The sequence below is a fragment of the Mesorhizobium dulcispinae genome (assembly GCF_033977345.1).
Lineage (GTDB): Bacteria > Pseudomonadota > Alphaproteobacteria > Rhizobiales > Rhizobiaceae > Mesorhizobium > Mesorhizobium dulcispinae.
In genome coordinates this window covers 1-111,625 of record NZ_JAVIIY010000004.1, presented here as the reverse complement: position 1 = coordinate 111,625, position 111,625 = coordinate 1, and the positions used below count along the sequence as shown (strand labels likewise).

At 62.8% G+C, this 111,625-nt stretch carries 112 protein-coding genes and 1 tRNA gene (1 of these 113 cut by a window edge); 53 read left to right on the top strand and 60 right to left on the bottom strand.

Features of this window, described 5'->3' with window-relative positions; translation table 11 throughout:
* Positions 1-137: the beginning of a zinc-binding metallopeptidase family protein gene (locus RFN30_RS11445; RefSeq protein WP_320262194.1), read on the bottom strand. It extends 961 nt beyond the left edge of the window; 137 of the gene's 1,098 nt are visible here — the first part of the coding sequence; it begins with the start codon at positions 135-137; its stop codon lies off the left edge, out of view.
* A 271-nt stretch (positions 138-408) separates the two neighbouring features.
* Here RFN30_RS11445 and RFN30_RS11440 point away from each other — a divergent pair, with 271 nt between their 5' ends.
* Positions 409-1,206, top strand: coding sequence for a lytic murein transglycosylase (locus tag RFN30_RS11440; RefSeq protein WP_320262193.1), 798 nt, complete (start codon positions 409-411; stop codon positions 1,204-1,206).
* Positions 1,207-1,314: 108 nt separating this feature from the next.
* On the opposite strand, the gene RFN30_RS11435 is transcribed toward RFN30_RS11440, so the two are convergent.
* Positions 1,315-1,908, bottom strand: coding sequence for a hypothetical protein (locus RFN30_RS11435; RefSeq protein WP_320262192.1), 594 nt, complete (start codon positions 1,906-1,908; stop codon positions 1,315-1,317).
* A gap of 150 nt (positions 1,909-2,058) precedes the next feature.
* The gene (locus RFN30_RS11430) at positions 2,059-3,282 is read right to left on the bottom strand and encodes an argininosuccinate synthase (protein WP_320262191.1); all 1,224 of its coding nucleotides are present in this window, start codon (positions 3,280-3,282) and stop codon (positions 2,059-2,061) included.
* A gap of 179 nt (positions 3,283-3,461) precedes the next feature.
* Here RFN30_RS11430 and RFN30_RS11425 point away from each other — a divergent pair, with 179 nt between their 5' ends.
* Positions 3,462-4,103 (top strand): LysE family translocator, encoded by a 642-nt coding sequence (locus RFN30_RS11425; RefSeq protein ID WP_320262190.1) that lies wholly within the window; start codon positions 3,462-3,464, stop codon positions 4,101-4,103.
* Positions 4,104-4,117: 14 nt separating this feature from the next.
* Here the strand turns inward: RFN30_RS11425 and RFN30_RS11420 are convergent, their stop codons facing one another.
* Both RFN30_RS11420 and rlmN read right to left on the bottom strand, forming a co-directional pair.
* Positions 4,118-4,585 carry a hypothetical protein gene (locus RFN30_RS11420; RefSeq protein WP_320262189.1) on the bottom strand — a complete coding sequence of 156 codons (468 nt, stop codon included), beginning with the start codon at positions 4,583-4,585 and terminating at the stop codon, positions 4,118-4,120.
* Positions 4,582-5,817 (bottom strand): dual-specificity RNA methyltransferase RlmN, encoded by a 1,236-nt coding sequence (rlmN, locus tag RFN30_RS11415; protein WP_320262188.1) that lies wholly within the window; start codon positions 5,815-5,817, stop codon positions 4,582-4,584. The genes RFN30_RS11420 and rlmN overlap by 4 nt, the downstream gene beginning before the upstream one ends.
* Before the next feature lie 228 nt (positions 5,818-6,045).
* On the opposite strand from rlmN, the gene RFN30_RS11410 reads away from it, so the two are divergent.
* Entirely contained in the window at positions 6,046-6,345 is a 300-nt protein-coding gene (locus tag RFN30_RS11410; protein WP_320262187.1) for a hypothetical protein, read from the top strand.
* An 82-nt stretch (positions 6,346-6,427) separates the two neighbouring features.
* On the opposite strand, the gene RFN30_RS11405 is transcribed toward RFN30_RS11410, so the two are convergent.
* The 3 genes from RFN30_RS11405 to RFN30_RS11395 all read right to left on the bottom strand — a co-directional run bounded on the left by RFN30_RS11405 (position 6,428) and on the right by RFN30_RS11395 (position 8,299).
* A complete protein-coding gene (locus tag RFN30_RS11405) occupies positions 6,428-6,934 on the bottom strand; it encodes an invasion associated locus B family protein (protein ID WP_320262186.1) in 507 nt (168 codons plus the stop codon).
* Positions 6,935-7,200: 266 nt separating this feature from the next.
* On the bottom strand, positions 7,201-7,563 hold the full coding sequence (locus RFN30_RS11400; protein WP_320262185.1) for a YkvA family protein: 363 nt from the start codon (positions 7,561-7,563) through the stop codon (positions 7,201-7,203).
* 442 nt (positions 7,564-8,005) lie between these two features.
* Positions 8,006-8,299, bottom strand: a complete 294-nt coding sequence (locus RFN30_RS11395) for a 4a-hydroxytetrahydrobiopterin dehydratase (protein ID WP_320262184.1) — start codon at positions 8,297-8,299, stop codon at positions 8,006-8,008.
* 109 nt (positions 8,300-8,408) lie between these two features.
* Between RFN30_RS11395 and RFN30_RS11390 the strand changes: the two genes are divergently transcribed.
* Complete coding sequence (locus RFN30_RS11390; protein WP_320262484.1) at positions 8,409-8,927, top strand: low molecular weight protein-tyrosine-phosphatase; 519 nt, start codon at positions 8,409-8,411, stop codon at positions 8,925-8,927.
* Here RFN30_RS11390 and thpR read toward each other — a convergent pair.
* Positions 8,831-9,427 (bottom strand): RNA 2',3'-cyclic phosphodiesterase, encoded by a 597-nt coding sequence (gene thpR, locus RFN30_RS11385; protein ID WP_320262183.1) that lies wholly within the window; start codon positions 9,425-9,427, stop codon positions 8,831-8,833. The genes RFN30_RS11390 and thpR overlap by 97 nt on opposite strands.
* Positions 9,428-9,548: 121 nt before the next feature.
* A complete protein-coding gene (locus RFN30_RS11380) occupies positions 9,549-10,190 on the bottom strand; it encodes an arylesterase (RefSeq protein ID WP_320262182.1) in 642 nt (213 codons plus the stop codon).
* Between the two features lie 82 nt (positions 10,191-10,272).
* On the opposite strand from RFN30_RS11380, the gene RFN30_RS11375 reads away from it, so the two are divergent.
* The 4 genes from RFN30_RS11375 to RFN30_RS11360 all read left to right on the top strand — a co-directional run bounded on the left by RFN30_RS11375 (position 10,273) and on the right by RFN30_RS11360 (position 15,340).
* Entirely contained in the window at positions 10,273-10,968 is a 696-nt protein-coding gene (locus tag RFN30_RS11375) for an ABC transporter ATP-binding protein (protein ID WP_320262181.1), read from the top strand.
* A 184-nt stretch (positions 10,969-11,152) separates the two neighbouring features.
* On the top strand, positions 11,153-13,651 hold the full coding sequence (locus RFN30_RS11370) for an ABC transporter permease (protein ID WP_320262483.1): 2,499 nt from the start codon (positions 11,153-11,155) through the stop codon (positions 13,649-13,651).
* 253 nt (positions 13,652-13,904) lie between these two features.
* Complete coding sequence (locus tag RFN30_RS11365; protein ID WP_292473141.1) at positions 13,905-14,645, top strand: Bax inhibitor-1/YccA family protein; 741 nt, start codon at positions 13,905-13,907, stop codon at positions 14,643-14,645.
* Positions 14,646-14,764: 119 nt separating this feature from the next.
* Positions 14,765-15,340, top strand: a complete 576-nt coding sequence (locus tag RFN30_RS11360) for a GNAT family N-acetyltransferase (RefSeq protein ID WP_320262180.1) — start codon at positions 14,765-14,767, stop codon at positions 15,338-15,340.
* 101 nt (positions 15,341-15,441) lie between these two features.
* On the opposite strand, the gene RFN30_RS11355 is transcribed toward RFN30_RS11360, so the two are convergent.
* The 3 genes from RFN30_RS11355 to acnA form a co-directional block, all read right to left on the bottom strand.
* Entirely contained in the window at positions 15,442-15,828 is a 387-nt protein-coding gene (locus RFN30_RS11355) for a DUF2794 domain-containing protein (protein ID WP_127427149.1), read from the bottom strand.
* Positions 15,829-16,248: 420 nt separating this feature from the next.
* Positions 16,249-17,052: a DUF1223 domain-containing protein gene (locus RFN30_RS11350; protein WP_320262179.1), complete on the bottom strand. Its 804-nt coding sequence runs from the start codon at positions 17,050-17,052 to the stop codon at positions 16,249-16,251.
* A gap of 339 nt (positions 17,053-17,391) precedes the next feature.
* Entirely contained in the window at positions 17,392-20,082 is a 2,691-nt protein-coding gene (acnA, locus tag RFN30_RS11345; protein WP_320262178.1) for an aconitate hydratase AcnA, read from the bottom strand.
* A 284-nt stretch (positions 20,083-20,366) separates the two neighbouring features.
* Here acnA and ccmA point away from each other — a divergent pair, with 284 nt between their 5' ends.
* From ccmA to RFN30_RS11320, 5 genes are all read left to right on the top strand, one after another.
* Positions 20,367-20,969 carry a heme ABC exporter ATP-binding protein CcmA gene (gene ccmA / locus RFN30_RS11340; protein WP_320262177.1) on the top strand — a complete coding sequence of 201 codons (603 nt, stop codon included), beginning with the start codon at positions 20,367-20,369 and terminating at the stop codon, positions 20,967-20,969.
* Between the two features lie 226 nt (positions 20,970-21,195).
* Positions 21,196-21,861 carry a heme exporter protein CcmB gene (gene ccmB / locus RFN30_RS11335; protein WP_320262176.1) on the top strand — a complete coding sequence of 222 codons (666 nt, stop codon included), beginning with the start codon at positions 21,196-21,198 and terminating at the stop codon, positions 21,859-21,861.
* The gene (locus RFN30_RS11330; protein WP_320262175.1) at positions 21,861-22,238 is read left to right on the top strand and encodes an Imm50 family immunity protein; all 378 of its coding nucleotides are present in this window, start codon (positions 21,861-21,863) and stop codon (positions 22,236-22,238) included. Before ccmB ends, RFN30_RS11330 begins: the two co-directional genes overlap by 1 nt.
* Positions 22,239-22,333: 95 nt before the next feature.
* Positions 22,334-22,507: a heme exporter protein CcmD gene (gene ccmD / locus RFN30_RS11325; RefSeq protein WP_320262174.1), complete on the top strand. Its 174-nt coding sequence runs from the start codon at positions 22,334-22,336 to the stop codon at positions 22,505-22,507.
* Entirely contained in the window at positions 22,504-23,082 is a 579-nt protein-coding gene (locus RFN30_RS11320; protein ID WP_320262173.1) for a DsbE family thiol:disulfide interchange protein, read from the top strand. Before ccmD ends, RFN30_RS11320 begins: the two co-directional genes overlap by 4 nt.
* A gap of 167 nt (positions 23,083-23,249) precedes the next feature.
* Here RFN30_RS11320 and RFN30_RS11315 read toward each other — a convergent pair whose 3' ends face one another.
* Positions 23,250-23,417, bottom strand: coding sequence for a hypothetical protein (locus RFN30_RS11315; RefSeq protein WP_320262172.1), 168 nt, complete (start codon positions 23,415-23,417; stop codon positions 23,250-23,252).
* Positions 23,418-23,690: 273 nt separating this feature from the next.
* Between RFN30_RS11315 and RFN30_RS11310 the strand changes: the two genes are divergently transcribed.
* Positions 23,691-24,608: an SMP-30/gluconolactonase/LRE family protein gene (locus RFN30_RS11310; RefSeq protein WP_320262171.1), complete on the top strand. Its 918-nt coding sequence runs from the start codon at positions 23,691-23,693 to the stop codon at positions 24,606-24,608.
* Between the two features lie 275 nt (positions 24,609-24,883).
* Here RFN30_RS11310 and RFN30_RS11305 read toward each other — a convergent pair whose 3' ends face one another.
* From RFN30_RS11305 to RFN30_RS11270, 8 genes are all read right to left on the bottom strand, one after another.
* Positions 24,884-25,417, bottom strand: a complete 534-nt coding sequence (locus tag RFN30_RS11305) for an NADPH-dependent FMN reductase (protein ID WP_320262170.1) — start codon at positions 25,415-25,417, stop codon at positions 24,884-24,886.
* Positions 25,418-25,455: 38 nt separating this feature from the next.
* Positions 25,456-26,076, bottom strand: a complete 621-nt coding sequence (locus RFN30_RS11300; protein WP_320262169.1) for a pyridoxamine 5'-phosphate oxidase family protein — start codon at positions 26,074-26,076, stop codon at positions 25,456-25,458.
* Between the two features lie 16 nt (positions 26,077-26,092).
* Positions 26,093-26,758: a septation protein A gene (locus RFN30_RS11295; protein WP_320262168.1), complete on the bottom strand. Its 666-nt coding sequence runs from the start codon at positions 26,756-26,758 to the stop codon at positions 26,093-26,095.
* 42 nt (positions 26,759-26,800) lie between these two features.
* The gene (gene ftsY, locus RFN30_RS11290; RefSeq protein ID WP_320262167.1) at positions 26,801-28,672 is read right to left on the bottom strand and encodes a signal recognition particle-docking protein FtsY; all 1,872 of its coding nucleotides are present in this window, start codon (positions 28,670-28,672) and stop codon (positions 26,801-26,803) included.
* Positions 28,673-28,685: 13 nt separating this feature from the next.
* Positions 28,686-30,014 (bottom strand): tRNA (N(6)-L-threonylcarbamoyladenosine(37)-C(2))-methylthiotransferase MtaB, encoded by a 1,329-nt coding sequence (gene mtaB / locus RFN30_RS11285; RefSeq protein ID WP_320262166.1) that lies wholly within the window; start codon positions 30,012-30,014, stop codon positions 28,686-28,688.
* Positions 30,014-30,898 (bottom strand): diaminopimelate epimerase, encoded by an 885-nt coding sequence (gene dapF / locus RFN30_RS11280; protein WP_320262165.1) that lies wholly within the window; start codon positions 30,896-30,898, stop codon positions 30,014-30,016. The genes mtaB and dapF overlap by 1 nt, the downstream gene beginning before the upstream one ends.
* A 120-nt stretch (positions 30,899-31,018) precedes the next feature.
* The gene (locus tag RFN30_RS11275; protein ID WP_320262164.1) at positions 31,019-31,180 is read right to left on the bottom strand and encodes a DUF1328 domain-containing protein; all 162 of its coding nucleotides are present in this window, start codon (positions 31,178-31,180) and stop codon (positions 31,019-31,021) included.
* Between the two features lie 73 nt (positions 31,181-31,253).
* The gene (locus RFN30_RS11270) at positions 31,254-32,261 is read right to left on the bottom strand and encodes an MBL fold metallo-hydrolase (protein ID WP_320262163.1); all 1,008 of its coding nucleotides are present in this window, start codon (positions 32,259-32,261) and stop codon (positions 31,254-31,256) included.
* Positions 32,262-32,525: 264 nt separating this feature from the next.
* Here RFN30_RS11270 and RFN30_RS11265 point away from each other — a divergent pair, with 264 nt between their 5' ends.
* The 3 genes from RFN30_RS11265 (at position 32,526) to zapE (ending at position 34,801) form a co-directional block, all read left to right on the top strand.
* Complete coding sequence (locus RFN30_RS11265) at positions 32,526-32,774, top strand: VOC family protein (RefSeq protein WP_320262162.1); 249 nt, start codon at positions 32,526-32,528, stop codon at positions 32,772-32,774.
* Positions 32,775-32,964: 190 nt separating this feature from the next.
* The gene (locus RFN30_RS11260; RefSeq protein WP_320262161.1) at positions 32,965-33,522 is read left to right on the top strand and encodes a protease inhibitor Inh/omp19 family protein; all 558 of its coding nucleotides are present in this window, start codon (positions 32,965-32,967) and stop codon (positions 33,520-33,522) included.
* Between the two features lie 79 nt (positions 33,523-33,601).
* Positions 33,602-34,801 (top strand): cell division protein ZapE, encoded by a 1,200-nt coding sequence (gene zapE / locus RFN30_RS11255; protein ID WP_320262160.1) that lies wholly within the window; start codon positions 33,602-33,604, stop codon positions 34,799-34,801.
* Between the two features lie 205 nt (positions 34,802-35,006).
* Here zapE and RFN30_RS11250 read toward each other — a convergent pair whose 3' ends face one another.
* Together RFN30_RS11250 and RFN30_RS11245 are read right to left on the bottom strand one after the other, a co-directional pair.
* Positions 35,007-35,234, bottom strand: coding sequence for a GNAT family N-acetyltransferase (locus tag RFN30_RS11250; protein ID WP_320262159.1), 228 nt, complete (start codon positions 35,232-35,234; stop codon positions 35,007-35,009).
* Positions 35,235-35,362: 128 nt separating this feature from the next.
* On the bottom strand, positions 35,363-35,536 hold the full coding sequence (locus tag RFN30_RS11245) for a GNAT family N-acetyltransferase (protein WP_320262158.1): 174 nt from the start codon (positions 35,534-35,536) through the stop codon (positions 35,363-35,365).
* 212 nt (positions 35,537-35,748) lie between these two features.
* Between RFN30_RS11245 and mdh the strand changes: the two genes are divergently transcribed.
* The 11 genes from mdh (at position 35,749) to lpdA (ending at position 47,739) form a co-directional block, all read left to right on the top strand.
* Complete coding sequence (gene mdh / locus RFN30_RS11240; protein WP_320262157.1) at positions 35,749-36,717, top strand: malate dehydrogenase; 969 nt, start codon at positions 35,749-35,751, stop codon at positions 36,715-36,717.
* Positions 36,718-36,758: 41 nt separating this feature from the next.
* Positions 36,759-37,952 carry an ADP-forming succinate--CoA ligase subunit beta gene (sucC, locus tag RFN30_RS11235; protein ID WP_320262156.1) on the top strand — a complete coding sequence of 398 codons (1,194 nt, stop codon included), beginning with the start codon at positions 36,759-36,761 and terminating at the stop codon, positions 37,950-37,952.
* 4 nt (positions 37,953-37,956) lie between these two features.
* The gene (locus tag RFN30_RS11230) at positions 37,957-38,328 is read left to right on the top strand and encodes a cupin domain-containing protein (protein ID WP_320262155.1); all 372 of its coding nucleotides are present in this window, start codon (positions 37,957-37,959) and stop codon (positions 38,326-38,328) included.
* Positions 38,329-38,331: 3 nt separating this feature from the next.
* Entirely contained in the window at positions 38,332-38,829 is a 498-nt protein-coding gene (locus RFN30_RS11225; protein WP_320262154.1) for a DUF1579 family protein, read from the top strand.
* Positions 38,830-38,841: 12 nt separating this feature from the next.
* Positions 38,842-39,744, top strand: coding sequence for a succinate--CoA ligase subunit alpha (gene sucD, locus RFN30_RS11220; protein ID WP_320262153.1), 903 nt, complete (start codon positions 38,842-38,844; stop codon positions 39,742-39,744).
* Positions 39,745-39,881: 137 nt separating this feature from the next.
* Positions 39,882-42,869, top strand: coding sequence for a 2-oxoglutarate dehydrogenase E1 component (locus RFN30_RS11215; protein WP_320262152.1), 2,988 nt, complete (start codon positions 39,882-39,884; stop codon positions 42,867-42,869).
* Positions 42,870-42,935: 66 nt separating this feature from the next.
* Positions 42,936-44,222 carry a 2-oxoglutarate dehydrogenase complex dihydrolipoyllysine-residue succinyltransferase gene (gene odhB / locus RFN30_RS11210; RefSeq protein WP_320262151.1) on the top strand — a complete coding sequence of 429 codons (1,287 nt, stop codon included), beginning with the start codon at positions 42,936-42,938 and terminating at the stop codon, positions 44,220-44,222.
* Between the two features lie 16 nt (positions 44,223-44,238).
* On the top strand, positions 44,239-44,958 hold the full coding sequence (locus RFN30_RS11205) for a DUF4241 domain-containing protein (protein ID WP_320262150.1): 720 nt from the start codon (positions 44,239-44,241) through the stop codon (positions 44,956-44,958).
* Positions 44,958-45,470, top strand: coding sequence for a hypothetical protein (locus tag RFN30_RS11200; RefSeq protein WP_320262149.1), 513 nt, complete (start codon positions 44,958-44,960; stop codon positions 45,468-45,470). Before RFN30_RS11205 ends, RFN30_RS11200 begins: the two co-directional genes overlap by 1 nt.
* On the top strand, positions 45,467-46,222 hold the full coding sequence (locus tag RFN30_RS11195) for a glucose 1-dehydrogenase (protein ID WP_320262148.1): 756 nt from the start codon (positions 45,467-45,469) through the stop codon (positions 46,220-46,222). The genes RFN30_RS11200 and RFN30_RS11195 overlap by 4 nt, the downstream gene beginning before the upstream one ends.
* A 110-nt stretch (positions 46,223-46,332) precedes the next feature.
* Positions 46,333-47,739: a dihydrolipoyl dehydrogenase gene (gene lpdA / locus RFN30_RS11190; RefSeq protein WP_320262147.1), complete on the top strand. Its 1,407-nt coding sequence runs from the start codon at positions 46,333-46,335 to the stop codon at positions 47,737-47,739.
* A gap of 727 nt (positions 47,740-48,466) precedes the next feature.
* Here lpdA and RFN30_RS11185 read toward each other — a convergent pair.
* Positions 48,467-49,531, bottom strand: a complete 1,065-nt coding sequence (locus tag RFN30_RS11185) for a TraB/GumN family protein (protein WP_320262146.1) — start codon at positions 49,529-49,531, stop codon at positions 48,467-48,469.
* A gap of 170 nt (positions 49,532-49,701) precedes the next feature.
* Between RFN30_RS11185 and RFN30_RS11180 the strand changes: the two genes are divergently transcribed.
* From RFN30_RS11180 to rpsP, 5 genes are all read left to right on the top strand, one after another.
* Positions 49,702-50,661, top strand: a complete 960-nt coding sequence (locus RFN30_RS11180; protein WP_320262145.1) for a CPBP family intramembrane glutamic endopeptidase — start codon at positions 49,702-49,704, stop codon at positions 50,659-50,661.
* The gene (locus tag RFN30_RS11175) at positions 50,661-51,602 is read left to right on the top strand and encodes a glycosyltransferase (RefSeq protein ID WP_320262144.1); all 942 of its coding nucleotides are present in this window, start codon (positions 50,661-50,663) and stop codon (positions 51,600-51,602) included. Before RFN30_RS11180 ends, RFN30_RS11175 begins: the two co-directional genes overlap by 1 nt.
* A 453-nt stretch (positions 51,603-52,055) precedes the next feature.
* Positions 52,056-53,648, top strand: a complete 1,593-nt coding sequence (ffh, locus tag RFN30_RS11170; protein WP_320262143.1) for a signal recognition particle protein — start codon at positions 52,056-52,058, stop codon at positions 53,646-53,648.
* A gap of 7 nt (positions 53,649-53,655) precedes the next feature.
* Entirely contained in the window at positions 53,656-53,982 is a 327-nt protein-coding gene (locus RFN30_RS11165; protein WP_320262142.1) for a chorismate mutase, read from the top strand.
* A gap of 111 nt (positions 53,983-54,093) precedes the next feature.
* The gene (gene rpsP, locus RFN30_RS11160; RefSeq protein WP_320262141.1) at positions 54,094-54,495 is read left to right on the top strand and encodes a 30S ribosomal protein S16; all 402 of its coding nucleotides are present in this window, start codon (positions 54,094-54,096) and stop codon (positions 54,493-54,495) included.
* A 73-nt stretch (positions 54,496-54,568) separates the two neighbouring features.
* On the opposite strand, the gene RFN30_RS11155 is transcribed toward rpsP, so the two are convergent.
* The 4 genes from RFN30_RS11155 to RFN30_RS11140 all read right to left on the bottom strand — a co-directional run bounded on the left by RFN30_RS11155 (position 54,569) and on the right by RFN30_RS11140 (position 57,026).
* The gene (locus tag RFN30_RS11155; RefSeq protein WP_320262140.1) at positions 54,569-54,832 is read right to left on the bottom strand and encodes a YMGG-like glycine zipper-containing protein; all 264 of its coding nucleotides are present in this window, start codon (positions 54,830-54,832) and stop codon (positions 54,569-54,571) included.
* Positions 54,833-54,971: 139 nt separating this feature from the next.
* Positions 54,972-55,508, bottom strand: a complete 537-nt coding sequence (locus RFN30_RS11150; RefSeq protein ID WP_320262139.1) for an SRPBCC family protein — start codon at positions 55,506-55,508, stop codon at positions 54,972-54,974.
* A gap of 78 nt (positions 55,509-55,586) precedes the next feature.
* Complete coding sequence (locus RFN30_RS11145; RefSeq protein WP_320262138.1) at positions 55,587-55,997, bottom strand: DoxX family protein; 411 nt, start codon at positions 55,995-55,997, stop codon at positions 55,587-55,589.
* Positions 55,998-56,120: 123 nt separating this feature from the next.
* The gene (locus tag RFN30_RS11140) at positions 56,121-57,026 is read right to left on the bottom strand and encodes a bestrophin family protein (RefSeq protein ID WP_320262137.1); all 906 of its coding nucleotides are present in this window, start codon (positions 57,024-57,026) and stop codon (positions 56,121-56,123) included.
* Between the two features lie 275 nt (positions 57,027-57,301).
* On the opposite strand from RFN30_RS11140, the gene RFN30_RS11135 reads away from it, so the two are divergent.
* Positions 57,302-57,706, top strand: coding sequence for an ACT domain-containing protein (locus RFN30_RS11135; RefSeq protein WP_320262136.1), 405 nt, complete (start codon positions 57,302-57,304; stop codon positions 57,704-57,706).
* On the opposite strand, the gene RFN30_RS11130 is transcribed toward RFN30_RS11135, so the two are convergent.
* The 3 genes from RFN30_RS11130 to RFN30_RS11120 form a co-directional block, all read right to left on the bottom strand.
* Positions 57,703-58,155, bottom strand: coding sequence for a GNAT family N-acetyltransferase (locus tag RFN30_RS11130; RefSeq protein WP_320262135.1), 453 nt, complete (start codon positions 58,153-58,155; stop codon positions 57,703-57,705). The genes RFN30_RS11135 and RFN30_RS11130 overlap by 4 nt on opposite strands.
* Before the next feature lie 166 nt (positions 58,156-58,321).
* A complete protein-coding gene (locus RFN30_RS11125; RefSeq protein ID WP_320262134.1) occupies positions 58,322-59,356 on the bottom strand; it encodes an aspartate-semialdehyde dehydrogenase in 1,035 nt (344 codons plus the stop codon).
* 107 nt (positions 59,357-59,463) lie between these two features.
* Complete coding sequence (locus RFN30_RS11120) at positions 59,464-59,613, bottom strand: hypothetical protein (RefSeq protein ID WP_320262133.1); 150 nt, start codon at positions 59,611-59,613, stop codon at positions 59,464-59,466.
* A 212-nt stretch (positions 59,614-59,825) separates the two neighbouring features.
* On the opposite strand from RFN30_RS11120, the gene RFN30_RS11115 reads away from it, so the two are divergent.
* The gene (locus tag RFN30_RS11115) at positions 59,826-61,667 is read left to right on the top strand and encodes a DEAD/DEAH box helicase (protein ID WP_320262132.1); all 1,842 of its coding nucleotides are present in this window, start codon (positions 59,826-59,828) and stop codon (positions 61,665-61,667) included.
* Positions 61,668-62,051: 384 nt separating this feature from the next.
* Positions 62,052-62,756 (top strand): DUF805 domain-containing protein, encoded by a 705-nt coding sequence (locus RFN30_RS11110; RefSeq protein ID WP_320262131.1) that lies wholly within the window; start codon positions 62,052-62,054, stop codon positions 62,754-62,756.
* Positions 62,757-62,781: 25 nt separating this feature from the next.
* Here RFN30_RS11110 and leuB read toward each other — a convergent pair whose 3' ends face one another.
* The 5 genes from leuB to leuD all read right to left on the bottom strand — a co-directional run bounded on the left by leuB (position 62,782) and on the right by leuD (position 66,922).
* Positions 62,782-63,885: a 3-isopropylmalate dehydrogenase gene (gene leuB / locus RFN30_RS11105; RefSeq protein ID WP_320262130.1), complete on the bottom strand. Its 1,104-nt coding sequence runs from the start codon at positions 63,883-63,885 to the stop codon at positions 62,782-62,784.
* A 310-nt stretch (positions 63,886-64,195) separates the two neighbouring features.
* A complete protein-coding gene (locus RFN30_RS11100; RefSeq protein ID WP_320262129.1) occupies positions 64,196-64,546 on the bottom strand; it encodes a VOC family protein in 351 nt (116 codons plus the stop codon).
* Between the two features lie 18 nt (positions 64,547-64,564).
* A complete protein-coding gene (locus RFN30_RS11095; RefSeq protein ID WP_320262128.1) occupies positions 64,565-64,948 on the bottom strand; it encodes a RidA family protein in 384 nt (127 codons plus the stop codon).
* Positions 64,949-65,286: 338 nt separating this feature from the next.
* Positions 65,287-66,240: an Ivy family c-type lysozyme inhibitor gene (locus tag RFN30_RS11090; protein ID WP_320262127.1), complete on the bottom strand. Its 954-nt coding sequence runs from the start codon at positions 66,238-66,240 to the stop codon at positions 65,287-65,289.
* Between the two features lie 76 nt (positions 66,241-66,316).
* Entirely contained in the window at positions 66,317-66,922 is a 606-nt protein-coding gene (leuD, locus tag RFN30_RS11085; RefSeq protein WP_320262126.1) for a 3-isopropylmalate dehydratase small subunit, read from the bottom strand.
* 139 nt (positions 66,923-67,061) lie between these two features.
* Between leuD and RFN30_RS11080 the strand changes: the two genes are divergently transcribed.
* The 4 genes from RFN30_RS11080 (at position 67,062) to RFN30_RS11065 (ending at position 68,862) form a co-directional block, all read left to right on the top strand.
* Entirely contained in the window at positions 67,062-67,487 is a 426-nt protein-coding gene (locus RFN30_RS11080; protein WP_320262482.1) for a GNAT family N-acetyltransferase, read from the top strand.
* 76 nt (positions 67,488-67,563) lie between these two features.
* Entirely contained in the window at positions 67,564-67,884 is a 321-nt protein-coding gene (locus tag RFN30_RS11075) for an ArsR/SmtB family transcription factor (protein WP_320262125.1), read from the top strand.
* Positions 67,881-68,330, top strand: coding sequence for an SRPBCC family protein (locus RFN30_RS11070; protein ID WP_320262124.1), 450 nt, complete (start codon positions 67,881-67,883; stop codon positions 68,328-68,330). The genes RFN30_RS11075 and RFN30_RS11070 overlap by 4 nt, the downstream gene beginning before the upstream one ends.
* A 40-nt stretch (positions 68,331-68,370) precedes the next feature.
* On the top strand, positions 68,371-68,862 hold the full coding sequence (locus RFN30_RS11065; RefSeq protein WP_320262123.1) for an SRPBCC family protein: 492 nt from the start codon (positions 68,371-68,373) through the stop codon (positions 68,860-68,862).
* A gap of 212 nt (positions 68,863-69,074) precedes the next feature.
* Here the strand turns inward: RFN30_RS11065 and RFN30_RS11060 are convergent, their stop codons facing one another.
* From RFN30_RS11060 to RFN30_RS11050, 3 genes are read right to left on the bottom strand one after another with little or no spacing between them, the layout of a single operon-like run.
* Positions 69,075-70,241 carry an NAD(P)/FAD-dependent oxidoreductase gene (locus RFN30_RS11060; RefSeq protein WP_320262122.1) on the bottom strand — a complete coding sequence of 389 codons (1,167 nt, stop codon included), beginning with the start codon at positions 70,239-70,241 and terminating at the stop codon, positions 69,075-69,077.
* A gap of 52 nt (positions 70,242-70,293) precedes the next feature.
* Positions 70,294-71,793: a sensor histidine kinase gene (locus RFN30_RS11055; RefSeq protein ID WP_430698968.1), complete on the bottom strand. Its 1,500-nt coding sequence runs from the start codon at positions 71,791-71,793 to the stop codon at positions 70,294-70,296.
* A gap of 59 nt (positions 71,794-71,852) precedes the next feature.
* Positions 71,853-72,551, bottom strand: a complete 699-nt coding sequence (locus tag RFN30_RS11050) for a response regulator (protein ID WP_320262120.1) — start codon at positions 72,549-72,551, stop codon at positions 71,853-71,855.
* Between the two features lie 647 nt (positions 72,552-73,198).
* Here RFN30_RS11050 and RFN30_RS11045 point away from each other — a divergent pair.
* Positions 73,199-74,080: an HpcH/HpaI aldolase/citrate lyase family protein gene (locus RFN30_RS11045; RefSeq protein ID WP_320262119.1), complete on the top strand. Its 882-nt coding sequence runs from the start codon at positions 73,199-73,201 to the stop codon at positions 74,078-74,080.
* Between the two features lie 30 nt (positions 74,081-74,110).
* Positions 74,111-74,317, top strand: a complete 207-nt coding sequence (locus RFN30_RS11040) for a DUF1737 domain-containing protein (RefSeq protein ID WP_320262118.1) — start codon at positions 74,111-74,113, stop codon at positions 74,315-74,317.
* Between the two features lie 251 nt (positions 74,318-74,568).
* Here RFN30_RS11040 and RFN30_RS11035 read toward each other — a convergent pair whose 3' ends face one another.
* Complete coding sequence (locus RFN30_RS11035) at positions 74,569-75,006, bottom strand: metallopeptidase family protein (protein ID WP_320262117.1); 438 nt, start codon at positions 75,004-75,006, stop codon at positions 74,569-74,571.
* A 189-nt stretch (positions 75,007-75,195) separates the two neighbouring features.
* Here RFN30_RS11035 and RFN30_RS11030 point away from each other — a divergent pair, with 189 nt between their 5' ends.
* The 4 genes from RFN30_RS11030 (at position 75,196) to RFN30_RS11015 (ending at position 82,781) form a co-directional block, all read left to right on the top strand.
* Positions 75,196-76,806 (top strand): GmrSD restriction endonuclease domain-containing protein, encoded by a 1,611-nt coding sequence (locus tag RFN30_RS11030; protein ID WP_320262116.1) that lies wholly within the window; start codon positions 75,196-75,198, stop codon positions 76,804-76,806.
* A 128-nt stretch (positions 76,807-76,934) separates the two neighbouring features.
* Complete coding sequence (locus RFN30_RS11025) at positions 76,935-78,032, top strand: ImuA family protein (RefSeq protein WP_320262115.1); 1,098 nt, start codon at positions 76,935-76,937, stop codon at positions 78,030-78,032.
* Complete coding sequence (locus RFN30_RS11020; RefSeq protein ID WP_320262114.1) at positions 77,974-79,452, top strand: DUF6504 family protein; 1,479 nt, start codon at positions 77,974-77,976, stop codon at positions 79,450-79,452. Before RFN30_RS11025 ends, RFN30_RS11020 begins: the two co-directional genes overlap by 59 nt.
* Entirely contained in the window at positions 79,449-82,781 is a 3,333-nt protein-coding gene (locus RFN30_RS11015) for an error-prone DNA polymerase (RefSeq protein ID WP_320262113.1), read from the top strand. Before RFN30_RS11020 ends, RFN30_RS11015 begins: the two co-directional genes overlap by 4 nt.
* Positions 82,782-83,143: 362 nt before the next feature.
* Here the strand turns inward: RFN30_RS11015 and RFN30_RS11010 are convergent, their stop codons facing one another.
* The 4 genes from RFN30_RS11010 to RFN30_RS10995 all read right to left on the bottom strand — a co-directional run bounded on the left by RFN30_RS11010 (position 83,144) and on the right by RFN30_RS10995 (position 85,891).
* Positions 83,144-83,389 (bottom strand): Trm112 family protein, encoded by a 246-nt coding sequence (locus tag RFN30_RS11010; RefSeq protein ID WP_320262112.1) that lies wholly within the window; start codon positions 83,387-83,389, stop codon positions 83,144-83,146.
* A gap of 63 nt (positions 83,390-83,452) precedes the next feature.
* Positions 83,453-84,124, bottom strand: coding sequence for an LON peptidase substrate-binding domain-containing protein (locus tag RFN30_RS11005; protein ID WP_320262111.1), 672 nt, complete (start codon positions 84,122-84,124; stop codon positions 83,453-83,455).
* Between the two features lie 187 nt (positions 84,125-84,311).
* Positions 84,312-85,307: a thioredoxin gene (trxA, locus tag RFN30_RS11000; protein ID WP_320262110.1), complete on the bottom strand. Its 996-nt coding sequence runs from the start codon at positions 85,305-85,307 to the stop codon at positions 84,312-84,314.
* Positions 85,308-85,393: 86 nt separating this feature from the next.
* Positions 85,394-85,891, bottom strand: a complete 498-nt coding sequence (locus RFN30_RS10995; protein ID WP_320262109.1) for a prolyl-tRNA synthetase associated domain-containing protein — start codon at positions 85,889-85,891, stop codon at positions 85,394-85,396.
* 186 nt (positions 85,892-86,077) lie between these two features.
* Here RFN30_RS10995 and RFN30_RS10990 point away from each other — a divergent pair.
* Positions 86,078-86,152, top strand: a tRNA-Gly gene (locus tag RFN30_RS10990).
* Between the two features lie 262 nt (positions 86,153-86,414).
* Here RFN30_RS10990 and RFN30_RS10985 read toward each other — a convergent pair.
* From RFN30_RS10985 to RFN30_RS10975, 3 genes are all read right to left on the bottom strand, one after another.
* The gene (locus RFN30_RS10985) at positions 86,415-86,963 is read right to left on the bottom strand and encodes a hypothetical protein (RefSeq protein WP_320262108.1); all 549 of its coding nucleotides are present in this window, start codon (positions 86,961-86,963) and stop codon (positions 86,415-86,417) included.
* A gap of 1 nt (position 86,964) precedes the next feature.
* Entirely contained in the window at positions 86,965-88,092 is a 1,128-nt protein-coding gene (locus RFN30_RS10980) for a hypothetical protein (RefSeq protein WP_320262107.1), read from the bottom strand.
* 111 nt (positions 88,093-88,203) lie between these two features.
* Positions 88,204-88,416 (bottom strand): helix-turn-helix domain-containing protein, encoded by a 213-nt coding sequence (locus RFN30_RS10975; protein ID WP_320262106.1) that lies wholly within the window; start codon positions 88,414-88,416, stop codon positions 88,204-88,206.
* A 135-nt stretch (positions 88,417-88,551) separates the two neighbouring features.
* Here RFN30_RS10975 and RFN30_RS10970 point away from each other — a divergent pair, with 135 nt between their 5' ends.
* Entirely contained in the window at positions 88,552-89,304 is a 753-nt protein-coding gene (locus RFN30_RS10970; RefSeq protein ID WP_320262105.1) for a hypothetical protein, read from the top strand.
* Positions 89,305-89,341: 37 nt separating this feature from the next.
* On the top strand, positions 89,342-89,824 hold the full coding sequence (locus tag RFN30_RS10965) for a hypothetical protein (protein ID WP_320262104.1): 483 nt from the start codon (positions 89,342-89,344) through the stop codon (positions 89,822-89,824).
* A gap of 185 nt (positions 89,825-90,009) precedes the next feature.
* Here the strand turns inward: RFN30_RS10965 and RFN30_RS10960 are convergent, their stop codons facing one another.
* The 8 genes from RFN30_RS10960 to RFN30_RS10925 form a co-directional block, all read right to left on the bottom strand.
* Positions 90,010-90,171 (bottom strand): hypothetical protein, encoded by a 162-nt coding sequence (locus RFN30_RS10960; RefSeq protein ID WP_320262103.1) that lies wholly within the window; start codon positions 90,169-90,171, stop codon positions 90,010-90,012.
* Between the two features lie 238 nt (positions 90,172-90,409).
* On the bottom strand, positions 90,410-91,648 hold the full coding sequence (locus RFN30_RS10955) for a tyrosine-type recombinase/integrase (protein WP_320262102.1): 1,239 nt from the start codon (positions 91,646-91,648) through the stop codon (positions 90,410-90,412).
* Between the two features lie 361 nt (positions 91,649-92,009).
* A complete protein-coding gene (locus tag RFN30_RS10950; RefSeq protein WP_320262101.1) occupies positions 92,010-93,749 on the bottom strand; it encodes an AICE element replication initiation protein in 1,740 nt (579 codons plus the stop codon).
* Positions 93,750-93,752: 3 nt separating this feature from the next.
* Positions 93,753-94,280, bottom strand: coding sequence for a bifunctional DNA primase/polymerase (locus tag RFN30_RS10945; protein ID WP_320262100.1), 528 nt, complete (start codon positions 94,278-94,280; stop codon positions 93,753-93,755).
* Positions 94,280-94,480 carry a hypothetical protein gene (locus RFN30_RS10940; RefSeq protein WP_320262099.1) on the bottom strand — a complete coding sequence of 67 codons (201 nt, stop codon included), beginning with the start codon at positions 94,478-94,480 and terminating at the stop codon, positions 94,280-94,282. The genes RFN30_RS10945 and RFN30_RS10940 overlap by 1 nt, the downstream gene beginning before the upstream one ends.
* On the bottom strand, positions 94,477-94,707 hold the full coding sequence (locus RFN30_RS10935) for a helix-turn-helix transcriptional regulator (RefSeq protein ID WP_320262098.1): 231 nt from the start codon (positions 94,705-94,707) through the stop codon (positions 94,477-94,479). The genes RFN30_RS10940 and RFN30_RS10935 overlap by 4 nt, the downstream gene beginning before the upstream one ends.
* Before the next feature lie 435 nt (positions 94,708-95,142).
* Positions 95,143-96,279 (bottom strand): hypothetical protein, encoded by a 1,137-nt coding sequence (locus tag RFN30_RS10930; RefSeq protein ID WP_320262097.1) that lies wholly within the window; start codon positions 96,277-96,279, stop codon positions 95,143-95,145.
* Positions 96,280-96,303: 24 nt separating this feature from the next.
* Positions 96,304-97,047, bottom strand: a complete 744-nt coding sequence (locus RFN30_RS10925; protein WP_320262096.1) for a thermonuclease family protein — start codon at positions 97,045-97,047, stop codon at positions 96,304-96,306.
* 291 nt (positions 97,048-97,338) lie between these two features.
* Here RFN30_RS10925 and RFN30_RS10920 point away from each other — a divergent pair, with 291 nt between their 5' ends.
* The 3 genes from RFN30_RS10920 (at position 97,339) to RFN30_RS10910 (ending at position 101,360) form a co-directional block, all read left to right on the top strand.
* A complete protein-coding gene (locus RFN30_RS10920) occupies positions 97,339-97,842 on the top strand; it encodes a very short patch repair endonuclease (RefSeq protein WP_320262095.1) in 504 nt (167 codons plus the stop codon).
* Positions 97,839-99,677 carry an McrB family protein gene (locus RFN30_RS10915; RefSeq protein WP_320262094.1) on the top strand — a complete coding sequence of 613 codons (1,839 nt, stop codon included), beginning with the start codon at positions 97,839-97,841 and terminating at the stop codon, positions 99,675-99,677. The genes RFN30_RS10920 and RFN30_RS10915 overlap by 4 nt, the downstream gene beginning before the upstream one ends.
* 105 nt (positions 99,678-99,782) lie before the next feature.
* A complete protein-coding gene (locus RFN30_RS10910) occupies positions 99,783-101,360 on the top strand; it encodes a DUF2357 domain-containing protein (RefSeq protein WP_320262093.1) in 1,578 nt (525 codons plus the stop codon).
* A 17-nt stretch (positions 101,361-101,377) separates the two neighbouring features.
* On the opposite strand, the gene RFN30_RS10905 is transcribed toward RFN30_RS10910, so the two are convergent.
* From RFN30_RS10905 to RFN30_RS10895, 3 genes are all read right to left on the bottom strand, one after another.
* Positions 101,378-102,556, bottom strand: coding sequence for a DNA cytosine methyltransferase (locus RFN30_RS10905; RefSeq protein WP_320262092.1), 1,179 nt, complete (start codon positions 102,554-102,556; stop codon positions 101,378-101,380).
* Positions 102,556-103,836 (bottom strand): DNA cytosine methyltransferase, encoded by a 1,281-nt coding sequence (locus RFN30_RS10900; protein WP_320262091.1) that lies wholly within the window; start codon positions 103,834-103,836, stop codon positions 102,556-102,558. The genes RFN30_RS10905 and RFN30_RS10900 overlap by 1 nt, the downstream gene beginning before the upstream one ends.
* A 342-nt stretch (positions 103,837-104,178) precedes the next feature.
* Entirely contained in the window at positions 104,179-105,279 is a 1,101-nt protein-coding gene (locus tag RFN30_RS10895) for a hypothetical protein (protein WP_320262090.1), read from the bottom strand.
* A gap of 57 nt (positions 105,280-105,336) precedes the next feature.
* Here RFN30_RS10895 and RFN30_RS10890 point away from each other — a divergent pair, with 57 nt between their 5' ends.
* The gene (locus RFN30_RS10890) at positions 105,337-105,636 is read left to right on the top strand and encodes a hypothetical protein (RefSeq protein WP_320262089.1); all 300 of its coding nucleotides are present in this window, start codon (positions 105,337-105,339) and stop codon (positions 105,634-105,636) included.
* A 466-nt stretch (positions 105,637-106,102) separates the two neighbouring features.
* Here the strand turns inward: RFN30_RS10890 and RFN30_RS10885 are convergent, their stop codons facing one another.
* The gene (locus RFN30_RS10885; protein WP_320262088.1) at positions 106,103-111,520 is read right to left on the bottom strand and encodes an RHS repeat-associated core domain-containing protein; all 5,418 of its coding nucleotides are present in this window, start codon (positions 111,518-111,520) and stop codon (positions 106,103-106,105) included.
* Positions 111,521-111,625: the final 105 nt, after the last annotated feature.

The following is a 111,625-nucleotide window of genomic DNA, read 5'->3' as shown; positions in this document are numbered from 1 at the left end:
GGGACTGCGTCGACGGCGCCGGAAACCATGAAGCACGCCCGCTCCGGGTCATAAAGCACCAGGCTGGAACAGTTCAGGCATTGCGCGTTTTCGAAGTAAAGGCGGTGGCCGCAATGAGGGCAGTCGAACAGCTTCATCGGTAGTCGAACCGTGCAACAAGGTTGGAACTGAGCCTTGCCCGGAACGCTCCTAGGCGCCCGGCGTTCCGATTCCACTTGCCACAACAGCCGCGGCGTGGCGTCGAGCATGTTTCAAGGTGCGTTGCCATAATAATTGCTTGATCATGCGCAAATTCCCCGGCATTCGCCAGCGTCGAGCGCCGCGTAGCCCCTTGTGGGCGGTGACAATCGGGCGTTTCGCTGGCAGATTTGCAACCGGGACGTGATTCAGGCAAACCAGGAGAACGATATGGCATTTTTTGCCAAGGGAAGGATTTTCGTGGCCGCCGCTGCGGCGGTTTTTGGGCTGGCGACGGCCGCCCAGGCAGCGGGCAGCTGTGGCAAGAACGGCGCCGGCTTCGACGCATGGAAACAGCAGTTTGCCGCGGAAGCACAGGCCAATGGCGTTGGCCAGAAGGGTCTGTCCGCGCTGGCCAGCGCGACTTACGCGACAAGGACGATCGCCGCCGACCGCGCCATCCACAAGGCTTTCAGCGGCTCGGTGGAAGCGTTCATGAAGCGCCGGGGCGGGGCCGCGATCATTTCCAGGGGCCGTGCCTTGAAGAAGCAGAACGCGGCGATGTTCGACAGGATCGAGCAGACCTACGGCGTGCCGCCGGGCGTGCTGCTCGCCATCTGGGGCATGGAGACCGGCTTCGGCGCCTCCATGGGCAACCAGAACACGGTCTCGGCGATTGTGACGCTGGCCTATGATTGCCGCCGCCCGGACTATTTTACCCCGCATGCCATCGCCGCCCTGAAGCTGGTCGATCGCGGCGCATTGAGCGCCTCCTCGGTCGGTGCCATGCATGGCGAGATCGGCCACACCCAGTTCCTGCCCGGAAATGTCTTGAAGTACGGGGTCGGCAGTGGAAACCTGCGCGACAGGAACACCGCGCTCGCCTCCACCGCCAACTTCCTCAAGGGTCACGGGTGGCAAGCCGGCGCGAGCTATGAGGCGAATATGGGCGCGATCGCGGGCTGGAACTCGGCAAGCGTCTATCAGCAGGCCATCGCCCGCATCGCCGAGGCGATCGACGCCAACTGATCGAATATCTCCGTTCCACAGAGAGCCCGGCCATGCGCCGGGCTTTTTTGTTTAGGGTCAAAACCCAATCGCTCGGGAACGACGAGGTTCGATCGCATCACATCACTCTCAGTAATGCGCGTAGCCACTCAACGGGCAATTCTGAGAAGCGGGAACCTGGTAGGTGCCCTCAATACCGCGGCAGGTACGGAAGTTGGACGTCCGTGGCGTCGGGGCTTTCGTTGCCACCTTTCGTCTCCCATCGATCACCGTCGGGACTCCGGCAGCTTGCGTGTAGCTGCCACCCAAGGGGCATTTCTCGGAAGCGGGAACCTCGAAGGAGCCAGTGATAACATTTGAGCAGGTACGGAATCTGGAGCTGCGCGGCGTCGGCGTGGCCGTAGCCGCTGCCTTTGACTTGCCCTTGATGACCAACCAGATTTCAGTCGGCTGGTCGAGCTGCAGCCTGTTTATGTCGGAGTAACTTATCCGCCCGCTGCGTATTCCTTCGCCAAGGCGCTGGCAGAAGAGGGCAGGCATGCGTTCCAGCGATACGCCCATGAAAGAGGCGGTATCGTGCTTCAACGTGATGTTCCATGCTTGGACAGCTGCGACGCATTTGTCCAAATTCGGCTTCAGGTCGCGCTTCGCGGCCGCCTGTGAGGGTTGGCTTGCAGCGAAAGAAATGACTGTCGCAAGTATTAGAGAAATGGCATTTTTCATAGGTAAGTCCCCTCAATCCCGCGAGCGAACTTAGATGAAGTCACCGAAAGGTCAACAGTAATCCGTTGAGGTGGGGACTTCCCTTATATTAGGAAACGTCAAATGAAAAACCCGGCGCTGGCCGGGTTTTTCGTAATTTGCCTTCAAGGATCAGCTTTTGCGGTTCCTTGCAGCAAGCGTCCTCAACCGCAGCGCGTTGAGGCGGATGAAGCCGGCGGCGTCTTTCTGGTCGTAGGCGCCACGATCGTCCTCGAAGGTGACCAGCGCGTCGGAATAAAGCGTCTTCTTCGACTTGCGGCCGGTGACCATCACATTGCCCTTATAGAGTTTCAGCCGCACCGTGCCTTCGACGTCTTCCTGGCTCTTGTCGATCATCGCCTGCAGCATGACGCGCTCGGGCGAGAACCAGAAGCCGTTATAGATCAGCTCGGCATAGCGCGGCATGAACTCGTCCTTGAGGTGAGCCGCACCGCGGTCGAGCGTGATCGATTCGATCGCGCGGTGGGCGGCGATCAGGATGGTGCCGCCGGGCGTTTCATAGACGCCGCGCGACTTCATGCCGACGAAACGGTTCTCGACAAGGTCGAGCCGGCCGATGCCGTTGTCGCGGCCGAGATCGTTGAGCGCGGCCAGCATGGTGGCGGGCGACAGCTTCTTGCCGTTGAGCGCGATCGGGTCGCCCTTGAGGAACTCGATCTCGATCTCGGTGACGACGTCCGGCGCGTCCATCGGCGAGACGGTGCGCTGGTGGACGAATTCCGGCGGCTCGCTCCACGGGTCCTCCAGCACCTTGCCCTCGGAGGAGGAGTGCAGGAGATTGGCGTCGACCGAGAAGGGCGCGTCGCCGCGCTTGTCCTTCGGCACCGGGATCTGGTGCTGCTCGGCGAAGTTGATCAAGTCGGTGCGCGACTTGAACGACCAGTCGCGCCACGGCGCGATAACCTTGATGTCGGGGTTGAGCGCATAAGCCGAAAGCTCGAAACGAACCTGGTCGTTGCCCTTGCCGGTGGCGCCGTGCGCAATCGCGTCGGCGCCGGTCTCCTTGGCGATCTCGACCAGATGCTTGGAGATCAGCGGCCGGGCGATCGAGGTGCCGAGCAGATAGGTGCCTTCATAGACGGCATTGGCGCGGAACATCGGGAAGACGAAGTCGGAAACGAATTCCTCGCGCACGTCGACGATGCGGATATCCTTGATGCCCATCATCTCGGCCTTGCGGCGCGCCGGCTCCAGCTCGCCGCCCTGGCCGAGGTCGGCGGTGAAGGTGACGACCTCGGCGCCGAGCTCGGTCTGCAGCCATTTCAGGATGATGGACGTGTCGAGGCCGCCGGAATAGGCGAGCACGACTTTCTTGACGTCTTTGGTCTTGGACATTTTGGCGGTTCCGCAGATAGAAGCTTCGCGGGCGAGGTATCACGGCGTTTCCGGCTCATGCAAGAGACGAAGGGGCGCAGGCGGCGGCGGACGCTGGGCCAGACGTTCCCGCGGACAGATGCTGGCGGCGGCTAAACAGCTGCGTTATAGGGTCACGCTGGCCAATTAGCAGGGGCGATATGTCCTTCATTCCCGACACTACGACGCTGATCCAGTTCGCCATCGCCACCGTCATCCTGGCGATCACGCCGGGACCAGATATGACGTTGTTCGTTTCGCGGACGCTGAGCCAGGGTCGTGCCACCGGCTTTGCCTCGATGGCCGGCGCGCTCTGCGGCACGCTGATCCACACCACGCTGGTGGTGGTCGGGGTCTCGGCGCTGATCGTGGCTTCGCCGATGGCCTTCTTCGCGCTGAAGATTTTCGGCGCCGGCTACCTCGTCTTCCTGGCCTGGCAGGCGGTGACGAAAGGCTCGGCCTTCTCGCCGGAGAAAAAGGCGGGACCGCAGATCTCGCTGTTCCGCAGCTGGGCCGCCGGGCTCGGCGTCAATTTGCTCAATCCGAAGATCATCCTGTTTTTCATGACCTTCCTGCCGCAATTTGTCTCCGCGCATGATCCGAACGCGCCGGGAAAACTATTCTTCCTCGGCGTCATGTTCATCGTGCTGTCGATCCCGGTGACGGCGCCGATGGTGCTGGCGGCGGAGAAGTTTTCGGCGGCGATGAAGGCCAGCCCGCGCGTCACGCGCGTGGTCGACTATCTGTTCGGCGGCGTGTTCTCGGCCTTCGCGCTCAAGATCCTGACGGCCCAGGCGAAGTAGGGACCGCGTCGAACTCAGGGTTCCAGGTCCGGCAACGGCTCCCGGCGCCAGCTGCCGGCCCAGCGCCCCGCGGAGAGCCAGTAGAAGATGCCGCCGACCATGCCGCTGCCGACCAGCGCGAGCCGCACAGTGTTGTCGGCGACATCGAAATCGCCGTCGCCGACATTGTGCGCGAAGCCGAGGAAGACGACGGCGATGACGGCGCCGCCGAGCGCGTAGAACAACCAGTCGCGGCGGTCGAGCACTTCGGCGATCAGGATGACGACCGCCGCCGGCATGAAGCCGAAATAGGCGACGAACAATGCCACGAAAGGCACCGAAAAATAGAGCGCGGGCGCGATCGTCGGATGCCCGGGCTCCGGCGCATAGCCGAAATAGCCGAGGAAAAGCACATTGAGGAAGGCGCTGGCCGCCAGCGAGGCGATCGCATAGCCGATCAGGATGACGGCGAAGCGGACAAGATAGGCGATGATACGCCTCACGCCTCGCCGTGCCCCGCGATCATCATCGCCTCGAGCGCCAGCCGGTCCGCTTTCCGCATCCGCTCCGATTCCGACTTGAGCTGGCCGCAGGCGGCCAGGATGTCGCGGCCGCGCGGCGTGCGGATCGGCGAGGCATAGCCGGCATTGTTTATGTAGTCGGCAAACTTCTCGATCGTCTCCCAGTCCGAGCACTGATAGTTGGTGCCGGGCCAGGGATTGAACGGGATCAGGTTGATCTTGGCCGGAATGCCCTTGAGCAGCTTGACCAGCGCCTTGGCGTCCTCGAGCGAATCGTTGACGTCCTTCAGCATCACATATTCGAAGGTGATGCGGCGGGCGTTGGAGAGACCCGGATAGGCGCGGCAGGCGGCGATCAGCTCCTTCAGCGGGAACTTCTTGTTGATCGGCACCAGGAGGTCGCGCAGATCGTCATTGGTGGCATGCAGCGAGATCGCCAGCATGACGCCGATCTCCTCGCCGGTGCGGGCGATCTCCGGGACGACGCCCGATGTCGACAGCGTGATGCGGCGCTTCGACAGGGACAGGCCGTCGCCGTCGGAAGCGATCAGCAGCGCCTTCTTCACCGCCTCGAAATTATAGAGCGGCTCGCCCATGCCCATCATGACGATGTTGGAGACTTTTCTGCCCTCGGCCGGCACGATGGCGCCGTCCGGCGTGTCGCGGTCGGGGAAATCGCCAAGCCGGTCGCGCGCGGTCAGCAGCTGCGCCAGGATTTCTTCCGTCGTCAGGTTGCGCACCAGCTTCTGCGTGCCGGTGTGGCAGAAGGAGCAGGTCAGCGTGCAACCTACCTGCGAGGAGATGCAGAGCGTGCCGCGGCCTTCCTCCGGAATATAGACGGTCTCGATCTCGACCGGGCGCCCGGCGCCGCGCGGCGGGAAACGGAACAGCCATTTGCGCGTGCCGTCGGAAGAGATCTGCTCTTCGACGATCTCCGGCCGCGCGACGGTGAAATGCTTGTCGAGCTCGGCCCGCAGGTCCTTGGAGATGTTGAACATATGGGCGAAGTCGGAGACGCCGCGCACATACATCCAGTGCCAAAGCTGCTGGGCGCGCATCTTCGCCTGGCGCTCCGGCACGATGCCGGCGTCGACCAAAGCGGCGCCAAGCTCGGCGCGGGTCAGGCCGATCAGCGACGGCTTCTCGGTCGCCGTGGCGCGGGCGCGCAAGGCGTCGCGAGCGCCGTCGGCGGTCAGATCGAACGAAAGGGTCATGGTTGCGCCAATATAAGCGGTTTGCGGCCGATTTCAGCATCGTGCCCGAAATGAAGCGCGGCGCATAGCACAGCTTGCAGGCGGAGTCATGTAGGCGGCACACAGAGCCGGTGTCGTCATTCCCGCCGCGGAAACAGATCACATATTCGTGTTGGCGTAACAGCTCGAAGCGCGCCCGCGAACCTGAAAGGGGCGACTATGCCCCTGCAGAAAATGGGAGTACGCGGAATGCATTCGATCAAGCTTGTTGCCATGGCCGGCCTTGCAAGCCTTTTTGCCTCGCAGGCATTTGCCGAGGATACGATGGGCACGATGACCATGATGAAGGGTGGGCAAGTGACGGCGATCATGCCCGACGGGCATATGGGCACCATGATGCCGGACGCCAAGACGAGCGCGGAAATGATGAAGATGGCCAAGCCGATGAAGCATTGCATGATGATGATCACCGACGCCAAGGGCAAAGCCTACATGATCGATACGTCGACCAAGAAGGCCCGGGCCGAATGTGAAAAAATGGCGATGTGAGCCAGCCTGACGGCAAGTCGGTATGTGAAAAGCAAAAGGCCGGGCTTGGAGGCCCGGCCCAATCGTCAGATATGACTCTTGCCTACTTGCACTTGGCGATCGAGGCCAGCGCGGCGGAGATGCCCTTCAGCGAGAAGACGTAGGAGGTGGGGTTGCCGCGGCCGGACTTGGCCTGCACCTTCATGTCAGTGCCGGTCTTCATGGCGGCGATCAGCACCGGCTCTTCGGCCGCGTTCTCGACCCAGGCCGACTTGCCGCGGGTGAACATCGAGAAGGACTTCTTGTCGATGGTGACGGTGGCCTTGGAGCCTTCCTGGAAATTGTAGCCGGCGATGAACTGCGGTTCGTAGGACACCTGCTGCCCCGGACGCTGGCTGACGAAGAAGAACATGTCGCCGTGGTCGAGCGTCGGCGGCTGCTTGTCGGTCGGGACCGTCAGCACGTAGCAGACCTTGCCGCCCGACGACTGATAGCTGTAGGTGCCCCAGGCATTGTGCTGGCCGATCTTGGTCGCCTGCTGGGCCAGCGCCGGTACCGCGAAGGCGGCCGCCAGGACCAGGCTGGAAACTGTAGCAATCAATCCGCGCATCGTTCTTTCCGTATTCCCAAATGGTGCGGAGGCGGGCCGCCTGGCGTCCTGCCGTCGCTTCATTTTGATTTAATCAGGGTTACCAAACGGTGAATTTTCCCCAAGAAAAGGAGCCTCACCCCAGGAAACCGCCGCCATTCGCGCCGCCGCTTCAAAGCGGCGATCACGATGTCCCGGCGCGAACTTGGAGGCCACGAAAGCGGCAAGAGTTTGTCTTTTCGCGCGCGGGGCTTCGCGGTCTCGTTGTGCCTAAAAGCCGGCCGGGGTCAACTCTTGTCGGCCAAGGCGTCCCTGGCGGCCTGCCGGTGCGCCGGCGTGATGTGGGCGCTGACGGCGGTGATCGCGGCGGTCAACACCGCAAGGTCGTCGGTGAAGCCGAGACCGAGGACGAAGTCGGGGATGAAATCCACCGGCAGCACGAAATAGCCGAGCGCGGCGAGCAGGGTGCCCTTGGCGCGCAGCGGCGTGTCCTTGTCCATGGCGCAATAATAGGCGGCGACCACCTCGTCCATGAACGGGATCTGCCGGGCAGCCTTCTTGGCGGTGCGCCAGAACTTCTCGCGCACCTCGCCCTCGCCGGCGAGCCTGTCGCCGAAGCCGAAGAAATCGAAACGGGATTCCTGCGCCATTCATCCCTCCTTGGCCGCGCGTGCACCGTTGCGCCAGCTCGCCGCGGGAAAATGTGGTGAAAGCGCGGGGCTGCTACAAGAGTTCGGCGGTCGCTTGGCCAGGAAAATCGGAATCACCTGGTGTTTGGCAGAGAGATGGTGCTGCAGTACTCCGAATGCCGGTTGGTAGTGCGATTGGCAATCGCCTCAGTCTGGTGATTGGCCGAGGCATCCCTCCGATCGTCATCCACGGGCGGAGCAAGGAGCGAAGCGACGCGCGCAGACCCGAGGATCCATGCCGTTACTTTCGAGAGCCGCTCACGGTGCAGAATTCTGCCCCGCTGCATTCTTCGGCCAAGGTCACGGAATGGATTCCAGGGTCTGCGCGCGTCGCTTTGCTCCTTGCTCCGCCCTGGAATGACAAAGTCAAACTGCCGCCCTTGAAAATCGAGTCTTTTCGCCTTCAGTGAAAATACCGGTTCATCCGCTTGGCCAGCTCGATGTCGAGCGCCGTGATACCGCCGGCGTCGTGCGTGTTCAGCGTCACGTCGACAGTTTTGTAGACGTTCGACCACTCGGGGTGATGGTCCATCTTCTCGGCGGCCAAAGCCACGCGGGTCATAAAGGCGAAGGCCTCGGAGAAGTTGTTGAAGCCGAAGCTGCGCTTTATGGAGGCGCCGTCCGCGGCCAGCGACCAGCCTTCGAGTTCCGCCAGCGCTGCGGTGATCGCGTCCTTGCTGAGTTTCTCTCTGGTCATGTCGGGTTCCTGTGCTATTCGGGAAAAATGACCTGCACCATAGTGCATGTCGCCCAAAAGTGCGCAGCGCTTTTGGGACGACGACATGCATAAAACTACCGCCGGATCGATGAGCGCGAAGCCTATAAATTCCATTCTGTTCGTCTGCCTCGGCAACATCTGCCGCTCGCCACTGGCCGAGGGTGTCTTTCGCACTGTGCTGGCCGAGCGCGGAATGGCTCGCGACATCGTGCTCGATTCGGCCGCGACCGGTGGCTGGGAGGCCGGCTCCGCTCCCGATCCGCGCTCGATCTCGGTCGCCATTCGCCACGGCATCGACATTTCCGGGCAAAGGGCACGCAGAATAGCGCTGGAGGACTTTTCGCGATTCGACCTGATCCTCGGCATGGACCGGTCGAATGTGCGCGACCTCAAGGCGCTGGCGCCTGAGGCCGCGCGCGAACGTATCCATCTGTTCCTGGAGTTTGCCAGCGGACACGCGCGCGACGTGCCGGACCCCTACTATGACGGGCCGGAAGAGTTCGCTGCGGTCTACCGCATGATCCGCGAGGCGTCGGAGGCGCTGGCGAAGCGGCTGGACGCGCGTGTGTCAGCGCCGACCAGCGGCCAGGCTTCCTCGACGATATAGGGGCCGCCGCCGACCGAATCGCGCGACGACATCAGGACGAAGCGGCCGACCCGGAAGGGCAGTGCGGAAAAGTTGCCGCGCGCCGAAAGATATTGCGCGACGTCGAGCGGGCTCGCATTGCGCAGGCGCGCCAGCGTCACATGCGGCGAGAACTTGCGCGGATCGGCTGGCAGGCCGAGCCGCTGGCAGATGCGGTCGATTTCGCCCTGCAGCGCCACCAGGTCGGGCGAGGCGGACACGCCGGCCCACACCGCATGCGGCTTCTTGCCGCCGAAGGCGCCCACGCCGGAGAGCGTCAAGGAGAAGGAGGGACGGTTGACGCGGTCGAGCGCGTTGGCGATCTCGTCGGCGACATGGCCTTCGATGTCGCCGATGAAGCGCAGCGTCAGATGATAGTTTTCGACATCGATCCAGCGGGCTCCGGGAAGGCCGCCCCGGAGCAGGGACAGCGAAAGGGCAGCGTCACGCGGAATTTCGAGGGCGGTGAAAAGACGTGGCATGAAAAGCCTCCTGTCCTCGAATCGAAACTCTCACCCCTAGCGAATCATCGATATCAGCGCGGAGCAAGCGGTTTGTTGTCCACAAGGTTTCCCCAACGGAAACCGTTGCACGCCGGTCTCACTACGCACCGCCATCGGCGGCGATGGCCTTTTCGACGACCGGCAGAATGCCCTTGACCATGACATCAACTCCCTTGGGGTTGGGATGCAGGCCATCCTCCAGCTGCAGGTCGGAATGGCTGGCAACGCCGTCGAGAAAGAACGGATAAAGCGGAACGTCATATTTTGCGGCGAGCCGCGGATAGATCGCATCGAAGGCCTTCTGGTAGTCGGCGCCGAGGTTGGGTGCCGCGCGCATGCCGGCCAGAAGCACGGCGATCTTGCGCTGTTTCAGCTTCGCCAGCATCGCGTCGAGGTTCTTCTCGGCGATGTCGGGCGCAACGCCGCGCAGCATGTCGTTGGCGCCGAGCTCAAGGATGACGAGCCGCGTGCCGTCCGGCACCGACCAGTCGAGCCGCGCCAGCCCGCCGCTCGTGGTGTCGCCGGAAACGCCGGCATTGGCGACGGCGACATCATGGCCCTTCGCTTTCAGCGCCGCCTGCAGCTTGTCGGTGAAGCCCTGACCGGGGCCGAGGCCGAAGCCTGCCGTCAGGCTGTCACCGAAGCCGACGATGCTGAAGGTCTCCGCGCGCGCCGACGAAATGGCGCCGCAAACCGAAAGGAAAAGGACGAGGGCTGCGGCAAGAGTATGTTTGAAAGCCATGCGGCGAGCCCCATATGACCGAAACAATCCCCGGGAGGAGGCGTTCTCGTCTCCTTTTTCCACCATATAGGACGCTTTCATTGTGACAGAAGCCGTCATCGCACTGAGGGATGTCTCGCTGACGCTCGGCGAGGGTGCTTCCTCCGTCCATGTGCTGAAGGGCATCAGCCTCGACGTGGCTGGCGGCGAGGCCACCGGCATCGTCGGCCCGTCGGGATCCGGCAAGTCCACCTTGCTGATGGTTCTGGCCGGATTGGAAAGCGTCGATTCGGGAACGGTGCGGATCGCGGGCGAATTGCTCAACGGCAAAAGCGAGGACCAGATTGCATCGTTTCGCGGACGAAACATCGGCATCGTCTTCCAATCCTTCCACCTCATCCCCAACATGACGGCGCTCGAGAATGTCGCGGTGCCGCTGGAGCTCGCCGGCCATGCCGATCCGTTCGGGGTGGCGGCGCGCGAGCTCGCGGCGGTCGGCCTGAGCGACCGTGTGACGCACTATCCCGGCGAGCTTTCCGGCGGCGAGCAGCAGCGCGTGGCGATCGCCAGGGCGCTGGCGCCCTCGCCGCGCATCCTCATTGCCGACGAGCCGACCGGCAATCTCGACCAGGCGACGGGAAAACAGATCGCCGACCTTCTGTTCGCCAAGGCGGCCGAGCGCGGCATGACACTGGTGCTGGTCACGCATGATCCGGCGCTTGCGGCCCGCTGCGCGCGCCAGGTGTCGATGCGCTCGGGACGCATCGAGGACGCGCCCCTGCTTAAAGTGACGGCATAGTCGCATGGCAGAAGCCCCCTCATCCGGCCCTTCGGGCTACCTTCTCCCCGAGGGCAGAAGAGATCGCCAGCGCCGGCGTCAGCCTCTTCTCCCCACCGGGGAGAAGGTGGCCGCGAAGCGGCCGGATGAGGGGGTTGCCTGGCTTCGCACGCTGAAGCTCGCCATCCGCTTCTCGCTGCGCGAGATGCGCGGCGGCCTGTCCGGCTTCATGATCTTCCTTGCCTGCATCGCGCTCGGCGTCGCGGCCATCGGCGGCGTCAATTCGGTGGCGCAGGCGATCACCGCCGGCGTCGCCAATCAGGGGCAGACGCTGCTCGGCGGCGATCTGCGCTTCCAGATCAACCAGCGCGGCGCTTCCGCTGCCGAGCGCGGCTTCCTCGACAGCCTGGGCACGGTGTCCCTGAATTCCGGCATGCGCTCCATGGTGCGGCTCGAGGACGGTTCCGACCAGGCGCTGGTCGAAGCCAAGGCGGTCGACGACGCCTATCCACTTTACGGCTCGCTGGAAACCGACCCGCCGCTGCCAAAGCGGGAGCTGTTCGGCGAGCGAGCGGGCGTCTTCGGCGCCGCCGCGCCCGATCTCTTGTTCGATCGGCTCAATCTCCATATCGGCGACCGGCTGAAGCTCGGCGGCGCCACTTTCGAGCTGAGGGCGAGGCTTATCAGCGAGCCCGACGCGATATCCGACGGTTTCGGCTTCGCGCCGCGGCTGATGATCTCGAACGACGGGCTTGCCGCGTCCGGCCTGATCCAGCCCGGCAGCCTGGTCGAGAACGCCTATAAGGTCCGGCTGCCCGACGGCGCCAGCGAGGCGCGGATCAAGGAAATCCAAGCCGTTGCGGCGAAAGATTTTCCACAATCAGGCTGGTCGATCCGCACGCGCAGCAACGCGGCGCCCGCGCTTTCCTCCAACATCGAGCGCTTCTCGCAGTTCCTGACGCTGGTCGGGCTGACGGCGCTGGTCGTCGGCGGCGTCGGCGTAGCCAATGCGGTGCGCGCCTATCTCGACGGCAAGCGGGGCGTCATCGCCACCTTCAAGAGCCTCGGCGCCTCGGGCGGCTTCGTCTTCGCGGTCTATCTCGTGCAGATCCTTCTGATTGCCGGCCTCGGCATCGTGCTCGGCCTGATCCTGGGTGCCGCGATGCCGTTCGTGGCGAGCGCGCTTCTGCAGTCGGTCATTCCGGTGCCGGCGGAAGGCGGCTTCTATCCCGGCGCGCTCGCGATCGCGGCGCTGTTCGGCCTCTTGGTGACATTGGCCTTCGCACTCTTGCCGCTCGGCCGCGCCCGCGACGTGCCGGCGACCGCACTTTTCCGCGAGATGGGGTTCGAAAGCCGCGGCTGGCCGCGCCTGCCCTATGTCGGTGCCGCTCTCGCGATCGTGCTGGTGCTGGCCGCTTTGGCCATCCTTTCCGCCGACGATCGGCGTATCGCCTCGATCTTCGTCGGCGCCACGGTCTTTGCCTTCCTGGTGCTGCGGCTGGTGGCGGCGCTGGTGCAATGGGCGGCCCGGCGGAGCCCCCGCGCGCGTTTCGTGTCGCTCAGGCTGGCGCTCGGCAATATCCATCGCCCCGGCGCGCTGACGCCTTCGGTGGTGCTGTCGCTCGGGCTCGGGCTGACGCTGCTGGTGACGCTGGCGCTGATCGACGGCAATCTGCGGCGGCAGATCTCGGGTAGCCTGCCGGAGCGGGCGCCGAATTTCTTCTTCGTCGACATCCAAAGCAGCGATGTCGACGCCTTCGCCGCCCTGGTCGGCAAGGAGGCGCCGCGGGGAACGCTGGTCAAGGTGCCGATGCTGCGCGGCCGCATCATGGCGCTCAACGGCGTCGACGTCGACAAGGTGAAGGTCCCCGCCGACGGCGCCTGGGTGCTGCGCGGCGATCGCGGGCTGACCTATGATGCCAAGCAGCCGGAGAACGCGACACTGACGGAAGGTACGTGGTGGCCGCAGGATTATTCCGGCGAGCCGCTGGTGTCGTTCTCGGCCGAGGAGGGCAAGGCGATCGGGCTGAAGCTCGGCGACACCGTCACGGTCAACGTGCTCGGCCGCAACGTGACGGCGAAAATCGCCAATTTCCGCCAGGTCGAGTGGGAAACCATGGGCATCAACTTCGTCATGGTGTTCTCTCCCAACACTTTCGCCGGCGCGCCGCATGGCTGGCTGGCAACGCTGACCGACAAAAAAGCCACCACGGCCGACGACGCGCGGCTGCTCAACGCAGTCACCCGCGCCTTTCCGGCGGTGACGACGGTCCGCGTCAAGGACGCGCTCGACATCGTCAACCGGCTGGTCGCGCAGTTGGGGACGGCGATCCGCGCCGCCGCCGGCGTGGCGCTGATCGCCTCGGTGCTGGTGCTCTCCGGCGCTTTGGCAGCCGGCAACCGGGCACGCATCCATGACGCGGTGGTGCTAAAGACGCTCGGCGCGACAAGGCAAACGCTGATCACCGCCTTCTCGCTGGAATATGTGCTGATCGGCCTTGCGACCGCGCTGTTCGCGCTGGCAGCGGGCGGCATTGCGGCATGGTTCGTCGTCGCGCATATCATGACGCTGCCGTCGCATTTCATGCCGGAAGTGGCGGTGGCGACGATCCTCGTTTCGCTCGCCGTCACCGTCGGCATCGGCCTTGCCGGCACCTGGCGGGTGCTCGGCCACAAGGCGGCGCCGGTGCTGCGCAACCTTTGATCCGGCATGCCGGGAAGCTGCTCGCGCCTTAAATCTTTGTAAGGATGACGGCCGAAACGGCCGAAAACCGGGCTTTTGCTTTCTCACGAAGCGTTACCCCTCGTTACCGTCTTGTTCTTGACGTCGAGAACGCTCATATTTTGCGCAGGCATGCTGGAGCCCCGCCAGCGGCGCCTGGTCCCGAAGAGGTCATCCAAAAATGATGATCTGGTGACCTGTCACCGGACGGGGCAGAAGCAACAGAGGATTTCCAATGGCTGATCCCATTCGCAACTACCAGACGTCCGCCGCCCCCGGTGCGCGCGTCGATATCGATCAGGGCCTGCGGGCCTATATGATCAAAGTCTATAACCTGATGGGGCTTGGCCTGCTCATCACCGGCCTTGCCGCCTGGGGTGCGTTCCAGCTTGCCGTCACCGGCGACGGCCAGCTGACCGCCTTCGGCCAGCTCATCTATGCAAGCGCGTTCCGCTGGGTCGTCATCCTGGCGCCGCTCGCTGCCGTGATGTTCCTGTCCTTCAGGATCCAGTCGATGAGCGTGGCTGCGGCCCAGACCACGTTCTGGGTCTATGCCGGCCTTGTCGGCCTGTCGCTGTCGACGATTTTCCTCGTCTACACCGGCACAAGCATCACCCAGACCTTCTTTGCCACGGCCGCGGCCTTCGGCGCGCTGTCGCTCTACGGCTACACGACCAGACGCGACCTGACCGCGTTCGGCTCGTTCCTGATCATGGGCGTGATCGGCCTGCTGATCGCCATGGTCATCAACATCTTCCTGGCGTCGTCGGCGCTGGCCTTCGCCATCTCGGCGATCGGCGTGCTGGTGTTCGCTGGCCTGACCGCCTACGACACGCAGAAGATCAAGGAGATGTATTTCGAGGGTGACGTCGCGGATGTCGCCGGCCGCAAGGCGATCATGGGCGCGCTGCAGCTCTACCTCGATTTCATCAACCTGTTCATGTTCCTGCTGCAGTTCATGGGCGACCGCCGCTAAAGGTTGTCGGCTCAGGTCTGACTGGACCATAGATTTCGGAAAGGGCGGCCCAACGGCCGCCCTTTCCATTTGCAGGCCCCGCTGCTGATATCAGGGCAGAAAAACGAGCTGCACAAATTATGAGCAATATTGCGATCAGGCCCGCCGCTGCGACCGACCTCGACCGAATCACGGAAATCTATGCCGACGCGGTCACACATGGCACGGCGAGCTATGAGCTGGAGCCGCCCGGCCGCGCCGAAATGGGCAATCGATTCGACAGCTTGGCGGCAGGCGGCTTTCCCTATCTCGTGGCGGAGAAGGACGGCATCGTGCTCGGCTATGCCTATGCCGGACCGTTCCGGCCACGGCCCGCCTACCGTTTCGTCATCGAGGATTCGGTCTATGTCGCGCCCGAGGCCAAGGGCCAGGGTGTCGGTTTCCTGCTGATGCAGGCGCTGATCGAGGCGGCGCGCCTGCCAGGCTTTCGCCAGATCATCGCGGTGATCGGCGACGGCCATGCCGACAGCGCCTCGGTGCGGCTGCACGAGAAGCTTGGCTTCCGTCATTCCGGGCGCCTGGAGGGGTCAGGCTACAAGCACGGGCGCTGGCTGGACACCGTGTTCATGCAGCTGCCCCTCAACGGCGGCGCATTGCTGCCGCCGGATCCTGATTCGCTACCCGAGCGGAAATTCCGCGAGGGAAAGAGGAACTGAAGAGCTGAGGAATTGAAGAATTGAGGAAAAGGGCGCTAAGCGCCTGATATAACGGCTGTTTTTCTTCAGTTCTTCAGTTCCTCAATTCTTCAGTTCTCCGCTTAAGCCTCGACCAGCTTCAGCTTGGGATCGAACACGCCGAGCACGCGGCCGAGCTCCTGGCCGCGCTTGAGGATGCGTCCGCCGGCGGCGATGACGGCGAAGGCGCCTTGCCGGCGCGCCAGTTTCGGGTCCTTGACGATCTGGAACAGCGGCACTTCGCTGGCGCGGCGGAAGACCGAAAAGACAGCGCGATCAGTGAGATGGTCGATCGCATAGTCGCGCCATTCATTGGCCGCCACCATGCGCCCGTAAAGCCTCAGGATTTGGTCTAGCTCTCGCCGGTCGAAGCGCACCGGCTGATCGAGGCGCGCGCTGCGCGCCTCATGCAGCGGGATCAATATTCCGGATGCTTCCCCATCCTCCGTCCCGCAGCCGTGATCGGTCATGCTTCGATCCTTCACTTGAATCTCGCAACCAAGGTTCGCGCTTTCGCGGCCGAATTGCAAGGGCCGGCTAAGCATGCGGGGCCTGCGCGGTTTCCGAAAGGTCCAGTCACGTTTGCAAAACGCGTGTTGGAATTGGTGATGCTCCGCCACATTCTCGCCACAAATTATCCGCGCTCATGCCCCAATGTCCGACGAGTTTACCCGCGTTGCCTGAGACGGTTCGGTCCGGCACCGGCTCGTAAACCCCAAGCCCCCCGCCCACGGGTCAGCGTCGGATCGAACCAACCTCGGTTTTTCCTTGGAAAAATCAGGTGCGACGATCCCAAAACCTGAATGACCGGCGTCAGAAGCAAGCTGACGCCGGTTTTTTAATGTCTGGCGGAACGCCTCCTTCTCCCCTTCTTGTGGGAGAAGGGGGAGCTAAAGCCGGTCGGGCTTGCGGATGAAGGCGGCGCCGAGGATCGGGCCGGGCATGCCATCCTTGCCGACGGACTGCAGCAGCACCGCGCAGCCGCCTTTCTTGGCAATCTCGGTCATCGGCAGTTCGTAGCGCTGCGCCTTGCCGTGCCACATGCCGGCGGTCTGGATGTCGGAGACGGCGTTCCAGTAGGTCAGGCTGCGGCCGCTGTTCTCGCCCTGGCCGATCTTCACCATCTGCGGCGGATCGAAATAGACGATCACCACATGGGCGTCGGTCGGGCCGTTGCCGGCGTCACCGGCGTCGATCATGACCCGGTCGCTGGTGCGGCTCACCTTGATGCCGACCCGCATGCCTTCGCCGGCCCTGTCCATGCGGGCCAGCGCGCCGTCGACCTCCTTGCGGCTGGCGCCGTTGACGTGGCTGCGGCCGTTGATGACGGCTTGCGGGGTGTAGACCGAGCGGCTGCCGAAGGCACGCATATAGTCATACTGCCGGTCGGTGTTCTCTTTGGTGCTCAGTGTGTCCTGCCAGCCCAGATAGTCCCAGTAATTGACGTGGTAGGCGAGCGCGACGATGTTTTCCTTGCCGGCCAGCTCGGCGAAGAATTCATCGGCCGGCGGACAGGAACTGCAGCCCTGGCTGGTGAAAAGCTCGACCACGCCCAAAGGTCTTTCGGCTTGAGATTTGTCGGCCTGAATCTTGTCGGCTTGCGGCTTCTCGGGCTCGCTTGCCGGCGCGGCACCGGCAAACGTTGAAACGGCCAGCGCAACCGCCGCAAGCCGCAATGGTCCTCGAAATGCCATGACTGTTCCAATTCCCGCCGGTGACGCCGGCCTTGTTCTGATTGCTAAAATATGTGGCAGAACGGACAGTCAACGGGAAGTCACGTTGCGGTGAAATTTTGTCGGCGCGACAGCAGGTAAGGCAACGGTGGGAGAGACCATTGCATTTTTCGATGCGGTTCGATTTCGGGGCCGCATCGCCGCCGTGCGGTAAACTCTCCTGATGCCGGCTGATCTTTATTGCGAGCGAACCGGACCTGGACTTTGGAGCGGGCCGGTTAATGCTTGGCGGGCGGCGATTTAATTAGGCAATAGGCAGTAGGCAGTAGGGGTCTTTCCCTACTGCCTATTCCCTTGCTGCTACGCAGCGAGATCGCGCAGCACGTACTGCAAAATGCCGCCGTTCTTGAAGTAGTCGAGCTCGTCCAGCGTATCGATGCGGCAGACGATCGGCACGTTCTTTACCGTGCCGTCGCCGTAGGTGACCTTGGCCACCATCTTCTGGCGCGGCTTGATCGCGCCCAGGCCGTCGATCTCGACCAGCTCGTCGCCCTTGAGGTTGAGGGAAGCCCATGAGGTGCCCTCCTCGAAGACAAAGGGGATGACGCCCATGCCGACCAGGTTCGAGCGGTGGATTCGCTCGAAGGACTGGGCGATGACCGCGCGGACGCCGAGCAGATTCGTTCCCTTGGCCGCCCAGTCGCGCGAGGAGCCGTTGCCGTATTCGACGCCGGCGAAGATGACCAGCGGCACGCCTTCCCGCTTGTATTCCATCGCCGCGTCGTAGATCGACATCTCCTCCTTCGAGGGATAGTGGATCGTGTAGCCGCCCTCGCGGCCGTTCTCGCCCAGCATGTGGTTGCGGATGCGGATGTTGGCGAAGGTGCCGCGCATCATCACCTCATGGTTGCCGCGCCGCGTGCCGTACTGGTTGAAGTCGGCGACGCCGACGCCATGCTCGGTGAGGTACTTGCCGGCCGGCGAAGCCGCCTTGATCGAACCTGCCGGCGAGATGTGGTCGGTGGTGATCTTGTCGCCGAAGAGGCCGAGCACGCGCGCGCCCTTGATGTCGCCGACCTGGCCGAAGCTGCGACCCATGCCGGCGAAATAGGGCGGGTTCTGCACATAGGTCGAATGATCGTCCCAGGCATAGGTCTGGCCTTCCGGCGCCTTGACCTTCTGCCAGTACGCGTCGCCCTTGAAGACGTCGGCATATTTGCGGGCGAAGAGCTCGCGCGTGACGTTCTTCTCGATGAACTCCTGGATCTCCGCCGAGGTCGGCCAGATGTCCTTGAGATAGACCGGCTTGCCGTCGCTGCCTTCGCCGAGCGGCTCGGTGGTGAGGTCTTTGGTCACCGTGCCGGCCAGCGCATGCGCCACCACCAGCGGCGGCGAGGCGAGGTAGTTCGCCTGCACGTCCGGAGAGACGCGGCCTTCGAAGTTGCGGTTGCCGGACAAGACCGCGGCAGCGATCAAACCTTTGTCGTTGATGGTCTTCGAGATCGGCCCAGGCAGCGGGCCGGAATTGCCGATGCAGGTGGTGCAGCCGAAGCCGACGAGGTTGAAGCCGATCTGGTCGAGCTCCTTCTGCAGTCCGGATTTTTCGAGATACTCGGCCACCACCTGGCTGCCGGGGGCCAGCGAGGTTTTCACCCACGGCTTCTGCTTGAGGCCGCGCCGGTTGGCGTTGCGGGCGAGCAGGCCGGCGCCGATCAGCACGCTCGGGTTCGAGGTGTTGGTGCAGGAGGTGATGGCAGCGATGACGACGTCGCCATGGCCGAGATCGTAGGAGGCGCCTTCCACAGCGTAGCGCTTGGAGATCTCGGCGGCCTTCTTGTACTCGGTCTCCATCGCCTTGGCGAAGCCGGCGGGAATGTCCTGCAGGGCGACGCGGCCCTCGGGGCGCTTCGGGCCGGCCATCGACGGCACGACGTCGCCGAGGTCGAGCTCGAGCAGGTCGGTGAAGACCGGATCGGCGGAGCCCGCGTCGCGCCACATGCCTTGTGCCTTCGAATAGGCCTCGACGAGCGCGATGCGGCTCTCCTCGCGGCCCGACATGGTCAGGTAGCGGATGGTCTCGCTGTCGACCGGGAAAAAGCCGCAGGTAGCGCCGTACTCCGGCGCCATGTTGCCGATGGTGGCGCGGTCGGCCAGCGTCATGTTGGAAAGGCCTGGGCCGAAGAACTCGACGAACTTGCCGACGACGCCCTTCTTGCGCAGCATCTGGGTGACGGTGAGCACGAGGTCGGTGGCGGTGACGCCTTCCTTGAGCCTGCCGGTGAGGCGGAAGCCGATGACCTCGGGCAAAAGCATGGAGACCGGCTGGCCGAGCATCGCGGCCTCGGCCTCGATGCCGCCGACGCCCCAGCCGAGCACGCCGAGGCCGTTGATCATGGTGGTGTGCGAATCGGTGCCGACGCAGGTATCGGGATAGGCGGTGGTCTCGCCGTCTTCCGAGTTGGTCCATACGACCTGGCCCAGATATTCGAGATTGACCTGGTGGCAGATGCCGGTGCCGGGCGGCACGACGCGGAAGTTGCGGAAGGCCTGCTGGCCCCATTTCAGGAACTTGTAGCGCTCCTCGTTGCGCTCATATTCGAGCTCGACATTGCGGGCGAAGGCCATCGGCGTGCCGAACTCGTCGACGATGACCGAGTGGTCGATGACGAGGTCGACCGGCACCAGCGGATTGATCTTTTCCGGATCGCCGCCGAGCGCCTTGATGCCGTCGCGCATGGCAGCCAGATCGACCACGGCCGGAACGCCGGTGAAATCCTGCATCAGCACCCGGGCCGGGCGGTAGGCGATCTCGACGCCGGCCGTGCCTTTGTCGGTGAGCCATGCCGCGACCGCCTGGATGCTCTCCTTGGTGACCGAGCGGCCGTCTTCGTTGCGCAGCAGGTTTTCCAGCAGCACCTTCATCGAATAGGGCAGCTGGGCGATACCGGTAAGGCCGTTCTTCTCGGCCTCGGCGAGGTCGAAATAGATATAGTCCGCGCCACCCGCGGTCAGGGTGCGGCGGCAATTGAAACTGTCGAGGGATTTTGACACGTGCGATCCGTCCTTGTCTGTTCAGCCTGAAAGGGAACGGACGCCGATGGCATGCAATCACGCGCAAAGGTGCGGGTACGGCCATTTCCGCTGTCCGCTCCCGAGCAACCCGAGCCGTTCAAGGCGGCGCGTGCGCTGGTTCGGCGCTAATTCTTCTCCCGCGCCGACCGCTGGCACGGATGAACCGCATATAGAGAATTTCCTGGAATAGTTCTAGACAGTCGAAAGGCAAATTTGTGCGATGCGGCGGCGGCCGCGAAACGGTGCTTTCGGGACGGGCAGGAATGCGGCTGATCGCCGAAAATCTGGGCGGCGAGCGCGGCGGCGAGACGGTTTTTTCCGGCATCGGATTCGCACTCGAAAAGGGCGAGGCGCTCATCGTCACCGGGCCGAACGGCGCCGGCAAGTCGACGCTTCTCAGGGTCATCGCCGGCCTGCTGCCGGCTGCCGACGGCCGCGTGAAGGTCGAAGGCGGCGGCGAGGATTTCCCCTCGGTCGCTTCGGCCTCGCATTATCTCGGCCATCTCAACGCGATGAAGACGGCGCTCAGCGTCGAGGAGAACCTCGGCTTCTGGCGCGCCTTCCAGGGTGAGCCGGGGCTGGACGTGGAGGAGGCGCTGGAGACGGTCGGGCTGGGCGGGCTCGGCCACCTGCCCTTCGGCTATCTTTCGACCGGGCAAAGGCGGCGCGCGTCGATCGCGAAATTGCTGGTCAGCCGGCGGCCGATATGGCTGCTCGACGAGCCGACCGCGGGGCTGGACAAGGCGTCCGAGGAAAGGTTCGCGGGGCTGATGCGGGGGCACTGCGAAGAGGGAGGGATTATCGTGGCGGCAACGCATTTGCCGCTGGGGCTGGAGGGGGCGAAGGCGTTGAGGATGGGTGACTGATGTTGGTGCGAGGCACCCCCCTCTGTCCTACCGGACATCTCCCCCGCAAGGGGGGAGATTGGCTGCTTCGGCGCCGGCATCTCCTTTTCGGCGTCGGTGATTGGCGAAAGCCACGGCGACATCTGATCTCCCCCCTTGCGGGGGAGATGTCCGGCAGGACAGAGGGGGGTGTGAAGGAACGAGGCGCTCGCAAGAAGGGCGATGAAGCTAAAGAGGCGCCCTGCCAATGCTAGCCCTCTTCCTCCGCGACATCCGCCTCTCCATCCGCGCTGGCGGCGGCGCTTTGATCGGCGTCATCTTTTTCCTCGCTGTCATCGCCACCATTCCGTTCGGCGTCGGCCCCGACCTCAACCTTTTATCGCGCATCGGCCCCGCAATCCTGTGGATCGCCGCCCTGCTCGCCTGCCTGCTCGGCCTCGACCGGCTGTTCCAGGCCGACCGTGAGGACGGCTCGCTCGACCTGCTGGTGCTGAACAGCGACCGCCACATGCTGGCGCTGACGGTGCTGACCAAGTGCCTGGCGCACTGGACGGGCAGCGTGCTGCCGCTGGTGGTCGCGGCCCCGCTGCTCGGCCTCTTCATGAACATGGAGCCGTCGGGCATCGGCGCCACGGCGCTGACGCTTCTTGTCGGCACGCCGGCCATCACCTTCATCGGCGCGGCGGGTGCTGCCGTGGCGGTGGCGCTGCCGCGCGGCGGGCTCTTGATCTCGGTGCTGGTGCTGCCGCTCACGATTCCGGTGCTGATCTTCGGCGTCTCGGCGAGCTATGGCGCGGTGGCCGATCCGGCGCCGTTCCTCCAGCCTTTCCTCATTCTCGCCGCGCTGACGCTGTTTCTTGCGGTGGTCGGGCCGCTGGCGGCCGCGCTGGCACTGCGTCACGGAACGGATTGATGTGGCCGCTAAGGATCGAGAACCCGATCTTCCTCCAAACCATCTATGGTCACTATCCGGATTTGTCTTCCGTCGAGATTACCTCGGCCACGATGGGCCGCGACGGCCCAATCATGCACCTGTCCTTTATCTCGACGGTATTGCCTTACCGGCCACCTGCCAAATGGGGAGCATTCAACGCGGTGTCCTTCGGGTTGGAATTCCTGGCCGTCGAGTCAGTTAGCCTTCGCAAATTCCAAAGCCATGGCTCGAGCTCAATCAGGATGTGGGATGATGCGGGCAAAATCTTGCTGACCTGCGATGGGGCGGTCAGGCTGTCGCTGACATCCCAGTCTATGCGCGTCGGCGGCATGTCAGGCGTGATGTTGCGGCAATGAGTTCCGGTCTCGCAAACGCAAATCTGCCGCATCTTCGTTCATTGCGGCGGAAGACCGGCACGACTATTAGAATGCGGTAAGTGATTGATCGAGAAATGAGCGCGCACGCCCTCTACGTCACCGCCGCCTATGCCGTCACGGCGATTGTGCTCGCCGGGCTGATCGGCTGGATCCTGCTCGACCAGCGGGCGCGCAAGCGCGAGCTCGCTGCGCTCGAGGCCGCAGGCGTGCGGCGGCGCTCCGACAAATCCGGGGCTTCAAAGTCATGAGCACCGAGACCCAAACGCCGGCGCCCCGCCGCCGTCTGTTCGTGCTTCTGCCGCTGCTGATCTTTTTGGGTTTGGCCGGGTTGTTCCTGTCGCAGCTCCTGTCCGGCCGCGACGTCTCGGAAATCCCTTCGGCCCTGATCGGCCTGCCGGCGCCGCAGACGAACCTGCCGCCGCTCGAAGGGTCGAACCTGCCGGGACTCGATTCGAAATCCTTCGCCGGCAAGGTGACGCTGGTCAACGTCTTCGCGTCATGGTGCGCGCCGTGCCGGGAAGAGCATCCGGTGCTTTTGGCATTGTCGCAGGACAAGCGCTTCACGCTGGCCGCGCTGAACTACAAGGACGAGCCGGAAAACGCCCGCCGCTTCCTTGGCGATCTCGGCAATCCCTATCAGGCGATCGGCGTCGATCCGGCCGGCCGCGCGGCGATCGACTGGGGCGTCTACGGCGTGCCGGAGACTTTCGTCGTCGGCAAGGACGGCAAGATTGCTTATAAGCATGTCGGGCCGCTGACGCCGGAATCGGCGCGCGACCTGCTGCTGCCGCAGATCGAGAAGGCGCTGGCGGCGCCGGGTTAGGCGGCGGCGCTATGCCCCCTCATCCGGCCGCTTCGCGGCCACCTTCTCCCCCGAGGGGAGAAGAGGGCGGCTGCGGCGCCGGCGATCTCCTCTCCCTCGGGGAGAGGTCGGATTGCCCCGAATTGCCTTTCGCAATTCGGCTGGCAATCCGGGTGAGGGCCTGCCGCTCAGCCGTAGATCTGCTTGTGGACCTGATAGAGCATCTCGGAGCGGTCGGCGCGCAGATCGGCGAGATCGCGGCTCGACAGGTTCTCAATTTCGGCGACGAGACGGTTGTACTGGCGGCGCTTGGCAAGGTTGGTGCGAGCGCGGGTGACGAAGCTGTCGAAGATCATGACGAGGTTCCTTTGCTGCCGCATTCACGCGGTGGATTGTTCCTCCCTTGATCGATTGCGATCATGACATAGGAATGGTGCATTGCAAAAGAAAGATGTTGCAATGCACCATTGCAACCAGCGCATAGCCGGTTAACCGGCCGTTGCCCGCCTGCCGGGCTCCGTGGGCGTCGCACGACAACACAAGATGCGGTGAAGCGGCCATCGTCGATCTTGCCAGATCGCTCGCCGGCTGGCTTGATCGCGCGTCATAAGATTGCCGGGAGGGAAAGCATGACGGCCGCTGACTACGAAGTTCTCGATCCGCGCTTTTCGCGGCTGGTCAACAGCAATGAGCGGGTGGAGAAGCTGTTCACCGGATGCCGCTGGGCGGAAGGTCCGGCCTGGTTCGCAGCCGGCCGCTACCTCGTCTGGTCGGACATCCCCAACAACCGCATGCTGCGCTATGACGAGACCGACGGCAGCGTCAGCGTCTTCCGCCAGCCGTCCGGCAATTCCAACGGCAACACCGTCGACCGGCAGGGCCGGCTGGTCACCTGCGAGCATTCGGGCCGCCGCGTCAGCCGCACCGAGCACGACGGCTCGATCACAACGATTGCCGACAAATGGAAAGGCAAGCGGCTGAACTCACCCAACGACGTGGTGGTGAAGTCCGACGGCTCGATCTGGTTCACCGATCCGGCCTACGGCATCGACAGCGACTATGAAGGTGATCATGCCGAGAGCGAGATCGGCGCCTGCAACGTCTACCGGGTCGATCCCGGCACCGGCGAGATCGACGCCGTTATCACCGATATGGTCAGACCGAACGGATTGGCCTTCTCGCTCGACGAAAGCTTGCTCTATGTCGCCGATACCGGCCGCACCCATGGCGCCAAGAACCCGGCGCATATCCGCGTGTTCAATGTCGGCAAGGCCGGCAAGAAGATCTCGGGCGGCAAGGTTTTCGCCGACTGCACGGCCGGCCTGTTCGACGGCTTCCGGCTCGACGAAAGCGGGCGCATTTGGACAAGCGCCGCCGACGGCATCCATTGCTACGATCCTGACGGCACGCTGATCGGCAAGGTTAAGGTGCCGGAAGTCGTCGCGAACTGCGTGTTCGGCGCCGCCAAACGCAACCGCCTCTACATCTGTGGCACCACCTCGCTCTATGTGGTCTGGCTGATGGTCAACGGGGCGAAGACGTATTGAGGCTGTGATCGTCGCATGCGCTGCTGCTACGCGGATATCGGAGGGTCGAGGCGAACTTGAAGATGCGGGATGCTGGCGGGACAGCACCCCCCTCTGCCCTGCCGGGCATCTCCCCCGCAAGGGGGGAGATTGGCAGTTTCGCCTGCGGCGCTTTTCCTGTGACGTTGGCGATTTGCGAACGCAGAAATGACATCCAATCTCCCCCCTTGCGGGGGAGATGTCCGGCAGGACAGAGGGGGGTGTGAAGGAACGCGACGGTAGACGATGGCCGCCGCTCAGCGAGTCCGGATGAAGTCAGCGAAGCCCTGGACCGCGTTTCGCATCGCCAGCCGGTTCTCGGCCTCAGCCAGGATCGCCTCCATTTCCGGCGGCTTCTTGCCGAGCAGCGCGATCTCGAGCGCGCCCTCTTCGTAAAGCGCGAAAGACATGGTGCGCATGATCTCGGAAAGCGCCGCGCGGGCATAGAGCGAACGCGGCGAGGCGTGCACCGGCATCGCCGGCTTGCCGACGGCGGCGTCGCGTGACACCAGCCAGTCGAGCGCGTTCTTCATGCCGCCCGGCACGCCATGCGCATATTCCGGAGAGGAGACGATGACGCCGTCGGCGCGGGTGACGGCGCCGATCAGGCCGGCAGCTTCGCTCGGCGTCCGCTCGCCCTCGTCGTCCGGGTTGAAGATCGGCAGCCGGCCAAGCCCATCATAGATGGTGACGCGGCAATCCGCGGGCGCGTTGGCGGCTAAAGCCGCGACAAGGGCCGAATTGGTCGAGGCGGCGCGCAGGCTGCCGGAGATGGCGAGGATCTCGATCAAGGGGAGAGCCGGACGGAACGGATGAGTCGTTCCGGATGCTACCACATGGTCTGCCGGTAATCGTCGTCCAGCTCGCGGTCGATCTCGCCGGCGCTCTCGGTGAGCGCCAGCTGGTCGCGGATGATCTGGCCGAGCGTCGGCAGGGTCGCGCGGTCGTACCAGGTTTCCGGCTTCCAGAGATCGGAGCGCATGAAGGCCTTTGCGCAATGCATGTAGGCGGCCTTCACCGTCATCACGATGACGCTCTGCGGCTCCTTGCCGTCGACGGCCAGGCGCTCGCGCAGGCCGGGATCGACGGTGATGCGAGCATCGCCGTTGACGCGCAGCGTCTCGTTCATGCCGGGAATGAGGAAGAGCAGCCCCACAGAGGGGTTGCGGATGATGTTTTCCAGCGTGTCCAGCCGGTTGTTTCCGGGACGGTCGGGAATGGCGATGGTGCTGTTGTCGATGATGGCGGTGAAGCCTGGCTTGTCGCCCTTCGGCGTCACATCGGCATTGCCGGCGCCGTCCGACGAGCCGATCAGCACGAAGGGGCTCTTGCCGATGAAGGAGCGGCAGTGGCCGTCGAGCGCCTTCAATTCCTTGCGGATCGAGCCGTCGGTCGGGCGGGGCGTCTTGTAGATCGTCCTCAGCTCGTCGCGCGTGGTGAGGAATTCCATGCCCCCGGTCTCCGTGTTACTTGCCGGCGTTCTCTTCCTTGGTTTTTTCCTCCAGCGAGTGGCGCATGATCAGCGGCATCTGGCTGAAGGTGAAGAGAAGCGTGATCGGCATGATGCCCCAGACCTTGAATGTAACCCAGGCATCGGTGGAAAAATTCCGCCACACCACCTCATTGACGAGGGCCAGGAACAGGAAGAACAGGCCCCAGCGGAAGGTCAGCTTTCGCCAGCCTTCGGCGTCGAGGCTGAAAGCCGAGTCAAAAACATAGCCGAGCAGCGACTTGCCGAAGAAAAGGCCGCCGAGCAGCACGCCGCCGAACAGCGTGTTGACGATGGTCGGCTTCATCTTGATGAAGATGTCGTCCTGCAGATAGAGCGTCAGCGCGCCGAAGATAAGGACGACGATGCCCGACACCAGCGGCATCATCGGCAAGGTGCGGGTGAGCAGCCAGGAGGCGATCAGCGCCAGCGCGGTGGCGGCCATGAACAGGCCGGTGGCGACGAAGATCGGCCCGCCGAGCTCGCCCAGCGCCGGAAACTTCTGCACCAGCCATTGGCCGCGCGCATTGGCGAAGAAGAAGACCAGCAGCGGGCCGAGCTCCAGCACCAGCTTGAGCAGCGGATTGACGCCTTCCTTCTTCTGTTTCTGCGGGTCGGACGGGTCGCGTTCGAGGATGTTCATGAAAGTCCTTGTTGTCCCGAAAGTCGGCGCTTTTGGGATCGTTCAAGCCACGCCGGCGATCGCCCTGGCGAATTCGCTGGCTGAGAAGGGTTCAAGGTCGTCGACCTGCTCGCCGACGCCGATGAAATAGACCGGCAGTCTGTGCTTGGCGGCGATCGCCACCAGAATACCGCCGCGCGCCGTTCCGTCCAGCTTGGTCATGACCAGGCCGTTGACGCCGGCGACGTTGCGGAAGATCTCGACCTGGCTGAGCGCGTTCTGGCCGGTGGTGGCGTCGACGGTCTGCAGCACGGTGTGCGGCGCTTCCGGATCGAGCTTGCCCAGCACGCGCACGATCTTCTCCAGCTCCGCCATCAGCTCGGTCTTGTTCTGCAGCCGGCCGGCCGTGTCGATGATCAGCACATCGGAGCCGGCCTCCTTGGCCTTCTCGAAGGCATCATAGGCGAGGCCGGCGGCGTCGGCGCCGAGCTTGGTGGCGATGACCGGCGACTTGGTGCGCTCGCCCCAGATCTTCAGCTGCTCGATCGCGGCCGCGCGAAAAGTGTCGCCGGCGGCGAGCATCACCGAAAGCCCGCCTTCGGTCAGCTTGGCTGCCAGCTTGCCGATGGTCGTGGTCTTGCCGGTACCGTTGACGCCGACGACCAGGATGACATGCGGCTTGTAGCTGAGGTCGAGCTCGAGCGGTTTGGCGACCGGGGTCAAAACCTTCTCGACCTCCGCCGCCATCACGGCGCGAACTTCCGAGTCGGAAACGTCCTTGCCGTAACGGCTGGAGGCGAGCGAATCGGTGACGCGCAGCGCCGTCTCGACGCCGAGATCGGCGCGGATCAGCACGTCCTCAAGGTCCTGCAGCGTGTCGTCGTCCAGCTTGCGCTTGGTGAAGACGCCGGCGATGTTGCCGGTGAGCTCGCGCGATGAGCGGGCAAGCCCGTCCCGCATGCGCTGGAACCAGGAGCGCCTCGGTGCCGGCTCGGGCGCCTTCTGCGGCTCGGCTTTCTGCTCGACCTTTTTCGCCACCGTCACCTTGCCGGCGGAAGGCTTTGGCTCCGGAGCGGGTTGCGGGACCGGCTGCAGTTCGGGCGCGACCTCGGCAGGGATCGGTTGGGTCTCTACCGGCGAAGGCTGGCGAATGGGCGGCGAGATCTCCGCCGACGAAGCAGGCTCTGCTGGCGCCAAAGCCTGCGCAGGTTGGCGCTGCCCCTCACCCTCTCCCCGTGAAGGACGGGGAGAGGGAGGCGTCGGCGCCGGAGCTTTTTCCTTCTCCCCGTCCCTATACGGGGAGAAGGTGCCGGCAGGCGGATGAGGGGCAGCGCCGGCCTCTGAAGACGGTTCTATGGCAGGTGGTGCCGCCGGCGGGATTTCGGGGGGCACCGGCGTTTCGGCCGGAGCCTCGCTGGGCGGCGTCGGCACTTCGACGGGCGCCGGTTCCGGCTGTCGCTCCGGCCGCGACGGCACGATGTCCGGCTCGGCCGGAACGGGTGGCGGCACTTCCTGCGGCTTCGGCTCCGGCGCCGGACCCGGTATGGGCTCGGCCGGCGGCACCGGCACTTCTTCCGGCGCCGGTGGCTCGGGTGTTTCCGGAGCCGGTCGCGGTTCTTCTTCCGGCTCCGGCTGCGGCAGCGGTTCCGGCTCGGAGGGAATGACGGGCTCCGGCGGAGGCGGGATGGCCGGGGCCGGCTCGGGCTTCGGCTCTTCAGGGGCCGGCTGAGGCGTGGGTGCCGCCTCGGCGGCGGGCGAGGGAACAGCGGTGGCTTCCGCAGCAGACGGCGACACCGGAGCAGTCTGTTCGGCCTCCGGCTTCAGCGCCTCCAGCGCGTCCCATTTGATCGGCGGCAGCGGCGCGGTCTCGTCGACGCGCTCCTCGACGACCTCTTTCTTGCCGAACGAAAATATCTTCTTGAAGAAACCGGCCATACGTCTTGCTGTCTCAGGCGGCTTGGGCGGCGAGCGGTGCCGCGATCAGACGGGCGCCGTCATGGCCGGTGACAACCGCCTCGACGATCTCGCCCGGCTGTCCAACGGTGATCGCGGCAAGCGTAAAACCTTCGGTGCGGCCAAGCCCGTCGCGCTCGACCAGGATCGACTGGCGCGTGCCGGCAAGCGCGGCCAGATGACGGCGATAGGCGGCTTCGCCGGCGGCGCGCAGCCTTGCGGCGCGCTGCTTGATCACCTCGCGGCGCAGCTGCGGCATGCGCGCGGCGGGCGTGCCTTCGCGCGGGGAAAACGGGAAGACGTGGAGATGCGTCAGGCCGCATTCCTCGACGATTTTCTCCGAATTCTCGAACATCGCCTCGGTCTCGGTCGGGAAGCCGGCGATGATGTCGGCGCCGAAGACGATTGCAGGACGCAGCTTGCGCACGTCCTCGCAGAAGCGGATCGACTGATCGCGCAAATGCCGGCGCTTCATGCGCTTCAGGATCATGTCGTCGCCCGACTGCAGCGACAGATGCAGATGCGGCATCAGCCTGGGCTCGGTGGCGATCGCCTCCAGCAGGTCGTCGTCGGCCTCGATGGAATCGATCGAGGACAGCCTGAGCCGCTTCACGTCCGGCACCTGGCGCAGGATCGTCTTCACCAGCCTGCCAAGCTTGGGAGAGCCCGGCAGGTCGGCGCCAAAACTGGTCATGTCGACGCCGCTGAGCACGATCTCGGCATAGCCGTTTCCGGCCAGCCGCCTGACCTGCTCGACCACGGCGCCCATCGGCACCGAGCGTGAATTGCCGCGCCCGTAGGGGATGATGCAGAAGGTGCAGCGATGGTCGCAGCCGTTCTGCACCTGCACGAAGGCGCGCGCCCGGCCCTCGATGGCGTCGACCATATGGCTTGCGGTCTCGCGTACCGAGAAGATGTCGTTGACGCGCGCCTTCTCGGTGTCGTTGACGCCGAAATCGGGCAGCGCGCGATAGGAGTTGGCCTTCAGCTTCTCCTCATTGCCGAGCACGAGGTCGACCTCATCCATGGCGACGAAATTCTGCGGCTCGGTCTGCGCGGCGCAGCCGGTGACGATGATGCGCGCTTCAGGGTTCTCGCGGCGTGCCTTGCGGATCGCCTGCTTGGCCTGGCGCACCGCCTCGGCGGTAACGGCGCAAGTGTTGAAGATGACGGCACCGCCTTGGAGTGCGCCGAGTCCGGCGTTCTCGGCCTCGCGGCGCATCACCTCGGATTCATAAGTGTTGAGCCGGCAGCCGAACGTGACGACATGGATGCCCGTGGCAATGGGCCCTTCGGGCCCCGGACCTTTGGCAAGAGCGGACATCAGGCGGCGCTTTCGGTATCGCGGGCCCAGGCGCCGGTCGAAGGATCGAAGCTGCCGGAAAACTCCCATTCGGCGGCGCCGGTCAGGATGACGTGATCGTCCTCGCGCCATTCGACATTGAGCTCGCCGCCGCCGGGCGTGAGCAGCGAGACGCTGCGGCCGGTGCGCTTGGTGCGGGCGGCCGCAACCACCGCAGCACATGCGGCGGAGCCGCAGGCCTTGGTGAGACCCGCGCCGCGCTCCCAGGTGCGGATGATCATCGTCTGCGGCGAGGTGACGTGAGCGATGGTGATGTTGGCGCGCTCGGGAAAGATCGGATGGTTCTCGAGCAGCGGACCGAAGCGGTCGAGCTCGTAGGACCAGACGTCGCGGTCGACCCAGAAGATCGCGTGCGGATTGCCCATCGAAACGACCGAAGGCGAATGCAGCACCGGCGCGTCGATCGGGCCGATCTGCAGCTCGATCATGCGGGTGTCGCGGAACTCCTCGGCGAGCGGGATTTCCTGCCAGCCGAAACGCGGCTTGCCCATGTCGACCGAGATCGTGCCGTCGGCATGTTCCTGTGCATTGAGGATGCCGGCGCCGGTCTCGAAGGTGAAGCTCTTCTGCCCGGTCTCGGCCGCAAGCGCCTGCACGACGCAGCGCGTGCCGTTGCCGCAGGCCTGCGCGCTGGTGCCGTCGGAATTCAGGATGTCGATGTAGTATGCGGTGCCTGCCGTCCTCGCATCATGGATCGCCATGATCTGGTCGAACTTCGTCGCGGCATCGGCATTGAGCGCGATCGCCGCGGCTGCCGTCACGTGATCGGCACGGCCGCGCATATCGGCAACGATGATCTCGTTGCCGATGCCGTTCATCTTGGCGAAGGGGGCGGTGCCTGCCATCGATCCCGTCATTTCCGTGTCCGTTTGGCGCTATATGGCGGAAACGGGCGGGAATTACCAGTGCGACGCGGACTGGCGACGGCGAAGACGCCGCGCCCAGCGACGACCAAGAGGTCGCGCCTAGGTCACCGCGAAGACCCCGAGCAGCATCAGCAGGAAGATGATCAGCACGATGCCGATCAGGACGCGCGCGCCCAAGGCGGCTGCTCCGGCGAGCGCCGGCATGCCGAGCAGGCTGGCCGCCGCGGCGACAATCAGAAGAATGATGATCCACCTGAGCATGGAAGGGCTCCAAACGAGATTTGCGTCGTGGAACCAACGCCATTCGCCGGTTTGGGTTCCGCCCCTCGTCGCCTCAGGTCTGCGGCACGTCCCATATTTCGCCCGGACGCATGGCGCGAAAACGCTCTGGCAAAATGCCTTCGGCGGCCAATGCCTCGGCGAGCTTTTGCGCAGGCTCCTCGATCGGCTCGTCGGTGAGCTGGAAAGTGCCCCAGTGGCAGCCGGCGGCTTGGGCGGCATTGCATAGTTTCATGCCCTGCACGGCCTCCTCCGGGTTCTGGTGCTGCGGCGCCATGAACCAGCGCGGTTCGTAGGCGCCGATCGGCAGGATGGCCAGCCGAAAACCGCCATGCTTTTCCGCCATCTGGCGGTAGTTGGCGCCGCCATGGAAGCCGGTGTCGCCGGCGAAATAGACCTTGCCGCCTGGCGCCTCGATGACGAAGCCCGCCCACAGCGCCATGCGGCGGTCGCGTCCGCCGCGCGCCGACCAGTGGTGCGTCGGCTCGATGTGGATGGCGGCCGCGCCGACGTCCAGCCTGTCGCCCCAATCATGCACGCTGAGCCGCATGCCGGGCGCCGCGCGGTTGATGATGGCATCGTTGCCGAGCGGCGTGAGCACCCGCGGGCCGTGGCTCTCTTTCAGCCGCTTCAGCGTCGCGAGGTCGAGATGGTCGTAGTGATTGTGGCTGACCAACACCAGGTCGATCGGCGGCAGGTCGGAGAAGGCGATCCCCGGCGCGTTGACCCGCTTCGGGCCGGCGAAGGCGAAGGGCGAGGCGCGTTCCGACCAGACCGGGTCGGTCAGAATGTTCAACCCGCCGGTCTGGATAAGCAGCGAGGCGTGACCGACCATGGTGAGCCGAAGCGCTTTGCCCTTGATCCGTTGCTCGGGCTTGGCCTGCGGATAGGGGCTGGGAAAGGCCGTCGGCCATTTCGAGCGCCCGCCGCTCAACTGCCATCTCAGCAAATCGGTGAAGCGCCCCGGCGGCCTGCCGTCGGGATTGAAAAAGAGTGTGCCGTCGAAATGATCGCTGGGCGGGCCGCTATAGTAGCGGTTGGCTGCTCTTGTCCTCGCGGCCATCGTTTCTCCGTCCGCTCTCTCGCTTTTCCTGAGATAAGGACGCCGCCGCCTGGCGCAAGCATTTTGCTGGCGAATGCCAAGGGCCGAAGGCCGGCTTCGTCTAGGATCGATCCTGTGGAGGGACATCATCGTGGCAATGAAACGGACCAAGACACCGTGGATGAAGGCCGAGGATTTCGGCCGCTCGCTGCCGCGTGGGCTGGGCGTCAACTTGCTTGTCACCGACATGGCGGCGCGGCGATCGCGCTGCTGGGCTCGATCTTCATGCTGCATGCCGACCATTCCTACCTCGACAATCCAATGACCGGCGTCTTCGCCGGCGCCGAAACACGCGGCGCCGGCATCGAACTGCGCCTCTATGGCGCCGATCCGGATGCGTTCGAGAAAAGGGCGGCAGCACTCGGCCACATCGTGCTGGCGGGCTCGATCGACAAGCCGCATGGCCTGCGAGAGTGCTACATCGTCGGACCGGACGGTTATGTCTTCGTGCCCAGCGCGCGGCTGCAAGCCTGAGATTTCAAGAGGTTACGGTCCGGCTGCGCCAATCGAGCAGGGTGACGAAGGCCGTTGCGATAAATTTGCAACAGCGGCTCCGAAAACCCTATTTTAACCATATCAGGTTGAAATTCTGCCACCTTCGCCATCTTGGTGAAGCAGGTATTTACGCGGACGGCGCCCCCCACCGGATCCGACGGAGGTTGGAATGATTTTTTCGAAGACCCGCACTTTTTCGAAAACGGGCCTTTTGGCCGTATCGCTGGCCGCGCTCGTTGCGAGCGGCTGCTCGACCTCGCGCTTCTCGTCGATGGATGACCAGCAGCCGGCGCCGCTCACGCCGGCGCCTTCCGGCACGGTGACGCAGAACCAGCTGCCGCCGCCGGCCGCTCCGGGCACCACCGACCCGTCGCAATTCCCGACCGCGCCGAAGAACACCCAGGTCGCCTCGCTGCCGCCGGACGGCACGGCGCCCGCGGGCGCCGCGGACCTGACCGCGGCCAGCGTCGCCGGTGTCTGGAACGTCAATGTCTCCGGCCAGAGCTGCAAGGTGGCAACGCCGCAGACCAAGTTCGGCGCCGGTTATCGCGCCGGGCCGCTGCATTGCCCGGCTCCGATCGACGGCATCAAGTCGTGGAACGTCGCCGGCAAGCAGCTGACGCTCTACGACGAAAACGGCGGCGCGCTCGCCAGGCTCTATTCGTCCGGCGGCGAAAAGTTCGACGGCCAGACTTCCAACGGGCAGCCGATCTCGCTTACAAGGTAAGGTGGACCCTTCCCTATTCTTTCACGCAATTCCGGCTGGAAGCGCATTTTCCCGGAATTGCCCGAGAACGACGTGACCTATGCATCTGCGTGACGGCCTCCAGACCCATGCGACCGTCAGACAGCGCTACGACCATCTGATCGAGACAGGCGCGGCCGAACGCGACCCGGCACAGGAGCGCGTCGTTGCCGCGCTCGACCGGCTGACCGACGAGATCTCGGCAAAAAGGCTGGCGCAGAAGTCGAGCGCGCTGGGCTGGCTGTTTGCGCGCAGCAAAAAGCCGCGCGAGCAGGTCAAGGGTCTTTACATCCATGGCGGCGTCGGGCGCGGCAAGACCATGCTGATGGACATGTTCTTCGAGCTCCTGCCGGTCAGGCGCAAGCGCCGCGTCCATTTCAACGACTTCATGGCCGATGTGCAGGACCGCATCCAGAAGCATCGGGCGGCGCGCAAGAACGGTGATGTCAAGGAAGACGATCCGATCCCTCCCGTGGCGCGGGCGCTGGCCGAGGAAGCCTGGGTGCTGTGCTTCGACGAGTTTTCGGTCACTGACATCGCCGATGCGATGATCCTGTCGCGCCTGTTCTCGGCGCTGTTTGCCAATGGCGTCGTGCTAGTCGCCACCTCCAATGTCGCCTCGCAAGACCTCTATCGCGACGGGCTGAACCGGCAGCTCTTCCTACCTTTCGTCGGCCTGCTCGAACGCAATACGCATGTGATGACGCTCGATGCCGAAAAGGACTATCGGCAGGAAAAGCTCAACCGCCTGCCGGTCTATGTCACGCCGGCCGACGCTGCGGCCGACCGCGCGCTCGACGAAGCCTGGAAGGCGATGACGCATGGCAGGCCGACCGAGGCGGTGACGCTGACGCTGAAAGGGCGCCAGATCATCGTGCCGCGCGCCGCCGGCGATGCCGCGCGCTTCTCCTTCGCCGAGCTTTGCGAAAAGCCGCTCGGCGCGCGCGACTATCTGGCGATCGCCGGCCGCTTCTCGACCATCTTCATCGACCATGTGCCGGTGCTCGGCGAGGGCAAGCGCAACGAGGCCAAGCGCTTCATCCTCTTGATCGACACGCTCTACGATCATCGCATGCGGCTGGTGACGAGCGCCGCGGCGCCGCCCGAAGGGCTCTATACCGCCAGGCGCGGCACGGAAGTCTTCGAATTCGAGCGCACCACCTCGCGGCTGATCGAAATGCAGAGCCACGACTGGCTGGAAGGCTGGGCGGAACGCCGGGAGGTGCAGGCGCCAGCAGAGGCGCGGCAGGCTCAGGCCTAGGAAATCCGCTTTTGCCGCGTTCCTTCGCGCCCCCTCTGTCCTGCCGGACATCTCCCCACAAGGGGGGAGATTGGCTGTGTCGCCGCTCCGCTCATTTCTGCAAGACTCGAAATTGGCGAAAACCGGAGTGACGTCTGATCTCCCCCCAAGTGGGGGAGATGCCCGGCAGGCCAGAGGGGGCGCTGTCCCGCCGACGTCCGTCACATCAAAGCCGATAGACATACATCACGAAATCCTCCGCCCTCCCGTGCGGCTCCTTCCGCGCTTCATAAAGCGCCCGCGCCGGTCCGTTGTCCGGCTCGGTCCCCACCCAGGCCTCCTCACAACCCTCCGCGCGGCCGATCTCGAACATGGCGTCGAGCATCTTTCGGGCGATGCCCTGTCGCTGGAAAGGCGGCGCCACGCCGACTTCGTCGATGTAGAGCTCGCTCACCTTGTCCGGATGGCGGTGGATGACAGCAGCGCACTACAGCGCCGCGCGTCCGTTGGACGCGCAAAGGACGCTGTAGCACTTTGATTTTGCGCATGATCCTTTCCGAAAATCGGTTTCGATTTTCGGGGTCATGCGCAGCCGACCACAATTTGGTCGACTATCGCCACGATCATGAAATGGCCGGGCGAGGCGAGATGGGCGGCGAGGCGGTCGGGCCGGACCGGCTCGTCGAACACCTCGTCGGCCACTTGCATCACAAGGGCGTCATCGCCGGGATGAAGCCTTCTGATTTCGACGTTCATTGTATAAATTCTCCCCAGTCGGCTCACGAATTTTGACGTTTACGTAATTCCCAAACGATCTAACCGATTGAAAACACTAGCCTCGAAATAATCGTTTGAATTTCTTCCACACCGGAGCTATTGGGTGCGGCGAAATCCCGCGGTTTCCCGCATCCTTTCGGCCTCCCCGGCCCGTCACGGCACCGTCACACACAAAGGGAAAACATCCTCACATGGCACGCAACAAGATAGCGCTCATCGGCTCGGGCATGATCGGCGGCACGCTCGCTCATATGATCGGCCTCAAGGATCTCGGCGACGTGGTGCTGTTCGATATCGCCGAGGGCATCCCGCAGGGCAAGGGTCTCGACATCGCCCAGTCCTCGCCGGTCGACGGGTTCGACGCGCGGCTGACCGGCGTCAACGACTACGCCGGTATCGAGGGCGCGGATGTCTGCATCGTCACCGCCGGCGTGCCGCGCAAGCCCGGCATGAGCCGCGACGACCTTCTCGGCATCAACCTCAAGGTCATGGAGCAGGTCGGCGCCGGCCTGAAGAAATACGCGCCGAAGGCGTTCGTCATCTGCATCACCAACCCGCTCGATGCCATGGTCTGGGCGCTGCAGAAGTTCTCGGGCCTGCCCACCAGCCATGTCGTCGGCATGGCCGGCGTGCTCGACAGCGCCCGCTTCCGCTACTTCCTGGCGGAAGAGTTCAAGGTTTCGGTCGAGGACGTCACCGCCTTCGTGCTCGGCGGCCACGGCGATTCGATGGTGCCGATGATCCGCTATTCGACGGTGTCGGGCATCCCGCTGCCCGATCTCGTCAAGATGGGCTGGACCTCGAAGGAGAAACTCGACCAGATCGTGCAGCGCACCCGCGACGGCGGCGCCGAGATCGTCGGCCTGCTCAAGACCGGTTCCGCTTACTATGCGCCGGCGGCCTCGGCGATCGCCATGGCCGAATCCTACCTCAAGGACAAGAAGCGCGTGCTGCCCTGTGCCGCGCACCTCTCCGGCCAGTATGGCGTCAAGGGAACCTATGTCGGCGTTCCGGTGGTGATCGGCGCCGGCGGCGTCGAGCGCGTCATCGAGATCGACCTCTCCAAGGCCGAGCAGAAGATGTTCGACAATTCGGTGGCCGCCGTTCAGGGCCTGACCGAGGCCTGCACCAAGATCGCCCCACATCTCGCCGGCAAGTAGTCTCGCCGGTAAGTAATCGTCCCTCCCCGGAGACCAAGCGCATGAACATCCATGAATATCAGGCCAAGGCGCTGCTGAAGTCGTTCGGCGCGCCGGTAGCAAGCGGCGTTCCGGTGTTCAAGGCAAGCGAGGCGGAAGCCGCCGCCGAGGCGCTGCCCGGCCCGCTCTATGTCGTGAAGAGTCAGATCCATGCCGGCGGCCGCGGCAAGGGCAAGTTCAAGGAACTGCCCGCCGACGCCAAGGGCGGCGTGCGCCTGGCGAAGTCGGCGGCCGAAGTGGTCGCCAACGCCAACGAGATGCTCGGCCATACGCTGGTCACCAAGCAGACCGGGCCCGCCGGCAAGCAGGTCAACCGCCTCTATATCGAGGACGGCGCCGACATCGAGCGCGAGCTCTATCTGTCGATCCTGGTCGACCGCTCGGTCGGCCGCATCGCCTTCGTCGTCTCGACCGAGGGCGGCATGGATATCGAGGCGGTCGCGCATGACACGCCGGAAAAGATCCTCACCGTCGCTATCGATCCGGAGAAGGGCGTGTTGGCGGACGACGTGAACAAGCTCAATGCCGCGCTGAAGCTCGACGGCGATGCGGCGAAGGACGGCGGCACGCTGTTCCCGATCCTCTACAAGGCCTTCGTCGAGAAGGACATGAGCCTGCTCGAGGTCAATCCACTGATCGTCATGAAGAACGGGCATCTGCGCGTGCTCGACGCGAAAGTGTCGTTCGACAACAACGCGCTGTTCCGCCATCCGGACGTGATGGAATTGCGCGACACCACCGAAGAGGACGAGAAAGAAATCGAGGCGTCGAAACACGACCTCGCCTATGTCGCGCTCGACGGCAATATCGGCTGCATGGTCAACGGCGCAGGCCTGGCCATGGCGACGATGGACATCATCAAGCTCTATGGTGCCGAGCCCGCCAACTTCCTCGACGTCGGCGGCGGCGCTTCGAAAGAGAAGGTGACGGCCGCGTTCAAGATCATCACCAAGGACCCGGCGGTCGAAGGCATCCTGATCAACATCTTCGGCGGCATCATGAAATGCGACGTCATTGCCGAGGGCGTGATCGCCGCGGTCAAGGAAGTCGGCCTGAAAGTGCCGCTGGTCGTGCGGCTGGAAGGCACCAATGCCGAGCTCGGCAAGAAGATCATCAACGACAGCGGCCTCAACGTCGTCTCGGCCGACGACCTCGACGACGCGGCCAAGAAGATCGTCAAGGCGGTAAAGGGCTGAGCGGATGCCTCCGCGCAAGATAAATCTGGTCGAGGCGGCGGACGCGAAGATCGCCAAGGTCTTCGATCCGCACATCGCCGGCGACGTCAACGACAGCCAGGCCAAGGTCGCCAAGTTCGGCGAGGTCTTCGACTGGCACGCGCATGACAATGAGGATGAAGCCTTCCTCGTACTGCGCGGCCGTATTGCCATCGATTTCCGCGACGGGCCGGTCGAGCTCGGCGAGGGAGATTTCATCGTCGTGCCGCGCGGCGTAGAGCACCGGCCGCGCTCGCTGACCCCGGAGCCGGTGGTGCTGATGTTCGAGCCGGCGACGACCTTGAACACCGGCAATGCCAGGAGCGATCTCACCGTCACGGACTTGAAGCGGCTCTGACCCATGAACGCGGCGCCTTTCTCCTCACTCTCGACCGGTCACCAGAGCCTGCAGGCGCTGGTCGGTGCGTGGCGCGGCGAGGAAGAGGTTGCGGCCACGCAATGGACCGATGCCGGCACCGCGACTTCCGAAGTGCTGGCGGAGGCGAAGTTTGGTGGCCTGTTCGTGGTGCAGCGCTACCGCCAGCGCCGCGACGGCACGATCTCGTTCGGCTCGCACAATGTGTTCGGCTTCGATCAGCAAAACGGCGTCGTCACCATGCACCAGTTCGATTCGATGGGGTTTGTCCCCGCGGCGCCAGCCACCGGCGCCTGGAACGGCAACGAATTGGTTCTCGAGCGGTCCTCGCCGCGCGGCTCGGCTCGTGTGAGCTATAGTTTTGACGGCACTGACGCATACCGCATGAAACTTCAATTCAAGCCCGTCGGCAGCGATGCCTGGCAAGACATGGTGAGCGGGCTCTATCGGCGCGTTTCGCCTTCCTCAATCAACGGTTTTTAGAAAAGGGCCGCGATGTCCATTCTCGTCGACAAGAACACCAAGGTTCTCGTGCAAGGCCTGACCGGCAAGACCGGCACCTTCCATACCGAGCAGGCGCTGGCCTATTACGGCACCAGGATGGTTGGCGGCATCCATCCGAAGAAGGGCGGCGAGACCTGGACCAGCGCAAAGGGCGAGAGCCTGCCGATCTTCGCCACGGTCGCCGAGGGCAAGGAAAAGACCGGCGCCAACGCCTCCGTCATCTATGTGCCGCCGGCGGGCGCGGGCGAGGCCATCATCGAGGCCATCGAGGCCGAGATCCCGCTGATCGTCTGCATCACCGAGGGCATTCCGGTGATGGACATGGTCAAGGTCAAGGCGCGGCTCGACCGCTCCTCCTCGAGGCTGATCGGCCCGAACTGCCCTGGTGTGCTCACCCCCGACGAATGCAAGATCGGCATCATGCCCGGCAACATCTTCCGCAAGGGCTCGGTCGGCGTTGTTTCCCGCTCGGGAACGCTTACCTATGAGGCGGTCTTCCAGACCTCCAATGTCGGACTCGGCCAGACCACCGCGGTCGGCATCGGCGGCGACCCGGTCAAGGGCACCGAGTTCATCGACGTGCTCGAGATGTTCCTCGCCGACGACGAGACCAAGTCGATCATCATGATCGGCGAGATCGGCGGCTCGGCCGAGGAAGACGCCGCGCAGTTCCTCAAGGACGAGGCCAAGCGCGGCCGCAAGAAGCCGATGGCGGGTTTCATCGCCGGGCGCACGGCGCCGGCCGGCCGCACCATGGGTCATGCGGGCGCGGTGATCTCCGGCGGCAAGGGCGGCGCGGAAGACAAGATCGCGGCGATGGAATCGGCCGGCATCAAGGTTTCGCCCTCGCCGGCGCGGCTCGGCACGACGCTGGTCGAGGCGATCAAGAGTTAAGTGAGTGGCGAATAGTGAGTAGCGAATAGCGAATAGGGAAAAACAGAGTAGCAGCGCGATCCGAACTATCCCTACTCGCTATTCGCTACTCACTATTCGCTCCAAAAAGGAGACGGAGCCAGGCTCCGCAGACGAAAATGGCAAGACAAGATCAGGCCAACGACCAATTCTCGCTTACCTCATTCCTCTATGGCGGCAACGCCGATTACATCGACGCGCTCTATGCCGCTTATGAGGACAATCCGGCTTCCGTCGATCCGGAATGGCAGGACTTCTTCGCGGCGCTGAAGGACGACGCGGGCGACGTCCGCAAGAACGCCAAGGGCGCTTCCTGGGCGAAGCCCTCCTGGCCCATGCAGGCCAATGGCGAGCTGGTCTCGGCGCTCGACGGCAATTGGGGCCTGGTCGAGAAGCACATCGAAAAGAAGGTGAAGGAGAAGGCGGTCGTCAACGGCGCTGCCCTTTCCGATGCCGACGTGCACCAGGCGACGCGCGATTCCGTGCGCGCCATCATGATGATCCGCGCCTACCGCATGCGCGGCCACCTGCATGCCAATCTCGATCCGCTCGGCATCGCCAATCCGCTCGAGGACTATAACGAGCTGTCGCCGGAGAATTACGGCTTCACCGCAGCCGACTACGACCGGCCGATCTTCCTCGACAATGTGCTCGGACTTGAGTTCGGCACCATCCGGCAGATGCTCGATATCCTCACCCGCACCTATTGCTCGACGCTCGGCGTCGAATTCATGCACATCTCCGATCCGGAGGAGAAGGCCTGGATCCAGGCGCGCATCGAGGGCGCCGACAAGGAGATCACCTTCACCGCCACCGGCAAGAAGGCGATCCTGTCGAAGCTGGTCGAGGCCGAGGGCTTCGAGCAGTATATCGACGTCAAGTACAAGGGCACCAAGCGCTTCGGCCTCGACGGCGGCGAGTCGTTGATCCCGGCGCTGGAGCAGATCATCAAGCGCGGCGGCCAGCTTGGCCTGAAGGAGGCCGTGCTCGGCATGGCGCATCGCGGCCGCCTCAACGTGCTTTCCCAGGTGATGGCCAAGCCGCATCGAGCCATCTTCCACGAGTTCAAGGGCGGCTCGGCCGCCCCCGACGACGTCGAGGGCTCGGGCGACGTGAAGTACCATCTCGGCGCCTCGTCGGACCGCGAGTTCGACGGCAACAAGGTGCACCTGTCGCTGACTGCCAACCCCTCGCATCTGGAAATCGTCGACCCCGTGGTGATGGGCAAGGCGCGCGCCAAGCAGGACCAGTTCGCAGGGCGCGAGCGCGGCGAGATCGTGCCGCTGGCCGAGCGCGCCAAGGTGATGCCGCTGCTGCTCCACGGCGACGCGGCGTTTGCCGGCCAGGGCGTGATCGCCGAGATGTTCGGGCTGTCCGGCCTGCGCGGCCATCGCGTCGCCGGCACGCTGCATTTCATCATCAACAACCAGATCGGCTTCACCACCAATCCGCGCTTCTCGCGTTCGTCGCCCTATCCGTCGGATGTGGCCAAGATGATCGAGGCGCCGATCTTCCACGTCAATGGCGACGATCCGGAAGCGGTGGTGCATGCTGCGAAGGTGGCGACCGAATTCCGCATGAAGTTCCACAAGCCGGTGGTGGTGGACATGTTCTGCTACCGCCGCTTCGGCCACAATGAGGGCGACGAGCCGGCCTTCACGCAGCCGATCATGTACCGCAACATCCGCAGCCATAAGACCGTGGTGCAGGTCTATGCCGACCGGCTGATCGCCGAAGGCCACATCACCCAGGCCGAGGTCGACAAGATGCGGGCCGACTGGCGCGCGCATCTCGAGGCCGAATTTGAAGTCGGTCAGTCCTATAAGCCGAACAAGGCCGACTGGCTGGACGGCGCCTGGTCCGGCCTGCGCACCGCCGACAACCAGGACGAACAGCGCCGCGGCAAGACCGCGGTGCCGGTCCGCACGCTGAAGGAAATCGGCAAGAAGCTGACCGAGGTGCCGAAGGATTTCGAGGCGCACAAGACGATCCTGCGCTTCCTCGAAAACCGCCGCCAGGCGATCGAATCCGGCGAAGGCATCGACTGGTCGACCGCCGAGGCGCTGGCCTTCGGCGCCATCCTGCTCGACGGCAATCCGATCCGCCTCTCGGGCCAGGATTCCGAGCGCGGCACCTTCTCGCAGCGCCATTCCGTGCTCTACGACCAGCGTGACGAGAACCGCTACATCCCGCTCAACAATCTGTCGGCGGCGCAGGCCGGCTACGAAGTCATCAACTCGATGCTCTCGGAAGAGGCGGTGCTGGGCTTCGAGTATGGCTACAGCCTGGCCGAGCCGAAGGCGCTGACGCTCTGGGAAGCGCAGTTCGGCGATTTCGCCAACGGCGCCCAGGTGGTGTTCGACCAGTTCATCTCGTCCGGCGAGCGCAAGTGGCTGAGAATGTCGGGCCTCGTCTGCCTGCTGCCGCATGGCTATGAAGGCCAGGGGCCGGAGCATTCCTCGGCGCGCCTGGAGCGCTTCCTGCAGCTCTGCGCCGAAGACAACATGCAGGTGGCCAACGTCACCACGCCGGCTAACTATTTCCACATCCTGCGCCGGCAATTGAAGCGCGACTTCCGCAAGCCGCTGATTTTGATGACGCCGAAGTCGCTGCTGCGCCACAAGCGGGCGGTGTCGGCGCTGTCGGAAATGGCGGGCGAGAGCTCCTTCCACCGGCTGCTGTGGGACGATGCGCAGCTGTTGGCCGACCAGCCGATCAAGCTGGTGAAGGATTCCAAGATCCGCCGTGTCGTGCTGTGCTCGGGCAAGGTCTATTACGACCTCTACGAGGAGCGCGAGAAGCGCGGCATCAACGACATCTATCTGCTGCGCGTCGAACAGCTCTATCCGTTCCCGGCCAAGGCGCTGATCACCGAACTGTCGCGCTTCCGCAACGCCGAGATGGTGTGGTGCCAGGAAGAGCCCAAGAACATGGGCGCCTGGTCGTTCATCGACCCCTATCTCGAATGGGTGCTGGCGCATATCGACGCCAAGCATCAGCGGGTGCGCTACACCGGGCGGCCGGCCTCGGCCTCGCCGGCGACCGGACTGATGTCGAAGCATCTCAGCCAGCTCGCCGCCCTACTCGACGACGCCCTCGGTGAATAGGCAGATTGGGTGAATAGGCAGGCTGGACGAAACAGACCTCAAGAAAGAAGAGAACGGACAGGCACAATGGCTACCGAAATCCGCGTCCCCACTCTGGGCGAATCCGTCACCGAGGCGACCGTCGGCAAGTGGTTCAAGAAGGTCGGCGACGCGATCGCCGCCGACGAACCGCTGGTCGAGCTCGAAACCGACAAGGTGACGGTGGAGGTGCCTGCCGCGGGCGCCGGAACGCTGGCCGAGATCGCCGTCAAGGAAGGCGAGACGGTCAATGTCGGCGCGCTGCTCGGTTCCATTTCTGCCGGCGGCGAAGCGGCTGCTCCCGCCGCCAAGCCGCATGCGGTGGCGCAGGCCTCCAGCCCGGACGCCGCGTCCACGACCAAGCAGGCCGCTGCCGAAACCGCCAAGGTCGCCGGCGGTGGCGGTCCGATCGAGCCGCGCACCATGCCGCCGGCGCCGGCCGCGGCCAAGCTGATCGCCGAGCACAATCTTGCGGTCGACCACCTGTCGGGTTCGGGCAAGCGCGGCCAGGTGCTGAAGGGCGACGTGCTCGACGCGATCGCCAAGGGCGCGCCCTCGCAGCCGGCCGAGACGCCGAAGGCGACGCCCGCGCCCGCGCCGGTTGCGGCCCGCGCGCCATCGACGGCCGACGATGCCTCGCGCGAGGAACGCGTGCGCATGACGAAGCTCCGCCAGACGATCGCGCGCCGCCTCAAGGAGGCGCAGTCGACCGCCGCCATGCTGACCACCTTCAACGAGGTGGACATGGGCGCGGTGATGGCGCTGAGAGCCAAGTACAAGGACGTGTTCGAGAAGAAGCATGGCGTGAAGCTCGGCTTCATGGGCTTCTTCACCAAGGCCGTCACCCATGCGCTGAAGGAGATCCCGGCGGTCAATGCCGAGATCGACGGCACCGACATCATCTACAAGAATTTCGCCCATGTCGGCGTCGCCGTCGGCACCGACAAGGGCCTGGTGGTGCCGGTGGTGCGCGACGCCGACCAGATGTCGATTGCCGAGATCGAGAAGGAGATCGGCCGGCTCGGCCTCGCCGCGCGCGACGGCAAACTCTCGGTCGCGGACATGCAGGGCGGCACGTTCACGATTTCCAACGGCGGCGTCTACGGCTCGCTGATGTCGACGCCGATCCTGAATGCGCCGCAGTCCGGCATCCTCGGCATGCACAAGATCCAGGACCGGCCGGTGGTGGTCGGCGGCCAGATCGTCATCCGCCCGATGATGTATCTGGCGCTCAGCTACGACCACCGCATCGTCGACGGCAAGGAAGCGGTGACCTTCCTGGTACGCGTCAAGGAAAGTCTGGAGGATCCAGAGCGGCTGGTGCTTGATCTGTGATCGGAGCTGATCCGCAATGAGCGGTTGGCTGGAACGGTTCGGGTTCGCGCTGGGTCGCGCGCTCCGGATTTTTCAGCCAGCCACTTCGGCCGCTATCGCTTCGCCGGCGAAATCGATTGAATCGCGTCCGCCACCGGAGAGCAGCAATCTTGGCGTCTTCGCTCTCAGCGATGCGGAGATGTCGGAACGGAAGATTACCGTCATCACAATCGGTGAGCTTGAGTTACCGACGGGCGAAATCGTCGCCTGCGATCCGCTGATCACCGGACTAGGACGCCCTGCTTTCAGCCGCAAGGTCAAGCCGGGACGCTATCCGGTCACGCTGCTTCAGGCGCAGGGCCGCATTGCCGCAGCGGTCTTGCGGTTCAGCCCCGGCTTGCCGGTGCAATGGGAATTGGCCACCTTTGCCCGCGATCGTCCATCGGCCTATGAATTTGAATTCATTGTCGATGACGCGGTTGCGTCGTTCATGGACAAGTCGGTCCTGACGCTGATGTCCGATCCGGAGGAACTCGACGACTATCTCGCTGACGTTGCGTGGTCTCTCGACAGGTTTGGCATGGATAATCCGATTGAGGGGAACCCGCTTAACGTCGCTGTGTTCGATACTGGCTTCGGTGACGGTGCCTATCGGTCCTTCTGGGGATTGGACGCGGCCGGCGAGCCATTGGTCTTGATGACCGACTTCGAAGTGCTCGAAAACGCCGACGGCCGCGAAAGCAACCAGGCCAACTGATGACGAACGTCACCTCGCCCATGATCGGACTTCTGGCTGGATTGCTGGCTCTCACAGCCGCGAATTCCGCCGCCCAGGCCGCCTGTCCAATCCAGCTTGCCGTCTATGGCGAGGCAAAAAGCGGCGCCGAGATCGATTTCACCCCGACCGGCACCTCGGCGACGATAACCAACACATTCCGCATGACCCTCGACAACAATGTCGTGCTCGACGGCATCGCCATGTGGACCGAGGGGAGCGCCGGCCGGCCGCACGGCTCGCTGATGTACAAATGCCCGACCGGCGACGTCACCGGCGAGGAGCTTGCCGCCTGCACGGTCTGGGAAGGCGTGATCTACAGCGCCGATGAGAAGGGCGTCGTGGGCCTGCTGCCGGCCGAGGGCGCCGATGCGCCGAAAAGCCTGATCTTTCCCGATCTCGGCCCGTCGCTCGAAATGTCGGCCGCTTACGGTCCCGCCGGCTTTTCGAAAGTGCCATGGGACATCTTCGTGCTGAAAGGCTGCCAGGAATGAGCACCGAGAAAAAAACGCTGCTGGTTACCGGCGGCAGCCGCGGCATCGGCGCAGCCATCTGCCGGCAGGCCGTCCAGGCCGGCTATCGGGTGGCGATCAACTACGTCTCCAACCAGGCGGCCGCCGATGCGCTCGTCGCCGAACTCAAGGCTGCCGGCGGCGAGGCCTTTGCGGTCAAGGGTGATGTCGGCAACGAGGCCGATGTGATGGCGATGTTCGAGGCAGTGGACCGGGCTTTTGGCCGGCTCGACGCTTTCGTCAACAACGCCGGCATTGTCGACGTCAAGGCGCGTGTCGACGAGATGAGCGTCGAGCGGGTCGAGCGCATGATGCGCATCAACGTCGTCGGCTCCTTCGTCTGCGCGCGCGAGGCGGTGAAGCGCATGTCGACCCGCCATGGCGGCAAGGGCGGCGCCATCGTCAACCTCTCCTCGGCGGCGGCCAGGCTGGGCTCGCCCGGCGAATATGTCGACTATGCCGCCACCAAGGGCGCGATCGACACGCTGACGATCGGGCTCGCGCGTGAAGTCGCGCTGGAAAGCATTCGCGTCAATGCGGTCAGCCCCGGCATCACCGAAACCCACATCCATGCCTCCGGCGGCCAGCCGGATCGAGTGGCGCGGATGCAGGATCTGCTGCCGATGAAACGCGCGGGCACGGCGGACGAGGTCGCCAGCGCGGTTCTCTATCTTCTGTCGGATGCGGCCTCCTATATAACGGGCGCGATCCTCAATGTGAGCGGCGGCCGCTAGAGCAATTCCAGGAAAAGTGCGTAGCGGTTTTCCGTCCGGAATCGCGTAGAAAGAAATACCGAGGAGCGGTTCGGCTCGAACCGCTCCTTGCCAAAACGAAGGACACCATCATGGCTTATGACGTCGTAATCATCGGATCGGGACCGGGCGGCTATGTCTGCGCCATCAAGGCGGCGCAACTCGGCCTGAAGACGGCGGTGGTCGAGAAGAACGCCACCTTCGGCGGCACCTGTCTGAATATCGGCTGCATCCCGTCGAAGGCGCTGCTTCACGCCTCCGAGATGTTCGCCGAAGCCGGCCATACCTTCGATATGTTGGGGGTCGAGGTCGGCGCTCCGAAGCTCAATCTGAAGAAGATGCTGGCGCATAAGGATGCAACGGTGGCGTCGAACGTCAGCGGCGTCGCCTTCCTGTTCAAGAAGAACAAGATCGATTCCTTCCGCGGCACCGGCAAGGTGATCGGCGCCGGCAAGGTGGCGGTCACCGGCGAGGACGGCAAGGTCGAGGAGATCGAGACCAAGAACATCGTGATTGCCACCGGTTCCGACGTCGCCGGCATTCCGGGCGTCAAGGTCGATTTCGACGAGAAGGCGATCGTGTCCTCGACAGGCGCGTTGTCGCTGGCCAAGGTGCCGGCCAGCCTTGTGGTGGTGGGCGGCGGTGTCATCGGGCTGGAACTCGGCTCGGTCTGGGCCAGGCTCGGCGCCAAGGTCACGGTCGTCGAGTTCCTCGATACCATCCTCGGCGGCATGGACGGCGAGGTGTCGAAACAGTTCCAGCGGCTGCTGTCCAAGCAGGGCTTCGAGTTCAAGCTCGGCGCCAAGGTCACCGGCGTCGCCAAATCCAAGAAGGGCGCCAGCGTGACCTTCGAGCCGGTCAAGGGCGGTGCCGCGGAAACGATCGAAGCGGACGTGGTTCTGGTCGCCACCGGACGCCGCCCCTATGCCGACAGCCTGGGATTGAAGGAAGCGGGCGTCGAGATGGACGAGCGCGGCCGGGTCAAGACCGATGGGCACCTGAGGACCAACGTGCCCGGCATCTATGCCATCGGCGACGTCATCGCCGGGCCGATGCTGGCACACAAGGCCGAGGACGAGGGCGTGGCAGTGGCCGAGATGATCGCCGGCCAGGCCGGCCATGTGAATTATGACGTCATCCCGAGCGTCGTCTACACCAGCCCGGAAATCGCCTCCGTCGGCAAGACGGAGGAGGAGCTGAAGAAGGCCGGCATCGACTACAAGGTCGGCAAATTCCCGTTCAGCGCCAATGGCCGTGCACGCGCCATGCTGCATACCGACGGCTTCGTGAAGATCCTGGCCGACAAGGCCAGCGACCGCGTGCTCGGTGTCCATATCGTCGGTTTCGGCGCCGGCGAGATGATCCACGAAGCGGCGGTGCTGATGGAGTTCGGCGGCTCCTCGGAAGACCTCGCCCGCACCTGCCATGCGCATCCGACGATGTCGGAAGCGGTCAAGGAAGCGGCATTGGCCACGTTCTTCAAGCCCGTCCACATTTAGTGACGCGCCACCCACCGGCCCCGAACGCCCATCGCTTCGTCATCCTTAGGGCGAAGCAAGGAGCGAAGCGACGCGCGCAGACCCTAGGATCCATGCCGTGACGCTAAGGCGTTGCAACGATTACAGAATTCTGCGCTGTTGCACTCGATGGCAACGGTCGCGGCATGGATACTCGGGTCAAGCCGGTCAAGCCCGAGGATGACGAAGGCGTTGTGCCACGAACAAAACGGCCCGCCTTTCGGCGAGCCGTTTTTTGTTGAGCCTGTCGTTGATTACTGAGCCGGCGCAGGAGCCGGAGCAGGTGCTGGCGCAGGAGCCGGAGTTGGGGCCGGAGCGGGTTCCGGGGCAGGCGCTGGTGCCGGGGTAGCCGGAGCCGGAGCAGGCGTTGCGGGTGCCGGTTCAGGCGCCGGAGCCGGCGTGCTGGCGGCCGGGGGCTCGGCGGGCGCCGGGGCCTTTTCGCCGCCGGTTCTGCCAAAAACATAATACGCAACAATGGCCAGGATAATGACAACAAGGGCGATCAGCCACCCGCTGCCGCCACCACCCGACGAGGGAGGCGTGCTCGGAGGGGTGAAGGGGTCGTTAGGGTTCGCCATAAAACGTGTCCTCCTTGGAATGAAAGGCTTCAATCAACAGCCATCAACGCGCGATCCCACAATCGGTTTCACGCAGGCGGACGGAAAGCGCTGAAAAACCGGCATTTTCCGCTCCCCAGCCGCCAGACGACTCAGTTGACGGCGGTAACAGTATACCCCGCCTTGCGGAAATCTTCGACCAGTCCGTCAGGGCCGGGCAGATGCAGCGCGCCGACCGCCATGAAGGCATTGCCCTTGGCCAGAATCGGCATGGCGTGGGCGACCATAACCTTGTTGCGGCTGGTGATCATGGTCTGCTCGAAGGCGGCATAGCCGGCCTGGTCGTCCGCGGCGTCGGGCAGCACGGTGCGGAACAGCGGCCAGAACATGCCGACCTCGCCGCGCTGGTAGAGCACGATCATGGTCTCGTTGACGTCGTTCACCCTGTCGCCAAGCTTCAGCGTCTCGACCAGCCCCTTCATGTGGTAGGCGAGCGGCAGCGAGGCCATGGCGCGCAACTGATCGACGGCGGTTTCCAATCCCTCGACGTCCTTGCCGGACGCCTTGGCGTCGGCGGCCAGCTTGACGTCCAGCACCGGCGCGCCGGCGCTCTGGCGCGCCACCTCGCAGGCCGGCAAAGCCACCATGGCCGACAGGATCCACGGCTTCATCTTGGCGACGGTCAGGGGCGGAATGCCGCGTGCGTCGAGGCCCTTGTTCAGCACCGCCGCGTCCTCGGGCGACAAGAGCGAGGACAGCGTCGTGTTGTCGGTGAACATCATCAGGCCAGGCTCCGCGGCCATGGCGGCCATCATCTTGGCCTTGTCGAGCGCGTCGGTGGTTTCGATGATGATGGTGTCGGCGCCGTCATAGGCCTTTTGCGCCGCGGCCGGCAGCGTGGTGACGCGTTGATCGGTGATGTGCATGGTGCCGAACAGGAAGGACGGCTTTTCGCCCGATTTCTCGAGCTTCCACAGCAGGCCCTTGCCGTTCGGAACGGCTGCCGCTTCGGTCTCGACCTTCTTGAAGGCGGCTGGATCGCTCTTTGCCAGACTTGCCAGCAGGTCGCTGCCGCCACAGGCGGGCGCCTCGGCATGTGCCCGGCCGGCCAGCAGCAGGACCACGAGGAACGACAGGAAAAACAGCACGTTGAGCGCTGCGAGCAGCCTCAACGAGACGAGAGCCGCGCGGTCGGCGATGGCGATGACGCGTTTCATGGTGAGCTTCTTAAACGGAAAAAGCGGCAAAACGGTTAATCCGCGGGCCGAAAATGTTTTCGACCGGCTCTGAGCGGTCCAACCCGTTGCCGGATTTGACGGGAGCGATTGCGCCGGAAACGCCGATCCCGTAGATCATGCGACCCGAATGCGTCCGGCAGGGGACCCGCGTGATCATCGACAGTGCCGCCTTCGAGCGCTACCGGCGCTCGCCGAACGAGAAGACCACCCCGCTCCGGCTCCTGCTGGGAACGGCGATCGTCGTTTTCTTCTGGCTCGCCATGACGTTTGTCGTGCTCGTCGCCGGCACCGCCGCCTTCATCGTCTTGCGCCTCCCCGGCCCGGCGACCGGGCAGCCGATGCAGGACTTCCTGGCCTCACCGACCGGGATCCTCACCGCGCTGGCCTCTTTTGCCGGCATCTGGATCGGCCTTTGGGCGGCGATGCGCTTCGTGCATGGCGAGCCGCTCTCGGCGCTGATCGGCGCGGACCGCCGCATCTCGCGCGGCGGGTTCCTCAAGGGCCTGGTCGCGGTTCTGATCACCTCGCTGCTCTCGGAAGTCCTGCTCTATTGGCTGCAGCCGGAGATCACCCGCGGATCGATCGCCTTCTCGTCCTGGCTGCTCTTCCTCGTGCCGATCGTGCCGCTCGCCTTCCTGCAGACCTCGTCGGAGGAGGCTCTGTTCCGCGGCTATCTGCTGCGCGGCCTCGCCAGCCGGTTCGGCAGCCCGCTGATCTGGGCCGCGCTGCCGGGGCTTCTGTTCGCCGCGCTGCATTGGAGCTCCGCCTCGTCGCTTGCCATCAATGCCTGTGTGCTGGTCTCGATCGCCGCCTTCGCGCTGCTGCTGACACTGCTCGTCTATGTGACCGGCAATCTGGGCGCTTCCTTCGGCGCCCATCTCGGCAACAACCTGACCGGCTTCCTGCTGATCTCGCACCAGCAGACCTACAATTCCTTCGCCCTGTTCAACGCCAGGCCGCTCGAAGGCCCCGGCTGGACCAATTGGGACGCTGTTCTCATCGCCGCGATCGGCATCGCGAGCACGCTGCTGACGACGCTCTTGCTCCTGCATCGCCGCTCGCCCCTGAAGGTCGGGCCGGACGATCCACGATCCAGCGGACTCACCTGATGCGCATCACGCTGGTGGCGGAACGCACCATTCCCTGCAAAGGCTATGGCGGCACCGAGCGGCAGGTCGACTGGCTGGCCAGAGAGTTTTCGCGCCTCGGCCACAAGGTGGTCCTGATCGCCGGTCGCGGCTCGAGCAATCCGCTATGCGAAGTGCGGCAGGCGTCTTCCGCCGCTGAATGCCGCGCCGCGATCCCGGCCGACACCGACATCGTGCACTTCAATGGCTGGTACATCGAGGTTTCGCGCCCGGCGCTCAACACGATGCACGGCTTTGACCCCGAATTCACGAAAAAGAGGCAGAACTGGAGCTTCGTCAGCGCCAGCCATGCGCGCAATCACGGACTGGGAACCTTCGTCTACAACGGTTTTCCGGTCGACGCCTATCGCCTGTCCGCCAACAAGACGAGCCGGCTGCTGTTCCTGGCCGGCATCGCCCGCGCCGGCAAGAACCTCAACCGGGCCGTCGATCTCGCCAAAGCCTTCGATTTCCAGCTCGACATTGCCGGCGGCTCGCGCTGGCAACTCCTGCAGCGCACCAAGGTTCGCCGCCAGGGCGTCTTCTTCAAGAGCCTCGGCAGGCGCTTCCGCTACCACGGCACCGTCGACGGCGATGAGAAGCTGCGCCTGCTGGGCGAGGCCAGGGCCTTCCTCAACCCGATCGCCTGGGAAGAGCCGTTCGGCATGGCGCCGGTCGAAGCGATGCTGTGCGGCACGCCGGTGCTGACGACGCCGCGCGGCGCGCTGCCGGAAATCGTCGACGATGCCACCGGACGCCTCTTCGACACCGACGCCGAATTCGCTGAAGCCTTGGCCGACATCGCCACGCTCTCGCCCGAACGGTGCCGGGAATCCGCCGCCGATCGGTTTCCCATTGCCCGGACGGCACAAGGATATCTAGATCTCTACAAGCGCATCCTGGACGGCGAAAGCTTGCGGTGACCCTTCCTTCTCCGCTTGTGGGAGAAGGTGGATCGGCGCGCAGCGCCGAGACGGATGAGGGGTGCTGGAAGAAACGCGGCGCTAAAATAGGAAACGATTTTAAGCGCTTACGTCTTTAAGGCAGCGATCCGTCCAACACCCCTCATCCGACCGAGCTTCGCTCGGCCACCTTCTCCCACAAGCGGAGAAGGAGGAGCGCGCTCGGCCCAAGCCTTGACTCTCGGGCCGATTTCCTGTCTAGACGCGCACGAATTCCGCGATGAGTACACCTCCGCGAAAGCCGACCAGGACGCCGAAGCCTCTTTGAGGCGAGTGCCGTAAACCGATCCTGGAGGCCAACACCCGGCAGCGCGATGCGCCCCCGGGTGCTTTTTGGCTTTGCGCTTTTGCTTGGCGACCCGGCGCGAACGCACTACCTCTCGGGTCGAATGAACCGAGATCGAAGGAAGCAAGATGTTTGAATCCCTTCAGGAGCGCCTTGGCTCCATCCTGAACGGCCTGACCGGCCGCGGCGCGCTGTCCGAGGCGGATGTCTCGGCGGCGCTGCGCGAGGTGCGCCGCGCGCTGCTCGAGGCGGACGTGGCGCTGGAGGTGGTGCGTTCCTTCACCGACAAGGTGCGCGAGAAGGCGGTCGGCGCCGCGGTGCTGAAGTCGATCAAGCCCGGGCAGATGGTCGTCAAGATCGTCCATGACGAGCTGGTCGACATGCTGGGCGCCGAAGGCGTCGCCATCGACCTCAACGCGCCGGCGCCCGTGGTCGTCATGATGGTCGGCCTGCAGGGCTCCGGTAAGACGACGACCTCGGCCAAGATCGCCAAGCGCCTGACCGAGCGCCAGAACAAGAAGGTCCTGATGGCCTCGCTCGACACGCGGCGCCCGGCCGCGCAGGAGCAGCTGCGCCAACTCGGCGAGCAGGTGAAGGTGGCGACGCTGCCGATCATCGCCGGCCAGAGCCCGGTCGACATCGCCAAGCGCGCCGTGCAGGCGGCAAAGCTGGGCGGCCACGACGTCGTCATCCTCGACACCGCCGGCCGCACCCATATCGACGAGCCGCTGATGGTCGAGATGGCCGACATCAAGAAGGTGTCGTCGCCGCACGAGATTCTGCTGGTGGCCGACTCGCTCACCGGCCAGGACGCCGTCAACCTCGCCAAGAGCTTCGACGAGCGCGTCGGCATCACAGGCCTGGTGCTGACCCGCATGGACGGCGACGGCCGCGGCGGCGCCGCACTTTCCATGCGCGCCGTGACCGGCAAGCCGATCAAGCTGATCGGCACCGGCGAGAAGATGGACGGGCTGGAGGAATTCCACCCCAAGCGCATCGCCGACCGCATCCTTGGCATGGGCGACATCGTCAGCCTTGTCGAGAAGGCCGCCGAAACCATCGACGCCGAGCAGGCGGCGGCGATGGCCAAGAAGATGCAGTCGGGCAAGTTCGACCTCAACGACCTTGCCCAGCAGCTTCAGCAGATGTCGAAGATGGGCGGCATGGGCGGCATCATGGGCATGATGCCCGGCATGGGCAAGATGAAGGACCAGCTTGCAGCCGCCGGCTTCGACGACAAGATGTTCCGCCGTCAGCTCGCCATCATCTCCTCGATGACCAAGGCGGAGCGCGCCAACCCTGACATCCTGAAGCACTCGCGCAAGAAGCGCATCGCCGCCGGCTCCGGCACGGATGCTGCCGAGATCAACAAGCTCTTGAAGATGCATCGCGGCATGGCCGACATGATGAAGGCGATGGGCGGCAAGGGCAAAGGCGGCGGCCTGATGCGCGGCATGATGGGCGGCCTTGCCTCGAAGATGGGCCTTGGCGGCATGATGCCGGGCGGCGGCATGCCCGACCTCTCCAAGATGGATCCCAAGCAGCTCGAGGCCTTGCAGAAGCAGGCCCAGGCTGCCGGTCTCGGCAAAGGCCTGCCGGGCGGGATGCCCGGTGGGCTTCCCGGCGGCGGTGGCCTGCCGGGCCTGCCCGGCGGCATGAAGCTGCCGGGCCTTCCTGGCCTCGGCGGCGGCGGGCTGCCTGGTCTCGGAAAGAAGAAGTGAAGGGGCGATGAACGAGGAGAAGGACATGGCCGACGCACGCGCCGTTCTGGCGGGCTACCGCGCTTCGATCGACAACATCGACGCCGCCCTCATCCATATGCTGGCCGAGCGCTTCCGCTGCACCAAGGCGGTCGGCGTGCTGAAGGCCGAGCATGGCCTGCCACCCGCCGACCCGGCGCGCGAGCAGCAGCAGATCGCCCGCCTTCGCCAGTTGGCCAAGGATGCGCATCTCGATCCGGATTTCGCGGAGAAATTCTTGAATTTCGTCGTCCGCGAAGTGATCCGTCACCACGAACAGATCGCCGCCAACAACGGCGTGACGAAAACCGGCTGAGCCGGTGCATGTCGCCCAAAAGTGCTTCGCGGTTTTGGGACAACGACATGCACAAGCAAAGGTTCAGCCAAAAACCCGATCAACGAACTCAGAGCTTTTAGGAGATAAACAATGGCACTGAAGATCAGACTGGCCCGCGCGGGCTCGAAGAAGCGTCCCTACTACCACGTCGTCGTCGCCGACGCCCGTTCGCCGCGCGACGGCCGTTTCATCGAGTCGCTCGGCTCGTGGAACCCGCTGCTGCCGAAGGACGGCGAACGCGTGAAGGTCGATGCCGATCGCGTCAAGCACTGGCTCTCGCACGGCGCCCAGCCGACCGACCGCGTTCTGCGCTTCCTCGACGAGGCCGGCCTCGCCAAGCGCGAAGCCCGCTCGAACCCGAACAAGGCCCTCCCTGGCAAGAAGGCGCAGGAGCGCGCCGCCCTCTTGAAGAAGGCGCAGGAAGACGCCGCCGCTGCCGTTGCTGCCGCGTCCGCAGCGCCGGCCGAGGCCGAAGCCGCGACTTCCGAGTAATCCGGACGTCTTTTGCGCTTACAAGAACGGCGGGCCTTTGCCCGCCGTTCTTTTTGGATCTGGTTGTCGATACTCAATAGCCCGCCGGGCAGCGCGCGATATAGACGCGCCCATAACGGTCGCGGTAGCGGCACTGGCCGCTTTCGCTGGCACGACCAATCAGCGCGCCGGCTATGGCGCCGACAGCGCCCCCGACGACGGCCCCCTGGGTCGGATTGTTGGCAACGGCAGCGCCGACGGCCGCGCCGCCCAGGCCGCCAATCGCCGCCCCTTTTTCTGTTTGCGAGCATGCGGTCAGCGCCGCCACCACGGCCGCCAGGACCATCATCTTTGTCATCGTCACTCCTCCCAAACCGGGAAACGCCTCCGCACGCCTGGGTCGATAACGCACGAAAGCGTGAATTGATCCCGCCCGCAGAAGCGCGGTGGGCAACGACAGACCCAAAGCGCTGGGCTGATCCCTTCCGGGGATCGTCCTATTTCTCCGCTTTCTCCGCGACGCGCTTCAGATTGTCGAGCCCGGCCTCGAAGTCCTTGCCGATCAGCGCATCGAAATTCATGAACAGGCCCATCAGCTTGGCGATGAACGGCCGGGCGCCCCGCATCGCCCAGGTGACGGTCGTGCCATCGCCCGACGGGGTCAAGGTGAAGTCGACGGTGTTGTTCGCCCGGAACGGCTTTTCGAAGTCGAGCTTCATCGAAACCAGCGACGACGGCACCGAATTGACGATCTCCATGCGGCCCTTTCCGGCCTTGCTGTTGCCTTCCCAGGCGTAGGCAGCGCCCTTGCCGCTTTCGGCCCCGGAAAGCGTGCGTTTCATGTTCGGATCGAGCTTTTCGAAGGGCGACCAGCTCGGCCAATTCTTGAAGTCGTTGATCAGCGGAAAGATCGCCTCGGCCGGCGCCCTGATGCCGGCGGAACGGCTGACGACAAAATCATTCGGCCGCGTCGCGGCGAAGATGAACACAGCGGCGACGATGACGACGAGGATGATAAGAATGGTGGCAAGCATCTTTTTCTCCGTGCCTGGAGCAATTCCAGGAAAAGTGCGCAGCGGTTTTCCGTCCTGAATTGCGTAAAACAAACGACTTTAGCGGCTGAACGGGATCAGCGCACGCACTCTTGCATCGCGCAGATAGAGCCCGCCCCATAGGATAACACCGAGATAGACGCCGAACAGCGTGTGCGAAAACAGCGGATTGCCGATGCGCACATGCGTGGAGATGGCGCCGCCCATATAGGCGGTGAGCAGGATGGCGCCGAGCACGGAAGTGCGCGGCAAGGCATAGAGCGTCGTCGAGATCAGCCCGACAATGCCGAGCAGCCGCGCGATGTTTGGATCGGCCGGCCAGCCGAGCTCGGCCATCGTCTGGGTGACGATATCCAGCGGCGGCAGCTTGATGACGCCGTCGAAGATCATGAACAGGACGACGATGGCGCTAAGCACGCGACCGGTCCACAGAGCGCCGTTCGAGACCGGCGCGGCTTCGGAAATGCTCATTGGTTTTTCCTCCCGTTGGTTTGAGCCCTGGCAGGTTTACCAGCTTCGAGCCAAGGACGGACCATGGCGCAGCAATCCTACATCGGCGCCCTTATTTCGAAGGCAGCCGCGGAACCGCCGGCTTCAGGAGAAATAAAACTTATCGGCCGGGATCATCTTCGGCGGCGTCTCGCCCAGCGCTTCGAACACCGAAATCTCGCAGACGCGGCAGAGCCCGTCGAGCGCAAGGTCATTGGGCTGGGTGCCGAACGGATCCTCGAGTTCCTCCGAAAGCGCATCGAGGCCGAAGAAGGTGTAGGCGATCAGCGCAGTGAACAAAGGCGTCGCCCAGCCGGTGGCCGAGGCCAGCCCGAACGGCAGGAGCAGGCAGAAGACATAGGCCGTCCGCTGCAGGAGCAGCGTGTAGGCGAAAGGCAGCGGCGTGCCCATGATGCGCTCGCAGCCGGCCTGGGCGGCGGCGATCTCGGACAGCCGCTCGTCGAGGATGCGGTAGCCGATCGTGTCGATCGCCCCGCTCTTGCGCAGGGCCGCGACACGCGCGCCCATTCGGCGCACCAGGGCGTCGGGCGCGTTGGCGGCCTTCGCCACCGCCTCGACCTCATCGCCGATAAAGCCGCGAGCCTCTTGCAATGCATCGACCCGCCGCAGCAGGCCGCGCAGGAAGTGGCAGAAGGCGACCGCATCCATCAACAGGCCGCGCAATTCGCCGCGGTCTTCGATCAGCCCGGTCGAGGCGCGGGCCAGATTGCGGATGTCGAAGACGAGCTGGCCCCACAGCTTGCGTGCCTCCCACCAGCGGTCATAGGCGGCATTGTTGCGGAAGCCGAGATAGATCGACAGCGCCACGCCGAGCAACGCGAAGGGGGCAGTGCCGGCGTTGCCGAACTCAAGCTTGAGGCCACGCACGATCAACACCACCAGCGCGCCATAGGCGGCGAAGCCGAAGATCTGCGGCAGGATGCGCGGCACCACCGAGCCGCGCATGATGAAGAACAGGTGCAGGAATCCCGGACGCGGGCGGACGATCATCGAAACCCCTTCAAGCCAACACAGCCCTGATACGCGTTCTTGTGCAACGCACAAGCCGGGCAAGCTCAGCCATCGGCGACATTTGCTTGTCGTTTGCGCTTTCGGCAACCGGCCAGCCGGTCTAATGCATGTCGCGCAAAAGTGTGCAGCGGTTTTGCGAAAACGACATGCATAAAAACAAAAACTTAAAGCGCGTCGCCTGAATCGGCTTCAGCGCGACGCGCTTTAATGACACTGATGCCGCGCCAGAAGCGCCGCGTCGCTTGGGAGGAGAGATGGCCGGCGAGACCAATCTGCAAAGACTGCTGGCGTCGATGACGCCGCAACTGCTGCCGGGCATCTATGTCTTCGCGACGCTGGCGCCGGGCGTAGCCATGCCGGACGGACTCGATCCGGTCATGCAATTTCGCGAGCGGGAAGGCCTGACACTAATCGTGACGGAGGACGAGGCGAAGGCGGCCGGCCTCGCCGGCACATTCCGCTGCCGCATGATCACGCTGAATATCCATTCCTCGCTCGAGGCGGTCGGCTTCCTGGCCGCCATCACGACACGGCTGGCCGCCGCCGGCATGGGCATCAATCCGGTCTCGGCTTTCTACCACGACCATCTGTTCGTCCCGGCGGAGCGGGCCGAGGAGGCGCTCGCCATCCTGCGGCAGCTGGCGGCGGAAAGCGGCTAACACCTGAGCACATAGAGAATGTCGGGCAGGCCTTCCGCATTGGTCGAGCCGTCGCCGAGAGCTTCGGCGCGGAAGCCATGGCGCTCGTAGAAACGGCGCGCGCCGGTGTTGGCCTGGAAGCAATGCAGCTTGATCGAGGGCAGGCCGGCCGTGGCTTGGCTAAGCAGCCGGCTGCCTATGCCTTTTCCTGTCCAGGCCGGATCGAGGTAGAGTTGCTCGACCCAACCATCGCTGACGGCGATAAAGCCAACGATGCGCCCGCCAGCCTCGGCAACCGTCACCTGCTGCTTGGGCAGGACGATGTCGCGGATGAAGAAAAGATCCTCCTCCGGCGTATGCAGCAGAGGCATCCAGTCGAGCGCGTTGAGCGACGCGCGCATCATTTGGGCGATGGCGGCGGCGTCCAAACTCGCAGCTGGGCGGAGCGGGATTTCAGGAAAACTGGACATGCCGGCGCTGCCCCTCATCCGCCCTTCGGGCACCTTCTCCCCGTAAACGGGGAGAAGGAAGAAGCGCCCCGGCCGAAGGCCGAGCCCGCGACTGCGGGCCGCCGGTCGTCCGGCGCCCCCGCGGAGGGCCAGCCGCGCCAGCGGCGGTGCGGCCGGTGAGCGAAAACTAAGCCGCCTTCTTCTTCGGGTGGATCAGGCCGCGCTCGACCAAGAGTTCGGCGATCTGGACGGCGTTGAGGGCCGCGCCCTTGCGCAGATTGTCGGAGACCACCCACATCGACAGGCCGTTGTCGACGGTCGAATCCTCGCGGATGCGCGAAATGAAGGTGGCGTCCTCGCCGGCCGATTCGAGCGGCGTGATGTAGCCGCCGTTCTCGCGCTTGTCGAGAACCTGGCAGCCCGGCGCCTCGCGCAGGATCTCGCGCGCCTCGTCCGCGGTGATCGGCTTCTCGAACTCGATGTTGACCGCTTCCGAATGGCCGATGAACACCGGCACGCGCACGCAGGTCGCCGTCAGCTTGATCTTGGGGTCGAGCATCTTCTTGGTCTCGGCCACCATCTTCCACTCTTCCTTGGTGAAGCCGTCGTCAAGGAAGACGTCGATATGCGGGATGACGTTGAAGGCGATGCGCTTGGTGAACTTCTTGACGTCGACCTGGTCGGCGACGAAGACCGCGCGGGTCTGGGTAAAGAGCTCGTCCATGCCTTCCTTGCCGGCGCCGGAGACCGACTGGTAGGTGGCGACGACGACGCGCTTGATGGTGGCGACGTCATGCAGCGGCTTCAGCGCCACCACGAGCTGCGCCGTCGAGCAGTTCGGGTTGGCGATGATGTTCTTGCGCGAGAACAGCTCGACCGCATCCGGGTTCACTTCCGGCACGATCAGCGGCACGTCCGGGTCGTAGCGGAAGGCGGACGAATTATCGATGACGACGCAGCCCTGCTTGCCGATCTTGGGCGACCATTCCTTGGAGACATTGCCGCCGGCCGACATGACGCAGATGTCGGTGTCGGAAAAATCGTAGGTGTCGAGCGCCTTGACCTTCAGCGTGCGGTCGCCGAAGGACACCTCGGTGCCCTGGCTGCGCCGCGAGGCCAGCGCCACGACCTCGCTCGCCGGGAAGCCGCGCTCGTCCAGAATGTTGAGCATTTCGCGGCCCACATTGCCCGTGGCGCCGACTACCGCAACCTTGAAACTCATAAAGATCTCCTGTCCCTCTCCGCTTGGTTGTTGGAGAAAACCCGCCGGCCTCATGCGGGTTCCGTCCCCCGGGCCGAACCCGGGAGAGGGTGGTTAGGCCAAGGGAATCACACCGTTTTGGTGGTGGTTTTGGCCGTAGTTTTGCTGGAACCCAGAATCTTGCTGGAACGGACGGACGCGCCGAAGCGCCCGGCCCGATGCACCGCATCCTGGCTGGGGGCATCGAATGCAAGAAGAGCCATCAGAAGGCCGCGCATCGAGGATGATCCCGTTCGGTGCCGGCTTTTACGCACTTTGGTAAAAGAGTCAATCGGCGCCGCTCTCCTTCTCCCCTTGTGGGAGAGGCGGTGCCACTGCCCTGTACAATGGCGGCTGCAGGAAGTAGGAACGCCCAAATTTCGTTTGGCTGGCGCAGTGCCGGCCTTGTGCTCCACGACGAGCGCAAAACCCCGAATCCCGAAAGAACAAGATGCCCAGTTTCGATACGATCGTTCCTGCGCTGGCAGAGGCGCTGGAAAAGCGCGGTTATTCAGCGCTCACGGCGGTGCAGCAGGCGGTGCTGGCGCCCGGGTTAGGCGCGGCCGACGCGCTGGTCTCGGCCCAGACCGGCTCCGGCAAGACCGTTGCGTTCGGTCTTGCCCTGGCCCCGAGCCTGCTCGGCGGCGCGGAACGCTTCGCCGATGCCAGCGCGCCGCTGGGGCTGGTGGTGGCGCCGACGCGCGAGCTGGCGCTGCAGGTGCGGCGCGAGCTGGAATGGCTCTACGAGCTCACCGGCGCGGCGATCGCCTCCTGCGTCGGCGGCATGGACATGCGTAGCGAGCGGCGGGCGCTGGAGCGCGGCGCCCACATTGTGGTCGGCACGCCCGGCCGGCTGCGCGACCACATCACCCGCGGCGCGCTCGACATGTCGGCGTTGAAGGCGGTGGTGCTGGACGAAGCCGACGAAATGCTCGACCTCGGCTTCCGCGAGGACCTCGAATTCATCCTCGACGCCGCGCCGGCCAAGCGCCGCACGCTGATGTTTTCCGCCACCGTGCCGCGCTCCATCGCCACGCTGGCGAAGAGCTACCAGCGCAATGCCGTGCGCATCTCGGCCGGCGGCGAGGCAAAGCAGCATATCGACATCGAGTACCGGGCGCTTTCCGTGGCGCCGGCCGATCGCGAGAACGCCATCATCAACGTGCTGCGCTACTACGAGGCACAGAACGCGATGGTGTTCTGCAACACGCGCGCTGCCGTCAACCATCTCACCGCGCGCTTCAACAACCGCAATTTCTCCGTCGTGGCACTCTCCGGCGAGCTCAGCCAGAACGAGCGCAGCCACGCGCTGCAGGCGATGCGGGACGGCCGCGCCAGGGTCTGCATCGCCACCGACGTGGCGGCGCGCGGCATCGATCTGCCCAATCTCGACCTCGTCATCCACGCTGACCTGCCGACCAATCCGGAGACCCTGCTGCATCGCAGCGGGCGCACCGGGCGTGCCGGAAGAAAAGGCGTCAGCGCACTGATCGTACCGGGCAACGCCCGTCGTCGCACCGAGCGCCTGCTTGCCAATGCCGGCCTGACCGCAACCTGGGCGAGCCCGCCCTCGGCCGACGAGGTGCTCAGGCGCGACGACGAGCGCATCCTGGCCGGCCCGGCCTTCAGCGAGCCGGTGAAGGACGAGGAGCGCGACTTCGCCACAGCGCTTCTCGATCGGCATGGCGCCGAACTGGTGGCCGCGGCCTTCGTGCGGCTTTGCCGCGGCAGCCGCTCGGCGCCCGAGGACCTGCTCGATGTCGCGCCGTTTGCGCCGTCGAAGGAGAAGGGCGCGCGCAGGGACGATGCACCCGGCCGCCGCGACGATTTCGGCGACAGCGTCTGGTTCTCGCTGTCGGTGGGCCGCCGGCAAAATGCCGAGCCGCGCTGGCTGATCCCAATGCTGTGCCGCACCGGCAACATCTCCAAGCGCGAGATTGGCGCCATCAAGATGCAGCCGGAGGAAACCTTCGTGCAGATCGCGGCCGACTGGGCCGACCGGTTCCTCGCGGCGATCGGCCCCGACCGCAAATTGCAGGGCAGCATCGCCGTGAAGCGGCTGGACGGCACGCCGGACCTTTCGAGAGCCGGCTATCAGCCGCCACGGCCCGACAAGAAGGCGCATCGCGGCAAGCGGCCGTTCGACCAGAACGCACCCAAATTCGAGAAGCGCGCGACGAGCGAGCACCGGCCCGCTGGCACGGCGGACGCAAAGCCATGGGCGAAGAAGCCCGACAAGCCGAAATTCGACAAGCCGGCAAAGCGCAAGAAGGCGAAGAAGCGGCCAGCGTAGGTTCGCGATCAAGTTGGTAGCTGACCCACAGGGAACATCGGCACCTCCTTCGGCAGCAAATCGCAACCTTCGAGGTTGGCCGAAGCGTCCGAACTTCGTCATCCACGGGCGGAGCGGGAGCGAAGCGGACGCGTAGACCCGAGGATCCATGCCGTGACCTCGCGCGAAGGGTAAAGGCGGTGCAGAACGAAGACTTTTCTGCACCGCCGCAACGCTTGTGGGTAACGGCATGGATCCTATGGTCTGCGCTGCGTCGCTCCGCTCCTTGCTCCGCCATAGGATGACGAAAGCGTGGTGGCTTCCGGTCGCGCTTCATCGCACACCTCTTGCGGTCCGCCGCGACTTTGAACAGTCTGGGCAAGCGCGGCAATGGGGGACAGGGCAATGCGCGGCGAAGTTCTTCACTACGACCAGGAGCAGGGCTTCGGCTTCATCGCCGGCGCCGACGGCAAGCGCTACACATTCGCGCGCGAGGACCTGCGCCGGGGGATGGCGCTGGCGAGGGGCGCCGAGGTCGAGTTCCAGCCGAACGGCGACCGTGCCGGCAATATCTTTTCGGTCCACACCCGCATGACCGGTCCAGCGGACAGCGCCGCCCCGGCCAGTCCCGTTCGTTCGTTGCCGGGCAGCACGCCTGCGACGCCGGCACACTTTGGCCGCAACGCCGAAAACGGAACGCCGGAATCCACCGGCCTATGGAGCTATTTCTGGCGCGGCCTGACGACGAACTACGTCAACTTCTCCGGCCGTGCCCGGCGCAAGGAGTTCTGGGGCTTTTGCCTGTTCTGGACGATCGGCCTTGTCGTCGCCATCGGCGTCGGGCTGTCCGTGGACCTGTCGCGCGGCGAGGGCGGTGGCGACGAACCAATCGTCATGCTTGGCCTGATCTGCCTCTTCTTCCTGCTGACGTTCCTGCCGTGGGTCTCGTTGATCGTGCGGCGCCTGCATGATCTCGGCCTGACCGGCTGGCTCGCGATCCTGTGCTTTGTCCCCTATGTCGGCGGGCTCGCAACGCTCGTCTTCGCGCTGATCCCGACCCAGGCCGGCGATAACAAGTGGGGACCGGTGCCGGCCGGCGTCAGGTTCTAGGCGGGCGCCGTCCGCGCCGAAGCTGTCAGCCCAGGAATTTGGCGATGATGGCGTCACCCATCTGAACGGTGCCTACCTGGGTCATGCCTTCCGACATGATGTCCCTGGTGCGCAGGCCGTCGTCGAGCACGGCGGCGATCGCCGCTTCGAGCTTGTCGGCCTCGGCCACCATGCCGAAGGAATAGCGCAGGCACATGGCGAAGGAGGCGATCATCGCGATCGGGTTGGCGATGCCCTTGCCGGCGATGTCGGGCGCCGAGCCGTGCACCGGCTCATAGAGCGCCTTGCGCTTCTTGGTCTTCACATCCGGCGCGCCGAGCGAGGCCGAAGGCAGCATGCCGAGCGAGCCGGTCAACATCGCCGCCACGTCGGAGAGCATGTCGCCGAACAGATTGTCGGTGACGATGACGTCGAACTGCTTCGGCCAGCGCACCAGCTGCATGCCGCCGGCATCGGCCAGCATGTGATCGAGCTTCACGTCGCTGTATCTGGCCTTGTGCGTCTGGCTCACCACCTCGTTCCACAGCACGCCCGACTTCATGACGTTACGCTTTTCCATCGAAGTGACGTGGTTCTTGCGCGTGCGCGCCAGTTCGAAGGCGACGCCCGAGATGCGCTCGATCTCGAACGTATCGTAGACCTGGGTGTCGATGCCGCGCTTCTGGCCGTTGCCAAGATCGATGATCTGCTTCGGCTCGCCGAAATAGACCCCGCCGGTGAGCTCGCGCACGATCAATATGTCGAGGCCCTCGACCACTTCCTGCTTCAGCGAGGAGGACGCCGCGAGCGCCGGATAGCAGATCGCCGGACGAAGATTGGCGAACAGCTCCATGTCCTTGCGCAGGCGCAGTAGCCCGGCCTCGGGACGCACCTCGTAAGGCACCTTGTCCCATTTCGGCCCGCCGACGGCGCCGAACAGCACCGCGTCCGCCGCCATCGCCCTTGCCATGTCGGCATCGGAGATCGCCGCGCCATGCGCATCGTAGGCGCAGCCGCCGACCAGACCCTCGTCAGTGGCAAAGCCGCTGCCGAGCTTCGCGTTCATGGCCGCGATCAGCTTCTTCACCTCGGCCATGGCCTCGGGGCCGATGCCGTCGCCGGCGAGCAGGAAGAGATTTTTCGAAGCCATGGAGAACCGTCCGGGAAAGATTTGAACCGCGGCCTTGCTAAACGCCATGCGCTTGCTGCGCAAGCCGGAAGTATCGTGGCGGTGAAGGACAACCTCATGACTTGGCGTTCCTTCGCGCCCCCCTCTGGCCTGCCGGCCATCTCCCCCACTTGGGGGAGATCAGACTTCACGCCAGCTTTCGCCAATCTCGAACCTTGCAGAAATGCGCGAGGCGCCGAAACAGCCAATCTCCCCCCAAGTGGGGGAGATGCCCGGCAGGGCAGAGGGGGGCGCTGTCCCGCCGGCGTCTCAAAGGAGACCGGCAGCACGCCTACCGGTGCGAAAGAATATTCACCAGCCGGCCGAACGGGTCGCGCACGTAGAAGCGCCGCACGCCCCAGGGCTCGTCGGCGGGGCCGTATTCGATGGTGAAGCCGGAGCCCTTCATGGCATCGAACGCCGCGTCGACGTCGTCGACCTCGATCGACAGATCCGGCACCGGCGTGCCCGAGCCGCCTTGCGCCATGAAGCTGACCTGGACGGTCATGCTGTCCTGCGAACCGTAGGTTACGATCCAACCTTGATCCATGAGCACGTCGAGGCCGAGCACGTCATGGTAGAAGCGTCTCGCGGCTGCCGCGCCCTGCGTTTCGATGTTGGCCACTATGCGCCGGACCTTCATGGCTTGGCCTCGCGTTCCTCAGGCCGTTCGCCGAAGCGCCGTCACCTCGATCTCGATCTTCATCTCAGGCTTGTTGAGCTGGCAAACGATCATCGTCGCCGCCGGGCGGATGTCGCCGAACGCCTCGCCGAGGATCGGGAAGACAACGTCAACATAGGCCTGGTCGGTGATATAATAGTGCGCCCGCACCACATCGGCCATATCGAAGCCGCCGTCGCGCAATGCCCTGGCGATGGTTGCAAGGCAATTGCGCGTCTGCGCCTCGACTGTCTCCGGCATCGTCATGGTGGCATAGTCGTAGCCGGTCGTTCCCGACACGAAACACCAGTCGCCCTGCACCACCGCACGCGAATAGCCGGCGGTTTTCTCGAAAGGGGAGCCAGTGGAGATCAGCTTGCGCATGGGGTGCCTCGTTGCATTGTTGGCATGCATTTAGCAGGAGAAGCGCGGAGCGGTCGTGGGCCAAGCCGGGCGGACTGTTGTCAAGAACGCCAAGCGCAACGTTGGAGATTGGCCGCAACCTCCCTCCCGTCGTCATTCCAGGGCGGAGCAAGGAGCGAAGCGACGCGCGCAGACCCTGGAATCCATGCCGTTACGCCGAAGCGCCGCCAGCGGTGCAGAATTCTGCTCGGATGCACTCTACGGCGACGGTAGCGGCATGGATCCTCGGGTCTGCGCTCCGCTACGCGTCGCTCCGCCCGTGGATGACGAAACCGCGATGACCGGCGCCATGCCAAACCCTAATTTCCCGACCCCTGCGCCTCGTCCAGCGCCTTCTTGAGATCGGCCGGCCAGTCCTTGACCGGCGGCCAGGCGTCCGGCTCCGGATTGTCGCCGCGGCGGGCGAAATAGACCTTGTGCTTCACCGGGTCGACCGCCATGAAGCCGTCATTGCCGCCGCAGTCATGCGGCACGCAGCCGCTGGCATAGAAGGCGCCGGAGGCCGTCTTTTCCGTGCCGCCGCCGACCAGCAGGCTTGTCGCCATGTCGGGCATGTCCTTGCCGAGCAGCGCCTCGGCCGCCTTGTAGACGGCTTCGTTGTGAAAGGCGTCGATGATGTTGTCGTATTTCGACGGATCGATATCCTTCCAGTCGGTGCCGGGTTCCGGCGTATAGGTCAGCTCGCCCGACGTCGTCAGCCCGGTGGTCGGCGACCATTGCAGCGCCGGCCTCGATTCGCCGGGCAAGAGATAAGGCACGTAATAGATGGCGCTGTCGGAAACCGCGACCGGCGGCGCGCCACACTCGTCCTGTTCGACGGTCGTGGTCTGGATCTCGCCGCCTTCCTGCTTCCAGGCGATCAGGCTGGCCGGGCCGCATTGGTTGCCGCCATCGCCGACATCGAACAGCGCGACCTTGACGCCGCCGACCTCGACGATCTTCTCGAAGAAGACATCGTAATTGCTGGCGAGCTGCTTGCCGTCATAGGCCAGCACCTTCTCGCCATACTGTTCCTGCTGGGTGACGGTGAACTGCCCGCCCTCGAAGGGGATCGGGCCCTGCTTGTCCTCATCCGACGCGGCCTGGTCGTCGTTGCCCGATCCCTGATCGGTTGCGCCTTGGCCGGCGGCGGGCTGGTCCGACGCCGCGGGCGCCTGCTGCGTGGCCGGCGCCTGGGTCTGCGCGGTCGCACCGGAGACCGCTAGAAGGATTGCCGCCGAGGCGCAGGCGCCGACCAGAAACGAGCGTGTCATGACTGTCCCTCCCATTCAGCCGCCACGAGCCCGGCCGCGAACGGCCAAGCTTATCTGTCTCGGTGCTTCAAGCCGCTCAGGCCCAAGGGCGCAGCTCTGCGTTCTTCTTCTCGAAGGACGCGATGGCGCCGGCCTTCTCCATGGTCAGCCCGATATCGTCGAGGCCGTTCAGCAGGCAGTGGCGCTTGAAGTCGTCGAGGTCGAACTTGACCACGCCGCCGTCCGGACCGCGGATTTCCTTGGCTTCAAGATCGATTGACAGCGTCGCGTTGGAGCCGCGCGAGGCGTCGTCCATCAGCTTGTCGAGGTCTTCCGGGCTGACCGTGATCGGCAGGATGCCGTTCTTGAAGCAGTTGTTGTAGAAGATGTCGGCGAACGAGGTCGAGATCACGCAGCGTATGCCGAAATCGAGCAGCGCCCAGGGCGCATGCTCGCGGCTCGAGCCGCAGCCGAAATTGTCGCCGGCGACCAGGATCTGCGCCTTGCGGTAGGCGGGCTTGTTGAGCACGAAATCCGGGTTCTCCGAGCCGTCTTCCTTGTAGCGCATCTCGGCGAACAGGCCGGTGCCAAGGCCGGTGCGCTTGATCGTCTTCAGATAATCCTTCGGGATGATCATGTCGGTGTCGACATTGACGATCGGCATGGGCGCGGCGACGCCGGTGAGCTTGGTGAATTTGTCCATGGTTCCTTGCCCGTCTCGGTTCTGCGGGGATTGCTGGCGCACGGTTTACACAAAGCGGCGAGCAAATGAAAGGCAACTGTTGGCAGTTGAGATCGCATCGCTGCTTTCAAAACGCCGGCCGATCGGGCACCTTGGCGGCGTGACACCGACTTCGAAGGTTCTTTACGCAAGCGAGCCCACGCTCGACCTCGCCGAATTCCGCCGCGTGCTGGTGGAATCCGGCCTCGGCGAAACGCGCCCGATCGATGACGAGGCCCGCCTGAAGACGATGCTCGGCAATGCCAACCTGGTGCTGACGGCGCGTCTCGACGTCGAGGGCAAGCCGCTTGTCGGCGTTGCGCGCGGCGTCACCGATTTCTCCTGGGTCTGCTACGTCTCCGAGCTTGCCGTGTCCGCCTCGGCGCAAGGGCTCGGCATCGGCAAGGGCCTGATGGACGAGGCGCGTCGCCAGCTCGGCCCTGCGGTCGCCATCAGCCTGATCTCGATGCCCGATGTGGTCGGCTTCTACGAGCGCATCGGCATGAAGCGCATGACCGACGCTTTCTGGTTCTCCCGCAAGGGCTGACGCCATTCGCCCGCAAGTGATTGCTTGGTTTTGTCATGCCGCTTGACATGCAACCAAATGGTTGCATATTAAAGTCATGAGCATGGATGCCGTCTTTCGCGCTTTGGCCGACCCGACCCGCCGGCAATTGCTGGACAGCCTCTATGCCAGGAACGGGCAGACGCTGAACGCACTGTGCGAACGGATGGACATGACGCGCCAGGCGGTGACCAAGCACCTGGCGATTTTGGAAAAAGCGAACCTCGTCACCACCGTCCGCCGCGGCCGGGAGAAGGAGCACTACCTCAACCCCGTTCCGATCAACGAGATTGCCGAGCGCTGGATCGGCAAGTTCGAGCGCCATCGGCTGGATGCATTGAGCGACCTGAAGAAACGACTTGAAAGGGAAGAGCCGTGAGCGACAACACCTTCGTCTATGTCACCTACATCCGCACCACGCCCGAAAAGCTTTGGACGGCACTGACCGACCCGGAGTTCAACCGGCAGTTCTTCCTCTGCTCCTACCAGGAGAGCGACTGGAAGGTGGGTTCGAGCTGGAAGCTGATCTTTCCCGACGGCCGCGTCGCCGACTCGGGCGAGATCCTCGAGATCGACCCGCCAAGGCGACTGGTCATCAAATGGCGCAACGAATGGATGCCCGAGGTGAAGGAGGACGGCTACACGCGCTGCACCTTCACCATCGAGCCGGACGGCGAACTGATGAAGCTTGCCGTCACCCACGAGGCCGACGGCCCGCACCGGCTCATCGCAAACGTCGCCAAGGGCTGGCCGCTGGTGCTGGCGAGCCTCAAGAGCCTGCTCGAGACCGGCCAGGGTTTCGAGCGCCCGCCGTCAAAGGGCTGAGGCCTCGTTTCGATGCCGAGCAGCCGCCAAGGAGGTTGGAATGATGCTGCCGCATAACTGGCCGCGAGCCATGGCGAACGCCGAGACGGTGATGGCTTCGGCCGAAATCCTCGCCTCACCGGAGCAGGTCATCGCAGCGCTCGTCACCGGCGACGTCGAGCGCTGGTGGGGCTCGACTGACACCTACCGGATGACCGGCTGGGCCGCCGATCTTCGCGTCGGCGGAACCTGGAGCGTCATCGTCAGAACGGCCGACGGCAGGCGCCTGCCCGCCGCCGGCACCTTCCTCGAAATCGAGACCCCGCACCGCATCGTGCAGACGAGGCGCTATGACTGGGACCATCCGACGCTCGGCCGTCAGGAAACGACGCTTGCCTATCTGCTGGAGCCGATCGCCGGCGGCACGCGGCTGACGGTATGCCACGGCGGGTTCGCTGGCTTTGCGGATGCGGCGGCAGAGCATGCCGAAGGGTGGGCGCGGGTGCTGGGATGGCTGCAGGGGTATTTTGGCGAAGGAGGGCAGGCGGCTTGAATAAGAAACGCCGTATTCCTTCGCGCCCCCCTCTGCCCTGCCGGGCATCTCCCCCACAAGGGGGAGATTGGCAGCTTTGGCGCCCCGCTCATCCTGATACGCCGGAGATTGGCGAAAGCCGCCGCGACATCTGATCTCCCCCCTTGTGGGGGAGATGGCCGGCAGGCCAGAGGGGGGCGCTGTCCCGCCGGCGTCCAAGAGAATCTTCGACGCTAAATCACATTCAGCTCCCGGAACGCCCTTCCCTCGGCCACGCGCCCGTACCCGAACGCCGAGCAGTCGATCGTGCGATACCCGCCGTGGACAATCAGCTCGGCGAGCGCCTTGCCGACGGCCGGCGCCTGCTGCAGGCCGTGGCCGGAAAAACCGTTGGCGAAGAGGAAGTTTTCCACCTCCGGATGCGGCCCGATCACTGCGTTCTGGTCGAGCGTGTTGTAGTCGTAATGCCCGACCCAGGCGCGCGTCGGCTTGATCGCCTCGAAGGCGGGGATGCGGGTGGCTAAAGTCGGCCAGATCACCTCTTCGAACAGCGGCCACTCGACCTCGAAATCCTTCGGATCGGGGGCGCTATCGCCTTCCTCCGGCTCGGCGCCGCCGGTGAGGTAGACCGAGCCTTCCGGCCGCACATAGATGCCGGAGGGATCGACCAGCAGCGGCATGTCGGCATATTTCTCGCGCGCCTCGAAGACAAAGACATTGCGCTTGCGCGGCTCGACCGGCAGCGCGAGCCCGGCGAACGCCGCCACCTTGCCGGCGTTCGGGCCGGCGGCATTGACGACGATGCCGGCTTCAAGCGTCTCGCCATTGTCGAGGGAGACACTGGTGACGCGGTTGCCCTGGCGCGCGATGCCGGTGACCGAGGCGGTGATGAAATCGATCTTCTTGTCGCGCAGCACCTTGCGGAACAGCATCAGCAGCGCATGCGCGTCGAACCAGCCCTCGCCGCTGCGGCCAAAGGCGCCGGCGGAAATGCCGTCGGCCGACAGCCAGGGGAAACGGCGCGTCAGCTGGTCGGCGTCCTCGAGAAGGATGTCCGCGCCCTCGGCGATCTGCGCCTCGTGATTGGCCTTGAGGATCGGCAGCCCGGCCTCGCCGGCAAGGATAAGGTAGCCGCCCTCGCGGAAGCCTATATCGGCGTCGGCGCCGAAGGTCTCCTTGAGCCGCCGAAAGAGTTTCAGCGTGAACTGCGACAGGCGGATGTTTTCAGGAATGGAAAATTGCTGGCGGATCGAGGCCAGGGACAGCGTCGTCGCCGCATGGGAGAATTGCGGATCGCGCTCGATCAGCGCGATGGAGCCCGTAAAACCCTCTTCACGCAGATAGTAGGCGACCGAGGACCCGACGATGGCCCCGCCGATGATGACGATGTCGTAACGCACTCTTTTGGTTCTCCGGCTTCAGAGCATGATCCCGAGGCTGGGGCTCAGACGCTCAAATCAATGCAGGCAAATTGATCTCGAAGCGTGTGCCGCGCTCGCTGTCAACCAGCGTTATCGTGCCATCATGCGCTTTCAGGAGGGCCAGCACGATGCCGAGCCCCATGCCGGTGCCGCCGGCCTCGCGCCTTGTGGTGAAGAACGGCTCGAACACTCTTGCGCGGTTGCTGGCCGAAATGCCGTCACCGTCGTCGCCGACATGGACGGCCGCCCTGCTGCCGGCGCCTCCGGCAGTGATCGCGACCTTTCTGGCGCCATGTCGTGCGGAGTTGTCGATGAGGTTGGCGAGCACGATCGCCAGATTCTCGCCCGAGATGCCGAGGCCGATCTCGCCGCCCGATTCGATGCGCACGTCCAGCCTGGTATCGACCGGCAGCAGCGCCAGCGCAGCATTGAGCGTCGTGCTTGCGCCGCTCGGCGCCAGGTTTTCGGCGCGCGCCAGTTCGAGCAGCCGGCGCACCAGGAGATTGAGCCGCCCGGCATCGGTGACGATGTTGTTGGAAAAACGCCGCCGCTCGGCCTCGTCCATCGCCCCGCCGGAATCCCTGAGCAATTCCGCCGCGCCCTGGATCGCCGTCAGCGGCGATTTCAGCTCGTGCGAGACATGCGTAGCGAAGGTCTGGATGCTGTCGGAGCGCGCCTGCAGTTTTTGCGCCATGTCGAGGAAGGCCGCCGACAGCGCCGCCATCTCGCGCGTGCCGTGATGGTCGAGCGGCCTGATCGCCTCGCGGTCGCCGGCGGCGATGCGTTTTGTCCGCTCGATCAGCGCATAGATCGGCCGGCTGACGGTGCGGATGAAGACCAGGGCGATCAGCAGCGTGCCGCCGAGAATCGCGATCGCCGCGAGCGTGACCTTGCCGCGCTCGCCATAGAGATGCTTGACGATGTTGTTCGGCGTTCGCGATAGATAGACCACGCCGGCGACCCGCCCATCGACCTCGGCCGGCAGGGCGACGAAGACGCGCACCTTGGTGCCGCGGCTCACCGAATAAAGCGGCGGCGTCGGTTGGTCGGGGATCCTCAAGCGGAGCTCGCTGGCATAAGCGCCGGCGAGCCCTTGCCGCACCTCCTCGACCTGGCCGAGCGACAAGCCGACCTCACCGCCGCCGGCAATCACCACGCCATGCGGGTCGAGCAACCGGAAGCCGGCGAGCGTCGTCTTCTGCGTCTCGTCGAGGATGCCGTCGAGCTTTGCCCCAATCGCGGCGAAGGCCGGATCGGCCGTCGCCGGAAGGCCTGCCGGGCGCGACGGCATGACATCGTCGGAGGCGAGGTCGAGGCTCGGCTCGATCGGTTCGTAAGGATAGTTGGTGCCGTCGCGCATCGTGGGGATTTGCGCGCCGAGCTTTTCAGGCGGGATGCCGGCCGCGCGCACCGCATCGGCATAGATGGCGGCAACGACCGCGCCTTGCGCGATGAGCTCGCCCTCGGTCTGGCGGATCAGCTGGTTCTCATAGAGCCGAAAGAAGAACAGCCCGACCAGCGGCAGCGCCATCACCACGATCAGGATGGCGACCACGACGGTGGCGAGCCTCGGCCGCCATCTTTCCTTGCTCAACCACCGCATCGGCCGAGCCGGAAGCCGACGCCATGCACGGTCGCGATTGCGTCCAGGCAGCCGACGGCCGCCAGCTTGGCGCGGATGTTGCGGATATGGCTGTCGACGGTGCGTTCCGAGACATGGATGTTCGATTGATAGGCATTGGCCATCACCGCGTCGCGGCCAAGCACATGAAGCGGGCGGGCGAGGAAGCCTTTCAGGATCGCGAACTCGATTGCCGTGAAGAGCAGCGGCTTGCCTTCAAAGCTCGCCGCATGGCTTACCGGAACGAGCGTCAGCTTGCCATGCGCGAACTGACGGTCGTCCGCTTCTTCTTCCGCCGCCGCTGGGCGCGCGCGCCGCAGGATGACATTGACGCGGGCGACCAGCTCGCGCGGGCTGAACGGCTTCGTCACATAGTCGTCGCCGCCCATTTCGAGGCCGAGGATACGATCGATCTCTTCATCCCGCGCCGACAGGAACAGCACCGGCACGTCGCAGCGCTGCCGAAGCCGCCGGCAGACCTCCAGCCCGTCCATCTCCGGCATGCCGATGTCGAGCACGATGAGGTCCGGCGCGCGGCGCTCGACCGCCTGGAGTGCTGCGGCGCCGTCGGCCACGGCAGCCGTTTTCATGCCGGCCTTTTCCAGCGCGAAGCAGATGATCTCGCGGATATGCGGGTCGTCGTCGGCGACGAGAATGGTATGCGGCATCGATCAATGGCCCGGGGTTCGGTGACGGCAGGATTAGCAAGCGCGCCGCGCTTGTCGAGAGTGTGGCGCAATCGCCAGTCGTGAAAATTCCAGGCGCACCGGTTTTTCCGGACGGCGCGCGCCCGTCACCGCCGGGCTTCCCTGGCCTTCCAAACGATGCGTCGCGACCTCGGCACAAAAGGCAGCACGGTTGCCGAGGCGCGCATCCTTTGCGGCTCGACGAGCCACCAGCCGTCATAACGCAGCCGGTAGGGCAGGGACCAGCGGGGTTTTTCATGTGTTCGCATGCGGCCTCTATGGCTGGCCGGCGCGGAAAGCTCGGGGCGGATCGGAGGAGGTTTTCCGTAATAATTTGCAGATTTCGTGCAGCCTGCCCCTTCATTCGCTCCATCGTCATTCTCGGGCGCTAGCGCTGCCCCTCGCCTGCCTGCCGGCATCCTCTCCCCGTAGGGACGGGGAGAGGGCGCCGTGATCGCTGGTTTCGCCAATCACCAACGCCGCAAGAAAAGCGCCGGGGTTGCTGCCAGCCCCTTCTCCCCGTCACTATACGGGGAGAAGGTCCCGGCAGGGGGATGAGGGGCAACACTGATGTCTGCAATTGGCCGCCACGCCTTGCCTCAACAATCGGCAGCCTGCATAGATCGCTAATGACCGTTGAGACCTACCGTCCGCGCCGCTCGGTGCTTTACATGCCCGCCTCGAACGAGCGGGCGCTCGCCAAGATCCCGTCCTTGGCCTGCGACGCGGTCATCATCGATCTCGAGGATGGCGTAGCGCCCGCCGACAAGATTTCCGCGCGCGACAAACTTACCGGCGTTCTGGCCGCGCGGCCCGAACGGCGCTGCGAGATGGTGGTGCGCGTCAATCCGCTCGGCAGTGAATGGGGCATCGACGATCTATTGACCGTCGCCAAGGCCGGGCCGGACGGTATCCTGCTGCCCAAGATCGGCACGCCGCGCGACATCCTCGAGGCCGGCGATCTGCTCGACGACAATTTCGCGCCGGATACGGTGAAGCTGTGGGCGATGATCGAGACGCCGAAGGCGCTGCTCAACATCGGCGCCATCGCCGAGCTCGGCCGCGAACCGGCGTCCCGCCTCGCTTGTTTCGTTGCCGGAACGAACGATCTGGTGAAGGCAACCGGCATTCTGGCAACGCCCGACCGGCGCTACCTGATGCCCTGGCTGATGCAGCTTGTGCTCGCCGCCCGCGCCGGCGGCCTCGACGTGATCGACGGCGTCGCCAATGATTTTCGCGATATGGACGCCCTGGCGCGGGAATGCGCCGAGGCGGCCGCCATGGGTTTTGACGGCAAGTCGCTGATCCACCCCGCCCAGATTGAGCCGGCGAACCGCGCCTTTTCGCCGGCGCCGGAGGCGCTGGCCAGGGCGCGCGCGATCAGGGAGGCGTTCTCCCGGCCCGAAAATGCCGGCAAGGGCGTCATTGCGCTGGACGGCCGCATGGTCGAGCGGCTGCATCTGGCCGAAGCCGAGAAACTTCTGGCGAAGGCCGCGATCATCGGGGCATGATGCGCGGGATATTCAAGACAGGGTCGAAAAATGAAACTTTACCGCTTTCTGTCCGGTCCGGACGACGCCACCTTCTGCCACAAGGTGACGGCGGCCCTGAACAAGGGCTGGCACCTGTTCGGCTCGCCGACCTATGCCTATGACAAGACGACCAAGTCGATGCGCTGCGGCCAGGCCGTGGTGAAGGATGTCGAGGGCCGGGAATATACCTCGGACACCAAGCTCAGCGATTGGTAGGGAAAAGGCGAAGGCCCTCTCAGTTCGTCATCCTAGGGCGGAGCGACGCGAAGCGGAGCGCAGACCCTAGGATCCATGCCGTTACATCTGCCGAAAGGCGCGGCGGGTCAGGATAATTGACGAATTTGCAGCGTCCGGCGGCGGGCGCTCTGTTCTGCACCGCAGTCCTGGCTTTGATCTCACGGCATGGATCCTGGGGTCTGCGCCGCGTCGCTTCGCTCCTTGCTCCGCCCCAGGATGACGAGGTGTGTTTATCCCGCCGCCGCCTGCTCGGCCGCTTCCTCGATCCGCTCCATGTCGTCGTCCGACAGGCCGAAATGGTGGCCGATCTCGTGAATCAGCACATGGGTGACGATGTCGCCCAGCGTCTCCTCGTTCTCGGCCCAGTAATCGAGGATGGCGCGGCGGTAGAGCGTGACGCGGTTCGGCCCCTCGCCGGTTTGCGGGTTCCAGCGCTCGGCGATGCCGCGCCCCTCGAACAGGCCGAGCAGGTCGAAGGGCGTTTCCAGCGACAGGTCGTCCATGATCTCGTCGGTCGGGAACTCGGCGATCTGGATGATGATCTCGCCGGTGAGCTTGCGGAACTCGTCCGGCAGATGGGCGTAGGCCTCCAGCGCCAGAAGCTCCATCTCGTCCATCGACGGCGAGAGTTGGTCGTGCCAGGTGCGGGTCTTGTAGATGCGGGCCATAAAATTTCCTTTGATCCCGGCATATAGGCTTTCGCGCCGATTGAGGCAAATGAGCCGGCTGGCGGGAATGGTCTCGCACGTAATAGCTGACGAATAGGTTCGGCACTGCCTTCGCGTACTCAACTCTGGCGTGCTCAGAGAGGCTAGACTATGACTAGGCGTGAACGGGTAGCTTAGGGGGTAGAAGGGATGGCCCTTGCCGGTGTCAACTTAGACGCGCTCATACCGCGTGAGGATTTCGCAGCAGGAAGTGCTCCTTTTAAGGGAAATCCGACCGGGACGATTAGTATGGGTCTATTAAAGGATGACTTCTTTGTTCAAAGTCTCCGAAAGCCCGATTTTCAGCGCGAAACTTCTAACTGGACGCCGGCCAAAATTGTTGACCTAATTGCCGCATTTCTTGATGGGGATTTGATCCCTGCGATTATTCTGTGGCGTTCAGGGCAGTACGTATTCGTTATCGATGGCGCACATCGTCTCAGCGCATTGCTGGCTTGGATATATGACGACTATGGCGACAGGTCCCGCTCGATAAACTTCTTCCAAAATCAGGTGCCAGAAGAGCAATTGAAATTGGCCGAGCAGACAAGAAAGCTCGTTGAACAAAACATCGGTACCTACTCGTCTTATATCGACGCGAACCGTACTCAGTTCGCCACCGAGAAGATCAAGAATCGAGTTGGAATGATGAATTCCAACTCATTTATCGCCCAATGGGTACCAGCCGTCGATGCCGTGGGCGCAGAGAATTCCTTCTTCAAGATCAACCAGGCACCCACACCGGTTGACCCTGTCGAAAAGCGCATTCTTCGGGCGCGCTCATCAGCCGTAGCTATTGCTACCAGAGCTATTAACCGTGGTGGCTCGGGGCATAAATATTGGGACGACTTCAAGCCTGGGATACAGGCTGAGATTGAACGCTCCGGTCGAGCCGTCCATGACGCTCTCTACCTCCCGCCGATGGGAGATTTGCCTGTTAAGACGTCGGACGTGCCGGTTGGTGGTCGTGGCTACAGTTCGCTACCGTTTATCTTTGATTTGGTGGGGTTAGTAAACGGCGTTGGCGCCAAGGATTCATTGGCTCCTGATGTCGACGGCTCCGAAACGCTTCGATACATTACCACCGTTCAAGGTCGAATCGAGCGTATTACTACGAACGAACCGGAGTCGTTGGGTCTTCATCCTTTGGTGTATTTTTACACAAGAGGCGGCGCATTCCAGCCTATCGCGTTCCTCGCCGTTATGCAGCTTGTCAAGAAGCTGGTGGAGCGCGGACAACTCGATGATTTTACAAGGGTCCGGCGATCCTTTGAAGATTTCCTGCTTGCCCACAAGGAGGCCTTCACTTTGATCGTGAAACGTCAAGGTTCAGGCCCGCGTAGCCGTCCGGCTTTAGAAGACTTTCTTGAGATGGGATTGCGCGGGCTGTGGGAAGGCAAGGTTGACGCGCAAATAATTGAAGGAATGTCTGCTGACAATCGCTTCAGTTTCTTCGCTACGCCTGCTTCAATCAGGGAAAGCGACGGCGGAAGCGGGAGGTTCAATCGGAGCGTCAAATCAGCGGCTTTTGTGGCCGAATTGGCTCAAAGTGGTATTAGATGTGGTATTTGTGGTGGTCTACTGCACCGCAACTCTATGCACACAGACCACAAGGTTGAACGGTCGCTCGGCGGCGGCGCGCATTCGGGCAATGCTCAAGTGACACATCCTTATTGTAACACAGGATACAAAACACGGATTTCGCGTCAGCGTTTAGCGGGTTCCGACATGAGCGACCTATTTCCTCGTTCTCGCCTGTAGGGATACGGAACGTTTAAGAGGTTCCTGAATCCTAAGAATAAATTCCTTACGACTCCGCTTGACTCTTCCGGGGCCCTCTGGAATCTATAGGAACATAACGGGAACAATTGCTGCCGGAAGTGAACGTCATGGCGATGAGCGCCGTGGCGCGGGAAACTGTTTTTGCCCTGCGCCGCCAGATCGCGAAGATCGAGGGAACGCTGCCCGAGCGCCTGGAGGTGCCGGCGGGCGGCGCGCCTAGAGCAATCCCAGGAAGAGCAATTCCAGGAAAAGTGCGAAGCGGTTTTCCGTCCGGAATTGCGGAAAAACAAATATACAGCGATGCGGCCCAGCCGGACATCACCCCCGAAATCGCCATCGTCCGGCGCGGCCTCGCGGTGGCATCGCCGGATGCCTTCCTGCACACAGGCATCGAACGCCTCGACACCGCACTCGGCGGCGGTCTGCCGAAGGCGGCGCTCAGTGAAATCCATGGACTGGAGACGCGCGATGCCGGCGCCGTCGCCGGCTTTGCGCTCTCCCTCACCAGCCTGATCCTCAGAGAGAAACAGGGCCTGCCTGTCCTCTGGATCGGCACGGCGGAAATCTTCCGCGAGGCCGGCTTTCCCTATGCCAGGGGGCTGCATGCCCTCTTCGGCATAGAGCCCGAGCAATTGCTATTTTCCGAGGCGCCAAAACTGCTCGACGCGCTGTGGATCGCCGAGGAGGCCGCCCGCATGACGGCCTTCGCCGCCGTCATCCTCGAAATCCGCGGCAGCCCGCGGCTTCTCCACCTTACCGCGACGCGCCGCCTGCACGCCCGCGCCCAAAGCGCCGGCCGGCCGGTGCTTTTGCTGCGCCAGGCCGGCGAGGCCGAGCCCACCGCGGCGCCGGTGCGCCTCATCGTCTCGGCGGCACCCGCTGCGAGCCGCGAGACGGTCGCCGGCCCGCTCGCCGGCTCGATCGGCCGCCCCGCCTTCACCGTCGAGATCGGCAAGAGCCGCACGGCCCTGCCCGGACAATTCACACTGGAGTGGAGCCCCGATGAGCACGCTTTTGCCGAAAGAACAGAGAATTCTGTCGCTGTGGTTCCCGTATCTCAGCGCGGAGCGGATCCTGCGCCAGCGTCTGGGGCGGTCTTGGCGTTCCCGGCCCTCGCATCACCTGCCGCCAACTCACCCACCGCTGGTGATCAGCCATCGCGACAGCAACGCCCAGCGCATCGCAGCCCTCGACGAGCGGGCTGAAGCACTCAAATTGAAGCGCGGCATGGGCATTGCCGATGCGCGCGCCATGCACCCTTCGATCGATGTGGTGGAGGCCGACACGGAGGCCGACCATCGCCTGCTCGAAGGTCTTGCCGACTGGTGCGACCGCTACACGCCGCTGGTGGCGATCGACGGCGCGGACGGGCTGTTCCTCGACGTCACCGGCTGCACGCATCTGTTCGGCGGCGAGCGCGCCATGCAGGACGAGATCCTCACCCGTTTCTTCGAGCAAGGCTTCGATGTTCGCGCCGGCCTCGCCTCGACGCCGGGGGCCGCCTGGGCGGCGGCGCGCTTCCATGGCGATCGCATCGTGGCCTCCGGCGAGGAGGAGGCGCTTCTGGCACCCTTGCCGCTTTCGGCGTTGCGCATCGCGCCGGAAACCCGCGCCAGCCTCGAAAGCGTCGGCCTGCGCACGGTAGGCGCGGTGATGGCAGCGCCCCGCGCCCCGCTCGCCCGCCGCTTCGGCGCCACCTTGCTGTTGCGCCTCGACCAGGCGCTCGGCCGCCTCGACGAGGCCGTGTCGCCGCGCCTTCCCGTGGCGCCGCTCTCTGTCGAGCGCCATCTTGCCGAACCGATCATGCTCACCGACGACATCGAGCGGCTGGTGAGCCGGCTTGCCATCGCTCTGAAGGCCGATCTCGAACGCCGCGGCGAGGGTGCGCGGGCGCTCGCCCTTTTCCTCTTCCGCGTCGACGGCGCCGTCAGCCGCATCGCGGTCGGCACCTCGCGCCCGATGCGCGAGCCGCAGCTGATCCGAAAACTGTTCCACGAACGGCTGACCGCGCTGGAGCAAAACATCGATGCCGGTTTCGGCTTCGACCTCGTGCGGCTCTCCGTGCTTTCGGTCGCCGCCTTCGACATGCTGCAGGGCGACCTTGCCGGCGAGGCCGCCGACGACGATGCCGACATCGCTTTATTCGCCGACCGCATCCGCGCCCGCCTCGGCGAGGCCGCCGTGCTGAAGCCGGTCGTCGTCGAAAGCCACCTGCCGGAGCGCGCCGTGACCACGGTTCCCTTCGCGGAGGCGCCGCAAAGGCGCATGCCGCCGAAGCAGCCCGGCCGGGCCGCACCGCCGATGACCATCTATCCGCCGGAGCGGCCGGTGCGGCTGTTCCGCTCGCCCGAGCCGATCGAGGTGCCGGCGACCGAGATTCCCGAGGGTCCGCCGATGAATTTCCGCTGGCGGCGCGCGCTCTACCGCGTCGCCCGCGCCGAAGGGCCGGAACGCATCGCCGCCGAATGGTGGCGGCAGCTGCCCGGCGAGGAAGAGGCGCCGACCCGCGACTATTACCGCATCGAGGACAGCGAAGGGCGCCGCTACTGGCTCTACCGCCAGGGCCTCTATGGCAGCGCCCCGCAGGCCGCGCCGCGCTGGTTCATGCACGGGGTCTTCGCATGAACGCGCTGACCGCCATCCCCTATGCCGAGCTCGGCATCCAGTCGAACTTTTCCTTCCTGCGCGGCGCCTCCAAGCCCGAGGAGCTGGTGGTCACGGCAAAATTCTACGGTTTTTCATCGATCGGGCTTGCCGACAGGAACACGGTCGCCGGCGTCGTGCGCGCCTGGCAGCAGGCCAAGGTGGAGAAGCTCGCCTATCATCCCGGCTGCCGCCTGGTTTTTTGCGACGGCACGCCGGACATCCTTGCCTATCCCCGCGACCGCAAGGGCTGGGGACATCTCTGCCGCATGCTGACGCAAGCCAATCTGCGCGACGAGAACGAGAAGGGCGCGACGCTGCTCGAGCTCGACGACCTGCTCGAATGGGGCGATCTGATGTCGCTGGCGGTCCTGCCCTATCTGTCGACGCGCGCGGAAGACAATCTGGCACTAATTAGCCGGCTCAATGATCGCTTCGGCGCTGCGCTCCGGCTCGCCGTGGCGCCGGATTACGGCGGCAACGACCGCTTCCGCATCGAGCAGGCGGCCGCGATGGCCGAACACGCAGGCCTGCCGCTGATGGCGACCAACGACGTGCTCTATCATGCCGCCGAGCGCCGGCCGCTGCAGGATGTGCTCACCGCGATCCGCCTCAACACGCCGGTTTCCGAGGTCGGGCTGGAACTGATGGCGAATGCCGAACGTCATCTGAAGACGCCGCTGGAAATGGCGCGCCTGTTCCGCTGGCATCCTGAAGCGCTGGCGGAAACGCTGCGCTTCGCCGAAGAGCTGACCTTCTCGCTCAGCGACCTCGAATACAATTATCCGGACGAGCCGACCGAATCCGGCCTCGGGCCGCAGGCCGAGCTCGAACGGCTGGCGCGGGAAGGGGCTGTAAGACGCTATCCGGCTGGCGTTCCCGCGGATGTGTCGCAACGCATCGACAGCGAGCTCGCGCTGATCGAGCGCCTGAACTATGCGCGCTATTTCCTGACCGTCCACGACATCGTGAAATTCGCCCGCAGCCAGAACATCCTTTGCCAGGGACGCGGCTCCGCCGCCAATTCGATCGTCTGCTTCTGCATCGGCATCACCGAGGTCGGACCCGAGCGCATCGACACGCTGTTCGAGCGCTTCATCTCCGAGAAGCGCAACGAGCCGCCGGACATCGATGTCGACTTCGAGCATGAGCGGCGCGACGAGGTCATCGCCTATATCTACGAGAAATACAGCGCCAAGCGCACCGCTTTAGCCGCCGCCGTCATCAGCTATCGCGGCCGCTCGGCCTTGCGCGAGGTGGCCAAGGCCATGGGCCTCTCGGAGGACGTCCGGAGCGCCCTGTCGAGCACCATCTGGGGCTGGTCGACCTCCGAGCTCGGCGAAAGGGAGGCCAATGCCGGCGGGCTCGACCGCACCGACCCGCTGTCGCGGCAGGTGCTGGAGCGCGCCAACGAGATCATGGGCTTTCCCCGCCACCTCTCCCAGCATGTCGGCGGCTTCGTCATCACCCGCGACCGGCTCGACGAGGTCGTGCCCATCGTCAAGACGGCGATGGAGGAGCGCAAGATGGTCGAGTGGGACAAGGACGACCTCGACGCGGTGAAGATCCTCAAGGTGGACGTGCTGGCGCTCGGCATGCTGACTTGCCTGAAGCGCGCCCTGACCCTGCTTGAGCATCATTACGATGTGCGAGACGCTCATGATCGCCCGCTGGGATTGGCGACGATCCCCGAAAAGGACGACAGGGTCTACGACATGATCTGCCGGGCCGATACGCTCGGCGTCTTCCAGATCGAGTCGCGCGCCCAGATGTCGATGCTGCCGCGTCTTCGGCCGCGCACCTTCTACGATCTCGTCATCGAGGTGGCGATCGTGCGGCCCGGCCCGATCCAGGGCGACATGGTGCATCCCTATCTGCGTAGACGGCAGGGCAAGGAGAAACCTGAATATCCGAAGCCGGAGCTGAAGGAGATTCTCGGCAAGACGCTGGGCGTGCCGCTGTTCCAGGAACAGGCGATGAAGATCGCCATCGTCGCCGGCGGCTTCCAGCCCGGCGAGGCCGACGAATTGCGGCGCGCCATGGCCACCTTCAAACGCACCGGCACGATCGGCAATTACCGCCAGCGCATGATCGACGGCATGGTCGCCAAGGGCTACGAGAAGGAATTCGCCGAGCGCTGCTTCAAGCAGATCGAAGGTTTTGGCGAATATGGTTTTCCCGAAAGCCATGCCGCCTCGTTTGCGCTGCTCGTCTATGCCTCCTGCTGGTTCAAGACCTTCTATCCCGACGTATTCTGCGCCGCGATTTTGAATTCGCAGCCGATGGGGTTTTACCAGCCGGCCCAGCTCGTCCGCGACGCGCGCGATCATGGCGTCGAGGTGTGCGCGGTCGACATCAACCATTCCGTCTGGGACTGCACGCTGGAACAAGCTGCCTTCGATCCTTCGCGCATCCTCGAACGGCATGCCTCGATGCGCGGTATCATAGAGACGGCTCATGCCGTGCGGCTTGGCTTCCGCCAGATCAAGGGCCTGTCCGAGGAACGGATGGAGGCCGCCGTCGCCCGGCGCGGCGACCGCTATCGATCGGTCAGGGATCTATGGCTGCGTTCGGGCCTCGATGTCGGCGAGATCGAAAGGCTGGCCGAGGCCGACGCCTTCCGCTCGCTCGGCCTCGATCGCCGCGCGGCGCTCTGGGAAGTGCGCGCGCTCGACGGCAGGAGCGCTGCCGAAAAACTGCCGCTGTTCGACCAGCCGTCGCTCCGCCTGCGCGAGCTGGAGCCCGAGACGAAGCTGCCGAAAATGCCGCTCGGCGAGCATGTCGTCCACGACTACCGCTCGCTCGGCCTGTCGCTGAAGCAGCATCCGGTCGCCTTCCTGCGCGAGCGACTCACCCGCGCCGGCATCACGCCCAATGCCAGCCTGCCCTCGGTGCGCGACGGCAGACGCGTCTCCGTTGCCGGCCTTGTGCTGGTGCGCCAGCGCCCCGGCAAGGGCAATGCGATCTTCATCACCCTGGAGGATGAAAAGGCGATCGCCAACGTCATCATCTGGCCGCGCGTCTTCGACCGCTTCCGCTCTGTCGTGATGGGCGCGCGCTTCATCCGCGTCACCGGCAAGCTGCAGCAGGAATCGAACGTCATCCACATCGTCGCCGACAGGATCGAGGATCTCACATCCTGGCTGAGCGTGCTTTTGCGGCCGCCCACCATCGAGCATCAGCCGGATGGCGACACCCGGCCGGATGGATCGGAACGCGTCGCGAGCCGGGGCCTGCCTGTCCGGCAGGACGTCGAGACCCTGTCGGGTGCCGCACAACAGGTCATGCCGAGAGGGCGGAATTTTCAGTGAGGCACAGAGGTCTTCGTTACCCGAGGGCGGAGCAAGGAGCGAAGACCCTGGGATGGGACGAAGATCCTGTGAAGCCGCGTTCCTTCACACCCCCCTCTGTCCTGCCGGACATCTCCCCCGCAAGGGGGGAGATCGGATGTTGCGCGGCTTTCGCCAATTGTCGAGGTCGAAAGAAGGGCGCGGCGCCCAAGCCGCCAATCTCCCCCCTTGCGGGGGAGATGCCCGGCAGGGCAGAGGGGGGTACTGTCCCGCCAGCGTTTCGGATTTCTGCACTGCGGCGGCGTTATGTAATCACGGACGCCCCTTGCCAAACTCGAAGGCCTGCGGCCTCCCCTCCGGAAATGTCCACCAGCGAAAGCCGCTCACGAAGGCCCGCCCAGCCGTGGCTGCGGCGGCAGCACATCTTCGGCCGAGATCGTGCGCGCTTCCGAAGGCAGCATGATCGGGATGCCGTCGCGCACCGGGTAGGCGAGCTTGGCCACGCGCGAGATCAGCTCGCTGCGCTCCGCGTCCCAGGTCAGCGGCCCCTTGGTCAGCGGGCAGGCGAGCAGTTCCAGCAGCTTCGGGTCGACCGTGGCCTTGCGTCCGTCACGTCCGTCTGCTGCCATCGCACTTTTCCTAATACAAACGCCACAGGCTAAGTGTGCTGAGATTCAGGAATATCAATACACTTACTGAAGGCTCGAGCCAAAATCCTCATCCTCGCGCGCCAGCGTTATTTCGGTGATGGCGATCAGCGTCTCGGCGCGCGTCTTCAGATCCGCCGCTTCGAGCAATGCCTGCTTCTCGGCCGGCCCGTAGGGCGCCATCATCGACAGCGCATTGACCAGCATGGCGTTCTCGGCGCGGCTGACGCTTTCCCAGTCGGCCTCGAGGTCATTGGCCTGCAGATAAGCGCGGAACGCCTTGAGCAGGGCCGGCCGGTCGACCTCGGCGGCTGCCTGGTCCTCCTCGAGATCGGCGAGGAACGGCGCGATCCGGCATTGCCGGAACGGCGTCTTAACCGTCAGTTCCTGGGTGACGCGGAAGCGGCAGACGCCTTGCAGCGAGATCAGGTAGCGCCCGTCGCCGGTCTCGGCGAGCGAGATGATGCGCCCGGCGCAGCCGACGCTGCAGAGTTCCGGCTCGCCGTCGTCGCGCAGCGCGCCGTCGAGGCTGGGCTGGATCATGCCGATCAGCCGCGGCCCGGCCATCGCCTCGTCGATCATCTGCAGGTAGCGCGGCTCGAAGATGTTGAGCGGCATGCGGCCGCCCGGCAACAGCAAGGCGCCGGCGAGCGGAAACACCGGGATTGCTGAAGGCAGATCCTTCGCGAGCCGGTAGCGGGCGTTTCCGACCTGCACTTCAACCCTCCACCTGCACTTCAATCCTCGCCCGCACTTCGACTCCAGAACGCGTCGCCGGCCAGCCTGTCAAACCTGCGATCTCCTCTGACCGGCCCGTCTGATCCGATCATCGCCACGGCAAGCCACTATCTGGCGCAGTTGGCGCCTTGCGCAAGCCCGTCCGGCAACAGAGCCGGCAAACGGCTCACGAGAACAGCAGCGACGACAGCTTGCGCCGCGCCGCGAGCGTCGCCTCGTCGGTCATTCCCCAGGCTTCGAAGAACTTCAACAGCTGCGCCCGCGCGCCGTCGTCATTCCATGTCCGGTCGGCCTTGACGATGGCCAGCAGATTGTCGGCGGCCTGCGTCCGCTCGCCGCGCGCATTCTGCACCATCGCCAGGTCGAACCGCGCCTGATGATCGTTCGGATTGGCGGCGAGCCGACGCTCGAACTCGGCCGGGTTGCCGAGCGCGGCCGCTTCCGCCGCGAGCGTCATCTTGGCGCGCAGCGCCGCGAGCGCTGGCGCGTCCTTCTTGTCCTCGGGCGCCTTCGCCAGCGCCGCTTCGGCGCCCTGGCTGTCGCCGGCCTCGAACAGGATCTCGCCAAGTCCGGCGATCGCTTCGATGGTTTCGGGCGCCTGCTCGATGATCGCGTCATAGATATCGGCCGCGGTCTGGACATCGCCCGCCTCGCGCGCCTCGGCGGCCGCGGCCAGCGCTTCGGTGATCTGCGGCGCGCCGCCGCCGCCCTTGCCGCCGACCTTCTGGATGAACTGCGCGATCTGGCTTTCCGGAATCGCGCCCATGAAGCCGTCGACCGGCTGGCCGTCCTTGAAGGCGATGACCGCGGGAATGGACTGGATGCCGAGCTGACCGGCGATCGAGGGATGGTCGTCGATGTTCATCTTGACCAGCTTGACCTTGCCGCCGGTGGCCTTGACCGCCTTTTCGAGCTGCGGCGTCAGTTGCTTGCACGGGCCGCACCAGGGCGCCCAGAAGTCGACCAGCACCGGCTGGCGACGCGATTCCTGGATGACGTCGGCCGCGAATGTCGCGGTCGTGGTGTCCTTGATGAGATCCGCGGCCGCCGGCGCCTCGCCGAGCGAGACCTTGGCGCGGTCGGCCCCGCCATATTGGACGGATTGGGCGTACTGGCCGGCATTGCCGCCAAATGAGCCGCTGAACGGATTGTTGTCACTCATGTCGTCGCCCTTTCGGTCGCGCCGCCGCCGGCATGAAGGCGCAGCGCGTCATTGTCGGAGTTCGGTTTTCGCCGTCCATGTGGCGATCAAGCCGAGACTTTCAAGATAACAGGATCGTGGCCGGTTGCCTCGACGAATCTGACGAGATCGGTGGCGGCGATGGTCGTCGTCGCCTCATTGGTCAGCGGGTGGCCGTTGATGACCTCGTGGCTCATCAACTCCTGGTCGAGGACCACCTTGACCCGGCCGGCCGTGTCGTTGATCAGCCCGAAGACGGTGACCGCGCCCGGAATGACGCCGAGCAGCTCCATCAGCATTTCCGGCTTGCCGAAGGAGACGCGGCCGGCGGCGCCGATCAGATGGTGGATCTGCTTGAGATCGACCTCCGCCTCCTCGCCGACGGTAACGAGAAAGAAATTGTCCTTCTTGTCCTTGAGGAAGAGGTTCTTGGTGTGGCCGCCCGGGATCTCGCCGCGCAGCGCCTGCGAATCGGCAACCGTGAACAGGGGCGGATGGCGCACCGTCGAGACGGAGATGCCGAGATCGGCAAGAAAGGCGTAAAGCTCGGCTTCGGTCTTCGGCATCGGTCCTCACATCATCGGGAAGGCTTATGCCGTTTACGGCCAACCATGCCCTCGGGGCAAGATCGCCCGGCTGGGCCAAGGGAATCCGCCGGTTCGAAACTAGCTCCAAAAAGACCGTCATTTCCCTGTTGCAATCGGCGCGCTCTTCGGCCATATAGGCGCGGCTTGCGGCCCAAGGCCGCGCGAGCGGGTGTAGCTCAGGGGTAGAGCACAACCTTGCCAAGGTTGGGGTCGGGCGTTCGAATCGCCTCACCCGCTCCAGTTTCCCTCAAGGGATCAAGCAAACGAAAAGCCGCGGTTTTCCGCGGCTTTTTCGCGTTTTTGGGCGATTGAAATCGCGGCCCATACAGATGGCTCAAAAGATGCGGGTTACGCGCGGGTTACTTGTTCGCGACGGGGCGCCGAAAACTACAGGACGTTAAACCAGGGGCGGCTAGTTCGTTGAGTGACTCGGTATCAGCCGCCCGTCGCCCCAAACTCGTGGGGAATTCTAACGATCGCCGCATATCCCAACACGCCGCACCTAGTGAGGCTGCGCCGGTTGTGACCGGATATGGTCCCCCAAACCCGCCTTTGTCAGGAGGGATTCATAAATCTGGAGTGACTGCCTCATCAATGACTTGGAGTCGCTTAATATACCCTCTGCATTCTGACCAACCCTGAACGTCAAGAAACTATCTTGAAGTTTATCAAGCGTGCTTTGGTATGCAACTATTTCATCAGACTTTTCCGGGACAACGTACAGCAATTGCGTAGCGGCAAATTGCAGCTTAGCCACGGAAGGGTTTACCTCTGCGATAATTGCTTGATACTTTAACTTATCGGTTTCGTTCACCCCTTTTGAAATCACGTCGATGAGACCTTTAGTGTCACTTGAAAAACTTTCCAGATTTTTCACAAGGAATTCACGTCGTGCCGACTGCAACTCGAATTCTGCATTGATTTTCGGAGCTAGCCAGTAGGTAGCCCAGGCTCCCAACACCATAAGTATCAACGACAACCATACAGGAATAGTATCCTTTAAAAGGACATTTCCCATGTGGGCACAGATTCGCTTGAGTTTGCCGAGCATGTTAATTTGTCTGCTTTGTCGAGCTCTGCAGGCCAATTGCCTTCTTGGCATTATTAGCAGTGCGAACTGCCTTATGCAGCTGGAGTTTGTCTACCGACCTTAACAACAGGTTCATTGACTTTTCCAGGTCTTTTGCGGTTCCATCCTCGGGAGATACAGAATTGGTCACTTCAATTCCCGATGCCAGGACATTTGCTGGAACGCCTGAAGAGAGAACTGCTATACCCAGTGCGACAAACGCGGCTAACGATACTGACGCGCCAAATATCCGCCAATACCCGGGCGAGGCGAAGTCGACCTCGATATTTTCTACACGAGCGTCACGAAAATGCTGCTCGGTAAACGCTTCAATGTCTCCTATGCTCAGTGGGCTACCAACGTTCCGTGAGACGACAGCATGGGCTGAGACAAGGAAAGCAATAAGGTCGCTTGCCCGATTTAAGACGACGAAATCGGCAGCATCATACTTATCCGCGCTAACGACACTGCTTGAGTTTCCTTCAAATATATAAGAATCGTAAGCATGCCTCAGCAATTCATCGCTGTCTCGATCAATTTTGATTTCTCGAACCGCAGGAGGCTTACCGATCCGTCTTTCTAGTCGGATCGAGATTTCTTTTCTAGGAACCACATTAAGCCACCTCACTTTCCTGAAAGGGACTTTTTGTGAAGCCAGTCGATTACCATCATAGATGTCAGAAGCACTGAAATCTGAGGCGATCTCACCAAATCTGATGACCGGACGATACAGGCCGTCGTAGCTATCCCGGCCGGGAACTATCACGAGGTCGCCCTTTTTGGCTCGCCCATATAGCCGGGCTACACTCCCGCTTAGGGTTTGAAGATCGGACTCTTGGAACGTTCCGTCATCGTAGTCCTTTGTAAGCTCGCTGGGTTGTTGACTCCCCGTTGTTTCGGCGTGATTCCGTAGCGCGATGGATCGCCGAATTGCGCGTCGAACATTGCCTTTGGAGTTAAGACTAATGTCTCCCAGCCGGAGATAAGGCGCTTCTAGGAAGACAATATCGTTCTGAACAAATTCGTCATAGTTGACCCGCGCCCTTCCAGCATGAACAACAAAAGCGCGTTGAGACGGCAAAACAAGTTTGGCCGCAATATCGAACTTCATGCCGAGCCCCACTCCCCAAGTTTCCTATTCCGTTTAGATCAGTTGCGAATCGCAAGCAAGGCGCCCGGAGCGCTTGTACCGGACTTGGATCCGTTAGTGGCGCTGCCTGGTCTAGAGTGGAGGCGATTTTTCCATAGCGGCGTTAATAAGAGCATGCGGATCGGTGCCGATTGCCCTGGCAACAGCAACGAATTCCGCCACATCGAGCCGACGTTCGCACAATTCAAATTTTGAGACGACGGTCTGGCGCAACCCTAGCCGCCTCCCCAGTTCGGCTTGCGTGAGGCCCGCATCCTTGCGAGCCTGCACCAGCAGTTCAATCATTCTCCGGTAGAGGTCGGATCGAAGTGAGGACAATGGATGCGCCAGTTCAAGGACCAGCGCTTCAATAAAACCCGAATTTTGAGTACCCCAAATTAGGGTATTCTGGCATGCTCGCCCGACGGGGATTCGGGGCGCATGAAACATCAGTACGTCGGGGACATCAGCGACTACCGGAAGTATGCACTGCTGCGGGTGCTGTCGTGGGGTGGCGTCAACCGCATCGGCGTATGCTGGATGCTGACGCCTTCAGACGGAAGCTCCGACGGCGGCAAGCTTGCCTATCTCCAACAGCCTGACCGGTACCGGCAATTCGATCCGCAGCTTTTCGATATCTTGGCGCATGCGGCCGATGAGCCTGATCGGCGCCGGCTGCAATCAATCGAAGACAGCGGCGCTATAGCGGGCGCAGCCTACTTCAACGAGCTTTTGCCCGACGATGCAGCGGGGCGCACCGGTTTCATGGACCGTTGCTCTTCCGCTTTCGAACGCGCCGATGTCGTCTTCTTCGATCCGGACAACGGTCTGGAGACATCGCTGCCGAAGGGGCGCAAGAATTCCTCCAAATACCTCTACCTGGACGAGGTGGCCCGCTTCTACGGTTCTGGGAAATCTATGCTCGTCTACCAACACTTTCCCAGGGTGGAGCGGCGGGCCTTCCTTGCCTCTTGCATGGAGCGTCTGCGAAGCGTCGCGCCTGACGCCCTGGTCTGGACATTCACCACGGCCCACGTCGCCTTCTTTCTGGCTGTTCACCCAGAGAGCCCCGCCCGACTTGCGGCGGCAGCCACCGAAGCATGTGGGCTCTGGGACGAGGGCTTTATTGCCGGCCGATACGGCGGCTCGTCGCGCCACGCGAGACCGATAATTGACAGCGAAATTTGCGCGTGATTTTTCGAATAATTGCGCAATTACAACAGGTTAGATCATGTCTCAGGTTCTTCGAATTGCTGCCTATGCGCTTCCAGTTCTCACTCTCTCGGCCTGCGCCGGCACCAACACCATCCGCACCTCACAGAATACCGCGATCGTACAGGCGAGCGCGGCTCCGGTCTGCGGCGGCATCGGTGCGGCCAGGGTGGCGCAGAAGCAGGCGGCGATCGAAACGATCAAGGCCGGCTACGATCGCTACATCATCGTCGGTGCTGCTGCGGCGGACAATGTGCAGGTCGCGCAGCTGCCCGGCAGCTATCAGACGACGGGTGTGGTCAGCGGCGGATATCTCAACGCCACCACGACCTATCGGCCGGGGCCGACAATAATCTACGGCAGCCATGATCAGAACTTTGGTATCCGCATGTTCCATGAAGGCGAGCCCGGTGCCTCCAGCGCCATCTCCGCGCGCGACGTGCTCGGCGACAAGTGGCAGGAAATGGTCAAGACCGGCTCGGTAAGGACCTGTGCGTCGTAGGCGAGCGCGCACTGGTATTCAGATGGCCTCGAATCCTTTGCACATTCGGATGGGTCCCATCGATACCGCCTGCACATATCTGTTTGAAGGGGGAGGTTGAGCAGGTCCGCCCGAGAGACGGGGTATATTCGCGGCTGGTCAGGCAGACGGGCGGCAGGGCGCAGCAGGCTGGGGTAGGCGCGGAGCTATTCTGGTTCCACGGCGATGTAGTCGACGGACTCGCACTCGCCGAATTCTTCCAGTGCCCATTCGATTTCGGCAGGATCTAGCTTCATTAGCACTGCGGCCTGCTCCAGCGGCAGCCATTCCTCGCTGCCGGTGCGCTTGTCCCTGACCATGATGTGCATGACTGCCTCCTGTCCAACAGGACAGGAAAACACGGCGCGAGTCCGCGCACAATTATCTGCGTAATATCAGATAGTTAGGCGGTGCCAGCGTAGTGCAGGCCTGCCACATGTCGCCCCTGTGGCAGGGGCGGCCACGGGGCGCGTGCTGCGGCCGGGCGGGCCACGGGGCCGGGCCAGCCAGCCAGCACCCACGGGGACCATGCGCCGGTGGCGCGGCGGGGCCATGCACCGGCTGGGGCTACCCGCCGTAGGCCCGGTCGAGCGCCTCAATGGCGGCGCTGCCGTCACGAACCGCTTGGGTGTAGTGACCCAGGGTCACGGTCGGGTTCGCATGACCTGCGATCTGGGCGACCAAGCCTATCTCGATACCCTGCGCCTGGAGGGTTGAAATGAATGAGTGGCGCGCCGAGTGAGGAGTCACATAGGGCAGCTTGAGCCGCTTAAACGCTGGTGCCCAGTAGCGCTTGCGGAAATTCTGGTAGAGCAGCGGCCCGCCACCACCGAGGCGGGGCTTTGGCCATTCCTGCAAGCGCCCAGGGCCGGGGAACACGCGGTGCAGTTCCTTGCCCTTCCGGGGACAGCGAACGCGCCACGCCAGTAGCATCTCTCGCAGAGTCGAACTCATCGGAACATCCCGCGTGCCCGCTTCGGTTTTGGTCATCTCGGTCAACGAGCCGTCGCGCTCCTGAATGCGACGAATGCGGATCACGTTCTTGTCGAAGTCCACCTCGGACCAAAGCAGGCCCAACTGCTCAGAGGGTCGGGTGCCGGCAAGGAAAGGGAAGGCGTAGTAGATACCGCATTCAGCGTGGTCCCTGGCCGCCAAAATGAGCCCAGCAATATGTTCGGGTGTCAAAATGGCCTTCTTGGGCTTGTGTCGCACCCTGGCGAGCCCGGTCGGCATGGACGGCGCGCGGATCGAGAAGTCTTCCTCAGCCAAGGCCAATATCGACTTGAGGTGGCTCTTGGCCCTGTTGGCTGTGTAGGTCCCGCACTGGTCGACGATGGTCTTGTGCCACACCCGGATCATGGCGGTGTTCAGGTCGGTTAGCTTGATATCACCTAGCAAATTGATGAACCGGGCGCCCTGTGGCGCGATGCCGGTCTCGGTATAGTCGGCCCGCTCCTGCGCAGTGCCAATCAACAAGGGTCCACGGATCGCCCCGTTGGCAACTACCTTGTAGCCCGTCAGCGTCGAGGCCTTCACCTTGCCTTCCTTGTCGGTCAGCCAATGGTCGATGGCCTTACCCACAGTCGGCGCTGTCCGCTCATCAACGTAGCTCCCCTCGGCCACCTTAAGAAGAAGTGCATTCCTGAAGGCCTCGGCATCCTTTCTCCGGTTGAAGGCACGGCGGCGTCTTCGGTTCAGCTTGGGATCCCGATACTCGCAATAGTATTGATCATAGTGGGCAACCTTGCCGTCCTTGAGCTTGCGCCGACGGGTCGTGTGCGTGATGGATACTCTGAAGTCGTTCATACTTGTGCTCTCGCTAGGCAAAAAACGGCCAGGAAAACACGCACCGGTAACCCGCACAATTAATCGCGAATTGTGCCTTAGAGCCGCCAAAGCGGTCCGAATCGTAACCAGCGCGGTAACCTCAGCCCACTGTCGGGAGACGAGGCCGCGGTTTCTCGCGGCCTCGGAAATTTCGGATTCCTCGGCCACCGAGGTTGAAATCGCAGTCCTCGAGGCAGAGTGGCGCTGGTGCGGCTGGTGTAGCTGCTGGCCGCACCGCTCGGGCGGTGGACCGCCTGCTGCGCCCTGCTACGGCCCCCGCCATAGCCCCCTAGGGGTGCAGGGCAGCGCCACCGGCACCACCAGCGCCACTCGCACAGCCTCACCAAAGCATTTTCGCCATCCGATTTGGCTCGGGAGTGTGTTCAGTCTGCTCGATCCAGATTCGAACAGGCTTGGCGCGATTGGTCCGCTGCATCAGCTCGACCTTGAGCCCAATCTCGGCCATCCCGTGCGCGAGGCGCTGAAGCATATTCGACAGGTGCGCGGCCGTCTGTGGCAGTTGCGGATCGAGCCGCTCATGATGGCCCCGCAGTTTGTCGTGCAGGTCGCCCATCGTCCCTTCGTAGGCGCGCTCGGGTCCAAGGGCGTCCAGCAGCTTGAAGATCGCCAGAACAAGAGGGTGGTTGATCGTGTTCTCGATCGTAATCTCCTTGACGCTCGCCTCAAGCGCTCCCAGGAACGTGCCTTCCGGCAAACCCGTTGCCGGTTCCGCGGCGGCAAGCCATTGGGCAGCGTCCGCCATCCTGACCGTCGTGGGCGGTTCCACTTCATCGAAGCGGCGTAGTGCGTCGCCGACGATATCGAACAGGCAGCCAAGGATTCCGGGCAGGATTGCTTCGAACTGAGCGTTGATTGCCTTCTCGGTGCGGCGGGTGCCTTCCGGCATCGTCGGCAGCTTAATCGCGATGGCCCGGTCTAACAGGTCATGCTGGCTAGCGAACTCGCCAATGCCATTGATTATGGCGGGGCGAGCATTCTTAAACATCCGCTGCTCGTCGTCGGTGTAGTATTTGCGAGTGCTGAACCCACCGCCGGTTAGCATGGCGCAGATGGCATCCGACAAATCCCACCGTACGGCAGAGGTATTGTCGTAGACCAACAGCCAGGCCATGGCCGCCTGGATCGCCAAGGTATGCTCGTCCTTTGGCAGGCGGAACTTCTCCAAAGTGTTCGGGTCGATAATGCGCTTGATCAGCTCGCTGATCTTGCTTTTGCCGCTGCCGTGCCCGCCGCTGAGCAGAAGCACCATGTAGGGGTGCGTCGGCCTCAGCGCGATGAGCAGGAATGCGAGTAGCAGAACCCAGCTTTTGTCGTCGCGTTGGAGCAGATCGCGCAGGTCGTTGAGGCTGCCGCCACGCTCGGGAATCACCTGCACCCCGAACCCATTGGGACGATAGAACCTCACCGGTGCATCGTTTACGAGGACCCAACCGGTCGGCGTGATCTTTACTAGGGTGCCGTCAGGCTGGCCAAGGTCATAATAGACATCGCTGCCGTGCCCAGCGACCCGCACATGCATCTCTTCCTCCGGCGACATGAATATCGCCTCGGCGTCCATGAGGTCGATTATCTCTGCAACGCCCTCGCGACTAATAGTCTTACCTGTCGCATGATGGTACTGCAGCCGGATATAGCCCCTCATCGCCTCCGACCGAATCGGGTAACAAACTGTGCCAGTTTCCTGGCGCGCTAGCGCGGCAAAGCCGACCTGCTGTGGCGTATGGAAGAGTTCCATTCCCACTTCGCGGACCAGCTTGAGGCCGATATCCACGGCGGAGGGCTTCTTGTCAGGCGACTTCAGTGATCCGTAGCCTTTCTTGAGACTATCCGCGATCATCCGAGGGATTTCCTTGAGCGTATCGCCAGAATAGTCGACGGGCAGGTAGCCTGCCGCGATCTCCGTGATCCACTGAGGGTCCTGCGTGTACGGAACAACTTCGCCGACGAAATGAAGGGCCGTCATATGTGTATCGCCGCCGGTCATGAGGCCGGCGGCGTGGTTGGTGCTCAAAACGGCTTCGACCAAGCCGATGGGTATCTTGGGTGCGGTATCTTCCATGTTTCAAGCCTCGATGATGGGGAGTTCGCGGTAGTCGACCTCAAGGAGAGGCCGGCCAATCCAGCGATATGATTGCTCGGTGTCGGGATGGATCGTCGGCGGAAGGACGAGGAAGCGGTTGTCGCACAGGATCTCGCCGATCTTCGCCCCACCCTCGCCCTTGACCTTCAGGGCCCGATACTTGCCATCGCCGCTCAGGCGAACGAGATAGGCGATGCCCTTCGCGCCGATCCGGCCGCTTGGTGGATTGCGGAGGAGCGCCTGCGTAACCCGCATGTAGTCGTCGCGATCAATGTCCACCGCCGCCAACTTCGTCCCGTCAGGGAACGGTGAGCCAAGAACCAGGCCGATGCCCCAATTACCGTGGCTTTCGAGCCAGCCGTCCAGCTCCCCGAGCTTGCGTTCGGGATCTGGAATGTTCCATTTCAGAAAGGGACAGGCCTTCGTGCCGGGGCGAACCGGGCGAGGCCAAAAGCCTGCTCTCCGGTATAACGGCGCGAGATCGCCGAAGGTGCGTGTTTGATCAACCATCACGCACCTTCCGACCGGACGGTCACGACTATCGACTGATCGTCCGGACCGGCCTCCACCGTGAACACAATGATCCGCGCGCCCTTGGCGATCTGCAACAAGTGCGGGTGGCTTTGCGGCTTAGCATGGAGATAGGTGGGCGGCGTCAACCAATCGATCGGGTCGTCGTAGTTGGGCGCGGAAAATGACTTGCGTGTCATTCGACGCCGCCCTGCCGGCAAGAGTCGACGTACGCCACCACCTCGCTCAGCCTGACCAGCTTTCTGCCAAAAGGTACGTAGGCCGGAATGCTGCCGCGCTTCACCGCGCGTTGGAGTTGCCAATAATGCAGCCCAAGCGCCTCGGCTGCCTGATGAAGGGTGAGCAGCCTCTCGGCTGTAGTGCCCGGCGCGCTATAGCGACCGGGAACTTGAAACATTGTGTCCATCTGCGTTGTCCTTGCAGAGGGAACGAATGACGTGACGGCACGCGAATGCGGCCGCGCACACATCCGCTCCCGACCAAAAATCGGGGTGGAAATGTGAGCAGCCGTAACGAGTAGCGTTAGGGTCTTAGTGTGGTTCTAGGAAACCACCCGGTGTTGTGAGCCAAGCCCCTAGAGATGAAATCTCCGGTTCAGTGCGTCATTGAGAACTGCCTAGGATGCTCTCGGCGCAAGGTCTCCCCGTGCTTTGATCGCCTATCGCACAAAAATGCTGCCGGCACAATATCTGGTGTGCACTGGTTTGATCTGTACCACGGAGTGTGGCCGTTCGGCTATGCGGTAAGGGGTCGCGCGCCCGCGTAGCTGCGCCGCTGCTGCACAGCCGAGGTACGTGCATACGGTAGGCACCAAGGAAACATCGTATCCTCAAGTGTAGTATCATTTGGTTACGACAAACCCGACCCCATTCTTCTCCAGAAGGGTCAGGTAGCGGAAAGGGCTCTCTCTCTCGACCTTTCTTACTTTGACAACAGACTTCGCGGCATGGAACGCAATCCCAATGGCCGATCCGACAGCTGCGCCCGCAAGCGACATCGCACTGACGCCGACAAAGGCAGTGTCAGCCACTTTCTCAATCAGCTTCTCAGGCTGATCCAGAAAGTCTCCGCCAAAAATGCTCCGTGCGTAGGTCGAAAGATTTGCGCGATCGTTCTTCCACTTTTGCAGAATGCTCGCTGCTAAGTCACGGAGACGTTCCTCTCGCCTGGTTTTGTCAAGCATCAGCTGCGGTAGCGATTGCGCTGCGTCTTCTAGCGCTGATTTGAAAGCTGCGAGGGCGTCCCACTCTTTATTCAGTGCTTGGATACGCTCCGGCGTTAGCTTGGTCACATCGCAGCGCTGATAAACGATCAGTTCGGCTAGATCGTTGGCGCCCGACTTCAATGCCTCCTGTCCGCCACTCAAGCAAGCGTCGAAAATGGACTCTTTGGGTTGATGTATCAGTCGGCCGAAAATTTCGGGAAACTCTGTAACAAGAGTTAGTCCCTCGTCCTCGGCACAGGCAAAAGCAAGGGTCGCCATTACGGCACGGCCAAGTTCTGGACTCATCTCAACATATCCGTGCGAATGGGGATTTGTTGGCATCCATGCCAGATTCTCGGCGCGTAGCATCTCAGAAAGCTCAAGTATAATTTTGCTAGGGTGCAGTTGGAATGCCTCTCCTTTTGCTCGGTCGTCCCAAACGGAATTCTGCACTAGAGCAGGTGCTTCTGTTGCCCTTCGTCCGAACCGGTCGATGAAAGAGTCCGCGTCTTCCTCAAGGCGCTGTCGAATCTTTCGGATTAGATCCAACTGCGCTTTGTAAACGTTGGCGGAGTTGAGGTGTGCGCGGCGCAGCAACGGGCCACGACGGCCAATGAGCTCTGAAAATCTCCTGATCTCTGGGTCATCTAAAGGTCCGCCCCAGTCCGGGGTGATCCGAACAACGTGAGGGAACACGAGCAAAGTTCGTTTTAGCCAGTCAACACTCCGGACCCTGATGTATGGATAGTTAAGAGCGTCTACATCAGCAGGCATTACTCGCTCCCGTCTCCCCTCCGTTCAACACAGCGTCTCGCACGCCAACCCATCTCCATCACGGTCCAGCTTCCCGCCCCACGAGCAGTTGTGCAGATACCACTGTGCCTCGTCGCATGAACTGATCTGAGAGCAGTACCGTCGCGGCTGGCAGGAATAGCCGCTCTGAGCGACTTGCTTGCGGTTTATGGCGCCAAGCGGCTGGCTCCTCGGCGCAGCAGCATCAGCGTGCTCTGCGCGCCAATCCCACGGCGCTTGAAACTTCCCGACCCACAATCCGAGCTTTGCCGCCTGTGCCTTCGCCTGTTGTTTGGCGTAGGCGCCGTGGCTGTAACGGGGCCAATCAAGCGCTTGGCCGTGCTCGACCATCCAGCCGGCCACGCTGGCGCCGTCAGCACGCCGACAGTCGCCGACGAAGCGGTCATAGCGGTCCCAGGTCACGAACGCGCATTGCACCGGCCTCGAGGCCGCCAGGAACGAATCCAGCGCTTCGGCCGATCGCCGGCCGCAAGGATATTCGAAACCTTTGGCGTCGTCGCAATATTGGCGGCTCTCCGGCGCGTCGATGCCGTTGAAGCGGATCCGCTGGTCGTGGACTTCGATCGTGTCGCCGTCGATGACAGAAGCGACGCCGGTGATCGGTTCCGGTTTGGGCACTGACAGATACGGGGCCGTGATCTCCTGCAAGCCTTCGCTGTGCTTCAGCACCATCTCAGTTGCCAGCGCGCTGGCTGCGGCGACAGTCACAAAGATCAGTCGTCGGGGCACGCTCGCCCACCGCAGCGCACGTGAGCGCTTTGCGCCGCTGCGCTTCCGCCACTGTTCAGACCGATTATCGTGCCGTGATCTGTCCAAGTCCCTTACCCCGCCGGAAAGAATGCTCCCAAATAACTATGAGGTCTAGTTGGTCGAGCGTGTAAACATGATCCACGCATTGTTTTGAAGCCTCGGCCCGTGCTCGACGAGCAGCCATGGACCACAGCCACAGTGCAAGGTCAGCGCCGCGAGCCTCGCGTGTCGCTGTAGAACCTCACAGTTCGATCCACTAAACTGCGTCCGATGAAAAATAGTGAGTCTCTGCTCCCAACTTTCGAAACGCCAGAGATTCGGCCATATAGACCGGGCGAGCCCACGGTCTCTTCGGCACGATCTGCGTTGATGGCGCGCGTGCGCGGCGCGAACACCAAACCTGAGCTTATCGTGCGGCGGGCTGCCCACGCATTGGGCTACCGGTTTCGGCTGCATCGCCGCGATCTCCCGGGTTCGCCGGACCTTGTATTCCCGCGCCTAAGGGTCGCGCTATTTGTCCACGGTTGCTTTTGGCATCGGCACGAGAATTGTCGACGCGCAACGACGCCAAAGACGAGAACTCTTTTTTGGTCTACCAAGTTCGAAGCAAACGTGCGTCGGGACCAACGTGTCGTAGCGGAACTTGCGGCATTAGGCTGGAGGTCCGAAATTATTTGGGAATGCGAAACTATTAACCCGGAAAAGTTGCGGGTTGAGCTGCATAGTCGATTGGGGTCGTCTAGACTGTCGCGAATAAAGGGGGGCAACCATTGAACAGTGATTCGGAAGCGCCTACGCAGGAGATCAGTGGCGCAGCCCAAGGCATTGAAAAAACCGATTCTGGTGAAGGTCCACCCGGAGACAAATCGGCGGAGTTGAGCGCCCAGGCTCCGGCCCTGGAGCGCCTCAATTCACTTTTCGCGGACCTGATGGACCGCTTCTCAAAGAAGGGGCTCGGAACTTCTAGTATGGGGAAGTTCGACCCCATTCGAAAATGGCTGGCTGAAGAACTGGGCCTGTCCGACTGGACCAGACAAACGTACGCGGTTGGGTCTTCGACCGCTGCTCACAATTTCAATTCGAGGTGGGTCCAGAACAATCTTATCTCTGGGAATCGAGTGCCATTTGGCGCAGCCTTTCTGACTGTGCCCGCTGACCCTAACGAGGCCAAGCTGCTCGCGTCCGCCTTGAATGCAAACGAACATTTTGTCGACGGATCGCGCGCCACTTCGTTCGAAGCAGTAATGACCTTCATCCAACGTCCGGGTGAGAAATCCGTGTCGCCCTACCGGATTCAGACCGTCGCCGGAAGCGAGATATCGGAGAGACTCCTAAAGCTGTTCCCGGGGACGCCCGTAGTTAATGTGGCCTGGAAAGGTAATTCTATCCCGACGTCCGGGGCGTCAACACCAAAAGTAAAAGTCGAAGCCGCCCCGCTTAGCCCAGGTATGTTGACCGAGTTGCACAAGGCATTCGAAGAGGCGAACTACCAGGCTTCTGACGATCTTGCGGCTCGGGTGATAAGCTCCTTGGCCGCCAAGCCGTTCTTGCTTCTCGCTGGTCTCTCGGGCACGGGAAAAACACTCCTCGCTTTAGCGGTGTCCCACTGGCTTGCCGCTGGGACCGACCAAGTACAAATTGTAGCAGTCGGTGCGGACTGGACGAGCACCCATCATCTCATTGGCTACCCAGATGCGCTTGATCCGAACAGGTACGTGCGGACGGCGGGGCTCGAATTACTGCTCGCCTCCGCAGGAAATCCCGACTTGCCGTATTTCCTGATCCTAGACGAAATGAACCTTTCACATGTCGAACGATATTTTTCTGACTTCTTGTCGTCCATGGAAAGTAGACAGGCTCTGATATTGCACGGTGGTCCCAACGATCGGGACGGCGTGCCGCATCGACTTGCCTTTCCTCCGAACTTGTTCGTCCTTGGGACCATAAATGTTGACGAAACTACATATATGTTTTCTCCTAAAGTTATTGATCGCGCGAACGTCATTGAGTTCACCGTCAGCTCGGCGGCAATGGAGGCCTATCTCGCTGGTGAAGCAGACTTTAGTCCCGCCGCCATCCGAGGGCTCGGCGCTAGTTTCGGGGCAGCGCTAGCTAGCGCTGCCGGAGGGTCGGCAGGCTTTGAGGACCTTGAGGATACGATCGCCAAGAGTTTTCGGGAGGGACTGTTGCGATTATTTGAGGTTCTTGACCGGGCGGGTCTACAGTTCGGCTTCAGGACTGTTCGGGAAATGGTTCGGTTCTTCGTCGTGCATTCTCAAATACACGGACAAACCTGGAGTCCCGTCGCCGCTTTCGATGCGCAACTTGCACAGAGACTTCTACCGCGATTGAGTGGCGACGCTGTAAAGCTCCGTCGCCCTCTGATAGCGTTGTTGGCCTTCTGCTCTAGCTGGCGGGCAGGCAGCAGTGTGGTGCCAAGCCTGGCGCAAATCGAGGAACTGATTTCAAAGTTAACCGCACTCGAGGCTGAGGCGCTCCGGAAGGAGTGTATCGAGCTACAGAGTGCCTACCCGCTGACCGGAGACAAATTGGCTCGCATGCTGAGACGCCTTGCGGAGCAAGGATTCACAACGGCGATCGAGGCGTAGCGACCGGCTGTGCACGCTTCCGTTACGCTTCCTTGTCGTGCACCAAACGGAGACCAGCTTGGCGAGTTGACTCTGTTCGATAGACGCGGTCTCGCAACTTTGGATTTGAACGATGACCTCAGCATCTCCGAGCTGGGAGAATACTTTGTGCGTTTTGTGGGCGATTCAGCGCAAAAGTTGCGTTGGGGGCCACCAATAGAGTCGCTTCCGAATGAAAGCGACAGTGAGATGTTCGGCTTGCTCGGTCGCCCTTCCGGGCTCGGCGTTCTGCGGTTGGAAATCACTGGACACGACGGCGAGCTGAGGTGGCGTCGGGATCTAGTTGTAAGACCGGCCAAATTCGAGGATCAGGGCGCTTTTGAGTCGATGATGTCGGACCTATGTAAATGGCGGACTGCTCTTGCATTGGACTTGCATGGGCGATCTTCCGCTCCTTGGGTCTGGTCTGATGCCACGTCCGCCCTGGCCCCGGAAGAACGGTTGATCGTGTTGCGCGCCGCTGTCGAGGACAATCAACTTTACGACAACATCGAACGAATCGAACGGTCCGCACTTGTCCGATTACACCGAAGCCCGGAGTTGGTCGCCATCGGTCGGGAAGAACCGGATGCGTTCCACCTTAGTCGGTTCATAAATGGTCCCGGCGCGAGAAGGCGGATACCTGCTGGCCATCCATTGGCGGCAAGGGTGCCGTCAATACCTAGCGAACTGCCGCCAGCCCGCAAGATCGATACGGTTGACACCCCAGAAAACCAATTTGTCAAAGCCGTAATCCGCCATTTTCGGCGGGCAGCGGCAGACGCTTTGCGCGAATTGCCCCATTATCGGAACAGTCCCTTGGTCAGGTGGGGTATCGACGCCGAACATCGGCTGGGGCGGAGCATTGCATCCCCCTTTTTTTCGAGAGTTTCGTGGCCGGCGCAGGTTTCTTTGGGCAACCCCGCACTCCAGGGGAGAGCTGGATACCGTTCAGTGCTCCGGGCCTTTCTGGACGTTCGAGCTGGCTTTTCGATGCCCTGGGATGAACTTCGTTCGGCGGTGTTCGGTGAAACACGAGACGTCCCTACGCTGTACGAATTCTGGTGCCTTGTGAAGCTTCGTGAGGCGCTGGAATTGGAACTGGGGGCACAACTGGATCTCAATCCCTTTTTAGTCACGTCCGGCCGCTTGTCAGTCCGTCGCGGTGCCGCAAGCGTCAGTCAGGCTGCGGTAGTGTTAAATGGCAAGCAGGTAGCGCTGACTCTCCATTACAATCGGACGTTTCAGCCGTTAGCTGAAGGCCAATCAGGCGGGTTCGAAACGCATGGCTCGGGGCTTGGAACATGGTCAAAGTCGATGAAACCCGACTTTACCGTTAGTTTGTATCCTGCAAACCTGACTGAAATCGAAGCTGCCAACCAGAAGGTTCTGCGCATGATCCATTTCGACGCTAAATATCGGATTACCAAGCTTCCGCTAGCCGATGAAGTGACCCACGTGCCTGATGATGTAGATAAGATGCATGCCTACGTCGCGGCTATAAACCACAGCTGCGCGGCGTACGCCCTTTTCCCTGGGTCAACAGCTGAACTCTTTGCCGCTCCCACATCGCTGAGCGCGGTTGGTGCCGTTCCGCTAGCACCTGGTCAATCAGAATTGGGTCCAGCTCTAAGGCTCATTCTGGAAAGGGCATCAAGGCATTAGCCTCATCTGCCCGATGCCTAAGCAGCTCGCCGTTGCCTCTCGTCGTACTCGGTCCGCGTGATGTGCACGCCCAATGACTCGATGAATTCTGGAGACCAAGCGATTTCGACGGACAACATTGCCCTTGAGCGAAATCCGCGCGTGGCCTTCACCGATAGCGGCTTGAGCGGCGAAGCGAGAAAGCTTGCCAACGACGGCGCGGCGCTCGCGAATGGCCATTCCGAAATGCGTACACCTCGACGAACACCTTTGACACCCCAAGCCGCCTTGGGCCATCGAGGACCGTCGAGTGGCACGTCTTTCATTCGGTCGTGCGATCCGGGATTTTGAAGGCGCGAACCTACCCATTTGGCCATCGGAGGACAAACCGCATTGCCAATCAGCCGCCAGCGCGCACTTGGTCGCGTGTTAGGCTCATTCAGTGCTGGCTCTGTCCATCCGCTATCGAAACCCTGCAAGCGTTCAGCATCCTCGATTTGCGGTGTACCGAAAAAATCTTTGGCTGAAAGCCAAATCGCCGGAGGCGACGGGATTCCGAGTCCGGACCCTCCCTTAATGGGAGGAGTAGCTTCACGCGCCCAGCCCGCGCCCATTTTTCCCATCGTCCAGTAGAAGCCGTACGCCGGACCAATGGTAACCCGGCTCGGTCGGTCTTCAACGTGCCGACGGTCGTTTTCATCCTCGAACAGAACATTGCGGGGGTCTTCCTTACGGGAGGCAAGCAAGAGAACGCGTTGCCTCCTCTGCGGCAATCCAAAGCTGCGAGCATCGACGACCCGATAGGCCCAGTCATAGCCCTCGTCTTCAAGAGAGTCTGCTAAGGCGCGCATGCCGGCGCCGCCGCCAAGCAGAAGCATGTATGGGACGTTCTCTATCAGGAGCCAACGGGGCTTTCTCCGCGTATTGCGAAGTAGCCGAAAAATCTCCCCGACCAGCCCCGACCTCCGTCCCTGCAGTCCGGCTTTGCCGCCAGCGAGGCTCAAGTCCTGGCAAGGAAAGCCAGCTGTTAGAATCTCGCACGGCGGCAGCGTCTTCAGAGTTCTCACGTCGTCGTGCAACGGAACTCCTGGAAACCGGGCGCTCAAAACAGCGGTAGCGGCAGGATCAATCTCGCAAAACAGACCCGTCTCAAAGCCATGCTGCTCCAACCCGAGTTCAAGGCCACCTATGCCCGAGAAGAGACTAACTGCGGACATTATCGAAGTAACTGTGTGGCCACAGCAGCCATCGCGAGAGGAGGGACTGAGTTGCCGATCATCTTTTGCAATTGTGTACGTCCGGGTTCGCCAAACTTGAAAAAATCAGGAATAGTTTGAAGCCGCGCTGCTTCATGCGGAGTTAACGTCCTTGGTCGGAGGGGATGAACAAATCTCCCTTGGCCAGTTGAGCCAAACCCAGTGGTGATTGTCTGCGACGGTTGATCCCATCTCATTCGCCCATACACCGACTTGTAGGAGTGGTTTTTCGTGCGATGACAGTTAGGACGCTCTGAGTCGGGCAGGTCGTAGAGATCATTCTCAAAGAGAAATTTAATTCGACGCTCGTTCTCCGGTGCGTGGATGGCTTCCGTATTGAAGACATCGGATACACTCATCTCCAGCAGATCCTCAATCGCCCACCCAGTTGGCCGATGCGGGCGTGCCATTTCTGCCAGTGAATGACCGACATCATGGGGTTTGCTTAGAGACGCTACCAACATGTATCGCCGGCGCGTCTGGGGCACGCCGAGCAATGCGCAGTCAACGATGATCTCCTCGACGTTGTAGCCGAGCAACCTAAGTTGGGTTGCTGTTGCGGACGCCGATTGCAGTCGGTCGTGGCGCACCCCCTGTACATTCTCAACCACAACAAACTCGGGGGTAAACAGCTCTGCAAAGCGCGCCATCCTGGTGACGAGGCCGTTCCGGATGTCGTTTCTCCGAGTGTGATTGTTCAAGTCGGAATGGCCCTGGCATGGCGGCCCTCCCAACAAGACATCTATTCGACCAAGCTTTGCAATGAGCTCCCGTTCCTGACGTGTAGGCAACGCACCGAGATCGCCATTGAGCACTTGTTCCAGCGCCCCCGTCAGCACGTGAGTGGGGGCCAAGTTGCGGGAATAGACATCTGCCTTTGCAGAGTCCAACTCAGCCGAAAATTCGAAACTAACCGGGATTTGCAGTGCTCTACACGCTTCAAGGAGACCTAGAGACATAGCGCCAGCGCCCGCGAACAAATCAGCGACGCGAAGTGGCGCACCCGTGGCGACGCCGCCCGGTGTTATGATCGATCTTAGCCAAGATAAATCAAAGTCCGCCGCGAGGTCCCCGCTGAAAGCAGTGCGTCGCACTGACGATTTCGCAAGCGAACCACTCCTACGGCGGACATGTTTATTGATGCTGTCGCCTTCAAGGCTGAACGAGAGCACCCCACCACGATCTGGAGAGGAGAAATCGTCGGCGGTCAAACCGAGCCGCAACTGAATGGCGGGGGCCAAGCGGGTCTCTCCTGCGAGGCCCGGAGTTAAGCGAATCAGTGAGACCTCACGGTAAGGTTTATGCAACTGTGTTTCGATCTCAACCAATTTCGAACGAGACATCATTCGCATAGGCACCCCCGGTTGGCCGACTCACGAATCTCCATTATACGGAACATAACGGGAACGATGCAAGTATAGTCGTACCTTGATTGTGGACACCCGGTCACCGTGCGGTTACCGACTCGCTCGTTCGATCCGGTCCGCTCGGGCCTGACGCAGTCATCCCTATTACAAAATCAGCAGGGCTCCGAGCATTCTAGCCGCCTTCAGCCCTGGGCCCAGGAGGCTATCCGAGCGTACTCAGCTGAAATGAGCGGTTCCCCCATCGATTCTGCGGAAAAGCTCACTCATCCCATTTCCGAGTGGGTTTTGTTCGGCGGCTTTGCGCTTGGCCCAATCAAGCCATTCCCGGACGGACCTGCCACCCACGGCATCATCGTCGGCATATGGCGTCGCCTCCAACTCTGTAATGAACTGGGCAACGGCCTGGGTTGTCTTCCAGGTCGTCGCCGCTGCCGTGAAGCGCGACCATCTTTCCTCTTCCTCTTCGGCGAGACGTTGTAACTCTGCCCTCCGTGCCGCTTCTTGCCGCCACTTCTCTCGTTCCTGCTCCTGCTCCAAGTGCCAGGCCTTCAGGATCGAAGCTCCCTCAAAGAGGCGATCGATTATTCGCGGAAGTCGCTCCTCAAGGGGCCGACGATCGCTTTCAAGGTATTCTTCGTTATAGGGACCTCGGAGATACGTCTTAATAGCGAACACCAGGTAGCCAGTGCCGACCAAATCGGTCCGAAAACCCCGCGAATAATAGAGCTTCTCGCTGTCGGGCACCGCGACTTTGGAATGCCTCATCTTCTCACGAATCTGGAATTCAATCTTTTCCCCGTCGATCGCCACGCACTGGTTGCCGTTCCCGCTGTCGGAGACAGACCCGCCGCGTGCTTCAAGCGCTTTGAACGTCGCATCCAGCAAGCGATGGCGGCGTCTGTCGAGCTCGGTCCATGCCGGGGGTTCGCGACCATATGGGTCTCTTCGATCGCGCCGGTGGCGTTCGCGCTTTTCAAGCCAACCCGCTATAATCGGATGGGGCTTGAGCAGGCGCTGCTTGACAACAACCTGCCCATCATCGCTTGGCTTTACCTCCTCAGGTTTTGCCTTGACCATGGTCCTCTTGGGCTTGGCCGCAGGGATTTCGATCGTTTCGTGTTCGTCCGGCGGAAGAGGCTGAATGGAAACCGGCATCCCGAGGGATATTCGGGTCCAGTGGCCGGAGCCAGGATATGGGACATTGTGCTTCTTGCAGAGAACGGACAGAGCAGTGCCCGAAATGCCAAACTCCGGCGCCACCTTGCTAAGAGGCTTCTCGCAGACAAGACGGTAGAGTTCGGAGCGGGTGATCTCCATAGCGGTCTCCCAAGACGATGGTGGCTGGAGCCGCCAATGAAGCACAGGAGCCGAAGAATGGCAGCCTTCGTATCCCGCAAATCACAAGCCGGCGCCGCGCGGGTCACCACGAGGTTACTGTTTCGCTGTTTCGCGGCGGTTCATGCCAGTTTCACAGGAGTATCGTTCCGTTCAGGAACCGCCACCCAGACGAATACCGGAAGAACGGGCACTCTTGCGTACTGGAATGAAATCGACGATATTCTGATCGAATACATTAACGTCGTAATTTTTGCCTTGCCAAAACTGGGACGACAAAGCGATTTCACGTCGCGTGGTGTTGTGCTCTACCCGTTCTTAACCTGCGTGCGCTGTTGACCGGAAATCAGTAGCAGGTCACGAGCAGGTCACCTCCGAGGTTACGCAGCGCCTATTCGGGCCAACTATCTCCGCATTTGGGGAGGGCGGCAAGCCGGTCCTAAGAGCAAATCATTGAGCGCCGCGGCGGTGATTCCAACCTGGCGAGTGTTGTGCTCTACCTCGATCTTTGAGGGCTAGCAACGATACCGCAACTCGCTTCCGCCGTCGCTGTCGGATTACCGCGCGGTAGAAGATCGGGTCGCTCACACCGTATTGCGGCACAGTTCCGTCGCCGAAAGCTCGGCTTGTTGCTGCTTCCGACGATCTGCCCGTCAGAAAATCTCGACCGCTTGACTCCTGTCTCCTCCTACGAGGGATAGGTAACCTCTAGCCGAGGACATCTCAGGGAAGCACGCAGTCGCTAACATCTTATTGGCTGTTTCCCTTTCTAGCCACCACCACGCGTTCGCACCTGAATTACAATCTATTCCGCAGGAGCCCCCTTCTGAAGTAATTTCTTCAAATCCCCGACATCGATCTTTTCAAATTTTCCTTGATTGCGCTCAAGGTCTCGACCTAAGCCCTTGGGAGTACTTGATGATATGCTTTTGACTCCAGGAATTTTTGCCAAAACACTTGAACAGGATGTGGCACAATAACCGGGAGACGAGCCTCCAACCTCCTCGGCCCATTTGATTACGTCCGACTCCTTCACTTTAGGGTCAGTTACTTTATAGACACTTACGTCAGCACCATCCTCGAGTTGGCTCTGCAAATATCCTAGAGCGTTTTCTTTCGCTTGCTTCCCTTCAATAAGCCTACCAGATCCCATGTCGGTTTCGATTGGCCTACCGCCGGAACGGTAGTCAAAATCTTTCGGCCTGAATGAACCACCCGGGTCATAAATAAAATTGTTACCCTCTTTCGCATCATAACCGATTATTCCAGCGTGAGTTCCGGTTATCAACGAGGGCAGGAAAAGAAGTCCGCCTTCTTTATTCCGATTAATTACTACGTAAACAGCCCGTCCATCATTATCCCAATTAGAGATAGGATTATCCCAGCCATATGAGAAGCTCGCGTTATTTGATGGATTGAATATTCCTCCAGCATGGTCTCCGCTCAGATATTTTTGGCCTGCAGGATCAGGACTGAGCCATATCGCTAGGCGAGGATCATAATAACGCTGGCCGAAATATCCATATCCCGTGTCCCGATCGCGCTCCTTCTGAGCGAATCCGATGTCTGGCGCGCGCCGCAGGGATTCTTGTAGCGGCGGATCGTAAAGTGATTGCGCAATAACTTCACCAAACGGAGCATAGGTGTTCCGGCTTTGCAGATATCCCTCATGTTCACCCTTACGAACTTTTGCCGTTACCGCAGTTACACTCCCGTCAGGCAGTTCACTCTGGTAGAAATAGGTCAAGTCGTATGACTTCTGAGGCGTGTTGGTAAACGCCACTGTTCCAATTCGTTCCGACCCGGCGGCTAGCTGAATGTATGCAGGACCGTCCCAACGTTTGCTAAAGTAGCGTGATGCATAGATCTGAAGCCACCCGTTCGGATTGGCCGCTGTTATTCCTTCTTGTTTGACAACGCGAGCTCCTGAATAATCGTAGGAGTAGCGGTTCGATATCGCGCCGTCAGCACCCTCAATTTGAATAGCCGACAACTGTGACTCGGGAGTCCAGTCGAGGCGACGAACCTCCGTAGAACTTCCGTTGCTTTGGCTGGTTGAACTCTCGAGAGCTCCCCACGCGTCATAATTTTGGGTAACTCGATTATCTCTAGCCCAGTCAATTGCTTGAGGCGCATCAACCGGCTTCCAATCCGAAGATCCGGCGAACTGCGGATATGTGTATTGACGCGCTCCTTTCATCGTCAGGCGGTGACGCAAATCGTAAACATAGTTCTCTGTAAAGCCTGACAGCAGTTCAGTCCCTCGATCGGTCACCTGAGCATCATGCACACTTGCCACGCGATTAGCCGCATCATAGGTGAAGGCGAAATTGGCTAGGTACCCGTTTGCTGCGGGATTGCCGACTCGGTTCTGGTAACCAACTAGGTTGCCGCCGGCATCGTATGCATAGGTGGCAGCAATGACGGGGTCACCGTTCCAGAGTCCTGTGCCTAGAGCATTCAAGCGACGATCTTGTTGATCATAGGTGTAGTCAGTGATGGTGCCATCGCCGGTCCATTTCGCGTATTTGGCACCAAATTCGTCGTATGCGAGTTTGGCAACGTCGCGATTGTCAAGCGTAAGCCCAGCCACCTTCCCGGACTGGTCGTAGGAAAAGAAAATTGAATGCTTGTGGTCACAGAGGTAATCGCCAGGCCGACGGGAATTAATGCAAGCGGGGCTTGGGTGCTCAGGTATGACATCCTGGACATTCTCGGAGCGAAGGGTACCCCACGTGTCGTAGTTATTGCGAAACGCGAAGCGAGCGATCTCGTCTTCGCCATTGACGACTGACCGGAAGGTGTCAGTCACCTGTCCGAACACATCGAAGTTCCTTACTGAAAGCCCGCTCGCGTCGCGGATTGCCACCTGCCTACCCTTGCAATTGCGGCACGCGCCGGTGGCTTCCTGCAAAAGCCAATCGCGAACTCCTTTATGTGTGGTCCAAGCTGACCAATCCTTTGGAAAATCATCGTATGAGTAGTCGACGTCCAGATTGCTGAACGCGGCATCGTAGCGGACCCCCGTTACGCGGTTCGCTTCATAAAGGTATCGGATTTTTCTCGGTGCTACCGCCCGAACAGAGACAAGATCGCGGCCCGTGAGGTTGCCGAGGGGATCGTAAGAAACAATCTCGTCACCGCGGTTTGGATCAGCGAGCCGCGTGCGCCTGCCAAGAAGATCATACTCGGCCCGAATAACGTCATTACCTGCTGGACGGACAACGTCCGTCAATTGTCCGAGCGCATCGTATTGATAGCGTGTCTCGGCGAGCTGCGCCAAGCTGGCGGCCGGCGAACTCGGGTCTGGCATCCATTTGTCCAAGTCGGCTTCGGGCGAACTCTCACACTTTACCAGCTCCTTGGTCCTATCACTGCCCGTGGTTGATCCGGCTTGGTTGGAGACCGTTCCAAAAACCTTATTCTCAACCTCCCAAACTTCGCGGATCAGTCCTCGGGCATCTCGGTCTAGTGCTTGAACTCCGCACCGCGCATCTATTGCGATGGTCTGAACCCTGCTGAGATTCAGTGCAGGGTCTACTATCGTGCGGTACTTAAAGGTAATCTGGTTAGAATCTGGTAGGGTAATTTCTGTAACGCGACCTGTGCCATCGTAGCTGAAGCGAGCATGAGGCGCCGAGCTAATATCCGGCATGTGCAACTCGGTGACGATTTCATCGATCGGCCTCGTCCAGCCCAGATCCGAAATCGGTTGTGGATAGAACTCTTCGATCGAGCGCCCCAATCCGTCATAGGTCTCCCAACCAGAAGCGATTGCTGGTGCCTCGGTCTTACAAAGGCCCGGCAAACCCGAGCTTCTACCTGGATCGTCTTTAGAAGGCCTGCGGCCTCGCTGGAGGCATGCGGAGGCTTCCTGGTTGACTTGGATGGCCTTCCCATTTCCGTCCGAGAAGGTCGATTGCCATATGGCGGCCTTGTCGTCCTGGGCCGCACCCGCGGCATAGAGGTCTTCAAGCACATACTTCTGTGTCGTTGCGCGCCAGAGATCGCTAAGCGCAGCGGACGAGTGGAACGCGCTATAGTCGACATGCAGCAGAACGCTACAATCCTCATCCGGACCTGCCAGTTCCTGACAAGCAGTACGAGCCGGCTGAACAATGTGATCGCTCGTCGGCGCGCCCCAGTCAGAAACGACCGTGCGGACCCGTCCCCAGTTGTCGCGGTGAAATCCGAGCTTGTTGCCGTTGATATCAATTGATTTCCGCACCGCGCCATGACGCTCGTCGATCTCGGACCTCCAGTTGAATGTGGCCATTGCTCCAGTGGGAGAAGGTCCCCCTACATAGTCACACACTCCTTCATCTTTTTTCGCTGTGCCAGTGCCAACGAGATAGCCTGCAGCGTTCCGGGCCAGGTGTTCTTGCATTTCTGACGTGGCAGTCATCACGAACGGGTCGTCATGGTAGCAGCGGTAGGATTCGATCCGCTCACCTTGTGCGTTAAACGGACTAATCGAAACCTGGGCATTGCCGAACTCGTCGTAGGCAAGGCTCCGGTCGACAGCGATATCGAGTGGTCCCAAGCCCGCCTTGGCGGCAAGCACTTTGAAGGCTTCGAACGCGTCCGACCCAGAGGCCGGTGGCCAACTGGCATCAACAGAATCGCAGAAAGGAAGTGCCGGAGCGCTGTCGCCTAGTTTGACGGTAATTTTGAGGTACTGACAAAGCGTGCGAACGTGACCTGTCTGCCCCGTATAGGTGGCCTCTCGCAACCGTAGGATCGCGTCAGGGTCGAATACCCCATCAAGCCCCTTTTCAAGGCGCACGCGAACGACTCGATCGAGAATACTTGCATCCGGTTTAGGGCTTTCCGGCGAGATGGCTGGGCCTGTGGGTATCGCAGTATACGAAAGGTCCGCCCTGTAATCATCGACCGAGTCGTTGCCAGCCTCTCCAGAATTCCGTATCTGCCCGAGATCAGCAATAGTTGTTACGTTCCCGTTCTCGTCATAATCGTAGAGAACCGCCGAACGGACAGGATGTCCGGCCGATCCCTCGACCGTTACCTCTCGCACCATCCGAAGCCGGGCTGTGTAGCGTCGCGGAAGAGATTGCGCCCACAGATCGCCCTGTAGCACGGCCGCCTGTGAAGCGCGGTCCATGTCGACGCGCTCTTGGCAATCATCGTCACGGGACGATGCTCCGGTGCCCTGGCATTCTCCCAGAACGCTCGGCGCATTCGGCACCGGCGCCCAAATGTCATAGACAAAATCCCTGTAGTGGTAGGTGACGGCGGGACCAGCACCCGCCTGCGGCGACTGCACCTCTTCATGCTCCAGAAGACCCCTGACATAGATATCGTCATTGAGGTAGGTGCGATGAATTTTCCTCAAAACAGAGGTTGGAGAGGCACACTTCACTTTTCCCGTTACGATCTCGCAGTCCGAGCCGCTCTCGATGGTGTCGAGGTCTTTGAAGCCGAGGAAAGCCCTTTCATAGCGATCGTACTTTCCTTTTGCGTAAGCGACTTCGATCGTTAGACGATCGTCCCCATCGTCGGCTGTTGGCGGCGGATAGAAGCCGTCATCAATTTGGACGCGGCTAAGAGCCCATATCCCCTTGGGGTTTTCAGCTCCTTCGTTTCCGACGAGTGCGTAGTCGAGATGGAATTGGCTTCCAGAGGCGTTTGTTACCGTCCTGAGCTTGTTTTGCTTTCCAAGCGGATTGATGAAGTTCTGCGTTCCGTTTTCAGACGAGAAGCCAAACTTTGGAACGCCCGCGGACGTGTAACCTTGATAGAACCCCGGGGTGCTTGCAAAGTCCAGCAGCCCATCGCCGTCCAGGTCCTGCATTGCTATAAGATTGCGACCCAGCGTCTGGCCACCACGCACCCCGGGATTTCCGATAATATAGCAAGCGACTGGAGCGCAAGGGACCGGTATCGCAACCGTGGCACCAGCATCAATCGTGCTGCTTTCGGAAGCGGCAGTGTCTCGAAATGGCCATTGTTTTGGATCGATGGAGAGCACCGTTGGCCTTGTGGCAAATCCGCTGCCAGTGTTGACATACACCTCGAATTTACCTGCTCGAGGGATGACCAGATCGGCGAGTCCATCGCCGTTGATGTCGACAAGCGACTTACGGCTGAATGACCCGGTGCGGCTCAGCGAAACGCCACCCGACCATCCGCCATTGCCGTCGGTGTAGCCGAGCGTTGGCCCGAGGCCGCCCGCAGCATTTTCACTAGAAAGCGTGTCTGGCAATGGCCAAGATTTGGAAGCCGAGAAGCCATAGCCTAGTCACCTGAATCTGAAGTTCGGTTCATTGTCTTCTGGCAGAAACGCTTGACCGATGCGAGGATCTGGTCG

Coding starts and splice junctions, on each gene's coding strand:
- RFN30_RS11440 (WP_320262193.1), top strand. CDS start 409: ATGGCATTTTTTGCCAAGGGAAGGATTTTCGTGGCCGCCGCTGCGGCG.
- RFN30_RS11435 (WP_320262192.1), bottom strand. CDS start 1,908: ATGAAAAATGCCATTTCTCTAATACTTGCGACAGTCATTTCTTTCGCT.
- RFN30_RS11430 (WP_320262191.1), bottom strand. CDS start 3,282: ATGTCCAAGACCAAAGACGTCAAGAAAGTCGTGCTCGCCTATTCCGGC.
- RFN30_RS11425 (WP_320262190.1), top strand. CDS start 3,462: ATGTCCTTCATTCCCGACACTACGACGCTGATCCAGTTCGCCATCGCC.
- rlmN (WP_320262188.1), bottom strand. CDS start 5,817: ATGACCCTTTCGTTCGATCTGACCGCCGACGGCGCTCGCGACGCCTTG.
- RFN30_RS11410 (WP_320262187.1), top strand. CDS start 6,046: ATGCATTCGATCAAGCTTGTTGCCATGGCCGGCCTTGCAAGCCTTTTT.
- RFN30_RS11405 (WP_320262186.1), bottom strand. CDS start 6,934: ATGCGCGGATTGATTGCTACAGTTTCCAGCCTGGTCCTGGCGGCCGCC.
- RFN30_RS11400 (WP_320262185.1), bottom strand. CDS start 7,563: ATGGCGCAGGAATCCCGTTTCGATTTCTTCGGCTTCGGCGACAGGCTC.
- RFN30_RS11395 (WP_320262184.1), bottom strand. CDS start 8,299: ATGACCAGAGAGAAACTCAGCAAGGACGCGATCACCGCAGCGCTGGCG.
- RFN30_RS11390 (WP_320262484.1), top strand. CDS start 8,409: ATGAGCGCGAAGCCTATAAATTCCATTCTGTTCGTCTGCCTCGGCAAC.
- thpR (WP_320262183.1), bottom strand. CDS start 9,427: ATGCCACGTCTTTTCACCGCCCTCGAAATTCCGCGTGACGCTGCCCTT.
- RFN30_RS11380 (WP_320262182.1), bottom strand. CDS start 10,190: ATGGCTTTCAAACATACTCTTGCCGCAGCCCTCGTCCTTTTCCTTTCG.
- RFN30_RS11370 (WP_320262483.1), top strand. CDS start 11,153: ATGCGCGGCGGCCTGTCCGGCTTCATGATCTTCCTTGCCTGCATCGCG.
- RFN30_RS11365 (WP_292473141.1), top strand. CDS start 13,905: ATGGCTGATCCCATTCGCAACTACCAGACGTCCGCCGCCCCCGGTGCG.
- RFN30_RS11360 (WP_320262180.1), top strand. CDS start 14,765: ATGAGCAATATTGCGATCAGGCCCGCCGCTGCGACCGACCTCGACCGA.
- RFN30_RS11355 (WP_127427149.1), bottom strand. CDS start 15,828: ATGACCGATCACGGCTGCGGGACGGAGGATGGGGAAGCATCCGGAATA.
- RFN30_RS11350 (WP_320262179.1), bottom strand. CDS start 17,052: ATGGCATTTCGAGGACCATTGCGGCTTGCGGCGGTTGCGCTGGCCGTT.
- ccmA (WP_320262177.1), top strand. CDS start 20,367: ATGCGGCTGATCGCCGAAAATCTGGGCGGCGAGCGCGGCGGCGAGACG.
- ccmB (WP_320262176.1), top strand. CDS start 21,196: ATGCTAGCCCTCTTCCTCCGCGACATCCGCCTCTCCATCCGCGCTGGC.
- RFN30_RS11330 (WP_320262175.1), top strand. CDS start 21,861: ATGTGGCCGCTAAGGATCGAGAACCCGATCTTCCTCCAAACCATCTAT.
- ccmD (WP_320262174.1), top strand. CDS start 22,334: ATGAGCGCGCACGCCCTCTACGTCACCGCCGCCTATGCCGTCACGGCG.
- RFN30_RS11320 (WP_320262173.1), top strand. CDS start 22,504: ATGAGCACCGAGACCCAAACGCCGGCGCCCCGCCGCCGTCTGTTCGTG.
- RFN30_RS11315 (WP_320262172.1), bottom strand. CDS start 23,417: ATGATCTTCGACAGCTTCGTCACCCGCGCTCGCACCAACCTTGCCAAG.
- RFN30_RS11310 (WP_320262171.1), top strand. CDS start 23,691: ATGACGGCCGCTGACTACGAAGTTCTCGATCCGCGCTTTTCGCGGCTG.
- RFN30_RS11300 (WP_320262169.1), bottom strand. CDS start 26,076: ATGGAATTCCTCACCACGCGCGACGAGCTGAGGACGATCTACAAGACG.
- RFN30_RS11295 (WP_320262168.1), bottom strand. CDS start 26,758: ATGAACATCCTCGAACGCGACCCGTCCGACCCGCAGAAACAGAAGAAG.
- ftsY (WP_320262167.1), bottom strand. CDS start 28,672: ATGGCCGGTTTCTTCAAGAAGATATTTTCGTTCGGCAAGAAAGAGGTC.
- mtaB (WP_320262166.1), bottom strand. CDS start 30,014: ATGTCCGCTCTTGCCAAAGGTCCGGGGCCCGAAGGGCCCATTGCCACG.
- dapF (WP_320262165.1), bottom strand. CDS start 30,898: ATGGCAGGCACCGCCCCCTTCGCCAAGATGAACGGCATCGGCAACGAG.
- RFN30_RS11275 (WP_320262164.1), bottom strand. CDS start 31,180: ATGCTCAGGTGGATCATCATTCTTCTGATTGTCGCCGCGGCGGCCAGC.
- RFN30_RS11270 (WP_320262163.1), bottom strand. CDS start 32,261: ATGGCCGCGAGGACAAGAGCAGCCAACCGCTACTATAGCGGCCCGCCC.
- RFN30_RS11265 (WP_320262162.1), top strand. CDS start 32,526: ATGCTGCATGCCGACCATTCCTACCTCGACAATCCAATGACCGGCGTC.
- RFN30_RS11260 (WP_320262161.1), top strand. CDS start 32,965: ATGATTTTTTCGAAGACCCGCACTTTTTCGAAAACGGGCCTTTTGGCC.
- zapE (WP_320262160.1), top strand. CDS start 33,602: ATGCATCTGCGTGACGGCCTCCAGACCCATGCGACCGTCAGACAGCGC.
- RFN30_RS11245 (WP_320262158.1), bottom strand. CDS start 35,536: ATGAACGTCGAAATCAGAAGGCTTCATCCCGGCGATGACGCCCTTGTG.
- mdh (WP_320262157.1), top strand. CDS start 35,749: ATGGCACGCAACAAGATAGCGCTCATCGGCTCGGGCATGATCGGCGGC.
- sucC (WP_320262156.1), top strand. CDS start 36,759: ATGAACATCCATGAATATCAGGCCAAGGCGCTGCTGAAGTCGTTCGGC.
- RFN30_RS11230 (WP_320262155.1), top strand. CDS start 37,957: ATGCCTCCGCGCAAGATAAATCTGGTCGAGGCGGCGGACGCGAAGATC.
- RFN30_RS11225 (WP_320262154.1), top strand. CDS start 38,332: ATGAACGCGGCGCCTTTCTCCTCACTCTCGACCGGTCACCAGAGCCTG.
- sucD (WP_320262153.1), top strand. CDS start 38,842: ATGTCCATTCTCGTCGACAAGAACACCAAGGTTCTCGTGCAAGGCCTG.
- RFN30_RS11215 (WP_320262152.1), top strand. CDS start 39,882: ATGGCAAGACAAGATCAGGCCAACGACCAATTCTCGCTTACCTCATTC.
- odhB (WP_320262151.1), top strand. CDS start 42,936: ATGGCTACCGAAATCCGCGTCCCCACTCTGGGCGAATCCGTCACCGAG.
- RFN30_RS11205 (WP_320262150.1), top strand. CDS start 44,239: ATGAGCGGTTGGCTGGAACGGTTCGGGTTCGCGCTGGGTCGCGCGCTC.
- RFN30_RS11200 (WP_320262149.1), top strand. CDS start 44,958: ATGACGAACGTCACCTCGCCCATGATCGGACTTCTGGCTGGATTGCTG.
- RFN30_RS11195 (WP_320262148.1), top strand. CDS start 45,467: ATGAGCACCGAGAAAAAAACGCTGCTGGTTACCGGCGGCAGCCGCGGC.
- lpdA (WP_320262147.1), top strand. CDS start 46,333: ATGGCTTATGACGTCGTAATCATCGGATCGGGACCGGGCGGCTATGTC.
- RFN30_RS11185 (WP_320262146.1), bottom strand. CDS start 49,531: ATGAAACGCGTCATCGCCATCGCCGACCGCGCGGCTCTCGTCTCGTTG.
- RFN30_RS11175 (WP_320262144.1), top strand. CDS start 50,661: ATGCGCATCACGCTGGTGGCGGAACGCACCATTCCCTGCAAAGGCTAT.
- ffh (WP_320262143.1), top strand. CDS start 52,056: ATGTTTGAATCCCTTCAGGAGCGCCTTGGCTCCATCCTGAACGGCCTG.
- RFN30_RS11165 (WP_320262142.1), top strand. CDS start 53,656: ATGAACGAGGAGAAGGACATGGCCGACGCACGCGCCGTTCTGGCGGGC.
- rpsP (WP_320262141.1), top strand. CDS start 54,094: ATGGCACTGAAGATCAGACTGGCCCGCGCGGGCTCGAAGAAGCGTCCC.
- RFN30_RS11155 (WP_320262140.1), bottom strand. CDS start 54,832: ATGACAAAGATGATGGTCCTGGCGGCCGTGGTGGCGGCGCTGACCGCA.
- RFN30_RS11150 (WP_320262139.1), bottom strand. CDS start 55,508: ATGCTTGCCACCATTCTTATCATCCTCGTCGTCATCGTCGCCGCTGTG.
- RFN30_RS11145 (WP_320262138.1), bottom strand. CDS start 55,997: ATGAGCATTTCCGAAGCCGCGCCGGTCTCGAACGGCGCTCTGTGGACC.
- RFN30_RS11140 (WP_320262137.1), bottom strand. CDS start 57,026: ATGATCGTCCGCCCGCGTCCGGGATTCCTGCACCTGTTCTTCATCATG.
- RFN30_RS11135 (WP_320262136.1), top strand. CDS start 57,302: ATGGCCGGCGAGACCAATCTGCAAAGACTGCTGGCGTCGATGACGCCG.
- RFN30_RS11130 (WP_320262135.1), bottom strand. CDS start 58,155: ATGTCCAGTTTTCCTGAAATCCCGCTCCGCCCAGCTGCGAGTTTGGAC.
- RFN30_RS11125 (WP_320262134.1), bottom strand. CDS start 59,356: ATGAGTTTCAAGGTTGCGGTAGTCGGCGCCACGGGCAATGTGGGCCGC.
- RFN30_RS11120 (WP_320262133.1), bottom strand. CDS start 59,613: ATGCGCGGCCTTCTGATGGCTCTTCTTGCATTCGATGCCCCCAGCCAG.
- RFN30_RS11115 (WP_320262132.1), top strand. CDS start 59,826: ATGCCCAGTTTCGATACGATCGTTCCTGCGCTGGCAGAGGCGCTGGAA.
- RFN30_RS11110 (WP_320262131.1), top strand. CDS start 62,052: ATGCGCGGCGAAGTTCTTCACTACGACCAGGAGCAGGGCTTCGGCTTC.
- leuB (WP_320262130.1), bottom strand. CDS start 63,885: ATGGCTTCGAAAAATCTCTTCCTGCTCGCCGGCGACGGCATCGGCCCC.
- RFN30_RS11100 (WP_320262129.1), bottom strand. CDS start 64,546: ATGAAGGTCCGGCGCATAGTGGCCAACATCGAAACGCAGGGCGCGGCA.
- RFN30_RS11095 (WP_320262128.1), bottom strand. CDS start 64,948: ATGCGCAAGCTGATCTCCACTGGCTCCCCTTTCGAGAAAACCGCCGGC.
- RFN30_RS11090 (WP_320262127.1), bottom strand. CDS start 66,240: ATGACACGCTCGTTTCTGGTCGGCGCCTGCGCCTCGGCGGCAATCCTT.
- leuD (WP_320262126.1), bottom strand. CDS start 66,922: ATGGACAAATTCACCAAGCTCACCGGCGTCGCCGCGCCCATGCCGATC.
- RFN30_RS11075 (WP_320262125.1), top strand. CDS start 67,564: ATGAGCATGGATGCCGTCTTTCGCGCTTTGGCCGACCCGACCCGCCGG.
- RFN30_RS11065 (WP_320262123.1), top strand. CDS start 68,371: ATGATGCTGCCGCATAACTGGCCGCGAGCCATGGCGAACGCCGAGACG.
- RFN30_RS11055 (WP_430698968.1), bottom strand. CDS start 71,793: ATGGCGCTGCCGCTGGTCGGGCTGTTCTTCTTTCGGCTCTATGAGAAC.
- RFN30_RS11050 (WP_320262120.1), bottom strand. CDS start 72,551: ATGCCGCATACCATTCTCGTCGCCGACGACGACCCGCATATCCGCGAG.
- RFN30_RS11045 (WP_320262119.1), top strand. CDS start 73,199: ATGACCGTTGAGACCTACCGTCCGCGCCGCTCGGTGCTTTACATGCCC.
- RFN30_RS11040 (WP_320262118.1), top strand. CDS start 74,111: ATGAAACTTTACCGCTTTCTGTCCGGTCCGGACGACGCCACCTTCTGC.
- RFN30_RS11035 (WP_320262117.1), bottom strand. CDS start 75,006: ATGGCCCGCATCTACAAGACCCGCACCTGGCACGACCAACTCTCGCCG.
- RFN30_RS11030 (WP_320262116.1), top strand. CDS start 75,196: ATGGCCCTTGCCGGTGTCAACTTAGACGCGCTCATACCGCGTGAGGAT.
- RFN30_RS11025 (WP_320262115.1), top strand. CDS start 76,935: ATGGCGATGAGCGCCGTGGCGCGGGAAACTGTTTTTGCCCTGCGCCGC.
- RFN30_RS11015 (WP_320262113.1), top strand. CDS start 79,449: ATGAACGCGCTGACCGCCATCCCCTATGCCGAGCTCGGCATCCAGTCG.
- RFN30_RS11010 (WP_320262112.1), bottom strand. CDS start 83,389: ATGGCAGCAGACGGACGTGACGGACGCAAGGCCACGGTCGACCCGAAG.
- trxA (WP_320262110.1), bottom strand. CDS start 85,307: ATGAGTGACAACAATCCGTTCAGCGGCTCATTTGGCGGCAATGCCGGC.
- RFN30_RS10995 (WP_320262109.1), bottom strand. CDS start 85,891: ATGCCGAAGACCGAAGCCGAGCTTTACGCCTTTCTTGCCGATCTCGGC.
- RFN30_RS10985 (WP_320262108.1), bottom strand. CDS start 86,963: ATGCTCGGCAAACTCAAGCGAATCTGTGCCCACATGGGAAATGTCCTT.
- RFN30_RS10980 (WP_320262107.1), bottom strand. CDS start 88,092: ATGAAGTTCGATATTGCGGCCAAACTTGTTTTGCCGTCTCAACGCGCT.
- RFN30_RS10975 (WP_320262106.1), bottom strand. CDS start 88,416: ATGATTGAACTGCTGGTGCAGGCTCGCAAGGATGCGGGCCTCACGCAA.
- RFN30_RS10970 (WP_320262105.1), top strand. CDS start 88,552: ATGAAACATCAGTACGTCGGGGACATCAGCGACTACCGGAAGTATGCA.
- RFN30_RS10965 (WP_320262104.1), top strand. CDS start 89,342: ATGTCTCAGGTTCTTCGAATTGCTGCCTATGCGCTTCCAGTTCTCACT.
- RFN30_RS10960 (WP_320262103.1), bottom strand. CDS start 90,171: ATGCACATCATGGTCAGGGACAAGCGCACCGGCAGCGAGGAATGGCTG.
- RFN30_RS10955 (WP_320262102.1), bottom strand. CDS start 91,648: ATGAACGACTTCAGAGTATCCATCACGCACACGACCCGTCGGCGCAAG.
- RFN30_RS10950 (WP_320262101.1), bottom strand. CDS start 93,749: ATGGAAGATACCGCACCCAAGATACCCATCGGCTTGGTCGAAGCCGTT.
- RFN30_RS10945 (WP_320262100.1), bottom strand. CDS start 94,280: ATGGTTGATCAAACACGCACCTTCGGCGATCTCGCGCCGTTATACCGG.
- RFN30_RS10940 (WP_320262099.1), bottom strand. CDS start 94,480: ATGACACGCAAGTCATTTTCCGCGCCCAACTACGACGACCCGATCGAT.
- RFN30_RS10935 (WP_320262098.1), bottom strand. CDS start 94,707: ATGGACACAATGTTTCAAGTTCCCGGTCGCTATAGCGCGCCGGGCACT.
- RFN30_RS10930 (WP_320262097.1), bottom strand. CDS start 96,279: ATGCCTGCTGATGTAGACGCTCTTAACTATCCATACATCAGGGTCCGG.
- RFN30_RS10920 (WP_320262095.1), top strand. CDS start 97,339: ATGAAAAATAGTGAGTCTCTGCTCCCAACTTTCGAAACGCCAGAGATT.
- RFN30_RS10905 (WP_320262092.1), bottom strand. CDS start 102,556: ATGTCCGCAGTTAGTCTCTTCTCGGGCATAGGTGGCCTTGAACTCGGG.
- RFN30_RS10895 (WP_320262090.1), bottom strand. CDS start 105,279: ATGGAGATCACCCGCTCCGAACTCTACCGTCTTGTCTGCGAGAAGCCT.
- RFN30_RS10890 (WP_320262089.1), top strand. CDS start 105,337: ATGGCAGCCTTCGTATCCCGCAAATCACAAGCCGGCGCCGCGCGGGTC.